Consider the following 108,701-nt stretch of genomic DNA (forward strand, 5'->3'; position numbering starts at 1 on the left):
CCTTTCAGTCTGCCTTTTTTATAACTGTTGACATAGTAGAAGCCAAAGTGAAAAAACGAGAGATTCTGAATCAAGTTCAGAATGACGGAATTATTAGCGGGTCTCTGGTCTTGAGCCTGGGTTCTCGTAAACATAAAAGGCTCACAAATTCAAGGTTTTACTGCAACTGAGGAATTTATCCCGACATCGGCTTGCGGAAGCCCCTCACTATCGTCCCGCTGGTGCCTTTTCGGAGACTTTTCGCATCCTTATCGCGACGTGGTTTTCGGAATAACAATTCGCTGTCATCCCGAACTTGTTTCGGGATCTGGTTTTGATCCTCTCGACGGGGGACGGAGGACCGTTGACGGACAACGTTGTCTTCACAGCGACTAGCGGTTTCTTTCTCTTAAGCGCACAGCGGATCTTAGGATCGAGATGATGAAACAAGTTCAGATGACGGAATCCCTGACGAAGAACCAAGAACCTGGACGCGTAGCGTCGGAACGAAGAACCGTTCTTTGACGATTTTATATTCTTGGGCTTGCAACTTGGAACAGTCAACTTGCAACTGCTCTTCATGAAGGGCCAAGGACTTTTTTTCAGCATCATCCAGCGTCTCTTAGCAAGCGTCCAGCGCCTCTCAAGGCCGAGATGATGAAACAAGTTCAGATGACGGAATCCCTGACGAAGAACCAAGAACCTGGACGCGGAGCGTCGGAACGAAGAACCGTTCTTTGACGATTTTTTATTCTTGGGCTTGCAACTTGGAACAGTCAACTTGCAACTCCTCTTCTTGAAGAACCAAGGACGGCTCTTTACAGCGCTCAGCGGGTTCTCCGCTCTTAAGCGTAAAGCGGATCTTTAGGAGTTCAGCGGATCTTGTGGCCCGCGAACCGGAACTGGCACGAAGTGCGACGGTCCTGATGTTCTTCATCAATTGTGTCTTTCAGTTATTCTTGCCACTGCTTGCAGTGACTGGTTTCAGCTTGAAGCTGAGACTGGCACCACGAAGTGGTACTGGCAAAGGCGAAGCCTTCACTGGCGGCGATGATTCTCGCCTTTTGACTGGCTCCTGAATGCTTCCCGCTGAAAGCGGCCTCACTTCCCCGGATGATACTCCGGGCATCACTTCCTGCGCAGCAGCATCACTTCCGCTGATGCTTTTTGGCGCATCACTTCCCGACGGAGTTGGCATTGCATCCACCGATGCTTTTCGGCGCCTTGCGTCCAATCAAAAAGCATCACTTCCTGCGAAGCAGCCTTCTCATATAACTTCAGAGGGCAGGAAGTCTCTGTCTTCAGTGATGACCCTGTCTATTTCGTCGATTTCGGCCATTTTGAACGGAGCGATTACGTCGAATTTGCTGTTGTCAACAAGAAGAATCTTTGTGCTGGAATTGAGCAGCATTTTTCTCTTTATACTGGCGGAAAAGGGGCTCAACTCGAATGTTCCTATTTTCTTTCTTAGCGAGGCGCATGAAAAGAAGAACTTGTTTGCATAGATTGAACCGACAAGACTCTCCGCCCTGGGGCCGATGAGCGAATCAAATCCGTACTGTAGACTGCCGCCACTAGATTCGACAGAAAACCCCTGAACCTTTGAAAGCGCGAGCAGTATGTTGATTCCGTTGGTGATTATGTGCAGCTTCTTGAAAACCCTGGAGAGTTTTAAAGCGAAAACGTAACATGTAGTGCTTTCATCTATGAAAAGGACATCGTTCTCTTCTACAAACTCGATTGCCTTCTCAGCGATTCTCTCTTTTGCCTCTCTGGCTAACCTCAGCCTTTTCAAGAAAAAGCTGTTTGGATCTGTTTCCTGATTCACCGCTCTTACGACTCCGTATCCGTTGATAACAAGGCCGGATTTCTGCAGATCTCTCAAGTCTCTTCTCAGTGTGACGAGAGATACATCCATTAGAGACGCAAGTTCTTGAGTATTGATCGATTCTCTCTCGGAAAGAACGCTAAGTATGTTTTGTCTTCTGTCTTCCTTCTTCAAAGCCATGTGCTCAACTCCAGCATATCTGTCTTATCTGACTCTCCTCCTGGTTAATCTTAGAGCTTCTACACCTAGGAGGAGTGCACCCCAAAGCGCAAGTGTGAGAAACTGACTTATCCCAAGAAGATTCAAACCGCTTGAGATAACCTGCAGCAAAATTAACCCAAGGAAAACACCGGACACCTTCCCGAAGCCACCATTTGGATTGATCCCACCTAGAACTGAAACCAGTACGGTAACCAGAAGATACGAAGAACCATAACCGGCCTTTGCGGAATTGAATCTCGCAATCATTATCAAAGAGGCTATACCGGCCAGAAGGCCCGAAATCATATAAACGAGAATGGTTACCTTGTTGGTATTTATTCCAGAGAAACCGGTAGCTTTGATGTTGGATCCGATCATGTAGGTCGACAAACCCAACCGCGTCTTGTTTAGAATTATCGCGACACCCACCGCGACGGCTACTAGAATGAACATCGGTACCGGTACTCCCAGGAAGGTTCCATTGCCAATCACAAGTAATTCCCTCGGTAGGCCTGAAATGACATACCCTCTGGTTATAACCAGGCTTATTCCTTCGAGAAAGGTCATAGTACCGAGCGTCGCGAGTATCGGAGATACGCCGATGTATGCGATTATCATTCCATTTACGAGTCCCACTAGGAGTGAAATCGACAACCCCGCGAGTACGGCCAGAAAGATCGTCCAGCCCAGTCCGGCCCCTCCCGGACCAGATGCTAAATCACCGGTCAAAATCATCGCCATGATTATCCCAGAGAGATTTGCCGAGCTTATTATTGAAAGGTTAATCCCACCCGTAAGCATTGTTATCATCATCGCGAAAGCAAGGACTCCGAGCTCGGGAAGCTGGAAGGCCATCGATTGGAGATTGCTGGGCCTTAGAAATTTCCCAGGAAGAGCGAGCGAGAACAATAGTACCAGGATGACCAGGATCGCTCCAAGCGAGAGAATCTCGGAGTGCTTTGATACTCTTCCCCTGCCTGTGTCAGTCTTCAACATTGATTATCGCTCCTTTTCTCTCGCGGACTTTTCTCTGATAGGCCGTTATACTCACGCTGATGACTATGATCGCTCCCACAAAAACCTTATGCCAGTAAGAGGAAATCCCAAGCAAAGTAAGGCCATTCTGTACGATGACAATCAAACCAAAGCCAAGAACAGTCCCTAGAATGCTGCCCGTACCTCCGGCAAGGCTGGCCCCTCCAAGAACAACAGCCGCCAGAACTTCCAGTTCCCTGCCCATCAAGGCATTGGGGGCGACAGTCAACATCATGTTCGCCTGAACGGTTGAGGCTATGCCTGCCAGAAAGCCCATGTAGCAATAGACGAATAGCTGCGTCTTGAGAACGCTTATTCCCACACGTCTTGCGGCTTCCTGATTTCCGCCCACTGCGTAGATATTTCTGCCCAGAGCAGTGTACTTTAGTATCAGCCAAGTAAGAATGAAGGAAAGAACAAGAACTAGAATCGGTATAGTAATTCCCGGGCTGTCTCCAAATCTAACGAGATTCCTCTCCATAAACCACAGTGGAAAGCCGTAAATCCATGTACCACCACTGATGAATATGAGAAGACCATAGAACAAGTTCATGGTTGCGATCGTCACGATTATTGGCGGAGTTTTGAGGAAATAAATCAGTAAAGCGTTGACCAAACCCAGAGCAATTCCGACAACCCCTCCTATAGCAAAGGCAAGGAACATATTCCCGCCCCAATTGATAACGATAGTAGCCATGATATACTGAGCAACGGTAGCAATTGCCGTAAATGAGATATCTATTCCTCCTGAAATCAAAACAACCAGCACACCTGCAACCATTATCGCCAGAAAGGAGTTGCTCTCAACCATTCCGTAGAGATTGGTGAAAGTAAGAAAACTTGGCTTCATAACGGTGAAGAAGAGTGAGACGACTATTATTACAAGCAAGAGATAGAACTCGCTCTTGCCGAATGCTTTTCTCAATCCCGAATTACTGTCCGTTGATCTTCTCATACAGCTCTTTCTCCGTGAGCTCGATGGAGTTGTACTTTCCAATTATTCTTCCCGCACTCATAATATAAGTCGTGTTTGAATGATAGATTGCTTCTTCGGCTTCATCCGTGATCATGATTATCGAAATACCTTCTGCGGCTAGCTCTCTGATTATCTTGTATATACTGTCCTTTGCGGCAACGTCTATTCCCACTGTTGGGGAGTCGAGAATCAATACTTTTGGATTTATTGCCAACCACTTTGCAATTACAACCCTCTGTTGATTGCCGCCGGAAAGCGTGTTAACCGGAGAGTCAATCGAGGGAATTTTGATTGAGAGTTCGTCGATCCAACGTCTCACTTCAGTTCTTTCTTTGACTTTACTCAAGAGCCTGATTCTCGAAAGTATTCTCTTTAGAACCGTCAGCACAATATTCTTGCTTACAGGCTGTTCCATAATGAGTCCGTGTTGCAGTCGATCCTCAGGCACATACGCAATTCCAGCTCTCATAGCGTCCACGGCGCTTCCAGGGCTAACTCTCTTCCCTTCTACGAAGATCTCTCCTTCGTCGGGAGGATTCATTCCGAAGAGTGAAAGGACAAACTCGGTTCTGCCTGAACCCATCAGTCCTGTGATACTTACTATTTCGCCCTTGTGGACCTTCAAATCAATTTCCTTGTAATTATTTCTCCTTGAGAGCTTTCTGACTTCTAGAACAACTTCGTCGCCAGAATACGGAGGCAATTTGGAGTACTCGAACTCCTTGCCTGTCATGAGAAATGAGAGTCTCTGTCTCGTCAGTTCGGAAGCATCGAAGGCACCGACTTTTTTCCCGTCACGAAGAACGGTTACCCGTTGGGCTACCTCCATTATCTCATCGAGCTTATGGCTGACGAAGATCGTCGAGATTTCTCTGTTCTGCAGTTCATTTATAACTCTAATTAGCGACTGAACCTCTTTCTTGCTGAGAGAAGCCGTAGGTTCGTCCATTATTACAAGCCTCGCCTTGGCATTTATAGCCCTGCATATCGCCACAATTTGCCTTTCCGCTATAGATAGCTCGCTGACTTCGCGTCTGGGATCAAGTGAAACCCCAATTTTGTCCATCGTCTTCATTGCTTCTTCTTCCGTCTCTTTCCATTTCATAAGGCGACTTCCTGTTTCCACTCTCGAAGAAATAGCTATGTTCTCTGCAACGGTCAGATTTGGAAAGAGCGAAAGATCCTGATAGATAACCTGGATTCCCTCTCTCACACTGTTAGAAGACTTCTGGTGGCTTATCCTTTTTCCGTCGACATAGATCTCGCCCCCGGGATCGGGTGAGTGAATACCCGAGATTATCTTGATTAGGGTACTCTTTCCAGACCCGTTTTCGCCAACTAGACAGTGGATTTCTCCCTTTTCTATTTCAAAATCGACTGAATCGAGGGCCAATACCCCCCCGAACCTCTTCGTAATATTTCTCATCTCCAACAGTTTCTCGGCCATAATCAGATCACCAGAAAGAGAGGGGGCGTACCCCCTCTCGAAATCAGAACCCGTAAGAAAGGGCGTTCTCAGCAGTTATATCGACTTGCGCGTCGAATTTCACAATGTTTCCTTCCAGCATGGCCTTCCCAAGACCGGGAATCTCGAATCCATCAACAACGGCTGGCACTATGCCTTCGGGGATTCCAGCCTCAGCCAGAGCAGCCTTGGCATCGAGCAGTGTCTTTGCCAGATAGACCTGCGCGAATCCAGCGTCTCTTGGATCCCACAGGTAACCCCACTGCATCAATCCTTGCTTGAGATACGGGTCAGCGTGGCTTGGAATAACCGTTCCGACTATCTTTACCTTTCCCTTCATGTTTCTTGCGTTGAGCGCCTGGGATGCTCCGATCGGTCCCAGTGAACCAAAGCCGACTATACCTTTTAGATTAGGATATGCATTGAGAAGCTCGAGAGTCTTTTGATAGGAAAGCTCAACACTTTCACCACATGGGATTCTCTCGGTTACTAGCTTCATATTTGGATACTTTTCTGCAACATAGGCAAGCCCAACGTCTGCCCAGAAGTTGTGAAGAGGAACTGTGAGCCCTCCGACGAAAACGGCAAACTCGCCTTCCCCGCCCATAAGCTGAGCAAGTTTCTCGAAGTTTGCTTCTCCGAACTTAACGTTGTCTATCGTTTCTACATCCCAATCGCCGCCCTTCTGCTCTGGCGACTCGTGTGTGATGATGATGATACCGTTCGCTCTTGCCTTTTCGAATACGGGCTCAAGAGCCTTCGCATCATTAGGTACTACACAGATGGCATCGACACCCTTGGCAATAAGGTCTTCAACAATCTTCACCTGCTGAGCAGGGTCTGCATCGGAAGGCCCTATCTGGTAGGCATTCACGCCGAGTTCATCTGCTGCATCTTTTACACCGACTTCCATTCTGTTGAACCAGGGGATTCCGCCGATCTTCACAACGACGGCAATCTCATAGTTCGCTGCTAAGACGGCAACTGTAAACAAGACACAGAACAGGAGCATCAGAAACTTCTTGTTCATTCGCATCCCTCCTTCTATGTGACCGGTAGGCCGGCCCAAAGATCATAAAACAAAGCATCAAAAATTCATATGATTACTTGTGATCAACATTGCAATTATATCGATTCACTCTGACAGATCCATATCCGAAGATCACTGGTTATTCGAACTTACGGCTGATGAAGACCATGTAGCGATAAATACTCTCGATTTCCGGACTATCTCATCCATTATTCCAGGAAAACTTTGGATGACCAACTTGATTTATTCCCTTCCCGTAGCTTTATTGCCAACCTAAGAACAGTCTTTGATGGACACTGTCACGGCTGACGTTACACATTATTATTCGTCGGAAATCACTCCTAATCGTTTGAACTCCTAGATATTTGTTCCTAATCGGATTTCTTCATTTACAAATTTTCTGGTAAGCTGTAGGTAATAGAGTATGATATGAAGTTATCACTTTAATGATCCGTTTTATTCAATAGCGGTTTCGAAGATGAGTTTGGGGAGGCAAGGATGAAGCAAGGGGTTCTTTCGATTGATCTGGGAACTATGGGAGTAAAAATCTCATTGGTTTCTCTAGAGGGTGAGATTCAGAAGTCGGCGTACACTGAGTACCCCATTATCTCTGAAAGTCCAGGACAGGCAGAACAAGATTCGGCGCTCTGGTGGGAGGGGATCATAGATTGTTTAAATAATTTGACTGATAGCGACAACAATCTCCCTCATCTAATCAAAGCGATCTCTATTTGCGGCCAGATGCATACCCATGTCTATCTAGACTCCAAAGACAGCCCATTAGGCCCTTCAATCACCTGGCTCGACCAGAGAAGCAGCGAAATAATCGAAGAATGGCAAAGAGACGGTAGGGCCGCAAAGCTGTTCGATCTGACCTGGATCTTCCCTACAACAACATACGCCGCACCACAGATATGCTGGGTGAAAAAGCATAGACCAGATGTTTTTTCCCGTACAAAGTCGATAATGATTGCAAAGGATTACATAAAATTTCTGCTCACGGGGAACAAGGTTACAGATCCTTCGGACGCCTCGGGAACGGCTGTCTTCGACATAAGAACGAATCAATGGAGCAGGGAGGCTCTCGAACTAATTGATCTGGATGGAGGTCTTCTTCCGGAGGTGATTCCTTCAGCGAGAATAATCGGTCATGTCACCGAGAAAGCGGCAAGAGAGACCGGCCTGATTCAGGGGACACCGGTAGTCAACGGAGGTTCTGATCACTCAGTGGCTGAAATGGGTTCGGGCCTTCTCGGTGAAGGAGAGGTTTCGTGCATAGTCGGCACGGCCGGTGTTGTTGCCGCCTGCACATCCAGCCCGGTAATAGACCCAAAGAAGAGGGTCATGTGCTGGAGCTATCCACTTGAGGGTTACTGGGATATTCTCGGGATTACTCAGACTGCCGCTTCTAGCTTAACCTGGTTTAGAAATGTCTTCGACAAAGAGAGAAATAACGAAGTGTTTGACGAGTACTCCTCCCTGGCGAAAGGGGTTTCTCTCGGGTCGGAAGGCCTAGTTTTCCTTCCTTATCTCATGGGTGAAAGAACCCCATTGTGGGATTCAAAGGCAAGGGGCGTCTTTTTTGGACTGACCATGAAACACTCCAAGGCACACATGGTCCGGGCAATTATGGAAGGGGTTTCATTCTCCATAAAAGACTGTATGAAAGTCGTTGAAGAGTTGGGAGTCAAATTCGACAGTGTGAACGTTATGGGAGGGGGCAGTAAGAGTCCGGTTTGGCGGAAGATACAATCAGATGTCTACGGAAAGAAAGTGAGAACCCTAGAGACTCAGGACACCGGTGCAATAGGCAACTTGATACTCGCCCTTCTTGCCACAAATGAAATTGGCGATCCTGGGGAAGCTGCCAAGCTGATCAGACATGTTGAAACTGTGATTCCTGACCCAATCAGGGCGAAGAAATATGAGAATCTATTTGGAATATATAAAGAGATCTATGTCAGCACACGTTCAATCATGGAGAAGTTGGAGGCGTATACGCATGAATAGAGATGAACTTGCAAGCCTGGTGCTAGATGCCTGCAAGAGAATGGAAGACAGGGGCATGACGGTGGGAACATGGGGAAACATAAGCGTCAGAGTCGACGATGAAACCTTCCTCATAACCCCAAGCGGGATGAGCTACGGGAGTTTGAAGATCGATGATATTGTGATGGCAGACATGAAGGGCAATACTATTGACAGCAAACGAAAGCCAAGTATAGAACATGCACTGCACAGGACGATCTACAGGCACAGACCGGATGTTGGAGCGGTTATCCACACCCATCCCCAATACTCTACGGCATTCGCGATAGCCAGGAAAGATATACCTGCTGTCTCCGAAGAACTGATACAGATAATTGGAGAGGGAGTGAAATGCGCGGAGTACGCATTACCCGGAACAGAAGAACTTGCGGCAAACGTAGTTTCCGCACTTGGAAACAACAACGCCGCTTTACTAGCCAATCACGGAGCAGTCTGTGTCGGAGGCGATTTGAGCGACGCCTTCAAAGTGGCAGAAGTACTTGAGAAATCTGCAAAGACAATTATCATGGCTACGATTTTAGGAACTCCCAAAGTTATCTCTCATGACGAGTGTCTTAAGATGCAAGATTTTGTGAAGAATCATTACGGACAGAAATAGTGGATTTCTTTCCTATATATTATTAATTCGAATCCTGAGCCGATTAATCGGCTCTTTTTCTTTCCTAACCTTTAGGCTCGTAAAGCTCTTCACCGAAACTTCCGTGAGGACTCGGAAAATGATATGACAATATGGCATGATTGTCATTGAGAATAAACATATTTGCAGGGGGTGATGCTCATGATTCTACTCGGGATAGACCAGCTTCAGAAAAATGGTCTCAGCGGGTTGAAGAAGAAAGCTATAGGACTGGTAACTAACTTCTCTTTTGTTGACTCAGACTTGAAATGGGGAATTGACATACTGTTCGAAAACGGTCTGAATGTAAAGAAGATCTTCACACCGGAACACGGCCTGGGAGGAGTTGCAGACGGAGCGCATGTCAGTGATACCCTCCACCCGAAGTACGGGGTACCCATCGTCAGTCTATACGGAGACAAACGCAAACCCGTGAAGGAGGATCTTGACGGCTTGGACATGCTGGTATACGACATACAGGATGTGGGATTGAGATTCTATACCTACATATACACTCTTGCCTATACGATGGAAGCTGCCGCCGAGTACGGTCTTCAATACATGGTCCTTGACAGGCCAAACCCTCTGGGCAGAGGAGTCTTTGGAAGTAGAATCGAAAACGATCTCCAAACCTTTGTTGGTGGTTACGAGCTTCCTTTACAGTACGGTCTAACCACTGGCGAACTAGCTCAGTACTTCAAGAAACTCAAGAGACTCGACCTTGATCTGAAAATTTCCAGGCTTGAAGGGTGGCGAGGAGAGATGCACGACAACACATCCCTTCTCTGGAATGTACCTTCACCAAACGTGCCAACATTCGAGTCCCTTCTCGGCTATGCAGGGACCTGCTTCTTTGAAAGTACAAGCGTATCTGAAGGCCGGGGTACTTTTAAACCCTTCCTTGTGATAGGCGCTCCGTGGATAGACGGCTCCGACCTAACCAAATACCTCAGGGAGGAGTTCCCTGGTCTTAGAGTTAGGAGCCGTGATTATATGCCCTTTTACAGAAAGTATGCCAATGCCAACTGCAGTGGAGTCGAATTCTTCCCCAGGATTGAAGACAACTATTTCGTGATAACTTTGAAGATGATGGATTATTTGCTAAAATATGAACAATTTGATATCATGGATCGTTCGGACGATCTAATAGGTATTAAAGAAAGCGCACTGAAGATCAGAACACATAACCTTGATTACAGAGAGTGGAAGGAATCCGGAATGGAGTTCATAGACTTTGTAGAGGATTGTCTTCTTTATCCCGGTGAGTTGAAGTATAGAGAGTGAAGGGGGTCGTCATGGCCGAAACACCGATTCCGCTATATTACAAGCTATATATGGACTTAAAGGAATCCCTGAATTCCGGAAAATACCAGAAAGGGGACAAGCTTCCAACAGAGAAGGACCTCTGTCAAAAATACAGTATAAGCAGACTTACAGTTAGAAGGGCGATGGATGAGCTCAGAAGAGAGGGGGTCATTGAAAGGCTGAAGGGGAAGGGAACCTTTGTAACGGGCTCCAAGAGAGAAGAACAACTGGCCATACTTACAGGGTTTACAGACGAAGCAAGAAAGAGAGGCATTGAGACTCGCTCCGTGGTTCTCGAAAACAGACTCGTAAGGGTTCCTGCCGATGCGGTTGAGCTCTTCGACATTCCTGCCGATGCAATGGTTGTGCTCTTGAAGAGAATAAGGATCCTAGAGGGCGAACCCTACGCAATTGAAGAGGCATATCTGAACGTGGGAGCTGACATTAGGCTTCTAAACATAACCCAGAGAGACATGGAAAGGGAATCACTGTATGGAATTCTGAGAAAGGAGTTTGAAATCAACATCTCCTACGCCGAAGAAGAAATGGAGCTTACCAGACTCAAGAAGGAAGAGGCGCGTTTTCTTAGACAGGAGCAGGACGATTGCGCAATAATGAGGAAGCGATTCACCTACACAAAGAGCGATATCTGCATTGAGTACGTAATTTCACTATATAGGGCAGACAAGAGCAAGTTCAAGATTGTCAGAAGAATATGAACCGTGGTTGGGGGTAGGAGGTTAGGGGTCGGAAAGAGCGAAGTGAAACCGGTTCGCCGTTGGACGGTTCTCCGTTCTACGAGAAGAACGGTTGTGAGTTCCTAGATGCAAGTTGCAAGAAAAAGAAAGGAGACCTGTTCTAATGGCAATGAAGTAAGCTCGTTACTGACATTCAACAAGAGAACATCATCGAGATTCTGAATCAAGTTCAGACAGATTCTTTCGCTCAGCGCTCAGCGGGTTCTCCGCTTTTAAGCGCACAACGGTTCTTAGGATAGAGATGCTGAAACAAGTCCAGACGAATTATTTCGCTTTCGGAATCAGCAAAGGCTGTCATACCAGTCTCGCCTTCTCGCGTGTCTCTCACGTTGTCATCCCGGACTTGATCCGGGACCTGGTTTTGATCCTCTCTGAGAACGGTGGACCGTTGACGGACAACGCGGTTTTCATCAGTGTACAGCGGTTCTTAGGATAGAGATGCTGAAACAAGTTCAGATGACGCGAAGGGCAGGGTATCGATTACAGGGTATGGGGTCTCGTGAAGAGAACCGGCAATCAATTCAGGGTTTCAATGCAACTGAGGAAGTTGTCCGCGCAGCGGTTTGTGGAAGCCCCTCACTATCGTCCCGCTGGTGGCTTTTCGTAGACTTTTCGCATCCTTATCGCGACGCGGTTTTCGGAATAACGATTTGCTGTCATCCCGAACTTGTTTCGGGATCTGCTCTTGTGAAGGGCCGTGGTTGCAGGTAACGGTTGGGGGTTGGAAAGAGCAAAGTGAAACCGGTTCGCCGTTGGACGGTTCTCCGTTCTCCGAGAAGAACGGTTGTGAGTTCCTAGATGCAAGTTGCAAGAAAAAGAAAGGAGACCTGTTCTAATGGCAATGAACTAAGCTCGTTACTGACATTCAACAAGAGAACATCATCGAGATTCTGAATCAAGTTCAGATGACGAATTCTTTCGCTCAGCGACCAGCGGGTTCTTGCTCTTAAGCGCACAGCGGTTCTTATGCTCGCAACTTGGAACAGTCAACTTGCAACTGCTCTTCCGAAGGACGGGTTCATGGTTTGGGACGAAGGACCAAGGACGGCTCTTTGCAGCGTTCAGCGGATCTTGTGGCCCGCGAACCGGAACTGGCACGAAGTGCGACGGTCCTGATGTTCTGCATCAGTTGTGTTTTTCGGTTGTTCTTGCCACTGCTTGCAGTGACTGGTTTCAGCTTGAAGCTGAGACTGGCACCACGAAGTGGTACTGGCAAAGGCGAAGCCTTCACTGGCGCCGATGATTCTCGCCTTTTGACTGGCTCCTGAATGCTTCCCGCTGAAAGCGGCCTCACTTCCCCGGATGATACTCCGGGCATCACTTCCTGCGCAGCAGCATCACTTCCGCCGATGCTTTTTGGCGCATCACTTACCGACGGAGTCGGCATTGCATCCACCGATGCTTTTCGGCGCATGCTCTTCTCTTTCGGAGGTGGATCATCAACGGGCAACGACCATTAGCCTCGTATTATCGAAGTGAAGAATTCGAAATCTCTTTCTTATTGCTTTCTGAACTAATCTTACCAGCCAGTGTGTCAAAGAAAATGATTACGACGGAAAGATTAGCTCTAGTTCAATCTAATGAATGGCAACAGCTTTAATATGATGATGCTTAGGTGTTACATAATTTATGTTATAACTAAGTATCGCAAAACCGAGTAGGTTACTCTATTTTGGAGAGAATACCCATTTAAGGTATTATTGTATAGATGTTTTTTCACTATTGAAAGTGGGTTATGCTTTCTTATAAGGGGAGGAAATGATGAAGATCAAGGATCTGCGTTTCACTGAAAAGAAATGGGACTTCGTAAAGCCTTTTCACATTGCGAACAATGTTTCCACTTCCAAAGTAAATATCGAGGTGGAACTGGTTCTTTCAGACGGAACAGTCGGTCTGGGCGAGTCCTCTTCATCGTTCAGGGTCAACGGTGAGAGCGAAGCAGCAATTTTCCAGCTCCAGAAGGAGATCCTCGAGATGATCAAGGACCTAGACGTCCGTGACTACAGGAAGGTCTTTGCAAAGCTGGATGCGTACTCCAGAACAGCTCCCAGTTTGAAGGCCGCCATTCAGTTCGCGACGCTACATGCTTTCTCGAGATCGATCTCCACCCCTGTATATCAGATTCTTGGAGGGATGAAGGACTTTGTGGAAACAGACAAGACCGTTAGCATCGGTAGTCTGGAAGAGACTGTTCATGATGCAAAGGAGATCTTTGATGCCGGCCACAAAGTTATCAAGATGAAGGTAGGCGAAGATGTAAAGAGCGACGTGGCTAGGGTGCTGGCAGTCAATGACGAAATCAAAGGAGTCAGGTATGTCATTGATGCCAATACCGGTTACACGACCAAAGAAGCATTGAGATTCATAGATGCAATGTACAGAAACGATGTGCCTGTGGGGATATTTGAACAACCGGTTCCTGCCGAAGACTTCGAAGGATTGAAGATAATCAGGCAGGGCTCGATGTATCCAGTTGGCGCAGATGAAAGCGCGAAGACGAAGTACGATGTTATGAGGCTTATAAAGGAAGGCGCCGTCGACTACGTCAATATCAAACTCATGAAGTCGGGTCTCTCTGACGCTCTTGCGATAGTGGAGATGTGCAACAGCGCGGGCATTGGTCTTATGATAGGCTGCATGAGCGAGTCTGGAATCGGAGTCTCACAGAGCGTGCATTTTGCTGCGGGGACTGGCGCTTTTACTTATCACGATCTAGATTCTCATTTATTGCTCAAGGATGTCGATCCTGTCGGGTTCAGTCAGGAGAAAGATAGACAGTATCCTATTCTGTTCTAATTTTGTCATCAACCTTTAGTGGAAAAGGAGGTGCAAGAATGAAGCGAAGCTTCATGCTAGTTTTCTTAATGGTACTTATCGTTGCGGCAACCGGATTTGCTGCAACCCCGAAAGACACTCTTGTTATAGGTGCGAACACGGGAATCTTCATAACAATGGATCCGGCCGTTGCCTATGAGGTCTTCCCGAACAAGATCGTAGCAGCCCTATATGCACAGTTGGTCAAGCTGGAGGCAATCGAAGGCGTTATCGTTCCAGTACCCGACATTGCTGAGAGCTGGGAAATCTCTGAGGACGGGCTCACCTACACCTTCAATATCAGGAAGGGAGTCAAGTTCTCCAACGGTGATCCTTTGACAGCTGAGGATGTTCTCTTCTCTCTGAAGAGGCCCATAGTTCTCGAGTCGGTTTCTGCATGGTTCCTGGTCGATATTTTCGGCATAAACAAGGACAATGTAGATGAGAAGATTAAGATGATCGACGATTACACCGTCTCGATAACGCTTAACGCTCCTTATGCAGAAAACATCACTCTTGGTATTCTTTCCAACATGTTCACAGGTATCGTCAACAAAGACGTAGTGCTCGAACACGAAGTCGATGGAGACCTTGGTGGGGCATGGCTTACAGACCACTCTGCCGGCGCCGGTCCATACGTTCTCGTTCAGTGGGAAAGAAACAACGTCATTCTTCTCGAAGCAAATCCGAATTACTACGGCAATCAGCCCCCTCTGAAGAGAATCATGGTAAGAGACATTCCTGAGGCATCGAACCAGAGGCTTCTACTCGAAAGAGGAGACATAGACGTTGCCTGGGATCTCACACCTCAGCTACTAGAAGAGGCCAAGAGAAATCCAGACATCGTTGAAGTGAAAGTTCCTGGACACTCTAACGAGTATCTCGCGATGAACGCTTCTTGGGGACCCCTTGCCAATCCAAAGGTAAGAGAAGCCGTAAGGTTCTCAATCAATTACGAAGAGATAGTTGAAGACATTATGCTAAACAACGCTCTCCTCGTGCAGGGTTTCATAAACAAGGGCTACTTCGGATATGTTGAAGAGAATCCATTCTATCAGGATATAGAGAAGGCCAAGGCTCTCCTAGCAGAGGCCGGTTATCCTGACGGATTCGAAGTTGAACTGTTGACCAGCAACACGGATACAAGAAAGGCCGAAGCCGAAAAGATCCAGGCCGACCTGGCTCTTGCAGGTATAAAGGCAAATATCGTGATAATGCAGTCTTCCCAGATGTATGCAAAGTACAGGGCACAGGGTCATCAGATGATAATTGCCGGCTGGGGTAACGACTACCCAGACCCGGACAACCTTGCGATGGCTCACGCAAGCTACAGGGCAAACCAGCTCGCATGGAGAAATGCGTGGTTCGACGATTACGCGGCGACGCTTTGTGAATGGGGTCAGGTCGAGCCCAATCCTGACAAGCGTGAACAGATTTACAAGGATCTGACTGAATACTGGTTCCACAATGGACCCTTTGCAATGCTTTACCAGACTGTAGAGTTCTGGGGAATTCGCAAAGAAGTCAAGAACTTTGAAGAAGCAGCTTTCGGTTACGGAATGCTGTTCGACTTCACCAAGGTATCTAAGTAAAGTATCCCCCGCCCCGTTCTCTTGAGCGGGGCGTATTCTTTCCCAAAAAAATCAGATATTGATGCGGGGGTAATTCTATGAACTTCGGACAATTCTTACTCAGAAGACTATTCTTAATGATCATAGTTCTCTTTGGAGTCGCCTGTATTGTCTTCTTCATAGCAAATGTCATTCCTGCCGATCCGGTCGGCGCCATTCTTGGAGGAAATGCTCCACCGGAAGCGGTTGATAGATTGAAGGCAAAACTGGGCTACGATCAGCCTCTAATAATAAGGTTCGGCAATTTTATCACCGGAGCAGTCAGAGGAGATTTCGGCATTTCTTTGAAGACGTCCAATCCGGTTATGGAAGATATCAGGAACTATTTCCCTGCTACGATGGAACTGGCTCTTGTCGCAATAACGATCTCGATCATACTGGGGATAACTCTGGGGATCTTGTCGGCCGTTCACCGTAACAAAGCCATAGACCAGTTTTCTAGAATCTTCTCTATACTAGGGGTCTCGATGCCGGTCTTCTGGATTGGGCTTCTTCTGTTGCTTGTGTTTTATTTCAAGCTGGGATGGCTCCCCGGGAGCGGAAGACTTGGCTTCTTCACCTATCCGCCTCCAAGAGTGACGGGCATGTATCTTATAGACTCAATCATTGCAGGACAGTGGGACACATTCAAAGAAGCCCTTATGCATATTCTTCTTCCAGCGTTCGTCCTCGGTTACAATGCGACGGCCTCCATAGCTAGAATTACCAGAGCCAGTATGCTCGACGTGTTGAGGCAGGATTTTATAAGAACGGCAAAATCAAAGGGCTTGAGAAAAAACGTAGTTATTTACCGACATGCACTGCGTAATTCTTTGATACCGACCGTTACGATAATCGGACTCGTATTTGGAAGTCTGCTGGAAGGAGCCGTTCTTACGGAAACGGTCTTCTCCTGGCCGGGTCTGGGTAGATATATAACCACCGGAATGCTCTTCCTCGATTATCCGGCGGTAATGGGCGGTACATTGTATATAGCCTTGATATATTCAATTGCGAATCTTATCGTGGACATTCTTTACGCTCTTCTCGATCCAAGGATGAGGATGTGATCTAGATGGAAAAAACCGTAAAAGTATCTAAGCCATTCATGGATGATTTGAAGCATACAGCCTTTCTCTGGAGAAAGAGCCGCCTCACGATGATCGGTTCGGCTATAATCCTTGTTTTCCTTCTTATGGCAGCCTTTGCGCCACTTATAGCTCCTTACGACCCGGTTCATCAGGATCTCCAGATAAAATTGCAGGCTCCGAGCTGGCAGCATCTCTTCGGAACGGACCAGTTCGGGAGGGACATATTCAGCAGGGTTATCATGGGATCCAGGATCGCGCTCTGGATAATCTTCCTGGTATCGGTCATCAGCGGGTCCATAGGAATTATTGTTGGTGTTACGGCAGGTTATTTCGGTGGCATTGTCGACGAAGTGCTCATGAGGATAACGGATATGTTTCTGGCCTTTCCCAGTCTGGTCCTAGCAATGGCCTTTGCTGCAATGCTGGGTCCGAATCTGACAAACACGATTATTGCCATATCCATTGTCACGTGGACAACCTACGCCAGGCTCTCCCGAGCCGAGGCAATAAAAGTAAAATCGCAGCCATATATTGAAGCTATACGTGCGGCCGGCGGTGGCAATCTTAGAATAATGTTCCTTCACGTTTTGCCGATGTGTATTTCTCCCGTTCTTGTTCAGTTGACCCTCAGAATGGGCACGATAATCCTCACCGCAGCAAGTCTTGGCTTCCTCGGGTTAGGTGTCCAGCCTCCCACGCCCGAATGGGGAGCCATGGTTTCCGACGGCAGAAATTACCTGATCGACCAGTGGTGGATATCTACCTTTCCGGGGATATTCATTGCCTTTGTCGTTCTTGGATTCAACCTCCTCGGTGACGGAATAAGAGACATGCTTGATCCAAGGTTGAGGAGGTAATTATATGGAGCTTAGAGGAAAACTATTAGATGTATCTAACCTCAAAGTATCTTTCTATACATACAGGGGAGTAGTAAAAGCGCTCAACGGTGTCGAGCTCTGGATGGACTCCGGCGAAAGACTTGGGGTCGTTGGGGAGACGGGCTGTGGAAAGTCGGTCACTTCGTTGGCGGTAATGCGCTTGATAGAACAACCCGGAGAGATCCAAGAGGGGAAGATAATCTTCAACGGTAGGAACCTTGTAGAGTTGTCTGAAGAGAAAATGAACAACATACGAGGCGTAGAAATGTCGATGATCTTCCAGGAACCAAGATCCTCCCTAAATCCCGTAATGAAAGTAGGTTACCAGATAGGGGAGGCAATCGCCAAGTCAAAGAAGATCAGGATCAAGAATACCTACCCGGAGGTTAAGGAAATGCTTCGCCTTGTGGGTCTTGACGCGGAAAGAGTCATGAACAGCTATCCCCACGAGCTAAGCGGCGGAATGTCTCAGCGAGTCATGATAGGGATGGCACTGGCAACCCATCCAAAGCTGCTTATTGCAGACGAACCCACATCGGCTCTCGACGTTACCATCCAGGCTCAGATCCTTGAATTGCTGGACGAACTCGCAAGGAAGATGGGAAACGCCGTGATGTTGATCACCCATGACATGGGCGTTGTGGCAGAGTTTTGCGACAAAGTCCTTGTCATGTATGCCGGGAACTCTGTAGAGTACGCTTCGACGGTAAGGCTGTTCGAAAAGCCACTCCATCCATACACGGGGGGACTTCTTCAGGCGGTGCCTAGGGTAGGTAGAACTGACGAACTGAAGGCCATAAAGGGCACGGTTCCCGATCTCGTAAACCCCCCATCCGGCTGTCGTTTCCATCCAAGGTGTCCTTATGCAATGGACATTTGCAAGGTGGAGAGACCACCATTCGTAGAAATAGAACCCGATCATTATGTTGCCTGCTATTTATTTAAGGGCAAGGACGAGGTGAGAGAAGATGGCTGAGACCTTGATCAAAATAAGAGATCTTAAGACCTACTTTCCAGTGAAGAAGTCCATCTTCTCGAAGAAGTTATTTGTCAGAGCTGTCGACAACGTGAATATGGACGTCCCGAAAGGCTCTACGTTCGCCGTTGTAGGAGAATCTGGTTCGGGTAAGACAACTCTTGCGAGAACCGTTCTTAGGCTTATAGAACCAACTTCAGGAGAGATAGAGTTCGATGGAAAGAATATCCTGGGACTCAAGGGCAAAGATCTGTTGGAAGTTCGAAGGAATATGCAGATCGTTTTCCAGGACCCCTACAATTCTCTCCACCCGAGGAAGCTGATAAAGAACATTATCGGCGAGGGAATGAAGATCCATTTCAAGATCTCGGAAATTGAAATAAGAGACAGAATAGCTTCTGTCTTGAAGGAAGTCGGGCTGATTGACGATCATATGTACAGATACGCGCACGAGTTTTCCGGCGGGCAGAGGCAGAGAATAGCCTTCGCCAGAGCGATCGTTCTCAAGCCGAAGTTTATTGTCCTGGATGAACCTACTTCGGCGCTGGACGTGTCGGTCCAGGCCATGGTTCTCAAGATGCTGAAGGAGATAAAGGTCCAGGAAAACCTTACCTATATGTTCATAACTCACAACCTTTCTCTCGTGGACTACATAGCCGATAAGGTCGCCGTCATGTACGTGGGGGAAGTAGTCGAAATGGGAGACAAGGCCACGATCTTCAATCACCCTGCACATCCCTATACTGACCTGCTTATGGCTTCCAATCCAATCCCCGATCCAAAGTTCGTAAGGGAAAAGCGGCTGCTGAAGGGTGAGATACCCAGTTCGATAAATCCCCCTTCTGGATGCAGATTCCATAACAGGTGCCCGTTCGCAGATGAGAGATGTGCGAGGGAAGAACCAGAGTTGAGGGAGATAAAACCCGGTCATTTCGTAAGATGCCATTATCCTCTCTGAGTTGTTAAGAATACTGTGAGGCATGTCCCTGGCGGCATGCCTTTTTTGATACCAACTATTCTGATACTTTGATCTTTGATTTCTGGACTATAAGAACTCCGATCTTTGATTTCTGGACTATAAGAACTCCGAGAAGAATCGCCGCCATAGAGAGGATCATGAGAAAATTGATCTTCTCGCCTAGAAAAATTGCTCCGAGCGAGACGGCGACAAGGGGATTGATATAGGCATAAGTACCCGCTTTTGTTGCAGGCCACTTCTGAAGAAGATAAATGTAGCTGCTGTAGGCAACTAAGGACCCGAAGACAATGAGATAAGCTATTGCCAAAACAGAGTTCATAGAGAAACTCACTCTGGAGAATTCACCGGTTATTGCTGAAACGAACATCAGCCCGACTCCCCCTGCAAACATCTGTATCCCGATGTTCGAGACAATAGAGCTTTTACCCTTGAACGTTTTTGAGAGTACAGTTCCCGTAGACCAGAGGAAGCTTGCAGAGAGAAGTATTAGTATTCCTGGGATGTCGATAGAGATTCCGTGTTCGGCCGGAATTAGAAGAAAGTAGACACCGAAGAACCCCAGAAGAAGTCCCAAAAGAGCCTTCAATGTCAGGCGCGTCGTTCTTATGAAAAAATGCTCCAGCACGCCTGCAAAGATAGGGATAGTAGCCATCATTAGAGAGGCAACACCCGAATCTACCCACTGTTCCGCGAAGACTACGAGTCCGTTTCCACCGAGTAGCATGAAAAGACCGATGAGCGACAACCTCGAAAACTCTCTCATACTTGCCGGGAAGGCGTAGCCCCTGATAGCCGAGAAGACGATCATGATCAAACCAGCTATGAGGAATCTTACGCCAGCAAAAAACATCGGCGGCATTCCCTCAACACCGATCTTTATGGCCAGATAAGTCGATCCCCAAAAGAAACTGACGAGAACATATGCTAAGATCGCCATTCCATCTTCACTTTTCTTCATTACACAACCTCAATCTTCCAGATGGAAATTGGAGTAATGATCGAATTATCCAACAATAATCATTCGAGAACAATACGGTTTCGAAACTTTTCTGAAAAAAAGACTGTAATGGGAAGCCCATCACGGAATGACAGTCCTTTGTTGCTTTGATTAACTAGCTTGATTCTGGCAAGCATCTCCATCTATGGCGTGAAGAAGGCTAATAAAGGCCATCTGATAAGAACCAACTCATTTCGTCATCCTGAAGCACTCCTGTTCAGGATCCGTAAGTGGTCGGAGGTAGCAGGTTGGGGGTTGGTCAGGAGCAAAAAAGAGATTGACCCAGTCCTCAAGAAGCAATTCAAAGCCATCTGATCAGAACCAACTTATTTCGTCATCCTGAAGTGCTCCTGTTAAGGATCTGGGTTTTTTCAGAAACCGTGGTTAGGGATAGGAGGTTAGGGGTCGGAAAGAACGAAGTGAAACCGGTTCTCCGTTGGACGGTTAACCGTTCGCCGAAAAGAACAGTTGCAAGTTGTGAGTTGCATGTGAGAATAGATTCGATCCAAACGGATGTAGGGGCGTGCGGCTGCACGCCCGCTGTCAACAATGATCAGTCTTCCCAAGGATGAGATCGTCCTCTTCAATAGTTTAACGATCCGAATTCTGGGCAGAATCATGTCAGAATAACGCAAAGAATGTCATCCCGAACTTGTTTCGGGATCTGGGCTTCGTAGAGGTTAGAGGTCAGTGGTCAGAGGTTGGAAGAGCAAGAGAGTGGTCACCGTTCGTCGAGGAGAAGTTGTTCGTTCCAGAGAGAGGATCTGTTCTTCATGCTCTTTCGAAGGACGGGTTCACGGTTTTTGACGAAGGACCAAGGACGGCTCTTTGCAGCACTCAGCGGGTTTTTGCTCTTAAGCGTACAGCGGTACTTACTAAGGACGGTTTTTCCAGCGCTTAGCGGGTTCTCCGCTTTTAAGCGTGCAGCGGCTTTTCTGCCCACGAATTGGAACTGGCCGCACGAAGTGCAATGGCCCTGATGTTCTGCATCACTTGTGTTTTTTGGTTGTTCTTGCCACTGCTTGCAGTGACTGGCCTCAGCTTGAAGCTGAGACTGGCACCACGAAGTGGTACTGGCGAAGGCGAAGCCTTCACTGGCGGCGATGATTCTCGCCTTTTGACTGGCCTGTGCCAGCAGACTGGCTTCGATATGGCCTCCTGCCAGAGGCAGCCTTGCGTCAATATTCTATTCCTCCTCGCGCCAGCGAACCTCACTTCCTGCTGTAGGCAGCATCACTTCTGCTCTTGGACGGAATCCTTTACGAAGAAGAACCTGGACTCGTAGAATCAGAAGGAATAATGATCTCATCTAAGTGCGCTTCTTCACAGCGCTAACTAGCGACAAAAATCAATACAGGGTCAATCCTTCTGTTTTGGGTTTCACACTAAAGAGAAATCGACTAATATTCATTGGATCTCGAGATGAACCAGTTGCCGGATAATTTTTTCACCGTCCATTCATACGTAGAATGACATCGGGACCAGATGCCCAGCTTATTACGGCGCTGAATTCTACTGTCGCTTCCGTTGCTCCGACATTGAAATGCACGTCGACATTTCCTTTATTGAAGGAGTCTACATCTCTTCCTTCGAATCTGCTTGAATAAGCGTCTTTGATCTGTGAATAAGATTTCATTGCCGTGTTTATTAGCGCAGGATCTGTATACAATCCTGCAAGACCGACTGCATTTTCATATTCCCAATACTCCTCGAAATCGCTAACAAGCTTTGTAACTTTTACCATAGGATCAATGAAGAAACATCCCGAAAGAAGCATCAGTAGAATCGCCATAAAGGACGTAATCAGTATGATCCGCTTCATTTTCTCGCCTCCAGTTTTCACTTTGGCCTCTGAGAAATCATGAAAAACCACAACGGACCACGAATTTTCCTTACAACAAGTGATTTTAGCACCATTCCAAATAGAATAGTCACGAAATGTAAACTAGACAATTTAAGAAAGCGAGTCAAATCATTGGCAAAACCTCGGCTATATGGTTATCTGTAATACCTTGATAGTTAAAACCATCGAATACTTGAACCAAATTAAGATAAACTAATGGTAGTAAAGGAATGGGGGTGCGTCTATGAAGATGTTTTTCGTTATGCTTTTATCTCTACTTGTGTTTGTGTCGACAGTCCCGGCACGAGACAGCGCCAAGGTTCTAATTGTCGGGGACCCAGACGGCCAGTATAAAAACATTCAGGCAGCCATTGATGCAGCGAATCCCGGCGACACAATAAGAATACTTCCGGGAACATACAAGGAGAGCCTTTCAGTCAGTAAACAGATAACGTTAGAAGGCTCCTCAAGAGACGAAGTAACAATAATGCCCGAAGAAGGAAAGGATCTCGGGATCTTCGTAAGAGGTGCCAAGAACTTCTCGATAAGAAGCGTGACTGTCATCGCCAGCGGCGCAGCCATAAACGTATCCAGGTCCTCCGGCCAGATCATAGACGTCCTCATAGCGGGCGGCCGCTTTGGAATCTCTTTCAGCGGCACAGGAATGACTCTTCGGGTTGTCGATTCCTATATCACCTGCTATGAAGGCTTGGATAACAAGGAGTATATCGAAGCCAGGCTGGCCGGAATCTACGCGTACGGTAACGCCACCCTGATTGCCAAAAACTGCGTCTTCGAAAGGAACGGAGTTGGAATAAGCCTGACAAACGATCTGAAGTACAACATCACAGGATGCACATTCAAGAGAAATACAGTAGGGGTTTCACTTGGTGGTAATGCTACGGGATCTCTATCTGAAAACGTAGTCACGGAGAACATCGAAAACGGTATCTTGATCAACTCATCTTCCGAAACCAGGTTGGAGAACAACATCTTCTTCGGGAATATTTGGCATGGTCTCGACCTCTATCTGAATCAATGCACGGAGTGTGAATGCGGCGGCGATGAATTCAACGGGACCGTTGTCGGTTCAGGAAACAGATTTGAGTCCGAAGATGAGATCTGTCCGATAGATTTCTGGGATGAAAGCTTCTACAGTTTCGATGAGAATCTGGGCAAGTTGGCTGACAAAGAATAATCAAGAGTATCACCTTTCGATTTGCTCCAATGTACCGGCAACTATGTTCTCCATATCACTGCGAGGAGCATTCGCAACATTCTTCTTCCCAAGACTTTCCAAAAAACGGTTCGATTTCATATAATTCCTTTGTATATCTATTATTTAAGTTCACTTAGTAATGCAACACTAAACTTCCTTTCAGGAATAGATTTACACACTAACTGATAGTTAATTACAGATATATCTCTCAATAAAGCATGGTATACTAATGTTCGAAGGAGCGAGATGCGTAAGATGAGACGGGACAGGTTTTATAAAACAGTCTTGGTAGCCTTTACGATTGGTTTGGCGATAGCGGTGATGACAATGGTAATCGCCCTGATCAACCTTACTGACGCAAACACCTCTTCAAAAGCTTTCAGAGAATATCTCGACGAGTCAAACGTTATCGAGTCGAACCCCTAAGAAGCCCTACGATTCCGCTATTTCTAGGCCTACGGATTGGCACGTATCTAGCTAATTCATCCCATACTGTATATCTCAAACTAAAGAATAATCTCATGCAAAGTCATTAGCCAGTTTCTCTTGCTCTCTTGCGTAAGAATTCTATAAGTAGAAAGATTCAGACAACATTAACTCTCTATAATCCTCCTCATAGATCTTCAAGCCGAAATTTGTGTAACCAATTCTCGAAAAAGGCAATCCTCAACCAGCAGTAGGTTGAGCTTCTACTGGAGCAAAATCAGTTGACGAAACAAGAACAGAGGCCCTAGAATAGACCTCCATTCACTGACTATCCGATTCTCACTTAAATATTCCCATAGGCAATCCGCAGAACAATACTAAATCTCGGTCTGCTTCATTCTCATCCAGGAAGCCTTCTAAGACCAATGCTCACTCAGGTCTTCTTACATGCATCGAAATCTTCGTCAATACTTACTCTCCGGGAACTCGGGCCCGTTGTAATAATTCTCATAGACACTACCTGTTGGTGCAAATCCGTTCGTGCCTATCCACTCGGCCATTTCACCGTATTTACCCTGCATTTGCAAGGTCCCGTGTAAGCTGAGCAAACGTATAGACCTCCCGGAATCGATCCCCTAATGGTATCTCCTCTTCCCGGAAGATCAGCGGAGATGGGAAATCCAATCTCCACTTCAAGGTTCTCCATATCCATGTTGTGATAAGCTACAGGAGGAATCCCTGCCGGAAATCCCTTCGTTTTACCCAGAATAGGCCGCTATCTCTCCGTAGTACCTTCCTATTATAGTGGGAAGATCCTGAACATTCGTCCAGGCTCGTATAAACAGCGCTGGTTGCTCTTCCTGCTTCAATACTGCAATCGACGATGATCTGGTATTCCTTCCTCCTTACATCCCTTAGTAATTGTCTTCTCAGAACGGACCCTCTCGATAACTGCCTAACAAAAAATTAGATACTGATTACATCAGCTAGAATACTCTTTTTCAACGAATTCCCTATGACTTCGACAGCATCGCACGTTGCCATCCATCTACGGACAAGTCACCTTAAGCAAGACTAGATCTGCTCCTGTGCAATACGGATATCTTTCGCTGAAAAGTCAAAATCATCTACTTTGCGAGTTCTGCATCCAGCAAATAGCATTGCAATTTGTGCTTCTTGGATCTAAGGAGCTTGAAGCACAACGTTAAACAATATCTCTGGGAATCGGTCAATTCTTACAGTATCTCTACAGCAGGCGATTCATAAGAAATCCCAATCTTGACAAAGAGCCCTGTTAATATTTGACGGTCATATTGCTCTAGAAAGTGAGTGTCGAGTTAGCGATTGTCCAGCTCTTGTTCCAGAAAGTGTAGCTTACACTCGGGACACCGTCACAAAGGTCCTTGAGCCAGCCCGCCATGTGTACTCCGCCATTGACGTCGAAGCCGGCCGTTACTTTGTATCCAACCTGGGTAGAGCTACCGGCAGAGGCGTTAGTCTCGCCCTTCAGCCATGGGACGAACTGCACGAATGGGCCCGCAACATAGTAAACGTATGCCGAAAGGGTAAGAGGAAGAGATCCCTTTGCCCAGGCATTGACCTTTGCATCTGCATCAAATTGCAGACCGGAGTAATTTGCCGAGTAGTTTACATTTTTACTCCATCCATTTTCATATTTGACAGTTAGCGTCGTGTTTGCAGAAAGCGTCGTAGAAGCCGTGAAACCTATAACACCGGAAATTCCTGCCTCGGCTTTCGCATCGAATTTGACCTCCATAACGAGGGTAACCGGCACGCATGAAACCCAGAACGTAATCCATTTCGTCTTCGTTGTGATGTTCTTTTCCCATGTCTTGCTCAGCGCTGCGCCGGAACTCACTTCGATATAAGGCGTCAGAGAAGGGCTGAGGCTCACGGTCGTCTGGAACTTCTTCAGAACGTATTTGTATTTCCACCAGCTTACCTTCTTCCACTGGTGCTCCCAGAGCAGAGAAGTGCCAAATGTGAAGCTCACGTTAAGCCCCGGTTCAACGCTTAAAGTCTGATACGCGAACTGTGTCGAGAAGTTATGTGAAATACCAAAGTTCCAGGAACCTGAATAGTCTTCCTTGAAGAAATACGGCTCCGGCTGCGACAGTTTACCGCCGGTCTTTTCGTTATTGAAGACCGCTATATATGCGGCATAGTCTCTGAGCTTCGCCATGAGTTCCTCATTGTCTTCATTCATGAGGTTTTTTGGAGCGCCACCCCCGGTAATTATCTCTTCCTTCAGAGTGATAGTATTCTTTTCAAGGTCTAAGCTCGCTTTGAACTTAGTCCCCCCGCCAAGATCGATCGACCAATCTTTGGAAGGCTTTTCACCATGCGGAGAGAGAAGATCGATGATCTCTGACCCTTCGGGTAAGACGATAGTCGTCGTCTTTGTCGTAAGAAGCGAGTTTTTCGACGATCCCAGAAAGGCCGTCTCGAAGGCCTTGCCATCGATGAGATCCTCCAGGTATTTGAGCATGATCTTCTCTTCTGAGAAATTCTTGCTAGAGAACTGGTAGCTTCCTGGATGATCTTTCGATTCCGAAATCAGGCCCGTGACCTTCATCGAAACTGTACTTGTGAAGTCTCCATTTCCTTCAATCTTGAACCTAAGATCCCCGTCTCCGAAGCCGGGTACCGATCTGTAGAGAAAGAAATATCCCTTGCTAATCTCGTCATAGAAGTTGGCGAAGGCTTCATTGGCCGTCTCTCTTTCTCTGAGGGCATCCCTGTGTTGGATGTATATCTTAGAAAGGTCGGACGCTGGAACATATTCAGTACGGGTGATGATCGCCGATCCGTCTTGCTGAACAACGATTTTATCTTCGATTGTTCGCTTGAATTGTGTTGAAAAGGCAAATACTGAGGCTACGAGAACAATCGCTATTAGCGCCTTTCTGAACATACTTTCACCCCCTTTAGAAGTCGTCCGAACGAGTATAGCACCGGCCACTTCCACAATATACAAATAGAAAGACAGTCGACTATTTGGATTGTCTTCTTCAAATTTTGACGGTATTCTAAGATCTATGCTTCTCACAAACGCTTCTAAGGTTCTAGTAGAACCTGCTCTCACTGGAAAATCAACGTCCTCTATCGTTTATCCAAAAATTCCCTTTCCGGGTTCCCGTGAATTGTTTAGAAAGTATTGACTGCAAAAAAAGCAGACTTTAATTCAACTAATTCCGACAGAACGAACTATAGAATTATCTCTCAAGAAATAGCATATGACCGAGCAGTTCTTCGTGAAGTCAAATGGATTTTGAAAGATGGATCGTTTGATCGTTTTTCACCTTTGCTGATCTTCATCCATCTTGATTCGATTCATGGAGATTCTCTGACCGATTCCCGGTTAATATAATTCAAAAGCGCAAAGGAAGGCCCTGCTGACTCACTACAGTAGCCTTCCCACAAAAAACGAAGCCCTTACAGCAAATTGAGAGATTGAAGTCGCTTTCTGACATGGTAGGGAGATAATGAAGAAGTCGATCGGAGACACAAACAAGATAGGTATGTCGCAAGTATAGCTTTGATTAGTATCAATGAGGCTCTCCTTGTTGTTCTTTCGTTCAGATGGATCAACAGGCCGTTGACATTTCAATCATCAGCTTGTTACCTGTTCGATCTCTCCCGTCACGAGGGGGTTATCGCTCTTTTTCATATTCCTCTTGAGATAAGATAGGAAATCCTCCGGTGGACGATAATCCCTAAAACCCTGCGAGATTTCCTCCGTCTCTTTGTCTTCAAGGGTAACTGACAATGTAATATTATCCGCCGTGAAACGAAGCTCTCTAATCTCGCCCGGAGGGGCGAAGTCTTCAAAATCGAGAATCACCATATTGTTTTCATCTCTCTTCACAATTACTGACGCAGTAGTCATGTAATCCTCAAAAGAAACTCCGGGCGTTTCACCTCCTAGTACAACTTTTGCGTAAAAAGCTTCCATTCTGTCGATCTTCACCTCTAAACAACCATCGAAGAAACTAACCTCTCTGTCCTTCAGAAAGATCCCCAGAATCACTTTCAACCTCCTTCAGTTAACCGGTCAGCAGATAGAGACGACCCTCTTTTTTTGCCGCAACCGCCATCGGTTTTTATTTCATTGGATAGAGGACTATTCAATCTCTTCTGTTTCAGCTTTCGATAGCTTTTCTGACCTTTCTCCTTCCTGCCTCCTTAGTCATCTTCAATCAAGACTTGATTCTGAATCCCCATTGTTGACTCAACATCGAACACCAATCCTGCAAACTTCGGAATTACGGCAGCAAGAAAGGCCGGAAACGGTCTTACCAAATCGGAGTGATCTGGCGGAATACTACTGGTCGTTTGCAGAACTAATCGGGGACAATACACAACTACGATATATATGCTACGATTCGCTTTCTCAAAATTTACCGTTATGTTTACTAAGATTTATTCTGGCGAAAATACTGCAACTGTCAAAAACAAAATGCTTATCGCTAAGAGTTTTGTTGCATTGCGCTTTTTAAGCTCAGAAAACGCAGCTTTCGGACGAATGTACCTTTCTTTATCTGCTCCTGAATTGCGAGCTTCGTAATCGGGGTTGTTGTTTGCCCATAGTGAAAGGTCGACACAAACATATAGAAAACTGGAGAATTGAGAAGTCTACTAATCAAGTCTATAAAGAGCCTGAGAGAGCCGATCTGGTATCATTGGTAGAGATGATTGTTTGAGGTGCACTATGGAGATAAGAAGAATCGACAGTTCGTACAAAGACAAGATTGTTGAGATCTTCCTGATGTCATTTGAATACTTCGAACCGGAAGAGAGCGAGTTTTTCTTTTCCGATCCGTCTCTCTGGGAATACGTCTGGGGAGCATTCGATGATGAGAAACTGGTTGCAGCATACATAAGTTACAAGTATCTCGCGAAGATCCGCACCAAGCCTTTTGAATGCAGGTACGTCGAGGCTGTGGCGACGCTACCCGAGTATCGCAACAAAGGGATTACTAAGGCAATTCTCCTTAAAGACATACAGGAGGCGCTGCAGAGCGGCGTCAATTTCTTGATGCTCGACCCCTTCAAGCATGATTTCTATGTGAGGTTGGGCTTCGGCCTCGGGTTTGAAAGCCTGGACTTCAAGTTCGATTTTTCTCTCCTTTCGGATGAAATTGAAGAGAACAATCTAAATATCTTTTCCGGCAAGCTCCTGAATAGCGCCGAGATGGAGGAGCTTATCGAAAAGGCTAGAAAGGTCCTCTGGGAAACCTCTCGCTACACCGAAGCCATTGAAATCAACGCCTGCAGTCAGGAGATCTTCCACATGAAAGACCTCTTCGGGGCCGTGGCCGTAGACAAGGCAGGTATGCCTCATGCGATGATGGTTTATAGAAAGAAAGAGAGGAAGATGGAAGTCAGTAACTTCTCTTTCATAGACCTTGCGGGTCTCTTCGCGTTGAAGAGATTCATGCTCAATCACAGAGACCAGATTGCGACCTTCGAAATGAACAGGATGCCTCCGGATTTCCCCGTGGAGCTCTTCTTCCATTCCAGATGGCAGGCAGGAAAGGAACTGAAAATCGAGGACGCCTCATCGCGAATGGTCAGGATCCTCGATCCGTTGACCGTGATAAGGGAGTTAATGAACGGTTCGATCTCCGAAACAGTTGTCATCAAGATAAAAGACAAGCTGCTGCCCCAGAACAATCTCACTATCAAAATCGGAAAGGGTACTGCAAGGTTGAGTGAAGCTCCTAATGATCTGGAGATCGCGATTTCCGACCTTGCACCCCTCCTGACAGGAAGGCTTTCACCCACAAGACTCTGGAGACATGGAAGGCTTCGTACGGACTCATGGAAGAACGTTCCCTGGGGGATCTCCGAAGTTCCTGAAAAGGTGAAGGTCTTGGAATCGATCTTTCCCCCGTTCATTACCCACAACGCCAACTAACGTTCAATTGAGGGACAGTTGAGGAGGGATCCCTTGAGAGGAAAGCCAGTGATAGTCGCTGAGTATGATTCATCGTGGCCAGAGCTTTTCAGAAGGGAAGCAGAACTGATCTATGCCGCGCTCGAAGGTGTTGAGATGAGTATCGAGCACATAGGAAGCACAGCAGTTCCTGGATTGCAGGCCAAACCCGTGATCGACATAATGATTGGCGTATCATCACTTGAACAAGCCGATTCCTGCGTGCCATTCATTGAAAGAACGGGCTATCTTTACAGACCCGAGCACGAGGATTCAATGCCAGAGAGAAGGTACTTTGAAAGATCCGGCAGTGAGATTGACTACCACGTACACATGGTCGTTTTTGGAAGCAAGTTCTGGAGAGACCACATCTTTTTCAGGAACTATTTGCGTGAAAACCCAGAGGTAGTACAACAATACGCTACGCTTAAGAAAGAACTCGCCGAAAAATACAGAGATAACAGAGAAGCTTATACAAATGGCAAGGCTGAGTTCATCCAGGGGATACTGAGACGGCAGAAGGATCCACTTTAGGAAACTAACGTATTGAACACAGCGCCTGTAATGGAAATGGGAGCGTAGAGGTTAGAGGTCAGTGGTCAGAGGTTGGAAGAGCAAGAGAGTGGTCACCGTTCGTCGAGGAGAAGTTGTTCGTTCCAGAGAGAGGATCTGTTCTTCATGCTCTTTCGAAGGACGGGTTCACGGTTTTTGACGAAGGACCAAGGACGGCTCTTTGCAGCACTCAGCGGGTTTTTGCTCTTAAGCGTACAGCGGTTCTTACGATAGAGATGCTGAAACAAGTTCAGATGACGGGATGAGACGTTATCGAAATAACCAGCGCTATCATTCCCGTCATGACTTCTCAATCGTCCCTCTCATTGTCATCCCGAACTAGTTTCGGGATCTGCTCTTGAACCAATCGAAGATGCGAGTTCGATGTTGCGGTTGAAAAAACTTGAGGCCGAGATTCTGAATCAAGTTCAGATGACGGATTGTGAGGTTTTCAGAACGATCTTGATCTTCATACCTCTTTCCTCACACCTCTGACTTTTTTAACCCTTGACCCTTCAGCTCGTCGACCGTCTTGAAGTATTCGTACTCCGGTACATTCTTGATTACCGCCTTTATTAAGTCCATGACTACCCCCTTTATGTAGAGACAGACAGACTGCCTGCCGTTGTCGATTGCTCGAAACTCTGGTCAATTAACAGCGAAGCTCTTGTCGACCGTCTTTCCGGAAAGACTTCTTAGCCGGGTCTTTCTTTAGAAGACCATGTTAAGCATAACCCGTTCTAATATAAAAAAAACCCCCGAACGAATCGAGGGTTCTTGGTCGGGGCAAAACAAGACCGCTAAATAGTGAGTTGGCAAAGATGCCTCAGAAAAAATCATACCGCCTTCTCATTAAAATCATTCGTACCTCCAGAGATCAGAACTCTCAAGCAATGTTTCAACGGACAAGATAATGAGATACGCGGTCATTGCCGTCTCTTCAATAGAGCAGCAGTATAAGGGAATTAAAACGAAGATGAAGAACGAGGGTAAGGACGTTACAGAAATGAACGCGGAGATGAAGGAGGCAGCGATTAGACTGCTGGAGAACCTAGCGGCTATCGACGAATACTCACTCACAGATCAGGACAAAGCTTCCCTGGGTGACATAGTAGAGGCGGCACTGGAGATGTTTATAAACAAGAGATGAAGAACGTTTCAGGGATTCGCCTAACACTTCCCGACTTTCAAGGGAAAGACTTTATCTACGAGATGTACCCTGTGTACGAGAAAGACTGGTTCTCCCTCAACATTGCACTAGACGCCTCAGACTTCATAGCGACGGCAGGAATCGAAGTGAAGCCGCCTGTGTGTTTTCATATAGGAATCGCTAAGAAGTGGCAATACCTGTTAGATTTCAAACTCTATTTCGACTTGCTAATAGGATTTGAGTTTTGCTTTTGACACCTCCTTTTCCCGAAGATGACCCTCCCGTGTTGGGAGGGTCGTTTTTCATTGGCAGAGCGATGTGACGTTGATGAATCTGCATTTTCCATCGAAATACGTGTAATCATATTGCTGGAAACCGCCTTGATGAGAAACGCGATTCTCTCTGAGCAATCCCTTTCTAGTTTTGGTATCAATGTAACAAGTGGTATATTGATCGTATGAGAGCATTGCACAGCTTGCCGTATGTTGCCTGAGTTTTGACGTGCTTACTCCGAGCCGAGACCTAGCCTATGGAGGTGGGTAATGAAGAAATCAGTATTGCTGACAGTCTGCATTCTATTGCTGGCAGCTCTTTCGCTATCAAGAAGTGTGGAATTTGTGCTGGTGGAAAAGGGAAGTTTCATAATGGGCGATGTGTTGGAAGATGGATACGATTATGAAAAACCAACGCACAAAGTGACGCTCACCTACAACTTCTACATTGGCAAGTATGAGACGACATTCGATGAGTATGATGCTTTCTGCAAAGCTACATCAACAACCAAGCCCGATGATTGGGGGTTCGGTAGAGGCAGAAAACCCGTAATCGGCGTTAGCTGGTGGGATGCCATAGCCTACTGCAACTGGCTGAGTGAGAAAGAGAGCCTTCCAAAAGCGTATGACAGTGAAGGAAACATATTAGATAAAGACGGAAAAATAACAACCGACCCATCGAAAGTAGTTGGATACAGGTTACCAACTGAAGCCGAATGGGAGTATGCAGCAAGAGGAGGGAACAAGAGCAAGGGATTCAAGTATTCTGGTAGCGACAACGTTAATGACGTTGCCTGGTATTGGCAGAACTCAGGAGATAAATATCTTTCAGGCAATAGGGACTGGAACGCAATGATGAAGAACAGTTGTAGGACTCAGGAAGTGGGAAAGAAGGCTCCTAACGAGCTGGGTATATATGATATGTCTGGGAACGTATGGGAATGGTGCAGTGATAAGTCAGATAACTACTCCAGTTCAGCGGAGACGAACCCGTACAACAAGAGTGGTTCTAGGCGGGTTCTGCGCGGCGGTAGCTGGGAAAGTCATGTCGATTGCGTGCGGGTGGCGTTCCGTTACCGTGACTCGCCTTCTTACTCAGATTACCACTTTGGATTCCGTATTTGCAGGACTGCGCCTTAGGTTCCTTGTTCTTCAGGACAGTAATAGCATTTGATTTGTGAAGCATTCTTTATTGTTACATCTTTGGGGAAGCTGGAACGAGTATAGGGAGGACAACTGTGAGAAGAGTCTTGTTTCTACTGATTCTGTTTGCTTCAACGCTTTGTATTGAGTTGACACGTACTGTTCTTGAATCTGAAGGAAGAACCAGTATGTACTGCAAATAATCCTGTTCAATATATAGATTGGGAGGAGATCAAATGGGGGATATTAGCGAGTGGATTAAAACATGTATTACAAGCGCTATTGGTGCAGGAATAGTTGGTCTAGTATCCATAGCAGTTTTCTTCATCACTTTCCGGCATGAGCGAAAAAGGACTATCTTCCAGTGCTTATATTCAGGTAAGTTAGAACTCTATTCAAAGTTAATGGAAGAGCTCAAAGGAATTCATGAAACCGCTTCCAAATCACTAAACAGGAGATTGCTCAGTAGAAACAATGATTTTATCAAGTCTTTGAAAATTCAGAGTAGCTATTTGCCAAGTCTAAAATTGCTGGCTCCGACTGACGTGATTGATAAAGCTGAAATGGTTATTAGGTCTATAAAAGATAGAATAGAACCTTTGCTTGAAAAGAGTGAAATAGACAGAGACGTACTTCCTCGGATAACAGCTATTGGGTCGCAAGATAGTAGAGAGCTTTCTGAACTGGAGAGGCTGGACAGAGAAATAATGGATAGTTGTAACGAACTTGCACATCTTCTTAGGAAGGACCTAGGTGCCTTAGATGAAATTGGCCTGTGAAATCTGGCAACGTAAGTAGGCGGAAGGATGAGAGAAAGAATTCTAATCGTCGCTCTTGTGGTCATTTCTGTGACTACGTTCGCTCCTATATATGCAACTACCGAATACGGTGAGAAGGTAGTTTTGTACGAAGATGGAACTTGGGAGCTACTAGGAACCGAAATGCAAAGCGCCAAAGAGGCTCCTATCAAGGTTCTGAAAGCAACACTTGAAGACAAATTTACTGTGAGTGTCAAAGTCAAGAATGTTGCGTACAAGACTATCAAAGCCTATCGGATGCGGTTTATTATGTTTGATGATTTTGGTACTGAATTGTGGTTACCTTATTCTTCGTACATCAGTCAGAGTTTGAAAAACTTCGTTCGAAACGTTGAATATACTCACAAATGGGAACTCGATGTCAGACAGGCAACAAGTTTCTACGCATACCCGATAGAGGTGGTCTTCGAAGACGGGACAAAGTGGCTACTCTCGTCAACAGAAGAAGAGAAAATCAAACAGAGTATAGATGCAATTCGTTGATATGCACTCACAACATCGATTTCTTCGAAACTGATACCAAAAAGCACGCTAAGTAAGTAGTTTTATGGTTGACTTCAGACGGGTTGAACCAATCTTCTGTGATTCTTGCGGGAAGAATCTTATGGAAGGCGTATCAGAGTACTCGGCGCTCGTCGCCTGGAAGACAAATGAAGATGGGACGGTAGTCGAAGATATCTATTTTGCTTGCAAGGGCGGTGAATGCGATCAAAAGATGAGTGCTGTTTATGGACCTACAAGCTGGGAAGATATCTCTGATCTCGCTATTCCTGCAGTATTCATCAACTGGATGTTGTCTATCATGACCAAACTTCATGATGGGCATACTTATTCTGACAAAGCATTTGAAAAGATTATTCTTCTTGCTGCAAACTTGTCGAACGTAGTAACTCGTGAGATGACAGAAGCGGAGGAGAAGAGGTTTAGGAATCTGCAGGAGATCAACAATTACTAGTAGGATCGGATCCAAATAGATAACCGAAGAAAGAAATAAACAGTAGAAAAGAGGCCCCAATACATTCAGAATGTTCTTCTGTGCAGAAAGGCTTCTGTTGAATTCTATCCTCCTCAGGATTCTCGCTCACAATTTCGTGATCATCCGTAATGATCTTAACCACCTGTCTTTGCAAGAGATTATGAGTCTTATCCATTTTATTAGATTTGCTAACGATGTGACACTGATGAATTTGAACGTTCTAGCGAGATGCGCGCAATCATATTGCTGAACATCGGCTTTGAGCAAAACGCGATTGTCTTTGACTGTTTCTTCTCGTGTTGTCAGTGCAACTAGCAATATATTGATCTTTAAGATGCAAAAGTTATACTGCATGTGCTTTTTGCGATCCTTACTATGTTGATTGACTGCCTTGCTTCTAAATGGAATAGCTAGATAATATATTCAAGAAGCCAATTCTTGAAAGTGTATTCTCTCAAAAGAAAAGGCGCGACCTAAGTCGCGTCTTTCTCTTATAATGGTGCTTCCCGCTACCATCGCGGTGCTAACAGGTGGTCGGGGCAACTGGACTTGAACCAGCGACCTTCTGCGCCCCATGCAGACACGCTTCCAACTGCGCTATGCCCCGTACTCGAAGATTTTATCACAGTTGGGATAACCTTTCAAGAGCAGAACGACGCCCAGGGCAACTTTCAGATAATTAAAATTGGCTCTGCAGGCTACTCTTGGACCTCGAAGGTCAGGAAGTCGATCTCGATGCCGCCGCTCTCGGAATCATTCAACCTGAAGTCGTAGAATCCGGCATCCCATGGAGCGGTGAATACTATCAAACCGTCTGCCATACCACCGACGTAAGCATACTGAATGTCGTGTAGGTCGTTTTCCGACTCGCTTCCATGCGTAATATCCGAAGGAACGATTCCGATCCAGGCGTAAGCCCCAGTCCCGAAGTTCCAAAGAAGTAGAGATTGATCTCTTCACCGGGAACGAAATAAGTTTTTCGAAACTCATGTACTTAGGTTCAAGGGGCAATTCGTCTTCCGCAACGTATACTAGACTCTCGATTTCATCGAGGTAGAATTCGTAGACTGAACCGTCCTTCAAAGTTACGACCAGCAAACCATTCGCAAGCGCAGTAACACACAATGCCGCAATTATCAAAAAAGCAAGCGTCTTCTTCATGCCGGACCTCATCCATGAAGATTCTCTCACAATTGCTTAAGCGGAGGGCTGCTGTTTTGTGCCTTCCTAAAATGACAGTTGAACCTAGATCGTCGAAGATGTCAGAATCCAGTCCAGTTCAGATGCTATAATATATGGTAGTTGAATATATGCAAGGAGGTTGGTTTGTGAAGATAGCTATTCCAACAATTGATAACAAAGGACTCCAGTCACATATATCGGAGCATTTTGGTCACTCTCCGTTCTTTGCATTCGTGACTGTTGAGAACAACGAAATTGTCTCTCACGAAATCGAGGTAAATCCCTTTGAACAGCACGAGCCTGGTGAAATTCCGGGTTATGTGAAGAGTAAAGGCGCCGATGTGATCATAACGAGAGGCATGGGCGGCCGGGCGAGGCAGTTCTTCGAGACTCTTGGCGTACATGCCATTACAGGAGCCAGCGGGACTGTAGAAGAGCTCGTAAAAACTTACATCGAAGGTGAACTTTCCAGTCTTGAATACGAGCCCGAAGACCACGGAAAGTTCCACAATCACTAATTAATGACATGGAGTACGGCATGAGAAACATGAGGGGAAGAAGAATGGGGATGGGCAGATCCTGGATTGAACTGTATCTGCTTCTTCTCATCGCCGAAAAGCCTGCGCACGGTTATGAGCTTTCTTCTAGAATCAACGATTTCGAGATACCGATCTTTGGTGTCGGTCAAATGGGAAGCCTCTATCGTGTGTTGGGCAGCCTGGAAGAAATGGGACTCATAACTTCCGAATGGGATACTGAAGACGCAGGCCCGGCAAAGAAGAACTACAAGATCACAAGGGCCGGCCTCGAATACCTGAAAACAGCGGAGGTCAAAATAAAGAGATTCAGGGAGAACGTCGACAAGTTTCTTGACAGACTGAACAACCTGAATAAAATATAAAGCCCTGCGATGCAGGGCTTTACTTTACATAAGTGGCCGGATTGTCGAACAGCTTGAACAATCCACCAGTATGGATGAAAACAACTCTCTTCCCGGCAAACCTTTCCCTTGAGATCTGAAGCATTCCCCTGAAGGCTTTCGCCGTATAGACGGGGTCAAGGAAGAAGGCTCTCTCCATGGCAAGGCTCTTTATAAGCTCTATATCCTCTTCCGAAGGCACGGCATAAGCGGGGCCCGAGAAGTCGTCGACTATCTCGATCTCGCCGTCATCTATCGATACGTCTATTTCGTACTCCCTCATTTCGCCTATTAGTCTCTTTGTCTTTTCCACGAAAATTGAAGAAGGGTCCTTCGTAACGTTTATTCCTATGACTCCGGTGTTGTAGCCAAGTATTCTTAGCCCTGCCAGAATTCCCGCATAGGTTCCGGCGCTGCCAACTGCAGTGAAGATGGCTTCAACTCCGTCGAGATTGATCTGGCCAGAGAGTTCTTTCACGGCGTCCACGTAACCTCTCGCTCCCAGCGCGTTTGAACCGCCCTCCGGGATCAGGTAAACCTTCCTTCCCTTACTCTCGTACTCTTCCTTCTTCTTGGCGAAGATCTCGTCTATTCTCGAATACTCCTCCTTGGTCACATAATGAATGTCGCTTCCCACCATGGTATCTAAAAGGACGTTCCCTTGAGGAATCTCCATCGGCCTCCCCCTGAGGAAGAGTACCGGCTGCATTCCGAGCGATCTCGCCGCCATCGCCGTCGCCCTGCAGTGGTTCGACTGAATTCCCCCGCAGGTGAAGACGGTGTCTGCCTTTTTTTCCAGAGCATCTTTCAGAAGATACTCGAGCTTTCTGATTTTGTTGCCGCTCGTGATGAAGCCGGTCAACTCGTCGTGCTTGCAGAAGAGTTCGAATGGAAGGCCAAGGTACTCTTCGATCCATTCAAGCCTGTTCACGGGCGTAACACCGTTAATGAACTTCAGTTTCAAGTTCTCACCCCCTACTCTTTCTTTCATCTATATTAGAGACTATTCCGTTGAGTTTTTCAATTCGCTCCCACGAGGGCGGATGCGAGTAATATAGTGCTGCATATAAAGGATGCGGGCTGAGGTTAGACAAATTAGATACGGATAGGTTCTTCAAAGCTCTTATCATCGGTTGGGTATCGCCTGTAATCATTGCCGAATAACTGTCGGCCTCGAATTCCCACTTTCTGCTTATGAACGAGTCTATCCAGTCCAGAACCGTGAAGATCGAAGACAGGAAGATCCCGGCATAAAGCAGAATCGCGTATTTCTCTGAGACACCGAAAATACCGGCGACGGTATCGCTTTCGACCATCATCCACAGAAGAACCACTGCGAATATTGCGACCGCGTTGGATATGAGCATCCCCTTGAGAATGTGTTTGCGCTTGAAGTGGCCGGCCTCATGGGCGAAGATCGCTTCAATCTCCTCTGAACTGTGCTTTTCCAGGAGGCTGTCGTACAGAACAATTCTCTTTGCCCTGCCTATACCCGTGAAAAAGGCGTTTGTATGGCCCGTCTTCCTCGAGGCGTCCATGACGAGGATCGACTTGACTCCGAATCCGGCCCTGTCCGCAATTTCCCTTATCCTTTCTGCAAGGTTCTCATCTTCAAGCGGCTTCAGTTTGTAGAAAAGCGGCAGGATCACTGTCGGGAATATCAACTGAGTAAGTATCTCGAATCCAACGACGCCTATCAGCAGATAGACCCACCAGTATTCGAAGGAATCAATCGCAAGGAGGGCAAGATATACGAGTGGGAGGCCGATCCCGGCCGCAAGAAGGACCTCTTTTATCTTGTCCGAGACGAATGTTTTCGGTGTTGTTCGATTGAATCCATATCTGTTCTCAAGGACGAAAGTCGAGTATATCGAAAAGGGGAGAGAGATAAAAAAGTAAATCGAGGCGATTAGGGAGAAAAAGATGAGGCCACGCAGCGCAAAACCTTCGGCCAACTTCATCGAAAGAGATTCGATTACTCCGAATCCCCAGAAAATTCCAATGCTAAGCGCTACAAGGTTGACAACAGACGAAACGATAACAAAAAGACTCTTCGCCCTTGAATATTCCACAGACTTTTCTATGAGATCATCGCTGAAGACGTCTCGCAAGTTGTCTGGAAGTGAGACCTTCGAGAGTTTCGCATTTCTGAAGTTTAGGGACAGCAAAAAGAGTTCGAAGAAAGCGATTCCATAGACAACGAGAATAAAGACTGACTCGAAGCTAGTCATCAACTTCTTCTTTCTCTCTCAGATACTCTTCGACCTCTTCCTTGTCCAGCCTCCGGATCTGACCTTCAACCACCGGCCTGAATTCCTCTGTTTCGTGAAGCGCTTCTCCCAAAGGACACCTCTTCTCCGGGTTCTCCAGCAGGTAGTTCATCAGTCCGTCTTTATCCTTGAAGATCTTATAGAAGACTTTCGCACCGTCAGTCAATTCGTAGATGCCGCAAGGCCCGTTGAATAATGCCTCGGCTGCCCGGAGGTAAAGCATTGCGTCATTGAAAGAACCGAAGGAGGATAAGGGACCGTGTCTTTCTCTTTCATCGCCCTCCATGCAAATCGCCCTGCCACAAGTGGAACAGATGTATTGAACATGGTTCGACAGGCAGTCTTCGGGATTCTTAAGCGGCGTCGCCCTGTTATCACTAGAGTAGCATTCGGGACATTTCAACTCACTCACCTCCAATACACTATTTTACGACATTGTGGCGATCTCTGTAACCCTCTGTACCGACTAATCTTTTGGGGAAGGCTCCCGCAATTATCAAGAGTCAGACTTACCCAGAACGCCGTAAAAGTAGCTGTGTCGATCCAGTGATGTTATCATTGTCTCTGGAGGCGATCAGGTGATAGACATCTTTGCCGGTTGGTTTTCGGCGCTCGGACTCAGCGAGACTTTCGACTTGGTACTTGCCAATATAGTTGTCGGAATAATAATGGTAGTCGTGGCCTTTCTCTCGAAATTCCTCTTCGAGAAGCTGCTGATCAAGCCCATAGAAATCATTGTGAGAAGGTCCGCGTTCAAGTGGGACGATTATTTAATCAAGCACAGACTTCTCTACAAGATAGCACTGATGATACCGGCAATAGTTATCGCTCTCTTCGCCCGGGCATTCCCCGCGATAGAGGACTTGATCTACAAACTGGTCGCCACGTATCTAATATTCATCGTCGCCGTCGTGATAGACTCCTTCCTGGACGTCTTGACGAGCGCCTATCAGTCCCTTGAAACCTCAAAAGACAAACCTATAAAGAGCTATATTACCGTAGTGAAGATCATGGTCTACATTGTGGCCGGGGTTATTGCGGTATCAGTGCTGACTGGAATCTCTCCATGGGGAATCCTTAGCGGGATCGGAGCGATGACGGCAGTTCTGCTGGTAGTCTTCCGCGACTCGCTTCTAGGACTCGTCGCAAGCATCCAGATCTCAAAGAACAATCTCGTCAGCATAGGCGACTGGATAGAAGTTCCGAAATTTCAGGCCGACGGAGACGTTATAGACATAACGCTTACCACAATCAGGATCCAGAACTGGGACAAAACGATCACCACCATCCCCTCCTACGCGATAATCTCGGAATCCTTCAAGAACTGGAAGGGAATGTTTCAGGCCGGAGGAAGAAGAATAAAGAGATCGGTCTTCATTGACACCTCGTCGATTCGCTTTCTCGACGACGAGCTTTACGAAAGGCTTTACAGGATCGAGATCCTCAGACCCTATCTGGAAAGCAAAAAGAAAGAGATAGAGGAATTCAACAAGAGAAACAATGTAGATGTGAGCGAACCCGTCAACGGCAGGAGAATGACCAACATTGGAACCTTCAGGGCCTATCTCATGGCATATCTGAGAAATCTCCCGGGAACGAACAAGAACATGATAATCATGGTAAGACAGCTTCAGCCGACCGACACCGGGCTTCCTCTGGAAATATACGCCTTCAGCAGCGATACTTCCTGGATGAACTACGAAGCTTTGCAGTCGGACATCTTCGATCACGTCTTCGCCGCACTGCCACACTTCGGTCTCCGGGTCTTCCAGAATCCTACGGGAAGAGATGTGAGGGCTCTGGGCGAACTTTTCGTAAGCGGCAAGATGGCTGTTCCGCACCCGTCTGCCGGAGAGAAATCCGCCACTATAAACAACGACGAAGACCGGCAAATAGATTATCATTAGTTAACGACAGGTCCGCAGTCATCCAGACGATATAGTCTTCTCTACATTCCCCAGAAATGCGTCTACCGAAAAGGCGAGAAGAGCCGCCGGAATAGCCCCCTCGAGCACAAAGGCGGGATTCTCCGCAACGAGTCCTGCGATGATGGGCGATCCCAACCCTCCTGCCCCTATCGTTGCACCAACAGTCGCTGTGCCGATGTTTATCACCACGGATATCCTTATTCCCGACATTATGACCTTCAGCGCAAGTGGGAGTTCCACTTTGAACAGCGCCTGCCATGAAGACATCCCCATACCGTATGCGGCTTCGCGAACATCGGGAGGAATGTTCTCGATGCCGGCAATCGTGTTCCTCACTATAGGCAGAAGTCCGTAGAGAAGCAGAGCGGCCACTGTCGGCTTGAATCCAAAGCCGAGTAGGGGAACGGCGAGAGCCAGCACGGCGACGGGCGGAAAGGTCTGGCCAAGAGAGCTCAGGTTTGACACAAGCGGCAGATACTGTCTCCCCATCGGCCGCGTGACCAATACTCCTATCGATATGCCGATAATCGTGGCAAGTCCGCTCGAGACAAGGACCATCCACATATGTTCTGCCACGAGTTCAAGCAGGGTTCCTCTCGGGTGGAGGACCTCCCTCTCTTCCGGAAAGAGCCAGCCTAGAAAGCTCTCCCATAAAGCCATGTTGGAAATGAGGAGAATGAACGCCAGCAGAAAGATCCCCAAAAAGATCCATGACGAAAGTCTGCTATTCTTCCCTGTCACTTCTCGTCAACTCCTGAATCTTCGTTAGGCTTATCTGACCGAGAAAGCGACCCGATCTCTCCACGACGGGGAGCGCCACTGTACCGCTCTCAAGCATCCTAGAAAGCGCCTCTTTGACAGTGCTGTCGGGGCTCAAAACCTCCTCCTCGAGCATTTCAGTCAATGCCTCCCTGATGGGCAGCTCCCTGTTTGAATGCGAGACATCCACCCAACCGACAAGTCTCCTCTCTTCATCCAACGCCCAGATGAACTCCTCTTTTGTCATACCAAGCTGGTCCCAGTTGTCGTCGACGTCTATCGTCTCGCATTTTTCTATGTATTCTGTGACGGGTATTCTGGAGAGCCTCTTTAGGGCCCTGTCGGACCCCATGAAATCGTGAACGAACTTCTCTTTAGGTCTTGCCAGAATCTCTTCGGGGGTATCGAACTGAAGTATCCTTCCCGCCTTCATGACCGCAATCCTGTCGGCAAGCCTTATCGCCTCGTCTATATCGTGAGTTACGAAGACTATCGTCTTATGAAGCTCCTCTTGAATCCTGGCGAACTCGTCCTGCAGTCTCACCCTCGTTAGGGGATCGACCGCCCCGAAAGGTTCATCCATAAGGATTATCGGCGGGTCGGCCGCAAGCGCTCTCGCGACGCCCACTCTCTGGGCTTCCCCTCCCGAAAGCTCTTTGGGGAGCTTGTTTGCGTAGGACCTCGGCTCAAGCCCGACTAATTCGAGCAGTTCGCTTACCCTTCTCTCTATCTTCGATTTTTCCCATTTCAGCAGTTTGGGAACGGTCGCGATGTTGTCCTTCACGGACATGTGGGGAAAGAGACCTACGTTCTGGATGACGTAGCCTATCCCTCTTCTTAGACTCATGACATCCATTTCCTTCACATCTTCTCCATCGATGAGGATCCTGCCGCCGCTAGGTTTAACGATTCTGTTTATCATCTTGAGAGTCGTCGTCTTACCGCACCCAGACGGCCCAATGAGAACGGTGAGCTCTCTCGAGGGTATTTCGAATGTTATATCTCTCACAGCTACGGTCTCTTCATCGTATTCCTTCGTGACATTCTCGAATCTAATCATCGGCCACCTCCGAAACGAGCCCTCTGGGCGTCAGAATAGCTATCAACAATTGCATAAGAGAATCGACTATCAGGGCGAGCGCCACGATCGGCAACGCTCCGAGAAGTACGAGATCCATGGCGGCCTGGCCAAGACCCTGAAAAACGAAGACCCCAAGACCCCCGGCTCCAATGAGCGCGGCCATCGTCGTATTGCCCACCGCCTGGACGGCCGCCGTCCTTACTCCTGCAAGAACTACCGGCAGCGAGATCGGAATCTCCACCTTTCCAAGGACCTGCAACCTGCTCATCCCCATGGCCCTGGCGGCCTCAACCGTATCGGCCGGAATGACTTTCAGACTCGAGTAAGTATTTCTAACGATAGGAAGGAGTGAATAGAGAACGAGGGCTATCATAGCTGGCGCCCAGCCGACTCCCGTTATCCCGAGCTCCCTCAGGAAGGGAAGACTCCGAGAGAGATACGACAGCGGCGCTATGAGAAGCCCGAAAAGCGCTATGCTCGGAATCGTCTGTATGAAATTCACCACACCAAAGACCGGTTTCTCGACCTTTGGCGAGCTGTTGGCCGCCACTCCAAGGGGCACTCCGATTATCACCCCAGCCACTACGGCTCCGCCGGCGATCAGAAGATGCCGTACAGTCTCTTCGAGAAACCTGTCGCTCCTGTTTGCGTACTCCTTCATGATCGCTAGCTCCCTGAGATGACCGGAGCCGAGAAGAACTGCGAACGAAGCGATTGGGATCAGAACGAGCAGTGACGACAGTATCCTCTTATCCTTCAGTTTCCTTCTTGCCGCAAAGACGACCACATAACCGGCCAGAAGGAGAATCCACAACCCGGTGGAAGGGGAGACTCTGGCAAACGGCCCCGTTTCCGAGGCGATTTGAATCGCGCTGCTACCGGCAAGGAAGAAACCATATACCGGGGCGAGCCCACCTGCAAGGCCCATCAAGAAGTAGTATCCGCCGAAAGAAAGCAGGATGGTGACACCAGAGAACGCCAGAAGAACCACGAGGCCAATTACGGAAACCCTGGCCAGGCTGACCGGCAAAGCTGCGGAAATTCTCGTCTCCTTCACCGAAAGAAAACCTGGAAGCAGTATAGAAAACAACATGATGGCCACTCCAAGAATGGCCATCATATCTTTTCGTCGCGCAAAGGACGACATAGGCTTTAATCTATCAAAGACTTCGACTTGAGATACTGTTCGGCTACGTCACCCGCGTCCAGGCCCTCAATCGCTATCGAAGCGTTCAAGGACTGAAGCGTCTCCAGATCGAGAGATTCGAAGACCGGCTTTAGCAGTTCTCCGATCTCGGGGTACATCTCGAAGATCTCCTTTCTCACTATCGGGGCAGGCTCATATACTGGCTGCACGCCTTTGGTATCTTCAAGGACGACCAGCCTCAGAGCCGAGAGGGCACCATCAGTACCGTAGGCCATAGCCAGATTTACCCCGTCGATGCTTTGCGCTGCGGCTCTGATCGTCTGAGCGGTGTTTCCTCCGGAGAAGGCCAGAAGCTGATCGTTGGAAAGCTCGAAGCCATATGCCTCCTGAAAGGCGGGCATCGCATCGGGCCTCGTAAGAAACTCCTCGGAAGCGGCAAGTTTAATGAAGCCCCCACCGTTCACATAATTCGCAAGGTCCTCGAGAGTCTTGATTCCTTCACCGTCGGAAATATCCTTTCGGATAGCCAGAGCCCAGGTGTTGTTTGCCGGGGCGGGGGTAAGCCACACGAGTCCGTTCCTTTCAAGATCGAGGGTCTTCACCGTCTCATATCCGGATTTCGCGTTCTTCCATACCGTGGGATCGGTGTCATCGAAGAAGAACCCTCCGTTGCCCGTGTACTCAGGGTAGATATCTATCTCTCCGGCAGTGATCGCCTTTCGAATGACGCTCGTCGTACCGAATTCAGTCTTGTCTACAACCTCGAATCCATTCTTCTCGAGGACAGTTACAATCATCTGGCCCAGGAGCGCGCCTTCCGTGTCTATCTTCGATGCCACCGTAATCGGCCCCTTCAGTGCAAAACCTGAAAATGCTATGAACAATAATCCAATTAGAATCAATCTCTTCACAATAAACAACCTCCATCATTTGTATTGCCGATAATTATACTCCATTTAATTGTACACTATCACACTTGATTTTCAATGCTTCGGCGAGTATGTAGGTCCACAATACTCAGATCAGAATCGATAACGATTTGAAAATAGCTTCAATCCTGAGATTCAGACTTTGTTTATAAGGTCTTTAGAGATCGCCTTTCTTGCATTCTTGAAAAAGAGCCAATAAGAATTTTTCTCTCCAAGGATAGATTCTTTTCGAAATACCATGACTGTCCAAAAAAATACTAAGAAGGGGTAGAATGCGAATTGCGGGGAAGCGAAGAATTTTCCTCCCGGTGAGGAGATAGTTTTACTAAGCGCTGCTGCCTTAGGAAGACTTCTAGTTTCTCCTTGCAGCTAAAATGCAGTATAGAAAATGAAGTAATGACGTTTTCTTCCGCTAAGTATCCAGTCCCATGAAAACATTGTTAAGAGACTCTGCAAACGTCGGGTGTGCGAAAATACCATCTCTCAGCGAAGTATAGGGAAGATTACCCATCATTGCAATCTGAATTGCAGACATGATCTCGCCACCCTCCACTCCCAGAATCGCTGCTCCAATAATCCGGTCTGTCTTCGAATCTACAAGAGCCTTCATCATTCCACGCGTCTCATTCGTTTCGATCGCCCGAGCCACTCTATCAAAGGGGAGAGTCGCCACACGGAATTGACGTCCTTGACTAACAGCTTGTTTCTCAGTAAGACCTATCCTGCCAAGTTGGGGATCTATGAACACCACGTATGGAACAAACCTCTCTTGTATCGTCAAACCCCTCCCGTTTACGAGATTCTCTTTCATTACCCTGAAATCGTCGTATGAAATGTGGGTGAAGGCGGGCCCGCCCTTGACATCTCCGATGGCATATACATTCTTGGTTGTGGTCTCCAGCTTACTGTTGACCTCAATAAAACCTCTACCGTCAACCTTAACTCCTGCCCTTTCGAGATTAAGATCAGGAGTGTTGGGTACCCTTCCGGTCGCCAGTAACAAGTGACTTCCGACTACCGGCTTTTCCTTATCCGAAAAACGTAACCTTACACTATTCCTGTTGTTTTCACAACTATCGATTTCTATCGGTTCTGATTCCAGTAGAACATCTATGCCTTCACCTCTGAGAATCTCCAGAACCAACGTCGCAATGTCCTCATCTTCAAGTGAAAGCAACTGCTTATCCCTCTGAATTATCGTTACCCTGCTTCCAAAACGCCTGAACATCTGACCGAATTCAAGACCCACGTACCCACCACCAAGGACTATCAAGTGCTCCGGAAGTTCGTCGAGTTCCATTATCGACGTAGAGTCGTGTGCTTCAACTCGTTCAAGACCAGGTATTTTTGGAGTTGCCGGGCTCGTTCCTGTATTGATCACAATTGTCCTTGCCTCAATTAGCTCGGTCTCCCCCTCCTTAAGCCTTACTTCAAGCTCTCTGTCACCAACAAAACTTGCGCTGCCTTCAATCAGAGAAAGGTTAGGAGAATCAATAATCCTTTTCCTGCTGCCTTCTCTGAAGCTCTCAACAACTTGTCTCTTTCGCTGAATAACCTTCTGAATATCGACTGAAGATTCTCCCGCAACAACTCCGTATTCCTCTGATCGCTGGACAAGATGCGCCACTCTTGCACTTGCTATCATGGTCTTCGTTGGCGTACATCCTTCATTTACACACGTTCCTCCAACTGCCTTCCTCTCGACAAGGGCAACCCTCCATCCCTCATCTGCAAGGGAGAGTACGAGGGGAGTACCTCCCTGGCCGGAACCAATGACTATTGCATCAAATTCCCTTTTCCTATCCTTCATTTCACCACCATCCTGATATCGTTACTTGTAGTTTCGTCCTTCGCAGACCCCTCGAGAGTTCATCTGAAACAGAGGGAACAAGTCGATGCTCTTCCAGTTACCCCAATGAAGATGTGATACCCGGTTGTCCTCTAAAGAAGAAGTCAGATGATTTGCCCTTACAGGGGAGAACTACGAGGATCGGTATAAAGAAATCCATTCTGCCGATTTCCAAATAATGATCGGAATTCCGAAGATTCTTCTCGGAAAAAGCCGTTTCCACAAAAACAGTATAGCATCGTTCAATCGGAAACGGCCGCAGTTAGCAGTCTCACACCGAAAGTAGTTCAGCAGAGAAACTGCAGCGCCGGGACGCTAATCCGTAATGAAGATTCTCTCCCTTCTTCACCTCTATACTCAATTATAGGGCAGTCGAGGAGTGCAAAGGGACTGATTGTATAATTGAAAGACATATTGCAAATCGGTGGTGAAGAGAATGCGCAGATACGATGAGCGCGACACGATTTTTGCTCGGATGAATTATGAAGCCGGTACTCCTGAGTACTGCGACTACTACTCTAGACATCCCGAGTTGAAGGAGATAGATGACGAGCTTCGCGAAAGACCCGATCTCTGCGACAGAAATTCTCCTTCTTACGATCCTCTAGATGCTTCAGAGGTGAGTTCGAATTTCTCCCTTGTTGCCAGTCTACGAAGCCTGTGTGATGGAAAACCATCTAGTGAGAAGCTTCACGTAGATATAACAACCGCTACCGAGACAATCAAACGCATCGCTATTGACAGCGGCGCGGAACTCGTAGCCATAACGAAGATGAAACCCGAGTTCTATTATAGCCACAGGGGAAGACATAGAGAGAATTATGGGGATGAAATAAGCTTACGGCTTCCCTTCGGAATAGTCTTCGCTGTCGAGTTGGACGGCGAAATGATAGATGCTGCACCGGCCATGCCGGCAATGGTCGAAAGCTCCAGGAAATACTTGAAGGCAGCCATGATCGGACTGACTATCTCGTACTTCATTAGAGGGCTGGGTTACTCCGCCAGAAATCATATGGACGGAAACTATCTCGCAGTTCTACCGATAGTCGGTGCCGCCGCCGGACTTGGGTTAATAGGAAGGCATGGCCTTCTTATCTCCTCCAGTCTAGGACCAAGAATGAAGCTGGGACTTGTGACCACTGAAATGCCCTTGAAATGTACCCCACCACTGGAAAAGAATCTCGAGCGATTCTGCAGCGACTGCGGAATCTGTTCCCGCGAGTGTCCGGTTTCCGCAATTCCCGGCTGCGAAGGACAAAAAGCCAACGATACGCCAAGATGGAAGGTTGACCACGAGCTCTGCTACTCCTACTGGAGAAGAAACGGGACGGACTGCGGTATTTGCATAAGAGTCTGTCCATTCTCCAGAGGTATAGGTTTCTCAAAACTTGAAGATCATCTTGACGGAAAGCTCAAACAGTAGATCTTTCAAACTCCATTTCAGCTCTTCTATTGATCCAGAAAAGCCACCAGCCTCATCGGGGTTGGGTTTTCCAGGGATCTATGTAAGAATTGTTATATAGGAAGAAGGAGGGAAAATCATGAATGATGTAATCCAAACAATAATCGAATGGGCGATTAGAATCGGGATCAGCATCGCAATCCTTCTGGTTGCAAAATGGCTTTCGGGCATCTTCTACAAAGCATTCATTAAATTCACTGAGAAGACATCCGTTGTCTCCATTCAATATCGGAAGACAATGAGAACGCTGTTCAACCTCGCCTTCTATGCTCTGGCGGCCTTCATAATTATCTCGGTTCTCTTCAAGAATCTGGCTCCCGTTCTCGCCGGTCTCGGAGTATCCGGTATCATTGTCGGTCTCGCTGTCAAGGAGCCTCTGGAAAACCTGATCTGCGGGATACTAATAATGATAAACAAACTAATCTACGAGGGCGAGGCAGTTGACATCGGAGGGACATCCGGAGGAGTCCAGGAGATCAAACTCAATCACGTGCTCATAAAGACATGGGACGGAAAGCTAGTCACGATCCCCAGCAAAAACGTCTGGGCAGCAACGATTATTCACTTCTGGCCCGACAACATAAGACGAAACGATCTCAACGTCGGGGTTTCCTATTCGAGCGACCTGAACAAAGTCATGAAGATCCTAGAAGAGGCAGTTAATTCTTACGAGAAGCTTTATGTCGATGACAGCCACAAACCGATGATACAGTTCACCGGATACGGCGCGTCTTCCATAGACTTCGTCGTCAGGTTCTGGGTAGAGAAGGCAAACTTCATAGACTCAAGCACCGAACTGGCAAAGATCATAAAATCCAGATTCGACGAAAACGGTATAGAGATTCCTTTCAGCCAGCTCGATCTCCATATAAAGGACGGCCCCACAGAAGGGAGAAACGAGGTTAGAGGTTAGAGGTCAGTGGTCAGAGGTTGGAAAAGCAAAAGAGTGGTTAGCCGTTGAATGGTTCTCCGTTCTCCGAAAAGAATTGTTGCAAGTTCCAAGATGCAAGTTGCAACAAGAAGAAAGAAGACCTTTTTCTAAAGGGCGATGAGGTAAGCTCGTTTTTGGCATTCAACAAGACAGCATCGAGTGCCGAATCAAGTTCAGATGACGGTATGTGACGTTTTCGCTATCACGTAGCACTGTCATCCCGGACTTGATCCGGGATCTGGTTCCAAGAACGAACAACCTGGACGCGTAGCGTCGGAACGAAGAACAGGTCTTCTCGAAGAACGGGTTTTGCTCTTTAACGAAAGACCAAGGACGGTTCTTCAAAGCGCACAACGGCTCTTAGGATAGAGATGCTGAAACAAGTTCATGACGCGAAGAGCAGGGTATCGATTACAGGGTATGGGGTCTCGTGAAGAGAACCGGCAATTAATCCAGGGTTTCAATGCAACTGAGGAAGTTATCCAGGCAGCGATTCGTGGAAGTCCCTCACTCTGTCATCCCGAACTTGTTTCGGGATCTGCTCTTGTGAAGACCGGGGTTGCGGGTAGCAGTGGTGGTTGGACAGTTCAAGAAAGGTTGGTTAGCCGTTCAATGGTTCACCGTTCATCGAGGTGAACCCTCTCCAGAGTGAGAATCTGTTCTTCGTTCTGGTCAATGTCAGGAACCATCGACACGAGATTCTGAATCAAGTTCAGAATTACGGTATGTGACGTTCTCGCAATCGCGTAACACTGTCATCCCGGACTTGATCCGGGATCTGGTTCCAAGAACGAACAACGTGGACGCGTAGCGTCGGAACGAGGAACCATTCTTATGTTCTTTCCAAGGATGGCTCTTACCACTCTTCCCGCCGTGAGAAGCCCAGCCTTTCGAGGCCGTTTTTTATGTATTCGCTACCCATGGTCAGTTCCCAGATCATTCCGCTTCTGTAGTTTTCGATCATGAGCAGCGTTATTCCCTTGTCTATGCCGATGACCCTGTCCGAGAGCCAGTTTCTGTCGAGGTTGTAGGCATCTAGAAATCCGTACTCGCTCCAGAGTTCTGGCACGTTTTCGAAGTAGTGTTTCACTGTCTCTTCGACTATCCCGGGGACGAATACGATCGAGCCAAGCGCTCCACAGGGTGGCACGGTTCCGTCGATTCTGTGAGCGGTGTTGGATTTGGCCGAAGGCGGCGCTCCGAAATCTCCCCTGTAGCCATCCGGAGAGTCGCAGGCGGTGAGTCCCCAGGATCTTTCATGCAGGGTTCTGTAGTTTTTTCCCTCGCTTGAGCAGTACTTCCAGTTGGCCAGAGAGGCCCTGACGGAGTTTTCGAACCAGTCGATTCCGTCCCTGTCGCGGATTTTTCGGAAATCTATCCAGGCGTGGCTGAACTGATAGGTGAAGAGCGAGCCGGTGTATGTGTGGATCACTTCCAGCTCTTCGTAGGTCCCCCTGTCTCTGGCGAAGGAGTAATAAAGCGACGGGTCCGTCGGGCAGGTCGGAGAGGCGGCGCCCAGTACGTACATGATTATCTGTTCGGCGTAGCGATCCCACCCTCCCCAGAAGCCACGTTCGTAGCTGTAGCCCATATAGAAGCAGTTTCTCTCCCCATTCACGTACCAGGGGAAGTTCACCCGTCCGTAAATGGTCCTGAAAAGCTCCGACGTCTCCCCACCGAAGTATTCGGCCGCGACGAGCCCGCCCATGAGAAAGAGCGCGGTGTCGATAACCGAGACTTCCGATCGGTAAGCCCTCCTGCCTTCGATCATATCTATGAAATGCACAAAGAAGCCTTCTTTCTGTTCAACGTTGTTCAGGAAGCTCTTCAGCGTCTTTACCGCTCTTTCTTCGCCGCTCTTTCTGCTTATCCAGCCCCTTTCAACACCGACTGGCAGGGCCGATAGGCCGAAGCCCACCGAGGCGATGCTCGCAACGTTTCTGTCTTTCGTGTTGTCCCTTATCAGGCCGTAACCCCTGTCGGAAAGGGAGGCCTCCTTCCAGAAGAAGTCGAACGACGATCTCTCCTCGAGATCCAGTATCTCTTCAAACTTCATCTTCACTCCACCTCGAAACCCAGTCTATCGAGCCCGTCTACTATGTATTCGCTCTCCATAAGTATATTCCAGACAAGATCGTTTCTGTAATTTGAGATCATGAGCAGCGTTATTCCCTTGTCTATGCCTATGTAATCGGAGGCGAACCAGTCGAGGTCGAGGTTGAACGAGTCCTTCAGGCCGTACCCGCCCACGAGATCTGGCAGTTCGTAATAGGCCTCGAGAGCCTCTAGAGACCTGTCTGGCAAAAAGACTATCGATCCAAGCGCGCCGGCCGGGGCGAGCGTGCCGTCGACTCTGTGGGCGGTGCTGTTGTTTCCCGAGGGAGGCGTTCCGAGAAGTCCGTTGTATCCGCCCGGCCCGTCGCAGGCCGTGACTCCCCAGCCGATGACGAAGCCGGTGTACTGGTCGGCGTTGTCTTTGCAATAGTTGTAGTTGGCCAGAGAGGCCCTGATGGAGTTCTCGAACCAGTCGATTCCGTCCCTATCGCGGATTTTTCGGAAATCTATCCAGGCGTGGCTGAACTGGTAGGTGAAGAGCGAGCCGAACCAGGAGTGAATGAACCGCTCGCCTTTGTAAGAGCCCTCGTACCTCTTGAAGGAGTAGTAAACGACCGGATCGATCCTGTATTTGGGATTGGGAGCTCCGGCCGCCAGGACATACATCATGAGCTGTTCGGCGTAGAAGTCCCAGAATCCCTGAAAGCCCTTCTCCGGGTAGTAGGCCATGTAGAAATAGTTGTTGCGGTAATCGATCATCCTGTTCCAGTTGACCCTTTCGTACAGGGCCGATGCCTTTTCGGCGACCTCTCCGCCGAAGTACTCTCCGGCCGTCAGGGCGCCGCAGAGGAAGATAGCCGTGTCGATCGTCGATATTTCGCAGTCCCAGGCCCTCTCTCCTGTGTTGAAATCAAGAAAGTGAAAGAAGAAACCGTGGAAATTCTCAAGCTTCAGGAAGGTGTCCAGAGTTCTCGAAGCCCTTTCAAAACCGTCTTCGTAGCTGATCCAGCCTTCCTCGACACCGATCGGTATCGCGGTCAGCCCGAAACCCACTGCCGCGATGCTGGCTATCGATGGATTACCGGGAAACCTGTCTCGAACCAGCCCATAACCTGGAGAATGATCCAGAGTATTTGTCTGTTCCCAGAAATAATAGAAGGAACCTTTGTATTCCCTCTCAAGATTTTGAGAACCTGTGGCGAAGACGCACAGCAGTATTAAAAGAGCGGTGAGGCAGCTTTTCAGGTTTTTCATTCGATCACTCCCCGGTTATGCCGGTTCTGTCTATGCTTTCGACGAACCAGCTCTGCGTGAAGAAATATATCATGAGCAACGGGATCAGAGTCAGGAAGGTTCCGGCCATTACTATCGCTTCGTTTAGGTTCTTGCCCACCACCGAGTAGGGATCGGCCGGGTAGAGTCTCCTGAAGGTGACGGCGAAATTCTGGAGCTTAAGCGGCAGCGTGGCCCATTTCTCTCCGAGGTAGAGGGCCGTGAGCGTCGTTTCGTTCCAGTACCAGACCAGCGAGAAAAGAAAGGCTATTATATACGCCGGGGTAGCCGAAGGCACGGCTATTCGGTAGAAGATCTTGAAAGTCGAGGCTCCGTCTATCTTGGCCGCCTCCTCGAGCGAGCGCGGGAGCATGTTGAAAAACTGATAGAAGATCAGCACGAATATGGCGCTTCTGATTCCCTGCGTGAAGGTCGCCGGGAGTATGAAGGCCCAGATCGTCTCGAGGAGTTTGAGATCGCGGAACATGAGAAACTGGGGAATCATGGTGACCTGCGGGGGGATTATAAAGGTCGCCAGTAGCGCCGCGAGCATTATCTTTTTTCCAGGGAAGCGGAAGCGCGAGAAGCCATACCCGACAATCGAGGCCGAGATGGTCTGGAGGATCGAGGGCAGGACCGTCACGATGAGCGTCTTCATCAGGGTGGGCGCGAAATCCAGCACACTGGCCGCCTCGCTGAAATTCCCGATATAGAGCTTCGTCGGCAGCCATCTCACCAGCGGGTTGACGAGATCCTCGGTGTCCATGAAGCTGTACGATACTATGTATATCACCGGGTATATAAAGACAAAGCCGATCAGTAGCAGGGTGAAATAGACCGAGGCGATGCCGGCCGCAGTCTTCACCTTCCTGTTCAGTCGCGGAACGTTCAAGACCTCTCGCCCCCCTTCTTTCTGTATATCACGTTGATCAGAACGAACATCCCTATGATCGCGAGCATGACCAGAAAGTAGATCCATGAGAGGGCCGAGGCGTAGCCGAGCCCCTTTTCCGGTCTGTACATGTCCGTCTGTATCTTCTGGATCACGGCGCTTGTGGAGAAGGTAGAGACGGTCACTATCGTATATACGATGTTTATGAAGGTAATAGGGATGAGCGAGGGGATCGTCAGCTTCCAGAGGATCTGCCAGCCGGAAGCCCCGTCGATCCTGGCCGCTTCGTACATACTCCTGTCGATCTTCTGGAGTGAGGCGAGGTAGATGAGAATCTGCACGCCCGAGAACCAGAGGATCACTATGAAAGAGCCGACTGCGAAGGCGAGCAGCCTGGCGATCGACGGTGGCAGTGTGGCCTGGAGATTTACGAGGAAACCGAGGTTCGTCAGTCCCTCGAAGGTCATCGCGCCTTTGTCGGTCAGTTCGGCCAGGACCGGCCCGCTGGAGATTATCACGGGGAGGAAGAAGATCGTCCTGAAGAGGCCCTGTCCCTTAATCTTGAGATTGAGCAGAAGCGCGACGGCCATAGAGAAGGAGATGATTACCGGTATATAGACTGCCATTTGCAGAGCGTAGTCGATCAACATTCCAGAAAACGTCACGTCGGTCAGGAAGGCGTCCTTGTAATTCTTGAAGTCCACGAAGAAGGTGCGGATCCCGCTTGCCGTAACCCTGACCTCGTTGAGGCTCAGCCAGAAAGTCCTAACCAGCGGTACGAGCGTGAAAATCAGAAAACCAATGAGCCAGGGTGATATGAAGGCCAGGCCCTGGAGCGCCTCTCTGGTCCTTATTTTCATTCTCATCTGCTCACCTCGACAACGTAGGAGAGAGGCTCTATTTCGAGATCTCCCGCTCTCGACAGGTTTTCGTTGTAGTTCAGCGTTATGGACGTTCCGTTATCGTAGGTGTTTCTGAAGAGACCGTCAGCCACTTCGACGCGTTCGACGAGCCGTGAGCCGACCGTATTTTCGAGGGCCTTCGAGACGAAGTCGTAGGCGAACTCGATCTTCTCGCTCCAGCTTTCGTACCCGGTGGAGAAGAGGTCGGACGAGGCGGTCTCTACGAGTTTCATCGAACTCTCGAAAGTTATGTAGAAGCCAGGGAAGAGCCCATAATCGACGGCCCTGAGCAGTTCACGTCTGAAGTCGGACGTGAGGTTTATGGGAGCGGTGAAGAGCCAGAAGGACTCCCTCAACACCAACGGCAGAAGCGGGACGACGCTGTCTTCTATGAGGTAACCCGAGTTCGAGACGGGGATGTCGGAGACGTGTGAAGCCCTGGAGATCATGTAAAGGTTGGGGTTGTACAGGATCGGCCCGTCGAAGAGCGAGACCGTCTCCAAAAGGGCTTCCACGTTTTCAGTTCTGTTACTGTCCCTGGTCGAGAAGGCCAGTTCGGCGAGGTTGGCGAGGGCGAACTTCTCGATCCCGAGTTTCGAGAAGCTCTCGAGTTCTTCGAGCGCGAAAGAGGCCGTTTCCCGCGGATCTATGATGAATCTCGGACCGTCGATCATGATCTGTTCTGATCTGTTCTGAGCGTAGCGGGCTCTCGATACGCCCCCGGATCCTTCGTAAGCCGTCAGATAGTCCACATAGAAATAGAAGTCGCTTAGCCTTGATATATCTTCAATCGCTTTCCTCTCCAGGGGCAGGTGATCGGGCGAGGAGGTGGAGAGCCCGCCGGAGGTGTAGCCCCTCAAAACGACCACGGTCCGTTGAGAGTATCTCCTGACGTCGGTAAGTATTTTCTCCAGTTCGCTCTGTGGAGTCATTATATGGACCTTTCTGCCGAAGGTGGTCTTTTCGCTTTCCGAAACCAGGAACTCCAGCTTCAGCGGGACGACCTGCTCGAGCCGGCGCGAGGGGATGAGTCCCCTCCGAAGGAAATCCTCCCTGGCTTTAACGGCTATCCCCGACGGGGATGAGTTCTTGCCGTTGAGAAAGTAAAATCTCAACGTCGGCGAAACGGGGTTCCTCTGAGCCTGAGGTATGCTTACGCCCTCGCCCTTCTTGTTCAGGAGCTTTCTGTACATTTCCCTGTATATGAATCTTGTGGTTATCCAGTTGAAGGGGGTGACTATGCCAGACTTGTAGGCCTGGACCTCGGCGTAGAGATCGCCGCTCGCTATCACGCCTAGCATAGCCGAGTCGCCGGCCGTTATCGCGAAGAAGGGCAGGGTTATTCTCTCTGGATCGGTCACCATATCCAGGCTGAAAGTAGTCGGGATATCTGTGAAGCCTTCGTCCCGTCCATACACCCTCGCGATGAAGGGCGAGGTAGCGATCGTCTTTTTCGAGAGGTTGAGCTCCGCGCCTATACCGTCGGGAATGAGGAAGCTTCCGGGAACCGTTCCTTTCGATGCGCCCATGAATGGGTAGAGGTAGAGTGAAGTCAATTTGATCGCGCCCTCTTCGACCCGCGTGACCGATATATCCAGAGAATCGACCCCGAGTGTATATTTGACCTCGATTGCGGCCCCTACATCGGGGAAAGCGATGGCCACGCTGAAGCTATCCGAAGAGAGATCTACAAAGCCAGTCTCACCGTCCCTGACTGAGTTCAGCCGTCTGACGGTGTTCCTGGCGTCTATGTGTTCGAGCGTGACGCCCGAGCTAAAGAAGGCCTGCCAGACGTTGTTTAGCGATCTATCGGCCTCTTCCAGAACCGAATGCCAGACTTTGCCGTTTCTCAGATCGACGAGCTTTATCCCGGCCGACCTTTTGTCGAAGTACAGCTCCAGATTTTCGTTCCCAAGAATCTTTTCGAAGACCGGGCTCTCGAAGGTGTACGGCCTCTGAACGAAGGCCACCGGGGGCGTTCCCAACGATTCGCCGGGCTCATAATCGAGCAGAAGGCCCAGAAGGACCGTCGCCAGAACCAGAAGCGCTATCTTTATCGCGTAACCGACCACTGCCCTGTTAACCCGCATGGAAGATCAGCTCCTGGACGATCGAGACGAAGAAATCGATCTCCTCGCGCAGAAGTATGAGCACGAGGAAGATCAGCAGGGCGAGAAGAAGCATCGCGAAGAGCGTCAGCAGAACGTTCTTCACCGTCTCGCCGAAGGTGAAGTTGTGAACCTGGGAAATCACGATCAGGAGCATAACGAGCGACCAGACGTTCAGGGCCTGCATAGAAAAGGTGTATATGAAGGCCTCGTTGAGCGTCAGGAGGTTGGTCACGAGCGCCAGAGGCAGGGCGAAGAGCAGGATCGGCAGGAAGGCTTCGATCGTGCCTATGTAGATGTGCTTGAAAGTCCCCTCGCCCTCGGAGATCTCGCTCACCAGAAAGTTTCCCACTATCCAGAGAAAGAGCAGCCTGTAGGTGTCGTAGAAGAGCGCCAGGAAATCGATGTTACGCGCCCTGAAACCAACAAAGAGCGGCGATGCCAGATAGAGGATCAATACGTTTTGAACGTACATCCATATGTAAAGCAACGTGGCAGTGGAGAAGGAGACCGCCCCGTTTCTCTTCATCTCGTAGACGGCGTCGAAGGGGTTCTTCAGGAACTTCAGCGAAGCCCTCAGCTCCCTGAACAGTCTGAACTTTATCTCCCTGCCGGCCCTGGCACGAGGCTTTATCTTCCCTCGCTTGAGGACCGAACGGACGAGATCGAAAACGGCCAGCGCCACCAGCGCCATGAAGAGAAGGCCGACTACCCTCTGGAGCCAGTCGTTCCTGAGATGCCAGAAGGCCTCGGAGTAGCCGCGCATATCCTGCGCCAGCGAGAAATAGTCGAAGGCCTGCCCGTAGTTGTCCCTCTTGAACTCTATGTTGCCCAGCACTTTGTAAGTCAGGAGAAAACCGCTGTTCAGCTTCTGTATTTCCCGCCAGATTGCCTCCCCCTCCAGGTACATCCCCTGGTTGTAATAACTGACGCCCTTCAGCACCAGGCTGCCGAAGGCCGTGGGCGAGAAGACCGTGATCGTTCCGTCCTCTTTGTCGAGAACGTATATCCTTCCGTCCTCGGCCACGTCGATGGCTACCGGAGACCTGAGCAGCCCCCTCCTGTTTTCGTAGTAGCTCTGACCGCCGAAGAGGAAGAGCAGATTCCCGTACGAGTCGTAGATGAAGATAAGCCCGTTGGAGCTCAGGGCGTACACGTTCCCGAACGCGTCTATGTCGAGATCGATGAAATCGGAGCTGGAAAAGTCTATCTCGCCGTATATGCTGGTTCCGGCGACGTTGAACCTCTTTATGGCTTTATCCGTGAGGCCGGAGGTGACCGTCCAGACCAGACCGGAGTCGTCCACCACCAGGTTGCCCGGCGAGGGTGGCTTGATGCGGAGAAGCTGCTCTTTCTGAGTCTGTGTGAAGAAGAGCCTCTGGAGGATCATCCTCAGCGTCACGTCGGGTTCGTTCGCCCCGAAGAAACCGACGAACTTTCCGTCCTTGTTGAAAACGACCAGTCCATTCGTAACGCCCTGGCTGAGCACATAGACGTTCCCGCGCCTGTCTGCCGCCACCTTCAGCGGGATGAAGTCGTTGCTCTTGCCGTAAAGCGGCGAGTCGGGTCTGCTCAGCACTCCGGTCTGGGCTCCCCGCTCGTCGTACTTGTAAACGTTTCTGGCCCAGGAGTCGGCGATGTAGAGCGCCCCCGACTCGTCCACGTAGATTCCCTGCGGGTTCAACACCTCCCATTCGGCCAGGTAGCTGACTTCTTTCCCGTCCAGTACGGCTATCCGGGAGTTGCCGGAATCGGCGACGTACAGCTTTCCGTCCCTTACGAAGAGGTCCTCCGGAGAGAGGAACTCCCCGTACAGCACTTCGGTCGGCTCGAAGGCCGCCTGGGATTTGACGAGGAACCAGCCGATCCCGACGGTGTACGTGTTGTAGGAGACATTTCCGCAGAGTACCGCCGCGGCCAGAAGGAAGACGAGAGTGATCGGCCTCTTCATAGCGGGCCTCACTTTATACCGGAATGGGCCATGGTGTTCATCACCTTGCTCTGGGTGAATATGAAGATGACGAGGCTGGGCAGGAACATTATGAGACCGGCCGCCGCCGCCACTCCCTGGCCGGCTACTGCGCTGGTGGAGCTTGTGAGCGTCGACATATAATAGGCGAAATTCTTCAGGCTCTCCTGGTTTATGTAGAAATTGGAAGCCTCCACGGAGCTCCAGGCCGTCTGGAAGGAGAGTATGGCGATCGTCGCGATCGCGGGTTTGGTGAGGGGCAGTATGATCTTGCCGTATATGAACCAGTCGTTGGCGCCGTCGAGTTTTGCCGCCTCTATGAGCGAGTCGGGTATCTGGTCTATGAACTGCTTCACCAGGAAGAGGCCGACGGGCATGGCGAGGTTGGGAAGTATGTGAACCAGAAAGTTGTCCACCAGCCCGGCCCTGGCTATTATTATGTAGCGCGGTATCATCACGGCGATCGGCACGAACATGAGCGCCAGCGTGTTGATTTCAAAAAGCAGTTTCTTGAGCCTGAACTGCTTCTTGGACAACACGTACCCGGCCGCTGTTCCCACCAGGATAGTCGCCAGAACCGTGAGGAGAGAGATCAGCAGACTGTTGAAGAGGTATCTGCTCACCGGTATGCCCGACTGGGTGAGGGTATTGAAGAGCGACTTGAAGTTGTCCCAGGTGGGGTTCCTCACGAAGATTCTCGGCGGGAAGGCGAAGAGTTCGTTCGGCGGCTTGAAGGCGTTCATGAAGATGAAGATTATCGGCAGCGACATGAAGAGGGCCAGGGGTATGAGAATTGCGTAAAACTTTATCTGGCTCCTGTGAAAACGCTGCGGGTTTATCTTCGTACCCTGAAAGGCCATCTTTTCACTCCCTTTCTCCGAAGATCGACCAGACGAACTTCGAAGAGATCCATATCATTAGCAGTAGCATGACCGATATCGAGGCGGCGTAACCCATCTCGTATCTCAAAAAGCCGTAGTCCTCTATATGGTTGACTATGAGCTGGCCGGCGTACTGGGGCGTCGGATTTGAACCGGAAAGCAGAACGCCTATGTAACCGGCCTGGAAGGTCGAGACGACCGACATCACCGCCCCGAAAAGCATCTGGGGCTTCATGAGCGGTACGGTGATGTAGAAGATCTCCTGCCAGCGTTTCGAGATCCCGTCGACGTAGCCGGCCTCGTAAAGCTCCGGATCGGTGTTGAGCACACCGGCGAGCATGGCGAGAAAGCCGACGCCCATACTGCTCCAGAGGGTCACTATTATCATCGTGATCATGAGGTACTGCGGCGACTGGAGCCACTGCACGGGCTGGTTTATGAGACCGAGGTTCATCAGGAAGCTGTTCAGGTAACCGGACTTGTCGCCGCTGAAGATCGTCAGCCAGATCACCTGCATGGCAACCCCTACCGTCATCGAAGGCGAGTATATGATGAGGGCCAGAATCGTTCTGGGCACCCTGGGAATCTGGGCAAGCATCCAGGCCAGAAAGAAGGAGAGGGCGTAACCCAGCGGTCCGACTATGAGGGCGAACTTGATGGTGTTGGGAAGAACGTACTGCATGAAAACGTCGTCGTAGGTGAAGAGGGAGATATAGTTCTTCAGCCCCACGAAATCGGGAAACTGGATCGTGTTGAAATTGGTGAAGGAGAGCAGTACCGCCATTATTATCGGTACGATTATGAATATAGTGAAGACCACCGCGTACGGCCCTAGAAAGGCCAGTATCCATTTCCCTTCGGCTCTTTTCAGCTCACTCACTCCACCAGGCCAGTATTTTTTCGAGATCGGGGATCTCGTACTCTTTGACTTTTTTGCCGTCCACGACGTAGCCGAACTCCTCCATCTTCCTGAGGATCTCCCTGTTGATCCTCTGCACGGCCTCGTCGACGGCCACCCTTATCGGTCTTCCCTCGAGAACGACTCTGTTCCAGATGTTGCTTATCTCGCGCTCCAGGATGTAGGTCGCCGGACTCCTTGGGACTTCCTGGAGCCACTTCCATTGCTCGCGTATCGCTTCCTTGTCTTCGTGGGGAAGCGGCACGTCCTCGAAGGCGAACCTGTTCGAGGGGAGGATCAGATACTCGAGCCCGTACGTGCTGAGAATCTGGAAGACGAAGCGAGATTGGGTCTCCTGCGAGAGCCACCATTTGAGGAACTGCCAGGCCTCCTGCGGGTGAGCGGTGTCGCCGAAGATCGCCACGGCCTGGGCCGAGCCGGTCTGCCACCTCTCGATATCCCCTTGCTCGACCCCGGGCGATGGGGCCAGACCCCAGAGCCCTTTCAGCTCGGGAGCGGCTATCATCAGCTGAATATAGGTCGCAAGATTGCTTATGCCGATCGGAATATCGGCCTTCCTGAAATGCTCGAAGAAGCTGGATACCTGAAGGGGCATGCCGTAGATGGCGAAGAGGTCGGTCATTTCGCGTATCGCCTCCAGCCCTTCCTTCCTGTCTATCGCGGTGCTCAGCCCGTCTTCGCTGTACAGCCGCGCATGGTGCTGAAAGAAGAAGGGGGCCGTTGTCATGAAGGCCTTGGAGGAGGCCGTCCCTCCGATCGGAATGTAGTAGTTCAGACCGTTTCTGTGCAGCTCCGGCAGTATGAGCTTTACCTCCTCCCAGGTCGAGGGCACCGGGATGTTGAGCATACCGAGCACATCTTTTCTGTAGAAGGTGAGATAAAAATCCTGCGTCTCGGGCAGACCGTAGACTTTGCCTTCGTACATGAAGGGAAGGAAGGTGCCGGGCATGAAGTTGCGGGCGAAGAGCGGGAAGTCTTCGAAATCCGAGAGGGCCAGGGCCGCGCCCCTTATCCCCATCTCGAAGGGTATCCAGTTGCTTATCCCGAGGGCGATGTCCGGAGACTTGCCCGCCGCGTTGGCCAGGATCAGCTTCTGTTCATCCTTGATGATCGATAGATCCACCACTATCCCCGTTTCGGGGGTGAAATCGTCGTCCACGAGCTGCTGGATTATGTCCGAGTACTGTCTGGCTCTGTTTATCCACACTTCCAGAACGACCGATCCCTCGCTCCCCCCGGCTTCGTACCGGGCCGGTCTGAAGGAGTCGACGAACCTCTTGATCCCCTCCCAGAGAGAGGCGAAGACGGAGGCCCTCTTGAAGGAGGGAGCGGATTCACCGGCGTAGATATATACGCGGTCGAGAGTGAGCGGCATATTCTGGAAGCCGTTCAGGGCGACGGAGAGTTCCGAGACGATCGACCCGACGCTTCCGACCAGCAAATCGAGCTTTTTCGGTATCTCGTCGGGGTCTTTCATAAGCCTCTCCAGAAGCATTATGGCCGTTCTGAAAGAGGTCAATTCCTGTGAATCTTCGTTGCCGTTTATCCGGGAGGCCGTTGAGTATTCCCCCTCGAGCGCCTCTCTCATGGCGGCCAGAGTTTCATCTATCCCGGGGAAGTAGTCCCCGATCTCCCACTCCACGTTCCTGTCGATCTTGCCCCCGCCAGTGAGGTATCTTATCTGCAGGGCGAAGTCGTTTATATGGGCTATCATAGTTTTCAAAGTCATAAGGACGCTTTCGTAAACGCTCACATTGACGGAAATTCCGAGCGTGTGCCTGCCCGCGCTGAGATAGAACTCCAGGCTCTCCCCGTTGCTTTCGAGAGTTTCTATCTTCCAGTCGGTCGAGGAATCGAAGGGGTAGCTTTCGAGCTCTTTATATGGCACGGCACCGTCTATCGTTATCTTTCTGAAGACTCTCATCTTCGATTTCGAGTCCTGAATGTATTTGAAGGCTATACTGTAATATCCGTCGGAGGGTACCTCGAATTCGTAGAAGACGGCCTGTCCGCCGTTCTTCCACGAGGCCCCGCCAAAGGTGTTGAGAAGCGAGCGGTAAGTGTCGAAGGGAACGACGTCGAGACTCCTGCTCGAGGCTGCATTGATAGTGGTGTCGCTCTTGTAAGAAGGGTGTTCGGCCTCCACTATCGTGATGAAATCCCCTTTCGGCCGGTCCGCATCGGGTCTCGCGTAAGCGGGGATCGCCTCGAGCGATAGCACTTCCAGCGAGTGCAGGGTTATCTCTCCGGAGAGGAGTGTCACTTTCACCGTGTTTTCGCCCTCTTCGAGAGAGAAGAGCAGCGGTTCCCTGAAAAGACTCGAGGAGTCGCGCAGCGTGTAATCGAGCCGGGTCGAAAGCATCGTCTGAGAGGGCAGGACTTCGTCCCCGTACCTGTTCAGCGGGAAATTTAGCGTCTCGTATTTCCAGTGCTGAACGAGCGCCACTCTCTGCGCTTCGAGGAACTGGTGGGCACCGTTTATCTCGACGGAGACCTCCGGCGGGAGGATCGAAGAGCCTGTAACCGTGTAGCCGAGTCTGATGGCGTAGTAGCCGCCCGCGTTCAGAGGTATGTTCAACTCGAGGCCGTCGTTTCTCCGGAGGTTTTCAGAAAGGGGCGGCGAGGTCCAGACGGTCCCGCCGCCGTAAGAAGGGGTAATGTCCGGCAAGAGCGTAGAGTACGGAATCGCGAGATTCGCGCTCAGTGAAACGAGAGCCAGAAAAAGAAAGGTCAGCAGCGCTCCGCCCTTGCCTATGGGTCAGTCTCCTTTCAGTCGGTCATTATCGCGATCTTCTCGATAGCGCTCTTGTACTGCTCGTTGGCCAGTCTGTTCAACTGACCGGCGTAGTCGGCTATGTTCACGTTACCCCTGATGCTGTTCCATATCACGTCGCCTATCGAGGCGTTGTCGTTGTCTCCGACCTTGATTCCGGTAGGCGCCGTCCAGCGGGACTGGATGTAGCCGGGGACTATCTTGACGCCCTCGACGATGCCCTCGGAGATCCTGGCGAAGGCTTCGTCGATTCCCGGGAAGAGCACCTTGACCTTGAAATATTCGTCGAGAACGGCCTGCTCGGTGGTCAACGGCATAGAGGTCCACTGGTTGGCCGTGTCTATCTCCAGTCTCTTGAGAATACCCTCTTTGGCGAAGGATATGTATTTGGCGAATTCGTAGGCCTGTTCCGGGTATTTGGTCGTCTTGGAGATGATGAAGAAATCTCCTACAACGGTTACCCTGCCTTCGGGAGCGCCGATGAAGCGGCTCGGGAAGGGTAGCGTGGCGAAAGAGGCCGCGTCCCAGGTTCCCGACCATCTGATAGCTATCTTGCCCTGGTTCCAGACATCTCCGTACCAGCCGGCGTTGTACTGCTGCTTCTGCTCATCCGGAAGGCTGTCGAAGACGAACTTGCCGTCGAAGAACTGCTTGGCGATTTTTACTCCTTCTATGAAGGCCGGGTGATCGAGGTTGTACTTCTCGCCGTCCCAGGTGAAGTAGCCCAGCGCGGGATCCTTGGTCGCCGGGAACCATTCGGGGATCTGGACCTCTTCGGCTATGCCGAGAACTCCGTCCCTGGGGATGGTTAGCCTTCTGATCGCCGAAAGCATCGTGTTCCAGTCGGGAGCGTAAGGCAGCTGCGGAACGTTGTAGTTGGTGAAGAGATCTTCGTTGACGAAGTATCCGAGCATATAGAAGCCCGAAGGAACGGCGAAGACCTTTTCGTTGTAAACGGTGGCACCCCTCAGCGGAGCGGGTATGTTTTCCCACTCGGTATCTTTCGCCGTCATGGCCGTTATGTCCAGCGACCAGTCGTTCACCAGCGCCATGGGGATGTTCGGAATCATTATGACGTCGGGCAGCTTACCGGCGGCGGCCGCGGCGATAAGTGAATCTTCGTACTTGCCGTAATCGAGATCGGCGAACTCCACCTTGATATCCGGGTGAGTCTTCATGAACTCCTCGACTATCTTCTTCTCGACGTCAAGACTAAGGTTCCAGTTGGCATAGACGATCGTTACGGCCTGGGCCATGGCCGCCGTAACGAGCAGAATCACGAGACCTATCATCACTAGCTTTTTCATACTTTCCCCTCCTTTTTCAGTAAGTCTTTACTTCTTCCCCAGTATAGCCACTACTCTGTGAGTTTTACCGTCGTTTACGATCGGAATCTTCGGACCGCCTCCCTTCCCATCGACCGTTACGGTTGCGACTGAGTGCGAAAGATTTTCGGGATTTCTTACCTCTATTTCGTACACGGTCTCTTTGAACTTCCTCGTGTATTTGAAACCCTTCCAGTGTGGGGGAATTACGGGATCTATCTCTATGAAGCCGTCTTCCACCCTTATCCCGAGTATCCAGTTGACGGCCACCCTGTGGAGCCACTGGGCCGAACCGGTGTACCAGCTCCAGCCTCCCCTACCGTACATCGGTGAGACCGGTCCATCGGAATTGCCACAAGTGACGTACGGCTCGGCCATGTATCTGTCTATATCCACGCTCCTGTTGGGCGGGCAGATACCTGAATAGGCTTTGTAGGCGTTGGCAGCGTCTTTCATGAGCGCGAAGGCCCAGACCGCCCAGGCGGCCGCGTGTGTGTAGACGCCGCCGTTCTCCCTCAGCCCGGGAGCGTATCTGGTTATATATCCTATATCCGGCGCCGGTTTCGTGAAGGCCGGGTAGAGCAAGAGGGCGCCGAAGTCTTTGAGGAGAATCCTTCCGGCCGAGTCCATGGCGATGGCCTTCCTTTCGGAATCGGTTATATCGCTTATCACGGCCCAGGTCTGGGCGTTGAGGAAGATCTTTCCCTCTTCGTTCTCCTTCGAGCCAATCTTGCCGCCATCGTCTTTGGTCGCGCGGATGAACCACTCGCCATCCCAGGCGTATTCGTTCACAGCATCCTTCAGCGACTGCATCACGTCGCGGCACCTATCGGCGAAGACCCCATCTCCCCGCTTAGTTGAAAGAGGCAGGAACCGCTCGAGCAGAAGGTACATGAATTGAGCAAGCCAAACGCTTTCTCCCTTCCAGTCGCTGCCCACGGCGTTCATTCCGTCATTCCAGTCATGCTCTCCTATAAGGGGCAGCCCGCGTGGTGAGAAACGTTTGAAGGACTTCTCGATGGCAAGCCTACAGTGCTCATAAAGCGTCGCTGAACCGCCGTCAGCGAAGGACACCTCTTCATCCAGTATGCCGTAATCGAGCGTTTCCCTCACGTACTGCGACGTGATGAAGGGAAGCCACAAAAGGTCGTCCGAACAGCCTGTCCTCGGACCGCCGCCGCCTATGGTAAACCACCAGTGAAAGACGTCTCCCTCTCTGAACTGGTGTTGTGCGTGGAGTAGGATCTGTTTCCTCATGAGGCCAGGGTCGGCAACAAGGAAGATCTGCGAGTCCTGTAACTGGTCCCTGAAGCCGTAACCGGCCGATACCTGGTAATACCCGGACTTGCCCCATAATCTGCCCGAGATCGCCTGGTACTTCGACCAGTAATTGGTCATTATATTCAGCCCCGGGTCGGGCGTTTCGACCTTCTCGGTCTCGAGCAAACCGTCCCACATCACTTTTACTTCCGAGAAGAGTCGCCTGGAAGCCCCGAGGGAGCTGTGAGACTTCAGCAGTTCCTCCGGGTCCTCCTCGCCGATGATCGCGGTGCCGGTGGTGAATACGACGCTCTTCGACTGTCCCGGAGCCAGCTCCATCTCGACCTGCAGGGCGGCGCAGGGATCGCCGAACCTGTCGCACTTTCCCGGCAGTTCGTCCTCAAAAAGCGCGGCCGGTCTCTCCTGGGAGCCGTACATCCCGATGAAGGATTCCTTGTCGCAGGTGTAGGACTTCACCGGCTCGCTCGCACCGTGAAAGGCGATCTGGTTCCAGTCGGTGTTGTTCCACCTTCCCTTCCCGTCGGGGAACTGTCCTAGATACTTTCTTACGAAGATCGCGTTGTCTCTGAAGGCCGGTACGATGAAGAGCTTGTGAAACTCCCTGTGCTCGTCGGGAAAGTTGCCGAGAACCCACTCGAAGTACGATGTGATGTCGAGTCTCCGGCTGGTGGGGCCCTCGTTCTTCAGGGTTATCTCGGCCAGTTCCACCGGCGCCTTTGCCGATACGAAAACTTTCATCTCCGAGTAGATATCCCCCACGCGGTGGCGGTAGATGGTATAGCCCATCCCGTGGACCACTTCGTAAAGAGAATATTGGGCCATTACCGGCTTCCAGCCTGCCGACCAAAATCTTCCGCTCTCCCTGTCACGTATGTAATAGTACTTGCCCCAGCTATCCTTGATCAGGTCCTGGTAAGATCTGGTAATCCGGTTCTGGCCTGCGTTGCCCCGCCAGGAGTAACCGCTCCCCGTGTGGGAGGCGATCATGGAGTAATCTCCGTTACTTATAACGTTCACCCAGGGGCGGGGAGTTCGTGAATCGACTATCACGTATTCCCTCCCGTCCGGGGTGAAATACCCGTACTTGCTCTCGAAAAGCCTCACTTTCCACACGCTCCTCAAAAGACGGCCTTACGGGCCTCAAACTTTTTCCGCTCCCGGAAACTCCCGTCGAGCCGGACGATCCGGCCCGCTCGCCCTTTGACCGTCGCTTCAAATTCAAGATCTCCGGTCTTCACTGTGATTGTTTTGTCGTAGTCATCGTAGTTGTTGAGGAACAGAAAATCCACGCCTTCCCCTTTCCTGAGCCAGGCATCGACGAATTCCCCCTTTATCTCGACGTTTCTTTCTATTCCAAGATGCTCGGAGAGCCTGCGGAGGACCTCGAGCTTGTACTCCCTCTCAAGCTCTATACCGCAGCCGAGCATGACTATCTCGCCCTGCCCGACAGAACCGTAAAAGGCGCAGGCCGAACCTTCTTCGTCGAACCCGAAAGGCGAAAAGCCCGAAAGTTCACGGTAGCTCTCGGTGTAGAAGGCGTTTATTTCAAGGCCGAAGATCCGGGCCATCGACCAGTCCCTCTCTTTACCTTTTTCGACGTTCAGGCGGTCGCGTATGATCGCACACCCTCTACCGTGTTCTTCCCGCTCCGGCAGCGCGGGGAAGAGAACTAGCCTCCCGCCGCTTTCCATATACCGGACGAGCTTTTTCTGAACACCGGCCGGCATGAAGGGACCGGAGAAGACCCAGAGAATTGGCCGTTCCGTCGGATCGATCTCTTCGACCGCTTCCAGATCGACGGCTCCAACGGTATAGTTCAAAAGGAAGAGCCCCCTGAGCAGTCCGTCGAACGTAGCCATGTCCCTGTGCGCTTTGATCCGGGCGAAGGGGTACCCGTCTTGGGAGAAGAATTCGCCCGCATAGTAAGAGGAGATAAAACCGAACCACGTATCGAAGGCCGGTTTCGCGTTCAGCAACTCTTTCTCGAACGGTCTTACGGTACTTATCAGTTCTTTGATTCTGTTATAACTCCCCCTGAGCTCTCCACTGGCTCCGATGGGCGCCTGCCAGTCGTGCGCGCTTCCCATGAGGCCGCTCCCCTCGGGATTTCTCCCCCCGACGAAGAGATAGTAATTGATCGCGTTCATTCCGCCTGCTATGCAGAGCCGGCTGGAGAGATCTATCGAGGAGGGCATGAGTTTCGGCCTATCGTGCTGGAAACCGCTCTGAAACTCGGCCGAGAAGAGCGGTTGGGCAGGATTCTCGACGGCCGTCATGATCGAATTTGAGATGCTGATATCGGTGAAGTTCTCGTGTACTATGTTGCCTATATAGTAGTCGCCCGAAAGAACAGCCCGCGGTATGTCGGCAGCCGCCTTCAACTGAGAGACGCCGATAGGGTAATTCTTGCCTCTCTTGGCGTACTCGAGCGTATCAAAGCCGTGTATGTTTATTATCTTCGGCAGATCGATGCACTCTTCATCCATGAAACGGGAGAGGGTCTCGAGGTACTCCCTGAAGTATTGCCTCATGAACCTGTGATATTCTACGTTCAGGGGAAAGCCGAACTGTTTGCCGTAACTCCAGGCTTCTAACTCCGCAAGAAGCTCAGGTGCCATGGCGGTGAGGTATTCGCGAAAATGGGCGAGGGCAACCGGGCTGTAATCCCCCGTGGAGGTCACCCAGTGAAGCATGCCCACTTCGTTGTCCAGCTGGATCATTATCGCGTCGCTCTCCCGGATAGCCTTTGCGATTGATGCGTACCACTTTCTCACGCAGTCGAGGAAACCCGGATGCAGATACGAAAAGACTCTGCTGGGGTGCGGCTTTCCCTCGCTCGTCAACGCGATTCCGTCGGGGTGTTTCATGTAGAGCCAGTCGGGAAGCCCTTCGTTCTTGAGCTCGGACATTATGTACGGACCGGGTTTGATTATGAGGTCGAAACCGTATTCCATGGCCAGCCTTGTGAAACCCGTCAGATCCCTTTCTGGAGAGGTCCGGCCTTCGAAGTCTGTCTCGCCCTCTTTTGTCTCGTGCCAGAACCATGGTACGTAGAAGCTCAACGTGTCGAAGCCGGCCCGCCTTATCTTTTCCAGCCTGTCGGACCAGTCGCCGGCCGGGACCCTGAAGTAATGCATCTCGGCCGAGAAGAGAAACCTCTCCCGCCCGTCGATGACGAACTTCCCGTCTCTGCATTCAACGCGCTTCACCACGCACCTCCTGCTGAAACTAATTGAAACGTTTCAACGGTATTTCAAGCTTATCATACCGGAGAGGACCGAAGAAAATCCCGTAAACTTCGAAGAAGGATGTATATTCCCGCTCACGGTTGAATAAATGAAAAATCCTTTGTGTCTCTTCAGATCAGTTCGAAATAGCCCTTCAGGTGTTCGACGCTGTTGCGCCCGAGGAAGACCTCAAACCGCCCCTTCTCGAGAGCCGGCTTCAAATTTTCATCGAGGAAAGAGAGCATCTCCCCCGTTATGTCGAACTGTATGTTCTTCGATTGACCGGCCTTCAGAAAGAGTTTTTCGAAACCTTTGAGCTCCATCACCGGTCTGGTGACGGAGGCCGTCACATCCCTTACGAAGAGCATAACCGTCTCCGAGCCGTCGTGATCTCCGCGGTTGGTGACACGCGCGCTCACTTTAAGCTCTTCCCCCATCTTCGGCGAACCGCTCGAGAGCGCGAGATCTTCGTAATCGAAATCCGTGTAGCTCAAACCCCAGCCGAAGGGGAAGAGCGGTTCGTCCTGGATATCTATATACTTCTTGAACAGCGGACGGCCCGTGTTTTTTCTGTTGTAGTAGACCGGTATCTGACCGACGGCGACCGGAAATGTCAGCGTCAATTTCCCCGAGGGATTGTGAATGCCGTAGAGGATTTCGGCGAGTGCGTTGCCGGCCTGATGGCCGGGCTGCCAGAGCTGAAGAATCGCCGGCACGTTAGCCTCCTCCCAGCTCAAAACCAGGGGCCGGCCGCTCACCACGACCAGCACTACATTCTCGTTAATTTCCATGACCGACCTTAAAAGCCTCCTTTGGACCGCGGGTATCGTTATGTCCGCCCTGGAGCGGTTTTCGCCGCTCATAGAGGACGTCTCGCCCAAAACCATCAGCACGACCTGCACCTTCGACGCGATCTCGCGGGCCCTGTCGATGCCGCCCTCTATGTCGGAGTTTATTTCGCAGCCCCTCTCGTAGCGGAATTCCTCTCCAAGGTTCTCCAGACCTTCGAGAACGGTTACACTCTCCTGCACCTCGACCTGTCCGGCCCAGCAGCCGAGCATGTCGGGCCTGTCGTCTGCCAGCTGGCCTATCACCGCAAGTTTTGTCCCCTTTCGCAATGGCAGGAGATCCCGGTTCTTGAGCAGGACTATGGATTCGCGCGCCGCCTTCAAGGCCAGTTCTTTCGCCGCGAGGTTTTCTAGGCTCAGCCGACGTGCGTCTTCCATCACGAACCTTTTTTTGCCGAAGAGCCCTAGTCTCTCCTTCAGTTTCAGGACTCTCCCAGCCGCTTGATCGATCTCCTCGACCGTAAGCTTCCCCTCGCGGACGAGCTCTTTCAGATATCTCTCGTAGACTCCGGAGTTCATGTCTATATCCACCCCGGCTTTGAAGCCGAGACGGGCCGCCTCCCTCCCGTCGGAGGCTATCGAGTGGTTCACCAGCTCTTCCACCGATTCCCAGTCGCTCACCACAACTCCCCCGAAGCCTAGCTCGCCCCTTAGGATCCCCCGTATCGCACGCTCGTTGCCAGAGACGGGTATCCCGTTGAGATCGTTGAAAGATGACATCACCGACATCACACCAGCTTTAACCGCCGCGTCGAAGGGTGGCAGGTAGATCTCCCGGAGCGATCTCTCAGAGATATCGGCCCCATCGTAATCCCTTCCGCCCTGCGGTGCGCCGTAGGCAACATAATGCTTGGCACAGGCAGCGGTTTTCGGCAGGTCCTCCCAGTCGTTTCTCTGGTATCCCCTGACCCTCGCCCTCGCCACTTCGCTTCCCAGATAGGGGTCCTCGCCGGCCCCTTCGGCCACCCTGCCCCACCTTGGATCTCTCGAGATATCCACCATGGGGGCGAATATCATGTTTATACCCTCCATGGCCGCCTCGCGCGCCGACAGGGCGCACGTTTCCTCTATGAGTCCCAAATCGAAGGAACAGCTCAGAGCGAGGGGAATGGGAAAGATCGTCCTGAATCCGTGAATGACATCGTCGCCTATTATCAGGGGGATGCCAGTTGGCGAGTCGAGGGCCAGGTTCTGCCTCATCTGCGTCTCTTCGCCCCTGTTGTTCAAAAAAGAACCGATTCTTCCCTCGGCCAGCGCTTTTTGTTGAGCTTCTCCATACTTGCCGTACATCACCAGCTGACCGATCTTTTCCTCGAGCGTCATATCACTCAATCTCTTCATGTGCAGCCCTCCCGGTCGAATCCCTCACCACCAACGTAACATCGAGATTGATATTGCTCACCTCGTCGTACTTGCCAAAGATCAGGCTGATAAGCATGTGCGCGGCCAGTGAGCCGAGCTGGTACATCGGTCTCCGCACCGTGGTCAGTTTCGGGGTTATGTACGAGGAGAGTTCTATATCGTCGAAGCCGACGAGAGATATATCCTCCGGCACTCTCAACCCGTACTCGTTTATCGCCTTGAGCGCGCCTATGGCCGTTTCGTCGTTGGCGCAGTAGAAGGCCGTCGCGATCTTCCGGCCACGATTCGCCTCCAGGTAACCGCTCATCGAGCTCCGACCGGACTCTTCGGTGAAGTCGCCCTCCAGAACGTCCCCGGCCACAACGTTGAGTCCGAACTTCTTCATGGCTCCGGTGAAGCCGGAATACCGTTCTCTGGCATCCAGAGTGTCCTTCGACCCCTTTATGAAACCTATCCGCCTGTGGCCCAGTTCATGGAGGTGTCTGACGACTTCGTAAGAACCCCTTTCGTTGCCTATCCGAACGCTCCTCACCCTCTCGCTTTTCAACACCCTGTCGAGCGTGACTACGGGGAAGTCCCGGGAGAAGCTTTCTATATCCTCGGATTTGACCGTCGGCGTCATGATGATGAGGCCGTCGACGATATCGTTTTTGAGAAACTTGGCGACATCCTGACGGCGGTTCTCCAGCGTGCAGTAGATCAAAAGGTTGTAGCCCATGTTGTGAAGAACATCCTGAATGCCCTTCACCAGAGAATCGTAGAAGGGACCCTTTATTTCATGGACGATGAGCGATACGAGGTCGTACTTTTCCTTCTTAAGGCTCCTGGCGAAGGTATTGGGAACGTAGTTCAATTCCTTCGCGGCCTTCAGCACTTTCTGCCTGGTCTCTTCGCCTATCCTGTTGCTGTTGTTCAGGACGTAGGAAACGGTGGAGATCGAAACCCCCGCGAGCTTCGCCACGTCTTTTATAGTCGCCAAGGTTATCCCTTCTTTCATTGAAACGTTTCACCAAATTATACTATTTTTCTCACTCCGGCCAAAATCCCGGCGGGAAATACCTGGGCTATAATTGTTTAAAGGTTTCAATGGCCGTTGCGAAGGTGATGAAGAATGAAAAAAGAGAATTGGTCGAAGATCTGTGGAACTCCCCGGTTGATTTCGGCCGAGATCCATTACTTCAGACTCGAGCCCGGAGAGTGGAGAGAGAGGATCGAAAAAGCGAAGGAGGCCGGCTGTGACGCGATAGCTTCCTACATTCCCTGGCTCTGTCACGAGAGCGTCGAGGGAAGATACGATTTCACCGGGAGGCTAGACCTGAGAGCCTTCGTGGAGCTTGCTAAGGACCTGGGGCTTTACTTCATAGCCAGACCGGGTCCCTTCGTCATGGCAGAGCTGAAAAACGAAGGGATCCCACACTGGCTGTACGATAAGCACCCACATCTCAGACCCATCAGCTGGGAAGGAAGAAGAGTCGAGAGCGCCATGGTCATCTACAACCACCCGGACTTTCTCGCAGAGGTCGAAAAATGGTACGACAGAGTGGGGGAGATCCTCGGACCGTTGCTGGTCGGTAGGGGAGGAAACGTTATGGCCGTCCAGCTGGATAATGAGATAGGCATGCTTCAGTGGATCAACAACACGCCCGATCTTTCGGACTTCACGCTCGCGAGGTTCAACGACCGGGTCACGGAGAAGCGCGGCCGGGAGCCGTACGGCTTCGCGCTTGAAAAGCGCGATGAAACTTACAGGCTCCTCCGCAGCCCGGGAGAAGATTTCTCGCTGGAGTTCATACGCGACCTCGGCCAGTTCACGCGCGAGGATTACAGAGAGTACGTGCAGAACCTGAAACAGCTGGCCAAGAGGGCCGGCCTCGAAGGTATCCCCTATATAGTCAACATTCACGGTACATCCGAAGGAAGGGGCTTCACATTCCCGATAGGCATCAGCCAGCTTTACAAAGCCTGCGACGACGAGGAGGTCTTCCCCTCTAGCGATATCTATCTGGGAGATCTCTCCTTGAGGAACTTCCAGGACCTCTACACGATAAACGAAACGCTCGCGGCCGCCTGCGGGGGAGTTTACGGTTCCATGGAATTCGAGTGCGGCGACGGCAATTACGGGGACAACTACGGGCAGAGGATTGACCCTTACTCGCTGGAGCACAAGCTAAAGCTCTGCATCGCCCAGGGAAACCGATTGATCAACTACTACCTCTTCTCGGGAGGAAGAAACTATGTCCTTGATCCCGAGCCGCTCGACGGCAACGGAAGGATAGCCTTCACCGGCGAGCTCCACGGCTTTGCGGCCCCGATCTCTCCTGCGGGCGCGGAAAACTACACCTACCGCTTCCTGAAGGAAGCGACGCTCTCCGTCAAACCACTGGCGAAAAACATGGGCAATCTCTCGGTAAGCCATGATCCTCTGACTGTGGGCTTCATTCCGGACTATTTCATGAGCGAGTACCGTTACGGGGAGAGATCCGGAGAGATGATTTCCGATCTCCAGACCCACCGGGCGGGCAACTTCTGGGACAGCTTCCTCAAGGCGCTCCTGCTACTGGGATACCGCTACGACGTGAAGAATATACAGGACGGAGAAATCGATCCCGAAAGGCTGCTGATCCTTCCATGTGCGAGGTATCTGGACGTTGCGATCCAGAGAAAGATCGCGGATCATGTTGAACGCGGGGGAAGGCTGCTGATTTACGGGGAGTTGCCTCTCTTCGAAATGACCGGCAGAGTTTGCAGGGAACTGATCGAGGCTCTCGGCATAACTCCCGGGGAAGCTTACCGTTCCTCTAGCAAATATTTCCTCTCGGTGAAACCTTTGGGTTTGCCGGAACTGGCCACGCATTTCGCCCGGGCCTTCAGAATAGAAGGGGGCGAAGAGCTCGCCGTAATAGCCCAGAAGGGCGAAACGTGCGCCGCCAGAGTTGGAAGCACAACGGTCATAACTGCCCATTTCAACTGCAACACCGGCTTCTTCGGCCGAATTCTCGAGGGCTACGGATTGAAACCTAAGATCTCCATGACGGGCGATTCCTTCGGGGTTTTCCCCGTCGTGAGCGTCGGTGATCGCGGAGAGAGACTCGTTTACGTCTTCAACGAAGATAACTTCGAAAGGCGTATTGGGCTCCGCTTCGAAGAGGAGCCGCTTTTCGGGGGGAAGGAGCTACTTCTCAGGGCTAGGGAGGTGGCTGTGGAGTTGCGTTACCCCTGAAGGTGAAGAGATGAATTACGGACGGCTCAACGCGGACCTGATCGAAGAGCTACAATCACTACTCAACATCCCTGTCAAATACGATGAGGAGTCACTGGATAGATATTCTAGAGACGAGACGGCGGAATTGAAAGCCGTCAGACCGGAGGTCGTCACATTCCCTGTAAGTACTGAGGAAGTGTCGGAGATCATGAGATTCGCAAACAGGCACTTGATTCCAGTTACCCCAAGAGGTGCGGGAACGGGCCTTTCGGGAGGCGCGGTGCCCTCATACCGTGGAATCGTCATGAGTTTCGAGAAGATGAACAGGATTCTCGAGTTCGACGAAGCAAACATGATGACCTGATTCGAGGCATAAAAAAGGCCTTTGATCGAAACAACATACTCAATCCGGGGAAAATAGTGGATCTTTGAAAAGAAACCGAGGTTAGAGGTCAGTAGTCAGAGGTTGGAAGAGCAAGAGCTGGTCCGCCGTTCAATGGTTCTCCGTTCTCCGAAAAGAATTGTTGCAAGTTCCAAGATGCAAGTTGCAACAAGAAGAAAGAAGACCTTTTTCTAAAGGGCGATGAGGTAAGCTCGTTATTGGCATTCAACAAGACAGCATCGAGTGCCGAATCAAGTTCAGATGACGGTATGTGACGTTTTCGCTATCACGTAGCACTGTCATCCCGGACTTGTTTCGGGATCTGCACTTTTGAAGACCGTGGCCGGTGGTAGCGGGTTGGGGGTTGGTCAGGAGCAAAAAAGAGATTGTCCAGTCCTCAAGAAGCAATTAAAACCATCTGATCAGAACCAACTCATTTCGTCATCCTGAAGCGCTCCTGTTCAGGATCTGGTTTTTTCAGGAACCGTGGTTGGTGGTAAGAGGTTATGGTCGGAAAGAGCGAAGTGAAACCGGTTCTCCGTTGGACGGTTCTCCGTTCTCCGAGGAGAACCCGTTGCTCGTTCAAGAGCGAGGATCTGTTCTTCGTTCTTGGTTGAAATCATAAGAAGTAGCATCAAAATTCCGACCAGGAGCTTTGTCGGAATGACAGAATCTATCCCTTCCGCAATAACCGTTAGTTGTCAGCCCACTGAGCCTTCCTTGAAATACCTCTGTTCAGGGTCATCCCGAACTTGTTTCGGGATCTGGTTCCAAGAACGAACAACCTGGACGCGTAGCGTCGGAACGAAGAACAGGTGCTTCTTGGCGGCGGTGGACCGTTGACGGATAACGCTGTTTTCATCAGCCACCAGCGGGTTTTTGCTCTTAAGCGCTCAGCGGTTCTTTTGTTCGCAATTTGGAACGGACTACTTGCAACTGCTCTTCTAAGGACGGATCCTTGCTCTTGAAGGACCAAGGACGGCTTCTTTCAGCATGACTGTAAGTGCCGTTCTCGCAATCACCTAACACTGTCATCCCGGACTTGATCCGGGATCTGGTTCCAAGAACGAACAACCTGGACGCGTAGCGTCGGAACGAAGAACAGGTCTTCTCGAAGGACGGGTCCATGATCTTGGACGGGCAACGAAGGATGGCTCTTCACAGCGTTCAGTGGATCTTGTGGCCCGCGCGGCGGAACTGGCCGCATGAAGTGCGACGGTCCTGATGTTCTGCATCAATTGTGTTTTTCGGTTTTTCTTGCCACTTCTTGCAGTGACTGGCCTCAGCGTTAAGCTGAGACTGGCACCACGAAGTGGTACTGGCGAAGGCGAAGCCTTCACTGGCGGCGATGATTCTCGCCTTTTGACTGGCCTTGCGTCCCGCCGCAGGGGGAATTGTGTCTAACCTTTTTGCTCTTCCTCGCGCTAGCGAGCATCACTTCCCGACGTAGTCGACGTCACTTCCCCGGATGGTCTTCCCAGCATCACTTCTGTTTTCCCGGAGAACGGTGGACCGCTGACGGACAACTTTGCTGTCCAGAAGGACGAACTTATGCAGCGGACCTCCTAGTGTTCACCATCGTATTTCTGCTCATTGAGATACGCCTTCAGTGCCTCGTCGATCGTCATGGGCTCCAAAACGACCGGCTCGTAATTCATCTCGGCGAGTTTCTTCAACGATCCCTTTCCCATGGCTGCGCCGATCCAGACTGGGCAGTCGCCGATGACCTGGAGGATCTCGTCAACCTCGGCATGCTTATGATTCTCATAATAGGGATTCGGCCTTGCTTCAACCTTAATGGCGCACTTTCTTTCGTCTAGCTCATAGATGTCGTAGTACCTTGACTGCCCGAAGTGGTCCTCGTTCAGTTTGAAACCGTCATTGGTCCCGATTGCGATAAGCTTTCCCATTTCTTCATCCTCCCGATCGCCTTGTTGCTAGGACGTATCTATAAAAGTTGTTTCCGTGATAAGTCTTTTTCTCGACATTCGGATTTTCGGCCAGCCTCTTCAGAAGGTCTGTAACCGTCTCCCCCTTGAACTGCGACTCTACAAAGCTCCTTATGTCCTTGTCCGACATTGGGTGGCGCTTGATGATCTCTATCACTGCATCCAGCGCCTCTTTCTCAGAAGTAGTAAAACTGCTGACTGGCAGGTTCTCTATGCTCTCGGCATTAAGAAGAGTCCTCGCAAATTCTATTGCCGATTCTGAAGGCACTTCTATGCCGCTTTCTGCGGGAGGCCTTGCAGGCACATTTATATACACTCTGGCCGGCTTAATCTGATCGATTTTCTTCTTAAGCTCCCTCAGGAAGCCCTCGCTGTCGTTGTAATCCTTTATCAGCATCACTTCAAGCCAGATCTCCCCTTTGAACTCCTTCGAGAAATCCAGCAGACCTTTATAGACCTTTTCATAAGTCAGCTTCCCGAAAGGTCTGTTTATTCTTTTGAAACTCTCCTCATCTTTCGCGTCGAGCGTGGGCATCACAATATCGAAATCCTTTATTTCTTCCACCAGTTCTCTATCGAATAGAAGAGAGCCGTTGGTTATAAGAACCAGCGGCTTTCCCGTCATTTCTCTAAGACCCCTCACTATGGCATCCAGCGGTTTGTAGAGGGTCGGCTCGCCCTCTCCGACAACCGTCACAACGTCGAACGACTCTTCACCGTGCGCCTCGATAAACCTCCTGGCTTCGGAGAGAATCTCCTCAGGCGGGTAGAAGGTCTGTCTCGTGTTTGTCATATTCGTCGTTCTTCCCAGCTGGCAGTAGACACAAGCGTAATTGCACGTCTTGAAAGGTATCGTGCAAACCCCCAGAGATCTTCCTAGCCTTCTTGAAGGGACAACCCCATATACATGACTCAAAAGAAGCACTTCCTTCCGTTCATTGTCTCAGCGACCTCCCCGTCTTCCTCCTCCCATACCTCGTCCAAGTCCTCTTCCTTGGCCGATGCCGGCTTTACGTCCGATGCCGTATCCTCCCCCACCCGCTCGAAGAGAGGAATTCTCGGAGTTAGGCCTTATGGCGTTCACGGGGCATGCGCTGAAACAGTCCCCGCATCTGGTGCAAAGACTGTTGTTTATGTGTGCCTTGCCTCCCTGCATCACTATAGCTCCATCTATAGGGCAGGACTTCAAACAAAGAGTGCAGCCGGTGCATAGATCTTCCCGTACCCAAGGCAATTAAAACACCTCCTAATTCTTTATATATGTTTATTGCATATATATTATATCACTACAAAATCTGCTTTCACAAGTCACGAAGGTGCCTCTGCCAAACCTCACGAATAAGGCCTTTTCACAAGACCTTTCGAGTGAGTAGACGACTCTTCATTACCTTCTGAAGGTATCGATTACTGTTTGCGAAACGAAGACTATCGTCTAGAATAGGAGTCATTGACAGACTCAATTGGAGGTGTAAGAATGAGATCTTCTATTCCCAAGAAAGTCGTTTTCTCCATTATTCTTGTCCTTTTTCTCTCATCAATTGCGCTGGCTCAGCCCATTACCTTCCTCGTGAATCCCGATTACGATCCCTTCAGCTACCTTGGGGAAGGCCATCTGAAGGGCTTCCTCGTCGATCTGATCGGATCGCTTGAAAGCGAAACGGGCATAGATGTCGAGATGAAGCCCGTCAAATTCGACGAAGCCCTCGAGATGTTACAGGGCGAAGGGAGTTACTGCATTCCCTCTCTTGTCTTCACGACACAGAGGAAAGCTCTTTATCAATGGGCGGGTCCCGTTGCCATAACGAACACTTACCTCTACACGACCGAGGAACTTTCGGGTGAATTCAAATCACTCGAGGATGCTAGAAACGCAAACTCCGTCGGTGTGGTAAGCGAATACTATTCCCACAAACTGTTGGAGGGGCAGGGATTCGACAACCTTATCGTTTTTGAAGACGAAGGGTCGTTGCTTGAAGCCCTTCTTGAAGGAGAGATCGAACTGGCGCCCTTCAACTCGGCAGTTCTCCAGGAACTTCTCAAAGGGGAACAAGCCTCTTATAGTCCCGTATCGACAGTCGCGATCGACCTGGATATGACATACCTCGGTTTTTCGAAGGAAGTCCCGACTGAAATCGTAGACGCATTCCAGAAGGCCCTCGACGGGCTCAAGACATCCGGCTCCTTCTCCGAACTCTACAGCGAATGGTTCCCCGAACAGCCCGTTCCCGGCATCTACACCTTCCTGACCGAGGAGTACCCGCCGGTAACCTTCAGGGGTGAAGACGGAGAACCGACGGGCTTCGTGACCGAAATGGTAAAGGAGATACTACGCAGAAACGACATGTCTGCAGAGATCCTGATCGTCCCCTGGTCCGTAGGTTATGAACTGGCCTCGAATCTGCCCAATGTCTTCCTATTCAGCATGGACCAGACCGAGCAGAGAAAGGAAAACTTCGAGTGGATCGGACCGGTAGGAAAGAACACCGCTTACCTCTACGGCCGCAAAGACACTCCAGCCACAGACCTCGAGTCAGCAAAGAGAGTAGACGCCATAGGTACGACGACGAACTGGTGGACCGAACAGCTCCTAAAGGAAATGGGCTTCGAGAACCTCGTCAGCTCTCTCGATCCTCTCGATACCGTCGCGCAACTTGTCGAAGGCGAGACCGATCTCGCGGTCTTCACAGACCTGACTGTAGCAGAGCTGGCAGATGAAGCAGGCTACAGCATCGACGACCTGGAAGCCCTTGTGGAGCTTCAAACAAACTACTTCTACATAGCAGCTTCGAAGGGAACGAATCTCGGACTGATTTTGAACTTCCAGAAGACTCTCGAAGAAATGAAGCGAGACGGAAGCTTCGAAGAGACAATCAGAGAATTCGTGCCAAACATGCTCGTGACATCACTACTCTGGAATTCCTCCCAGCTCGATGTCAAAGGTCTTCGAACCTCCATGAACACTCTCTCTGTAGGAGAGATAGCCACCATGGAACTGCAAGAGAACGGCTCGACCGGTTATGTCTGGGACGTGAAGATTACCAATCCAAACGTCGTTTCGCTTATCTACGAGGGCTCGATCTTCGAAGCGAAGTTCCTCGACGATTCAGAACTCGTTGGAGCTCCCTACAATGTCCAGTGGGTATTCGAAGCCAAACAACCCGGAGTGACAGTTGTCATATTCTCCCTAAGGCGCCCCTGGGAGAGCGTCCATCCAATACAGACCTTTGCGATAAATATGAAAGTTGAGTAAGCTAGAATCTAACAGCGAGGTACAATGTAACTCTCTGAGACAAAATGGTGTAACTTGATTTTTATGCTCCGGGACCTTTGCTTGTTGTGAAGAGCGCAATAGGCATCCGGAGCATTATTTTATTGGCCTCTTCAGCTGGGTGACTCCAGAAAGAATCGACGAAACAAGCACCTATTAGTGGAAGAACTCACTAGATTCCGCGATAATTGAGACATCAAAATTTTCTGAGATTTACCTTTAATAAGGTAGACAGGATGATAATTGTATGATTTGCTTCTTCTCCAAAAGCCGCTGAATGTTCAAGGTTTGTCTCGAACATAGCACACAAAAGTCCAACCAAGATCTAGGAGCAACAATTCTTTAGAACATTTAATGGAGATGGGATTAGTCAATTAAACCTTTCTAGGTTGCCAATTCACTACAAGATAGCTTGTTCTTGAGTCCAGAAGTAAATTATCACATTTGTTTCGTGAGTTTTGGTTAAGGTATAATCAATAGTGTCTTTAAGTTAGGCAACTTTACTAACGTGTTGCCCTTCTAGTTTTCCATGTTTTCAACCAAATCCGTTGCTAGAAAAAAAGAGGTATGGGAATGAAAAAAGGGTTGATTCTACTGATGCTCTTGTGCATGATAGTTTTTACGGGCTTCGCCAAGAGTTATGAGTTTGAAGCACTATCTGAAACTGGACTTGCCAAGACAATACTTGGGCTCCAGAAACTTCCTGTATTTGGTACGGTATTTATGGTAGGAGCACATCCAGACGATGAGGACAATGGTTTAATTGCGCATCTGGCCAAGAATCTTCATCTTAACAGTTACTATCTTGTTGCGACCTGGGGAAAGGGTGGTCAAAATGTGATTGGTCCTGAGTTCTATGATGCTCTTGGAGTTTTGAGATCACAGGAGCTGGCATCTGCCAGGGAAATCGATGGTGGAGAACAACTGCACTTCGGTGCTTACGATTTCGGTTACTCGAAAACGGCCGAAGAAACATTTAATGATCCTAATTGGGATGAAGAAACAATCATTGGAAACCTAGTGAGACTCATTAGAATCTACAAACCAATCATCGTTCTAGGTAGACATGCACCAACAGGTGGTCACGAACATCATCAGGCGTGTGGGGTACTGCTTCCCAAGGCTTTTGAAGCTGCAGGAGATCCCAATATGTATTCCGAACAACTGGAAGAAGGATTACAGGTTTGGGACGTTCCAAAGTTCTACCAGGCTGGTTCCGGTGGTATAAGCATCAACACTGGAGAATACAACTACATCCTTGGTTATTCCGCTTCACAAATCGGTTCTATTGCTAGGGGAAGCCACAAGTGCCAGGGAATGTCAGGAAGTCTCGGAAGTCTCGGAGATGCCTTCTCCAGATACGTCTTGCTTAGAAGCACCGTTGGAACTGAAGAGACTTCGCTTCTTGATAACATTGACACCTCTTTGAAAGCGATATCAAATGGAATCGAAGGAGGACCAGCTTTGATCTCTGATCTCGATGGGATGTTGCTGGAATTGAACGGAATTGCAAACGCTATAGTCGCGGGATTTGACGCGATGAATCCTCTTTCGGTCGGTGAAGAGCTTCTTGAAGGATTGGGCTTAGTTAGGGAAATAATTGCTTTTGCACAGGAAGCTGATCTAACCAGAAACGATAAAGCACTCCTACTTGAGAGACTTGCAATGAAGGAAGAGGATTTTGTCGCTGCTTGTAACGAGCTTTTCTCAACGAGAGTAGTTGTAGAAGCAGAAGACTTAGCCATAGTTCCTGGACAAACATTTGAGGTTACAGTGTCCTTCTGGAATCTAGGTGGTCAGAATGTCGATTCAGTAAAACTGGGTCTAGACGTACCGAAGGGTTGGACGGTAGTTGGAGGAGAAGTATTTGAGGACGTAGCTTTCAACCAAAGTTGTGAGGCGGTTTTTACGGTTACTGTCGCGGAAGATGCTCCCTACACTGATGCTTTTGATGAGAATCCAATCACCGGATTTGCTGAATGGGAAGTATCGGGAACATCTGTATTGGCCGAGGCAGTTGCAGATGCTAGAGTGGTGCCTCAGGTTTCGATATCCACAGAACCTGAAAGGTTGATGGCTCCAGCGAGTTCATCTTCAATCGTAAGATCAATTGCTGTCAAGGTTCAGAACAATACTGCAAATGAGATTTCTGGAGAAGTAGTTCTTGACCTCCCGGCTGGATGGGAGTTAGTTACAGAAGAAACGTCGTTCGTTCTTGGGCGTGAGAATGAATCAACAACTTTAGAGATTGATTTCATGATTCCTGCCAACGCACCTCTTGGCCAATCCGAAATTGTTGTAGAAACCATAGTTGATGGTAAGGTATTCAATCAAGGGTACCAGATCATCGCATATCCTCACATCGAAACGAAATATCTCTACAAGCCTTCGGTCTTCAATGTTGCAGTTATCGATGTGAAAGTTGCTGCCGATCTAAAAGTTGGTTATGTGGATGGTGGGCTGGATATCAATACTGTGTACCTCAGACAGATGGGAGTAGATGTCACCGAATTGAGCCCTGCTGACCTTGCCGCTGGTGATCTAAGTCAATACGACACTATCGTCATAGGTACGAGAGCAGCTACAGCAAGACCGGATATTGAGGCGAACTCTGCAAGGCTTAATGAGTACGTATTCAGTGGTGGTAACCTGATCGTTCAGTATCATAAGACAGGCGAATACAGTGGCAGCTGGGCACCCTACGACTTTACTATTAGTAGAAACAGAGTCACAGTCGAGGAAGCCGAGATGAAAATACTTGTTCCAGATCACCCAATTTTCAACTGGCCAAATGTAATCGGAGATTCAGACTGGGAGGGCTGGAAACAGGAGAGAGGTCTCTACTTCCCGAACAAATGGGCACCTGAGTTCACTCCATTAATTGACACCGATGATCCCGGCGAGGATATCGAGCCAGGATCACTATTGATTGCAAACTACGGAGAGGGGACGTACATCTACACCGCGCTCGTATGGTACAGACAGCTTGATTATCTTGTGCCGGGTGGATATAGAGTCTTCTCGAATATGTTGAGTTTACCAAAGGTAAAGTGAGGCAATTAGAGAATCCGGGGGCCCCAAAGGTCCCCGGTTCTATGAACTATCAAATATTGAGAAAACTGACGATAATTGATTCCCTTCGTCCTTCACAATCTGTATTAAGCTCAGCTCGCCAGTATCCCTGTTTATAAGAGAAGAGAGTCATGAAGTATAATGTTAGTAAGTTAGCCTACTTAACGAAGCAAAGGTGATTCCATTGAGTCGATGCTTGCGCGAAACTGAAGAAAAAATAATGCGAATCGTTAGAGATGAGGGTCTGGTCTCCAGAGCAGATATAGCCAGAAAGAGTGGTTTGAGCAAACCTGTAGTGTCAGTAATTGTGAACAATTTCATCTCTCAGGGTTCAGTAGTTGAAGTAAAAGAAGGAGAAAGTTCAAATCGCGGCGGGAAGAAGCCCATGCTGTTATCTTTCGTTCCCACTTACAAGTACGTGGTTGGCGTAGATGTCGGAGGTAACAAACTGATCTCTATACTCTCGGATCTTGATGGAAATATTGTTGAGAAGGTAAGATTCTCTACTAAATCTATTTCAAATGAGAAGACATTTCTAGAGATTGTGGAAATGGCGATATCTCAGGTAATGAAAGTCCCAGTCTCGAAAGTAATGGGAATCGGACTCGGTGTTCCAGGAACTGTAGATCCTGAGAGTGGATTGATTTTTTATATGCCCGCATTTGGGCTCCGAAAAGTGAATTTGCGTGATTATATCGAAAAGAGATTCGAAGTTCCAACATTTGTTTCGAATGACGTGACACTTAACGCTCTCGGTGAGTTGTGGGCTGGAGCTGCAAAGGGATGCAGAAATGTCTTTCTGACAGCACTTGGTACAGGAACAGGTGCTGGATTAATCATAAACAACGAGCTTTACGAAGGATCAAGCGGAGTTGCTGGAGAGATAGGGTATATGATAACCGACTGGAGCAGAGAGAAGAATCTGAGCTTTGTGTTTGGAAGCCTTGAAAGCTGGTTCTCGGGATACGCCTTTGAAAAGCTTCTTTCGGAGTTTGAAAACGAACCGTCGGTCGCACAGATGTTTGATCATTCAGACACAAATCCGAGATTCAGAGAGATAGTTACGGTTGCTTGTGAGCACCTTAGCGTGGTTATCGCGAATGTCATCACACTGCTTGATCCAGATGTTGTTGTCATAACCGGTGGAATTGGTTACAACCAATACGATAGGATAGTCAGTTTAATAATGCCGGTACTAAAGAGGACCGTTCCTCCTGAAATACTTGAGCGCGTTACTTTCAAGCGTGGAGAGTTGGGCGAACTAGGGGTTTCGTTAGGCGCTGTGTGCAATGTTCAAAGAAAGGTCTTCATGGAAGTATGAGCAACATCACTATTTTGGAGGTGGGCAAATGAAAAGAGCATTGTTGTTTCTTCTGGTAAGTTTGGTTGTCTTCGCCAGTTTTGCTGGCGCAGTGAAGATTACCTTCTGGCAGTACTACTACGAAACAAAAGTGAAACTCGTAGATCAGCTTATCGAAGAGTTCGAAAAGCAGAATCCTGGGATCGAAGTAGAGCACGTTACTTTCCCCTACGAGAATTTCAACGAGAAGGTCGCGGTGTCTGTTCCTGCCGGAGTCGGGCCTGATGTTCTTACTCTTTTCTACGGATGGATTCCACTTTACGTTACTTCAGGATATCTAGTTCCTCTTCCTGAAAGCGAATTTTCCCCTGAATATCTTAGCAGTCAGTTTTTTCCTTTCGTATCCAAAGGAATTGAGTTTGACGGAGTTCCCTATGCCCTTCCAACGGCCGTAAGATCTCTAGCACTCTTCTGGAACAAGGATCTGTTTGCAGAGGCTGGTCTCGATCCGGAGTCTCCGCCAACGACTTTCGCCGAGATGGTCGAATTTGCAAAGAAGCTCACGAAGTACGACGACAAGGGCAACATAATTCAGGAAGGTCTGACAATGCAGCCATCCGGTCAGGGTCACCAGTGGATTAGAGAAGTCCTTGTCAGACAGCTCGGTGGAACACCCTACAGTGCTGACAATAGAACGGTTCTCTACTCCCTGACTGCACCCGACACTCTGAAGGTATATACCGACCTGATAACGGAAGATAAGGTCGGTTATCCGGGATTCCTGAACGACGATGTAACGGCCTTCAGATCTCTCAAAGCAGCAATGACGATCGACGGCTCTTTCAGGCTTGGAACTTTCAGACCTCTTGAGAACCTCAACTGGGGAGTTACGGAGCTTCCATCGATGAACGGAGTGAAGTCTAACTTCGCATCTTTCTGGGCGCACGCCATAACTACCAATGCAACCGGCGAAAAGCTGGATGCTTCGATCAAGTTCCTGAAATTCATAACCTCAGAATATGCTCAGAAGCTCTGGCTTGAACAGGTCGGCGAGCTTCCCGCCAACCCGAATGTCGCAGCCGCTTATTATGATCATCCCGAATACGGACCGTTCCTCAAGGGTCTCGAGTACGCCCATGCGACTTTCTTCGTTGACGAAAGCGGACAACGCCAGGTCCTGATGGATGCTGTAGACAAGGTATGGATACAGGGTATGGATCCTGTTAAGGCTTTCGAAGAAGCTGCAGTTGAAGATCAAGCAATAATAGACGAGTTCTGGTCCAGGGTAGAGTAATTTGAAGAGCAGGTGGCCGTGGCATAGCCACGGCCGTTCTCTTTGGGGGTAAAGAATGAAGATAAGTCAGAAGAGAATCCTTACAGCTTATGTTTTCCTGGCTATCCCATTGGTTTTCTATATTGTTGTGCGTTTCTATCCGATGATATATACCTTCTGGTTGAGTTTCACAAACTGGAAGCTAATTTCACCAAATAAAGATTTCGTTGGGTTCGACAATTTCGTGAAGCTTTTCAAAGATAAAGTGTTCGTGACTTCTCTCTGGAATACCCTTAAATACGTGACTTACGGTGTACCTCTCGTCATAGTCCTGTCCCTCTTTTTGGCCACTACGCTGAACAGGGTTCGACATCTGCAGTGGTTTTACCGTTTGTTGTACGTGATGCCCTATATCACACCACTTGTGGCAGTAAGTTGGGTTTGGAGATGGATCTATCAGCGGCCACCGGCAGGAATATTAAACAATCTTCTTATGGCCTTCGGCCTTGACGCACAACCCTTTTTGAGCAGTATGAATCAGTCTCTGCCGGCAATTGTTGTTACGACAGTTTGGGTAAATCTGGGATATTGCATCATTATCTATCTCGCCGGCCTGCAAACGATACCTCAAGAGTACATAGAAGCCGCCAAAATTGATGGAGCAACTTCGAAGCAATCTTTCTTCAAAATCACATTGCCTCTTCTAAACCCGATTACAGTTTTTCTTGTAGTTACACAGAGCATTACATTTCTGAGGATCTTCACGCAGGTTTACAACATGACCGATCAAGGATCCGGCGGTCCCTTGAACTCGACAAAACCCTTGGTACTGTACATATATCAGAAAGCCTTCAGATCTTTTGATATGGGTCTCGCTTCTAGTGCGACTGTTATACTTTTTATGATCATTATGGGCATTACCCTGATACAACTACTGGTATTGAATAAGCGAGTCCAATACTGATTGGTGGGTGGTTATGCATGACTAGGGCATACAGGAAAACAAGTATTTTTGCCTATATATTTCTAACGATCTTTGCCATTGTGATGGTTTTTCCCTTCGTGTGGATGTTTTCCTCTTCTTTCAAGTCAACCGAAGAGATCTATGAAATGACGGTGATACCAACAGAACCAACTCTGGAAAACTACGAGTTCATTTTCAACTATTCTATGTTTCCGAGATGGTTTTTGAACAGCATGATCGTAGCTGTGGTAACAACAATTTCTGTTCTCTTCTTTGATTCGCTGGTGGGTTATACACTCGCCAAGTACAATTTTCCGGGAAAGAACATCATATTCATTCTGATTCTTAGCACACTAATGATTCCTACCGAAATGTTAGTGATTCCCTGGTACATAATGGTTAGACAATTGAGGTGGATGGAGACCTACTGGAGCATAATGTTTCCGGGTATGATAAGTGCTTTCGGTGTCTTTCTAATGAAGCAGTTCATGACGACAATACCAAACGATCTACTGGACGCCGCGAGAATCGACGGGGTTTCCGAATTTGGAATATTTATGAGAATAGTCATGCCACTTGTCAAACCGGCTCTCGCGACACTGGCGATCTTCAATTTCATAGGCAACTGGAATGCTTTTCTTTGGCCTTTGATAGTTGCCCAAACACCGAAGATGTATACTCTTCCAGTTGGTTTGTCTTATTTCTCAAGTGAGAACCTAACCAGTTGGGAGTTGATTATGACTGGAGCTGCTGTTTCAACTATTCCTTTGATAATCTTCTTCATAATTTTCCAAAAGCAAATTGTGAAGGGAATTGCTATGTCGGGATTGAAAGGGTGATTGTCATGAGGATTATTGATTCTCACGTTCATTTTCCTTCTCCAGATCTCTTCGGAAGGCCCAAGGGTGATGTTCACCCTTGGGTTATGCAAGAACAAGCTCGCTGGAGAAAGGCTTGGCAGTTTGATAGAGCGGAACCACTTGCCTCTCAAGATGAACTGGTAGAGCGATGGTACAAAGAGGCGACCAAGTACGATATCTCGGTAGTCTTTGTCACTTCTGGTGGAAATGAAGTCATGTCGGAGATAGTCAAAGCTCATCCCGACAGGTTTTATGGCTATGCTCATCACGATCCCTCTCTGAAAGAGGCTCCTACCCTACTTGAGAAATCTATAAGAGAGCAGGGACTCAAAGGGTATAAGATACTTGGGCCGGCAGTGGATACTCCCCTGGACAGCAAGGAACTCTACCCTGTTTGGGAAGTAGCTCAGGGAGAAAACATACCTGTTTTGATTCATTTCGGTATTATGGGCTCAGCTGGCGGAATTGCTAACCATGTGAATATCAATCCGCTGATAATTCACGATGTGGCAAAGAGCTTTCCCAACATGAGAATAATAGTGCCACATTTCGGTTGTGGATACGTCTTTGAAACCCTGAATCTCTGCTGGGCCTGTCCCAACGTGTACATCGACACCAGCGGATCGAACCAGTGGATGAAATGGATGCCTTACGAAGTAAATCTTGAGATGCTTTTCAGAAAATATAGAGAGACTATAGGTCCCCGAAGAATCATATTTGGAACAGACTCTAGCTATTTCCCAAGGGGCTATGCGAAATCTTATTTTGACGAACAGTACAAGGCCATGATAAACGTAGGATATTCAGATGATGAAATCGACAGAGTGGTCTTTGGCAACATAGACGACCTTCTAAACGGGAGGTAGTATGAGATTTTCTCCGATTTACACGAAGTACGTTCTCGGAAGATCTTACAAGCACTGGGCGACATCTCTTCTTGATGAGTTCAGGAAGCAAAACAAGGCCCATTTGGTCATGCTTGCAAGGCAAGGAATAGTTGATTCGAACACTGCCTCTGCTCTGAAAAGGGCGATTATCGAACTGGATTCTACATTGAAGATACCCGAAGAAATCCCTGAAGGAGTCGAGGATCTCTTCTTCTTCTATGAGAAGCAGTTGGAACTTCTTATCGGAGAAAAGGCTGGATCACTCCACACGGCCAGAAGTCGGAATGACATGGATGCGACAGTTTTCAGATTGTACGTGAGAAAGCTGATGATTTCACTTATGAAACAGATGCTATCTATTACTAGAACTCTTATTGATAAGATAAAGAGGTCTAGAGAGCAACTCCTGGTTCTGTACACACATGGACAGCCCGCGCAGGTATCGACTCTTGCCCACTATCTTTCATCTTTCCTTCTGGAGTTTCTCGAAGGACTGGAGGGATTGCACGCCTCCATGAAAGTCGTAAATCAATGCCCTCTTGGAGCAGCGGCAATTACAACCACTGGATTCAATATTGACCGACAGCTGGTTTCTGATCTGCTTGGTTTCGACAGACCGGTACCGAACTCTTACCAGGCAATCGTAACCTCCCACTGGCTAACCTATCCATCAATGTGGTTGAAAAGCATTCTTAATGACATAACGCGTCTTATGGCTGACATGGGTCACAAAGCTTCTTGCGAAGTAGGAATGCTAAGATTTCCCGATGAACTCGTGCAGGTTTCCAGCATAATGCCACAAAAGAGGAATCCAGTCATTATCGAACATATCAGAATCCAATCCGGAATGGCAGCCGGTGATTTCCAGAGCCTTATAGATCTCTTCCACAACGTTCCCTATCAGGATGTTAATGAGGTGGCTGACGCTCCTGTAACCAGCTTCACCAGAGGTTATGAAACGTTTTCCGGTCTTCTGGAGTTATTGGAAGAAACGCTCCTGAAGGCTTCTGTCGATGAGCAAAAAGTTAATCATATAGCAATCTCTACGGGAACAACGACTACGGAACTGGCTGATGAACTAGTAAGGAGAGAAGCGATTTCTTTCAGGACGGCTCACACTGTTACGAGCGCTTACGTGAAATCGGGATACTCTTTTGAGGCTTTACGCAGAAAGTTCTCCGAGCTTGTGGGGAGAGTATTGAACATGAGCGATTCGGAACTAGAAAGCATTCTTTCTCCCAAGCATTTTGTGCAGATACGTGAAATCCCCGGAGGACCGTCTGCTTCTGCTATGGAAAGTCTCATTCATTCGATAGAAGAAAGGACTGAAGCAATTGCAGACTCCCTGTGGAAACTAGTAGAAGACATTGCAGAGAGCGAGAAACGTCTATCGGTAGAGTTCAATGGTCTTGGTTGACGGGGTGAAGCTTTGATTTCGGCTGAAGAAATAACTGGGGTGCTTGGAGAAGCAATTTCGAGGGCAAATACGGAGATTGATCCCGAAATTGTGAAACTGCTTGATCTCTACGAAGGACCTTTTTCAGGAGTGCTGAAGGAAAATGCAGAAGATGCAAAAGCAATGGGGCTCCCCATTTGTCAGGATACAGGTTTTCTAGAGTTTTTCGTCTTTCAGGGAAACGAAGTAACGCTGGAAGAACCGATTGTTGAAACGTTGAATCTGACAGTCAAGAAGGTTTATACCAGCGAACCTTTTAGATACTCTGTGGTGTCCGATCCTCTTTTGAAGAGAGAGAATACTGGAGACAACTCTCCAGCCATTTGCCATCTCTTTCCTGTAAGGGGGAATAAACTGGAAATACGCTTTCTTGTAAAAGGAGGAGGAAGCGAGAACCTTTCTAGACTTTTCATGCTTAATCCCGCTTCGACTGTGGATGAGGTGGTCCACACAGTCGTTGAATCAATAAGAGAGAGTGGGGCTAGAGGTTGCCCTCCACTAAAAATTGGAATAGGGATAGGTGGAAGTTCAGACAAAGCCATGGTTCTTGCTAAGCTTGCGCTTACCAAATCTATTAATGAAAAACATTGCGACAAGGAATATGCAGCTCTGGAAGAAAGAATTCTGAAAGATGTCAACGATCTGAGAATTGGTTATCAGGGTTTGGGAAAAGGGATAACTGCTTACTCGGTGCATATTGAGACTTACCCTACGCACATCGCAACAATACCGATTGGGCTTGCAACGGACTGTTTTATCGCCAGAAAGGGGAGAATAATCCTTGAAGATCGAAGAACTGCGCGCTGGAGATGAACTTCTCTATTCAGGCGAGTTTCTTGTAATGAGAGACGCCGCACAGAAAAGGCTAAAAAAGATGATTGAAGAAAATGAAGAAATACCAGTTTCTCTAAATAGTGCAATAGTTTTCTATGCGGGACCGGCAAAACCAACGAAAGTTTCTTTCGGCGCCATAGGTCCTACTACTTCCAGTAGGATGGATTCATTTCTAGAGATGCTATATATGAAAGGCGTTTTAGCAACAATAGGCAAGGGAAAAAGGGGACCATTGGCTGCAACGCTTTGCAGGGATTACAAGAGAGGCTACTTTCTCGCTCCCAGTGGTGCCGCCGCCGCTCTGGCCAGTAGGATATCCGATTTGACTGTCTTGGCTTTTGAGGATCTCGGTACTGAAGCGATATTCAGAGTCCAGGTTAAAGATTTCCCACTGTATGTTGCTATCGACTCCCTTGGAAACGATGTTTTTGCTTTGAATAGAAGGTGATCAGCTTGAACGAAGAAGCACTGAGACTCCATAAAGAACTGCGAGGAAAACTTGAGGTGAGAAGTAGAGTTCGTGTGGATAGCATGAAGGCTATGTCACTTGCCTATACTCCCGGAGTTGCAGACGTCTGTAGAATCATAAACGAGAATAATGAGTTAGCCTACGAGTATACCAACAAATGGAACTATGTCGCAGTTATTTCGGACGGAACAGCCGTTCTCGGTCTTGGAGACATTGGCCCTGAGGCCGGTCTGCCTGTCATGGAAGGCAAAGCTCTGTTATTCAAAGAATTCGGAAATGTGGATGCCTTTCCTCTCTGTGTAAACGTCCATCAACCCGATGAGATAATTGCCTTCGTTCAGGCTCTGTCTCCCACGTTTGGCGGAATAAACCTCGAAGATATCTCCTCTCCAAAGTGCTTCTACATTGAACAAGAGCTTCAGCGAAGGCTCGACATACCGGTCTTCCATGACGACCAACACGGAGCGGCAATCGTAGCCACTGCCGCATTGCGAAATGCTCTGAAGATAGTAAATAAGAAGATGGAAAACCTGAGAGTCGCAATGGTTGGGATTGGAGCCGCTGGTGGAGCAACGATCAAGATGTTGCTCGCGGCCGGCGTAAGAGACATCATTGCAGTTGACAGAAACGGTGTTCTTAACAAAAACGATCCCAGGACGCTCTTGAATGAATTTCATCGTGAGATTGTCCAGGAAATCAATCCAGACAACCTCTCTGGTGACCTGGCAAAGGCTGTGAAGGGCGCCGATGTTTTTATTGGCACTTCGGTTGGAGGTATCGTTTCAGCTGAGATGATAAAATCAATGTCGGAAAAGGCCATTGTCTTCGCTTTAGCAAATCCAGTTCCCGAGATTATGCCCGACATTGCAAAAGAAGCTGGGGCAAAGATTGTTGCAACTGGAAGATCGGATTTTTCGAACCAGATAAATAACGTCCTCGCTTTCCCAGGCATATTCAGAGGAGCGCTAGACGTCAGATCCAGAGAAATCAACGAATCCATGAAGCTTGCTGCCACTGATGCGCTCGCTGATGCCGTCAGCGACGACAAGCTATCCGCTGACAATATACTCCCGAAAGTCTTCGAACCAGGAATCGCCCGCAGAGTTGCGATAGCGGTTGGCAAAGCTTCGATAGAGTCAGGTTCTGCTACGATCAACGTATCACTTGACGATGTTGAAGCTTTAGTCGATAAAAGCTTAGAAAGGATATACTGAAAAAACAGACAAAAAGAAAGCACCTATTTGAGTTGATTTAACTATGGAGTCATTAGTACATGTGCTTCTCGACAAAGATGGAGGCTTTCCCTTGGTAGAGTTTAGTCGTAATACTTCTTGATTTTCAGTCTCTGCCTTTTGGACAGGCTTTAGACAGGTTGCTGTGAAATTTGAGACTCGCTTTTCTAGACTATCAAACAGCTCCCGCAAGAGATTGCAGCCGTTTGGTTCAAGATCATCTCAGGAAAAAAACAAGGGGTTCTATCTCTACGCTGGTCTTTGAGATTTGAAGGAAATCAGAAGTGCTTTCAGGTGCTCCATGGGCGACGACAACTCTGAATGGAGGGTCACCGTACATTCTTAGATTGTCCATCTCTTTTCGCCTCCAGTTTGGAGTGTTCTCCTCTGCTCTCTGCAATTACCTCTCTTTCACTGCTGTATTCTACTCCATCCTTATCCATGGTACTGGCATTCTCTTAGCTACATTAACGCCAAGAGAGTTTCGAACAGGGCATTCGAATACCGGTTGTTACATCCAAGATTTGACAGCAGAAGATCTGAAAATAGCCAAACTAGCTAGATAATTGAAAGAAAGAGATGATTATCTATCTCTTTGTCCTTGGGCATTATCAATATGATTCACTGCTTACTATGCTATATCAGCAAATAGGATGAGACTCCTATCCTTGCCCCCAAAAAAATCTCACTTAGATCTCAACCATTAATTTCATACCAGTTCCATCGCTCTTTCTTTTCATTCGCTGAAGTCTAAAAACTGACAGGCAAACAGCGTGAAAACGTTTCCAAGCTTGAAGTAAAAGAGTGTCCAACCTACTTCGAAACCTGGCTTAACACCTAGTGACACGCTTACAATCTTCACAAACTCCATAGCCCTTTCTGGGAAACGAACTCATGTGTCTTGTTTATCTAAATGATGTCGAACTCTTCGAAATAGCCTGCTAAAAGAGTCCAGAGTATGAGGCTGAGGTCACAGAAAGGAGTTCCATTAATTATCAGACCAAGGATAGAAAGCTCTCAGAACCAAAGCGGAAGCTGTTTCACATTTTGACCAATGAACGGCTCCTCTTCACTGTCTCTTTCGATCATGCCGGATAACAAACGGTATATGTCGGGCTCCCGGGAGATCATATCAATGTCAAGCGGTATCCCTCTCATATTTATTAGCTTTGCGTTTCCTCTTTCTTCCTTACCGAGGTCAAGCACAAACAGTGCGCAGTAATTCTTTTCAATGCATTCTGTAGCCCCTGACCAAGTCCCACCCTTTTCCAGATCACTTCGTACAACTATGCCAAAGTCGGAAAGCGAATAGATATATTTGTTTCTATCCATTGCCCTCCAAACAGTGAATTTCTCCCAAGGAGGGAACGCTGACAGCAATACGAGGCGACCATCCCTAACAAATCTGGAGATCTCATCCTTTATTATGAAACTCTTGAGAGAATCAGCTACAATACCGGCAGCAAGACCTCCGTTCTGAAGCGATCCCATCATAGCGTACATATCAACACCTTTTGCAGCACCGGAAACTACTGTTACACCTGACTGGGCACATTTTTCTCCCAAGAGATGAGCTTGATCAAGCAAAGACTGAGAGGTTCTTCTGGAACCTACGATTGAAATCGCCTTATTGTTTAGTATTGAAAGGTCTCCCGCGTAAAAAATCAATGGCGGCGCAAGATGCTTGAGCTTATCCAGCAGTTTGCTAGGGTACTCCGGTTCTGCACGCGATATCGCACGAATGCCTTTTTCTTCGAGATTTGAAAGCTCAATCGCGAGAGAGTGCTTCCTACTCAAAAGGCCAGCTATAAGCTTCGCAGATTTTTCGTCTATCTCAAGCTGCTCGCCGATCTCTGATTCGCTAAGTTCCAGGAGTTTGGAAGGCCTCGAAACTGCAGAAGAGGCAATGCGCCTGGCAAGGATGTTGAAATTCTTCAAGTTGAGAGGTTTGAGATCATCGTTCCGCTCTGCATCAAATCTAATTGTAAGGAGCATTATCGAATGTCTGTCAGATATGTAATCATGACTCGTCGTCATCATAACCACCTTCCCACGAAGCTGATAGAGCAAAGGGATAAACCGCACCGGCGTTTTTCTTCTTCAGCAGATAAGCTATTACCGTAAATGTCCATCTCGAATCGACCAGGTCATCAACAAGGAGGACTCTTTTACCCCCAAGGTCAAGAGAAACATCAAAAGCGGAGAGTACATTTTCAAACTGCATAGATGAGTTTTTCATGGCCTTTTGTTCATGTGTTTCCTTTTTCTTCACTACACAATCCGGTATGTAACTCAGACCAATCTCTTTAGCCAAAGCTTCCGCAAATCTAGAGACCAGATAGGGACGCCTGAGAGACGGAACGGACACAACAATTTCTGGAAACGGTTCAGGCGACCAGTAATCGGTAATCAACTCCTTAGAAGCGGCTACCAATTCACTTCTAAAATGTCCCCTTTCGTATTTGTCCTCCTTAACCATTCTACCCCAACCGGCATCACCATAAATGCTCAACGAATAACCAACCTCACATCTGAAGGGTTCCGGTATTTGAATGATGTTTTCAAATCGATGAGGGAATCTTTTCCTTGGCTCAATTCTCACAAATCTATTCTTAAGAAACTTTGAGGCTTTCTGAACGAGCTGATGGTTTGTAGCCCTGGGTCGAAAATCCCCCGCACAGTTGCAGCATCTACCGCAATCTTCACTGAGATAATCATCAAGCTTACTGACGACGTACTTCATAAGGCATCCTTTCAATTCAAACAATGCCTTCACATCCTTGTACTCTTGTTTTCTCTGATGAATTATTTCCTCCCACCTTTCACTGTTAGGACTCCACCTGTTTGCAGTCCTGATGTATCTGGAGCCATTTCTGGTAATAATGCCATCGATTTCAAGAATCTTAAGACACTTCTCGATTTCCGATATTTTAGCGTTTATTGATCTCATTATCTCGGCTTTACTTCTTGGAAACTGCCCAATCAATTCTACTAGCGTTTCAATGACCGCCCTTTCAGGAAAAGCATTTTCAAAGAAGTAATCGTGAATATCATCGTCTTCCTTACCTCCTAGAAGAATAACCTCTGCAGAATCTACTGATCTTCCTGCCCTCCCGATTTGCTGATAGTAGGCTACTATCGACGATGGAGTTTGAAAATGAATCACGAAACCAATGTCCGGTTTATCATATCCCATACCCAAAGCCACCGTACTAACCAAAGCTTTTACCTCGTTTTTCATCAGCAGTTTTTCCAGCTCTTCTTTTCTTTCGTTATTCATTTGCGCATGATATGCAGATGCATTTATATTGTTATCTTTGAGCCATCTGGCGACTCTTTCACAGTCAATCTTCGTCAGACAATAGATGATTCCTGATCCTGGAATGCTGGGTAAGTTCTCAGCAAGCCATGCCAGCCTTTCAGACTGATCTGCAAGTCTCACCGCCTGAAGTTTCAAGCTTTCTCGCTTCAGTGGACCTCTAATGGTAAGAAGATCTTTGCCGAACTGCTCTTCAATGTCTCTCACTACTCTGTCGTTGGCAGTAGCTGTTGTTCCTAACAATGGGGCTCCCTTCGGAAGATTTGAAACTATACGCACAATTCTTCGATAGTCTGGCCTGAAGTCATGACCCCAATCCGATATGCAGTGTACTTCATCGACTACAAGAAGTCCTATATTGAACGAGACGAATTTCTCAAGAAAACCTTTATTCCCTAGTCTTTCTGGTGAAATGAGGAGTATATCTACTTCATTTTTTCTTGTTCTTTCAATAATCTCTTCCCATTCAGTTGAATTCGTACTATTTACAGTTTCTGCGATGATTCCGATTCTCTTGGCCATGTCGATCTGATTTCTCATCAATGATAACAACGGACTTACAAGCAATACTACAGCCTTTGATTCTTTCCTCAGAAAGTATGCAGAAAGAAAGTATGTTATACTCTTTCCCCAGCCTGTTTTCTGAACAAGAAGAACCTTCCGGTGTTCGTTGACAACTGCGTTGATTGCTTCCCACTGATCTGGTCTGAATGACACCCCTTTTCCAAGCATTTTCTCCAGAATTTGCTGAGCTTCTTGTTTCTCTATCATCCGTTACCTCCGTGAATAGATTTACTACATGGAATATCAATTCTCTGAACTGTCATGACAAATCGAACAGAATGATTTCAACTATCGATAATAGACGACAGCGTAGTCGTCGTTGTCCTTAACAAAGCATATTCCCGCCCAGGAGCTCCAATGATCCTTGCAGAAGCTGAGACAAAGTCCCAGGGGATTCAAGATACTACAAGAAGTAGTATTCAGATAAGTGAAAAATTCGAATTCTTTGCGAGTCATTGCTAAACACCTAAAAACCTGCATATTCTAACTAGTTGTCAGTTATTGCCCAATTCATATGCCATATATTATTAGTTTACAAAGATTACAATAAAAAATCAAATCGCGCCGCTTACGAGAAAACTTTCACAGAGGTGTGAAACCATTAGCTAAGAATGGCTTTCAAGGATTCTGGTTCGTTCGGAAAAGATTTCTGAATTGATCCTTCTGGCATAGTCTCTGCCAATTCAGAAGACGTTTTCTCAGATCACTTCGAGTCTGTGGCTTCTTCACACGTGTATTCGTTGTTGGTACGGATTCACATTGGGTGCGAAGATGGTTCTATAAGAGTTTCTTTTTCAGGTGGTTTTACTTGTCGAAAGCTTCGTGTGCTAGACTAGCCTTGTCGGTTAAAGAATTGCTCTTACACACCGGAAATCGGGAATTATTTTCTGAAGAGCCGAGATTATTCAAGTTGCATTAGGCAGCAGATACTAAAGAATACATTACCGAGATATACTCATGACCGATTCTTGAATTAAAAACAACCCCAGGAGGCAATTATGGCCAACAACAAAAGAGAAGAAGAATGGAAAGAAGTCAAGAAGAGATGCAAGGTCGGTGACGAAACGATACGAATGGCGAAGGAACTAGGTATAAATCCAAGGACTATGATAAAGAACATACCGAGCAAGGCCGAGAAGTGGAAGGCGCCCGTCGATGTCTGGATAAGAGAAATGTACGATAAGGTAAAAGAAAAGAGCGCAAAGAAAGCAAAAGCGAAGGCAAAGCGGCTGAGAAAAGAAAGCGAAGAATCTACCGACGGTTCGTCTCGACTGGATGACAGCGACAAATCAGATAAGCAAGACTGAAGGTCGTTATCATAGTTGTGAAAAGCTCTATGGCAATCAAAGGGCATAGATCCCGATTAATTCTTTTGTCTCTAAGAAAAGAGGACTGGAAAGCGTAAGTGGTATAACGAAACTTTTTAAAGCTCCGAGATGAAATATCTTCCGAACAAAAGCCTCTACAGCTAACGAAGACTATCATGTTTTCTTGAGTTAACTCGATATCCAGAATGATTTTAGAAGTTTCGAATTTCTAGAGATTCATTTCAGTCTAAATCAGGCGCCACAACACTTGAAATCACAAAGAGCGTTCCAATTGACCAGAGCTGAGGGGAACAACTTGCGGGATATTCCAAAAGACTCCCGGCTGTTTCAGATGAGGAGAGACCGCTGAAGAGTTCGGGGAGGCGATTGTCACGATACTTTTCCTTCGCTCTCAAGAGATCTGAGGCGAGCCTCTTTGTCTTTTCGGAAAAGCCGTAACTGATAAGCCCAAGCATAATCAGCGAGTTGTCGTGCGGCCAGACGCTTCCGTTATGGTACGAGAAGGGATTGTAGCGCTTCATCTTGCTCGAGAGAGTTCTTATTCCCCAGCCTGTGTACATATCCTCTGAGAAGAGTCTATCTGCCAGAGCATCTGCTTTGTCTTCGTCCACTATTCCAGTCATAAGGCAATGTCCGGGGTTAGAGGTTATCGAATCTACCGGAGTTTTGTTCTTGTCGAGAGCCGTAGCAAAGTAGCTCTCATTTTCGAGCCAGAAATCACGGTTGAAATTGATCTTCAAAGTTGCCGCTTTCGAAGCATAAAGAGAGGCCATCTCTCGTTTATCAAAGAGAACCATGAGCTTCTCGAGGCATTTGAAAGCATCGTACAAATAGCCCTGAACCTCTACGAGGGCAAGGGGCGGTTCGGCAAGCCTGCCGTCGGCAAAGTTCACCGAATCGGCAGAATCCTTCCAGCCCTGATTCACGAGTCCACCGCCAGAAGGAGCAAATTCGACATATCCGTCGTTATCGGGGTCGGCATATTCGTCGATCCACTTTGCGGCTGCAATGGTGTTTTTCTCGATGAATTTAATGAAGTCAAGGTCGCCTGTCTGCCGGTAGTACCTGTGAGATAGCATTATGAAGAGAAGGGTCGCATCGATCGTTCCGTAGTATCTTTCGAAAGGCAATCTTCCTGACAGAGAAAGCTCGTTCAGGCGGGTCTCGTGGACAATCTTTCCCGGCTGAGCCTCGGAATGAGTCTCTTCTTCACAACTCTGGAGAAGAGAATGGATCTTCAGTATGTTCCTCGTGATCTCTGGAAGAAGATCGACCGTCTGGAGTCCGAAGATTAAACTGTCTCTTCCGAAGACGGTGGCGTACCATGGAAGTCCTGCGCCCGGAAAATCACCATAGACCGTCGGAATCATAAGTATCTTCAGATCTCCAATTTCCCTTTCGCCTATTTGATTAACGTTCCTAGTAAACTGGAGATTCCCCACAGGTCTCTCTGAAAGCATATCCTTGAAGATCTCTTCTTTCTTCACTACCTTGCTCAATCTCAGTTTACCCGAGGCCGTCCCGCTTTGCCCCGGCCTGAGCTTTAGAGAGAGCGAGGGTAGCGAGTTTTCTATGACATCCTTTTCGAAGTCGCTTTCATACTCGAGGCTGTTGAGTGAAGAAGCCGATACCGTTCTGGATGTTTCCAGCCCACTGTAAGCATCGTTCTCTCCCCTTATCGTGAAGATATCTTCAAAGGCGCAGCTGATTTCGTAATCGAAAGTCAGCTGAACCTCTTCAAGCGAATAGTTTCTTACCGTCACTTCTGCGTACAACGTGTTTCCTTCCACACGGAGGGTTTCAGATAGGAAGATGTCGAAGTTAGAAACGTCGGGTCTTGATCTCCCCAGATAGCGGGCTTCTATTCGGTCCCATGAGAAATCTACATGGAGTCTCTTGAGGTAAATCGAGGCTTTCAGAGTCATTCTGGATATGAAGCGGGTATCTTCCAGATAAAGGCCTGACGCCTTTTCGCTCTCACAGTCTATAACCCCTCTTTCATCGGTAACCGCCATGAGATTTCCGTTCTTGAAGATCTTCACGAGTTCACCTCTCTTGCCGATCGCGCTAGTAGATTCCGAAATCTCTTTTTGCATCAAAATTGGCTGCTTTCAGGACTTTACTTTTAATAATTTCGACCAGCCGGCGTATTTTCGATTCGAAATCAAATAAAACAACTATAATAAGTAATTCTACTGGTTACTTCTCTTCGGTCTTCTCAATCTCTGACTGTTTAAGCATTAACGCCTCTTCAAGCGGTTCGCCGAGAAGATAGTGGCTGAACCAGGCGAGATTCTGTCTCATTATCGCTCTATGGAGACCGGGCTTGTCTGCGACGTGCCCCATGCCCTTGTAGATAACCAGCCTTACGGGAACGTTCATCTCTCTCAACCCCTGATAAAGTTCGAAGGCGTTCGGTGGTGGAACCCTGGTGTCCGAGCCGCCGTGTTGTATGAGGGTTGGTGTCGAAGCATTCTTAATGTAAGTCATCGGCGATGTCAGCTCGTATATCTGAGGATCTTCCCAGGGGTTGTTGCCGAGGTAGCGGTGACAGAATTGATGAATATCGGTGTTAACGTGATAGGTCACCCAGTTGGATATCCCAGCTCCCACCGAAGCGGCTTTGAATCTGTTCCCGTAAGTCGCACAGAAGGCCGAGATGTAACCTCCCTGGCTCCATCCCATGACTCCAACGAGGTCTTCATCCACGAAACCTTTTTCGATAAGATGATCGACGCCACTAACCACGTCTTCGTAATCTCCAATACCCAGGTTTCTGTAATTCAGCTTCCTGAAGTCTCTTCCGTAGCCTTCGCTGCCCCGGTAATTCGGCTCAAGTACGAGCACTCCTTTGGGCACAAGCTGCTCCACAGGATAGTAGCTGCTCGTGATCATCGCCGCTAGGGCAGTCCATGTCGGACCGCCGTGTACAAGCACTACGAGCGGGTATCTCTTGGAGCTGTCGAAATCTTCTGGAAGGTTGAGAACGCCGTGGATCTCAGTACCGTCGTAGCTTTTCCAGGAGATCCGTTCCTTCTTCACCCTTTTTCTCTCCGGGTAGGAAACGGCGATCTCCGTTATCTTCTTTCCATCTAAATAGATTTCAAGAGGCTCCGCATTGGTCCCCATCGCAGTCGCTATATGTTTACCATCATAGGTAACGCTGCAGGCCAGGATCATCTCGTCCTGATCTGTCAGACGTTCGAGATGGCCATTCATATCCAGCAGGCCGAGGCTCATTGTGCTATTCTCTATCCAGCTGACGAAGAAGCCCCTCTCTGTCCAGGAGACCAGTTCAACGTTCAGATCGTCTTCGACGTTGATCCGCTCTTTTGAGAGATTGGAGAGATCCACAATCTCGATAGCACCGTTATCCATCCAGGGGTCTTCTCCATCTGGCACCACGACAGCGAGTTCCTTCGAGTCAGGAGAGAAGGCGAAGCCTCTCGGATGCTTAAAGGGTAGTTCTTTCAGTTTTCTTTCGCTGTCCATAAGCATGACCTTGGCTTCATCGAAATCGTTGACGTCGCTTGTCGGCGGAGCCATGAGTGCCACGTAGTTACCGTCCGGAGAAAGAGAGATCGAAGAAACATGGAATTCCTTCTCATCTGTCAGTTTGTCGAAAAGGGTCTCTTCAGATCTCATATCCTTGGGCAGTTCGAACCTCGAAGAATACTCCTTCATCGCTCGTGAGAGATGAATGAAGAAAAGAGAGCTGTTTTTCGGTTCCTCGTCTATGTATTCGAATTCGCCGTAGTTCTCCTTCCTCTTTTTCAGTTCATCGCTTTCAGGAGAGGCGGCAACCAGGTAAAGCCCGTCGTTCTTTCTGCTCCACTTTACCTGGCTTATGTCGTTTTCGAAAGTCAGCAGCTTGAACGTTCGCTTCTCTTCGAAATCGAAGATCATGACGTCGTTCTTGTTTTCGCCGCCGGTCTTCTGGAGAAATGCAAGTTTACTCGAATCGGGAGACCAGTCGGGAAGAGAGCAGTCGAACTCATCGTTCGAGACATGCAGAGCGGTCTTAATTGCTGCATCATAAACCACAACTGTTTGCAAATACTTGTTTGTGTTCCAGTCGGCGCGCTTCAGTATATAGGCAAGTTTCTTTCCATCGGGCGAAATTACCGGATTGTTTACGATCGGAAGCGAAAGCTGCTCTTCAATCGTGAGATATCTGTCGCTCAAATCATACCCCTCCCATCTAACATAAGAAAACTATACTATCATAGTCTATCCTTTGGAAACAAACAAAAGACCCGCCAACAGTCTTCTCTCCGAATCAAAGTCTATTTCAAACGCTTGCCATGACCCCACTTTATGACACAGGATTCTAGCTCACAGATATGTAATCTTGAAGATACATGGGAGAGGTTTCCTCTATCGTTCATATTTGCTATTGAATCCATTCTCTTGGCAGGATTCATTCGGGTTTCGGATAAAAAATGTCAATCCCCCCTGAATGAACTAAAGGAGATGTTGGCATGAAGATTACCTTCCTTCCTCGCTCTCGATTAGGCAAGTGGGGCTTCTCTCTGAGTCTGTCCTTCATCCTTTTGCTCTTTGCCCAGATACAGTTCTCATTGATTCCTCTACCGGTCTTCTCTCTTCTTACTCTAGGAGTGGCCGGCTTTGTCTTATCTGTCATCGCTTTTATAAAGAAAGATAGAGCATTGGGAACACTGATTTCAATAATTATTGGAGCCGTTATTATCTTCGTCTTTGGATCGATACTGGTAATGTCTACCGACCTCTTCAAAGGCTTTCCCGTTGCGAAGGACTACCTGGAGAAGGCGGAAGGAAACGATATGTCCGGAGACGGAATGAATCTCGGAGATATTTCGCAGTCAGGAGAGCAGATCTTTTTCGTAGAAAAGAACAGGCTGTACACCATAAACATCGACTGGACGAATCGCAGAGAGGTAACGAATTCTCGGTCAGTTCTATCTTTCTTTCCGGTGACTGGATTTACTTCACAAACGATCGCGATGTGAGCAACCTGTATAGAATGAGGAAGGACGGAAGCGAGCAAATGAAACTGAGTGAGGACAATGTCGCCCATTTCTACGTTCTAGGTGATCACATGCCTATTGCACGAAGAAAACGCTGGCCGAGTTCAACGAAATAAAGAAGGAAGCGCTAAATACAGAAGACGCAACACTGGAAAGCGATGTGGGGACACTATACATGATGAAAACAGACGGCTCGGAAAAAATCCCGCTCTGCAAAGTTCCCTAAAGCCGGGCAGGGTAATGATATCCGAAGAGTGGATATACTTCGAAGACTATCAGAAGCTGTGCGGAGTAAGGATCAATGGATCAGACTACACTTTGATCTCTGAAAGAGGAAGGTTGGGTTTCGTTGAGGATGGTTGGGTTTACTTCGTATCGGTTCTCGATCCAGAAACTCGAGCTTATGAGGATCTTGAGATCTGCCGTATGAAGAAAGACTGATCCGAAATTACGGTTCTCTCCTCTGCGGACAGAGTTAACAGCTCTTGTTTCGACAACGGTTGGTTCTATTATGTTCTCCATTCAGAAAAGGGTCTGTACCGAATGAGGCCAGACGGATCTGAAAGAGAGAGACTCAATGAAATAAACATCTGGCAATTCGACGGGGTGGCCGGAAACTGGATGTACATTACCGACTATGCCGGCCCTAGGTATCGCGTCAAGCTAGATGGCTTGGTAGGCACCAGAATGAACTGAACCCTTTCTTTTGACCGGGTTACACATTCCCTTATCATCTTCAACAACCTTGTTTTTGACGAAGACCCGCAGGTTCGAAATCCTTGTTCTTTTGCTGTATGAGTTTCCGGCAACGCTGAAATCTATGCAATGGAGACAAAGATAGGAACTATCCAGGACGGGAGAAGTGTGTTTTCCTTTCTTCCTGTCTTGCATGTCTCTCACTTCATACTATCCTCGTAGAGATGATAGGCCTTCAAGCCGGTAGATTTGATTATCGAAGTGGGTAAAACGCATGAAAGACTATAATAGTTATGAATTGAGGATGAGGAGACTACACATGAATACTGTTGTCTGTATTGGAGATAGTATCACCTTTGGTCGAGTGGGTGCAAGTTACTTTGAGATGCTGAAAAGCGAATTCGGTGGAAAATACAAGTTTATAAACAGTGGAATAAATGGAAATCTTTCTTACGACGTTCTAAAGAGAATAGACAAAGTGACCAGTTTGAAGCCAGATATCGCTATTCTCCTCGTAGGAACAAACGACGTGTGGGCGACCTACTCAGAAAAAACCATGAAAGCCTACATCAGAAAGAACAGACTACCCGAGAGACCTTCAAAAGAGAGCTATGCCAGAAACTTCGCTGAAATCCTGCAAAGGCTCAAGACCGCTTCCATTGCTCATATAGGAGTGATGTCGTTGCCTTTGATTACAGAAGAACCCGAACATATTCTCTTCAAGAGAAGCGTGGAATACTCTGAACTGATTAAGAAGATAACTTCGCAGATGGACTTGTGCTATCTAGATCTCAATGAACGTCAACGCGATTATCTGACAAAGAATAAGAAAAGTTCTCCCTCAGGGCGGAAAGTCTCCTGGGAATTCACATTACGGATGATCTTCAAGCATATCCTATTGAGAAAGAGCTGGGACGCACTATCGCAGGAAAATGGATTTCTGTTGACGGTAGATCATGTTCATCAAAACAGCACAGGGGCAGCATTGATCAAGGATTGCGCCTCTGAGTTCCTGAAAAAGCTTTCGCTTCCAGATGGCTGATTTCTTCAACGAACATACTTAGAATAGTTATCATTTGCTGTTCAATTATCCAATTCGATCGGGTTCCTGTTTAGGGGAGCTCTTCCTTCTTCATAAACATGTTAGAACGAATCGTCTGGAACGAACCGAAAGAGAGTGCTGATAACGGAACAATATCGACTGTTTGATTCATCAAAAACCGATAGATCCTGTGCAGAAGCACTCACGAGGATGACCCCGAAAAGGCGCGAAAAACGCGAACAGTTGCAAGTTCCGAAATACAAGTTGTGAGTCAAAGAACAAATCCAAAAAAGAGGGCCTCGGGTCTGGAGTCTGGCAAAGATTAATCAGTTCACTATTCTAAATGCTATTGAGAACTTCATCTTTAGATCCGTTCCAGAATCTTGTCTTTGATTTTAGCAAGAACTCGTTCATGTCGGAGGATCATACTGCGATCTTGCCAAGTACAAGTCGTCATATCTGGAAGGTGATTTCATAAATCATCAATCATCAAACGGTGTACAAATCCGGAAAATTCATAAAGTCAACGACCTTTCATCTAAAGGGCGAGGATTATCACTATGCGCTTGGTATAAACTATGACTTCACCTACATGAGGGAGTTTTCAAACGTTCTGGAGAACTTTATGAGGGTCGAATCCGATTTGCAGTCTGCTATAAGCGAGGCGGGAGAGAACAAGCTCTCTTCGATCTTCGACAGCTGTCTCGAGGCTGTAGGCAAGCCCATCGAAAGGATGAATAAATCGGACCGGTTGAGACTGATAAGTCTTCTTAAAAGAGAAAAGGCCTTCGACTTTTCTAAGGCAGTCCCGTACGTTTCAAGCAGGCTCAATTTATCTAGATACACGATATACAAATACATAAAGGAAAGCAGCTGACATAAATAAAGAAAAAGAGGAGAAGATGATGCTTATAGAGAAGAGGATAAAGGAACTGGGAATCGAGCTGCCGCCGTCTTCACCGCCAGGAGCCATGTATATTCCCGTCAAAAGGCTCGGAAATGCTCTTTTCGTTTCGGGTCAGGTACCGATGAAGGACGGAAAGCCTGTTTACACGGGTAAAGTGGGAAAGGAGAGATCAATCGAATACGCCGAGGAAGGGGCCAGACTGTGTATTGTCAACATGCTGGCAGCCGTCAAGGCTTACCTCGGTGATCTCGACAGGGTAGTTAGCATCGTGAAGCTCCAGGCCTTTGTGAACAGCGAAACTGGCTTCGACAGGCAGCATATCGTTGCTAATGCGGCTTTGGAACTCCTTTATCAAATATTCGGAGAGGCTGGAAGGCACGCACGCACTGCAGTTGGAACGAACCAGCTGCCGTTGGATTTCACGGTCGAGATCGAGGCAGTAATCGAAATCAGAGAGAACGATTAATATGGACTACGACTTTGATACTCTGGTAAACAGGGAGAATCAGGGGAACATGAAATGCATGCTCACTCCCGATATAGTCAAGAAGATGAATCTGATCAGTTATGCCGGCGCTGAGATGGATTTCAAGACTGCTCCTGCAATAATCGACGCTCTTGTTAAGCGGGCCAGGAATGGCCTTCTTGGATTCACACTTGCCGACGAAAAGTATCTTTCCAGCGTACAGTGGTGGATGAAGAACATGCGTAACTGGGAGATAGAGAGAGACTGGATTGTGCCTACCTATGGTACTATTCACTCGGTTGCGACGGCCATCAGGGCATTCACGAAAGAGGGAGACGGTGTAATTGTACAACCTCCCGTATACAACAGATACGAACAGGCTGTAAGAAGGACAAACCGAGAGATAGTGAGCAATCCTCTGATCTACGGGGACGGAAAGTACTCAATGGACTTCGATGACCTAGAGAGATGTATGAGGGTTGAGAAAAACCGGCTTTTCATACTGTGCAATCCTCATAACCCCATCGCAAAAGTCTGGCAGCGTTCAGATCTGGAGAAAATCTCTTCGCTTGCACAGAGATATAACGTCCTTGTATTCAGCGACGAAATATTCGGAGAAATAACCTTCAACGGCAATTCGGCTATTCCGTACTCAACTGTTGCCGGAAAGGAAGGCCGCTCGATAGTTGCGACCTCACTTGGAAAGGTCTTCAATCTGACTGGCGTCAACAGCGCAAATATTGTTATATCCGACCCCTCTACACGGAAGAGATTCAGGATCCAGCGAGACGCAGATCACTACGGAAGCATAGATCCCATGGTTCATGCGGCAGTATGCGCAGGCTACGGACCCGACAGGGCCGATTGGGTTAGAGAGATGAGGGAGTACGTGTGGGAGAATGTCTCCATAATGAAGGACTTCTTCACCAGAAATATTCCGGCAGTCACAATGACCAAAGTAGAGGGTTCATTCGTAATCTGGATAGACTGGCGGAGGCTTAAACTAGATGATGAGGAGCTGCACTCATTCCTGCTGAACGAGGCATATCTTGATCTGGATAGAGGCGTAAACTATGGAGAAGGTGGAAAGGGTTTTACGCGAATGAACATCGCTGCACCCAGAAGGAAGATAGAAGAGTCACTGGGATTCCTTTTCGAAGCTGCCGCGAGACGTGGGTATGCAGTATCCGAGACTTTGAACAGGTGGAGGTGAAGATCATTCCTATGAAGAAACTGATTGAAGACTACTTCGAACAGAATAGGGAGCTCATGATAAGAGATATCATGAGACTGGTAAGGATAAAGAGCGACAAGCAAGAGGCGAAAGAGGGCAAGCCATATGGCGAAGGACCGGCCGAAGTGCTGGCTGTAGCCCTTGAGATGGCGTCTGAGATGGGATTCAAGACCAGAAACTACGACAACTATGTAGGAGCGATTAACTTCGACGATCAGAAAAACAAGCTTGACATTCTTGCTCATCTCGATGTGGTACCTGGAGGTGATGGTTGGTCGGTCACAGAACCCTTCAACCCGGTAGTCAAGGGCGGAAGGCTCTACGGCAGAGGAACGATAGACGACAAGGGCCCCGCCGTAGCAGCTCTTTACGCCATGAAGGCTGTCAAGGATCTCAATATTCCTCTGAAGGCCGGCGTAAGACTGATACTGGGAACCGATGAGGAATGCGGATCGTCCGACATAAGATACTATTATGGGATCGAAGAGGAAGCTCCAATGACCTTCTCGCCGGACGCCAGTTTCCCGGTTGTGAACATAGAAAAGGGAGGTCTACAGGGAAAGTTCGAATCGAGATTTGAAGAGTCAAATGAAACTCCACGAATTGTAAGCTTCAAGGCTGGGATCAAGAGTAATGTGATTCCCGGTGAGGCAACTGCCGTTGTAGAGGGGATCGATCCTGAAGAGATCCGCGAATGCTGCGATGCCGTCGGCAAGATCAGCGGCATCTCGTTCAACTTATCCACCGAGGGAGACAAGACTACAATCAAGGCCAAAGGACTTCAAGGCCACGCTTCGACTCCAGATAAGGGGAGAAATGCTTTGACAGGTTTGCTGGAGGTAATCTCAAGGCTTCCGGCTTCTCGAAGCACCGGCTTTGAAAGACTTAGAGCTCTAAACTCTGTATTTCCTCATGGAGATTGGCTCGGTGAGGCTGCCGGTGTGGCGATGAGCGATGAACTTTCCGGTAAGCTTACAATAAGCCTCAATATATTGGAGTACGATGGTTCCAGCCTAAACGGGACATTCGATTGCCGGGCTCCTTTGTGTGCAACGAAAGAGAACCTTCTTGACGTTATCAAGGCAAAACTGGCCGGCTATGGCATAGATCTACAAAACGATGACATAAAACCTCCTCATCACGTACCGGGTGACTCCGAGTTCGTCAAGACACTTCTGAGATGTTATGAAAGCTACACCGGAGAGAAGGGATACTGCATCTCAATGGGCGGCGGAACGTATGTACATCGACTGAAGAACGGTGTGGCATTTGGCTGTACTATGCCCGGAAGCGAAAACAATATGCACGGCCCCGATGAATTTGCGGTCATTGAAGATCTCCTGACGAGCGCCAAGATTTTCACACAGGCAATCATAGAGCTATGCGGGTGAACGAACCTGTTCTGTAAGCTAGAAACGATAAGGGCTGTCCGTTATGGGATCTCCGTTCTCCGGGAATAACAACAGTTGCAAGTTGTAACCGAGGTTAGAGGTCAGTGGTCAGAGGTTGGAAGAGTAAAAGGAACTGGTTGACCGTTGAGCAGTTCTCCGTCCGCCGAGAAGAACATACAGTTGCAAGTTGTCTGTTCCAAGTTGCAAGCATAGGACCCGCTATGCGCTTAAAAACGGAGAACCCGCTAATCGCTGGAAAAAACACTTTGCGCTGGACACTTGCTATGATACGCTGAACTCTTGAAAGACCAAAGGAACGGTTGCAAGTTGTGAGTTGCAGTGTGCCAAGAAGGCGAAGAAGGAAACTTCAAGCCATGCTTA

At 48.7% G+C, this 108,701-nt stretch carries 92 protein-coding genes and 1 tRNA gene; 49 read left to right on the top strand and 44 right to left on the bottom strand.

Going from position 1 to position 108,701, the window contains the following annotated elements; all coding sequences use genetic code 11:
- Positions 1–928 precede the first annotated feature (928 nt).
- The 6 genes from V513_RS13825 to V513_RS03065 all read right to left on the bottom strand — a co-directional run bounded on the left by V513_RS13825 (position 929) and on the right by V513_RS03065 (position 6,514).
- Complete coding sequence (locus tag V513_RS13825; protein ID WP_180274822.1) at positions 929–1,177, bottom strand: hypothetical protein; 249 nt, start codon at positions 1,175–1,177, stop codon at positions 929–931.
- A gap of 69 nt (positions 1,178–1,246) precedes the next feature.
- Positions 1,247–1,987: a DeoR/GlpR family DNA-binding transcription regulator gene (locus tag V513_RS03045; protein ID WP_014731777.1), complete on the bottom strand. Its 741-nt coding sequence runs from the start codon at positions 1,985–1,987 to the stop codon at positions 1,247–1,249.
- Between the two features lie 24 nt (positions 1,988–2,011).
- Positions 2,012–3,004 (bottom strand): ABC transporter permease, encoded by a 993-nt coding sequence (locus V513_RS03050; RefSeq protein WP_014731778.1) that lies wholly within the window; start codon positions 3,002–3,004, stop codon positions 2,012–2,014.
- Positions 2,991–3,998: an ABC transporter permease gene (locus tag V513_RS03055; RefSeq protein ID WP_099771664.1), complete on the bottom strand. Its 1,008-nt coding sequence runs from the start codon at positions 3,996–3,998 to the stop codon at positions 2,991–2,993. Before V513_RS03055 ends, V513_RS03050 begins: the two co-directional genes overlap by 14 nt.
- Positions 3,976–5,472 (bottom strand): sugar ABC transporter ATP-binding protein, encoded by a 1,497-nt coding sequence (locus tag V513_RS03060; RefSeq protein ID WP_373561605.1) that lies wholly within the window; start codon positions 5,470–5,472, stop codon positions 3,976–3,978. The genes V513_RS03055 and V513_RS03060 overlap by 23 nt, the downstream gene beginning before the upstream one ends.
- Before the next feature lie 37 nt (positions 5,473–5,509).
- Complete coding sequence (locus tag V513_RS03065; protein WP_099771666.1) at positions 5,510–6,514, bottom strand: autoinducer 2 ABC transporter substrate-binding protein; 1,005 nt, start codon at positions 6,512–6,514, stop codon at positions 5,510–5,512.
- A gap of 498 nt (positions 6,515–7,012) precedes the next feature.
- On the opposite strand from V513_RS03065, the gene xylB reads away from it, so the two are divergent.
- The 4 genes from xylB to V513_RS03085 all read left to right on the top strand — a co-directional run bounded on the left by xylB (position 7,013) and on the right by V513_RS03085 (position 11,203).
- Positions 7,013–8,524 (top strand): xylulokinase, encoded by a 1,512-nt coding sequence (gene xylB / locus V513_RS03070; RefSeq protein ID WP_099771667.1) that lies wholly within the window; start codon positions 7,013–7,015, stop codon positions 8,522–8,524.
- Positions 8,517–9,161 (top strand): class II aldolase/adducin family protein, encoded by a 645-nt coding sequence (locus tag V513_RS03075; protein WP_006489900.1) that lies wholly within the window; start codon positions 8,517–8,519, stop codon positions 9,159–9,161. Before xylB ends, V513_RS03075 begins: the two co-directional genes overlap by 8 nt.
- Positions 9,162–9,341: 180 nt before the next feature.
- The gene (locus tag V513_RS03080; protein WP_099771668.1) at positions 9,342–10,463 is read left to right on the top strand and encodes an exo-beta-N-acetylmuramidase NamZ family protein; all 1,122 of its coding nucleotides are present in this window, start codon (positions 9,342–9,344) and stop codon (positions 10,461–10,463) included.
- 11 nt (positions 10,464–10,474) lie between these two features.
- Positions 10,475–11,203, top strand: coding sequence for a GntR family transcriptional regulator (locus V513_RS03085; RefSeq protein ID WP_099771669.1), 729 nt, complete (start codon positions 10,475–10,477; stop codon positions 11,201–11,203).
- 1,057 nt (positions 11,204–12,260) lie between these two features.
- On the opposite strand, the gene V513_RS03095 is transcribed toward V513_RS03085, so the two are convergent.
- Positions 12,261–12,656, bottom strand: coding sequence for a hypothetical protein (locus V513_RS03095; RefSeq protein ID WP_143752417.1), 396 nt, complete (start codon positions 12,654–12,656; stop codon positions 12,261–12,263).
- A gap of 344 nt (positions 12,657–13,000) precedes the next feature.
- Between V513_RS03095 and V513_RS03100 the strand changes: the two genes are divergently transcribed.
- The 6 genes from V513_RS03100 (at position 13,001) to V513_RS03125 (ending at position 19,569) form a co-directional block, all read left to right on the top strand.
- Complete coding sequence (locus V513_RS03100) at positions 13,001–14,038, top strand: L-Ala-D/L-Glu epimerase (RefSeq protein ID WP_180274823.1); 1,038 nt, start codon at positions 13,001–13,003, stop codon at positions 14,036–14,038.
- Between the two features lie 38 nt (positions 14,039–14,076).
- Positions 14,077–15,648, top strand: a complete 1,572-nt coding sequence (locus V513_RS03105) for an ABC transporter substrate-binding protein (RefSeq protein WP_099771673.1) — start codon at positions 14,077–14,079, stop codon at positions 15,646–15,648.
- 77 nt (positions 15,649–15,725) lie between these two features.
- Positions 15,726–16,736, top strand: a complete 1,011-nt coding sequence (locus tag V513_RS03110) for an ABC transporter permease (RefSeq protein WP_006489888.1) — start codon at positions 15,726–15,728, stop codon at positions 16,734–16,736.
- 5 nt (positions 16,737–16,741) lie between these two features.
- On the top strand, positions 16,742–17,614 hold the full coding sequence (nikC, locus tag V513_RS03115) for a nickel transporter permease (protein WP_006489886.1): 873 nt from the start codon (positions 16,742–16,744) through the stop codon (positions 17,612–17,614).
- A 4-nt stretch (positions 17,615–17,618) separates the two neighbouring features.
- Entirely contained in the window at positions 17,619–18,611 is a 993-nt protein-coding gene (locus tag V513_RS03120) for an ABC transporter ATP-binding protein (RefSeq protein WP_099771674.1), read from the top strand.
- A complete protein-coding gene (locus tag V513_RS03125) occupies positions 18,604–19,569 on the top strand; it encodes an ABC transporter ATP-binding protein (RefSeq protein ID WP_014731789.1) in 966 nt (321 codons plus the stop codon). The genes V513_RS03120 and V513_RS03125 overlap by 8 nt, the downstream gene beginning before the upstream one ends.
- Before the next feature lie 55 nt (positions 19,570–19,624).
- On the opposite strand, the gene V513_RS03130 is transcribed toward V513_RS03125, so the two are convergent.
- Positions 19,625–20,548: an EamA family transporter gene (locus tag V513_RS03130; RefSeq protein ID WP_099771675.1), complete on the bottom strand. Its 924-nt coding sequence runs from the start codon at positions 20,546–20,548 to the stop codon at positions 19,625–19,627.
- A 691-nt stretch (positions 20,549–21,239) separates the two neighbouring features.
- Between V513_RS03130 and V513_RS13830 the strand changes: the two genes are divergently transcribed.
- Positions 21,240–21,488, top strand: a complete 249-nt coding sequence (locus tag V513_RS13830) for a hypothetical protein (protein ID WP_180274821.1) — start codon at positions 21,240–21,242, stop codon at positions 21,486–21,488.
- Positions 21,489–22,034: 546 nt separating this feature from the next.
- Here V513_RS13830 and V513_RS03140 read toward each other — a convergent pair.
- Positions 22,035–22,409 carry a hypothetical protein gene (locus V513_RS03140; RefSeq protein ID WP_257211911.1) on the bottom strand — a complete coding sequence of 125 codons (375 nt, stop codon included), beginning with the start codon at positions 22,407–22,409 and terminating at the stop codon, positions 22,035–22,037.
- Between the two features lie 265 nt (positions 22,410–22,674).
- Between V513_RS03140 and V513_RS03145 the strand changes: the two genes are divergently transcribed.
- Together V513_RS03145 and V513_RS03150 are read left to right on the top strand one after the other, a co-directional pair.
- Positions 22,675–23,628 (top strand): right-handed parallel beta-helix repeat-containing protein, encoded by a 954-nt coding sequence (locus V513_RS03145; protein ID WP_099771677.1) that lies wholly within the window; start codon positions 22,675–22,677, stop codon positions 23,626–23,628.
- Between the two features lie 267 nt (positions 23,629–23,895).
- The gene (locus tag V513_RS03150) at positions 23,896–24,075 is read left to right on the top strand and encodes a hypothetical protein (RefSeq protein ID WP_099771678.1); all 180 of its coding nucleotides are present in this window, start codon (positions 23,896–23,898) and stop codon (positions 24,073–24,075) included.
- Between the two features lie 464 nt (positions 24,076–24,539).
- Here the strand turns inward: V513_RS03150 and V513_RS13835 are convergent, their stop codons facing one another.
- From V513_RS13835 to V513_RS03160, 3 genes are all read right to left on the bottom strand, one after another.
- On the bottom strand, positions 24,540–24,683 hold the full coding sequence (locus V513_RS13835; RefSeq protein ID WP_006489873.1) for a hypothetical protein: 144 nt from the start codon (positions 24,681–24,683) through the stop codon (positions 24,540–24,542).
- A gap of 710 nt (positions 24,684–25,393) precedes the next feature.
- Positions 25,394–27,010, bottom strand: coding sequence for a hypothetical protein (locus tag V513_RS03155; protein ID WP_014731794.1), 1,617 nt, complete (start codon positions 27,008–27,010; stop codon positions 25,394–25,396).
- Between the two features lie 699 nt (positions 27,011–27,709).
- Entirely contained in the window at positions 27,710–28,126 is a 417-nt protein-coding gene (locus tag V513_RS03160) for a hypothetical protein (protein ID WP_099771679.1), read from the bottom strand.
- Positions 28,127–28,807: 681 nt separating this feature from the next.
- Here V513_RS03160 and V513_RS03165 point away from each other — a divergent pair.
- The 8 genes from V513_RS03165 to V513_RS03200 all read left to right on the top strand — a co-directional run bounded on the left by V513_RS03165 (position 28,808) and on the right by V513_RS03200 (position 34,924).
- Positions 28,808–30,016, top strand: coding sequence for a GNAT family N-acetyltransferase (locus V513_RS03165; RefSeq protein WP_099771680.1), 1,209 nt, complete (start codon positions 28,808–28,810; stop codon positions 30,014–30,016).
- A gap of 33 nt (positions 30,017–30,049) precedes the next feature.
- Positions 30,050–30,568 carry a GrpB family protein gene (locus V513_RS03170; protein ID WP_099771681.1) on the top strand — a complete coding sequence of 173 codons (519 nt, stop codon included), beginning with the start codon at positions 30,050–30,052 and terminating at the stop codon, positions 30,566–30,568.
- A gap of 931 nt (positions 30,569–31,499) precedes the next feature.
- On the top strand, positions 31,500–31,736 hold the full coding sequence (locus tag V513_RS03175; protein WP_099771682.1) for a hypothetical protein: 237 nt from the start codon (positions 31,500–31,502) through the stop codon (positions 31,734–31,736).
- The gene (locus tag V513_RS03180; RefSeq protein WP_099771683.1) at positions 31,733–31,990 is read left to right on the top strand and encodes a hypothetical protein; all 258 of its coding nucleotides are present in this window, start codon (positions 31,733–31,735) and stop codon (positions 31,988–31,990) included. Before V513_RS03175 ends, V513_RS03180 begins: the two co-directional genes overlap by 4 nt.
- Before the next feature lie 288 nt (positions 31,991–32,278).
- Positions 32,279–33,148: a formylglycine-generating enzyme family protein gene (locus tag V513_RS03185; protein ID WP_099771684.1), complete on the top strand. Its 870-nt coding sequence runs from the start codon at positions 32,279–32,281 to the stop codon at positions 33,146–33,148.
- A 239-nt stretch (positions 33,149–33,387) separates the two neighbouring features.
- Positions 33,388–33,930 carry a hypothetical protein gene (locus V513_RS03190; protein ID WP_099771685.1) on the top strand — a complete coding sequence of 181 codons (543 nt, stop codon included), beginning with the start codon at positions 33,388–33,390 and terminating at the stop codon, positions 33,928–33,930.
- Between the two features lie 27 nt (positions 33,931–33,957).
- Positions 33,958–34,452, top strand: a complete 495-nt coding sequence (locus V513_RS03195; RefSeq protein ID WP_099771686.1) for a hypothetical protein — start codon at positions 33,958–33,960, stop codon at positions 34,450–34,452.
- A gap of 121 nt (positions 34,453–34,573) precedes the next feature.
- Complete coding sequence (locus V513_RS03200) at positions 34,574–34,924, top strand: hypothetical protein (RefSeq protein WP_143752418.1); 351 nt, start codon at positions 34,574–34,576, stop codon at positions 34,922–34,924.
- A 552-nt stretch (positions 34,925–35,476) separates the two neighbouring features.
- Here V513_RS03200 and V513_RS03205 read toward each other — a convergent pair.
- Positions 35,477–35,552, bottom strand: a tRNA-Pro gene (locus tag V513_RS03205).
- A 91-nt stretch (positions 35,553–35,643) separates the two neighbouring features.
- Complete coding sequence (locus tag V513_RS14100; protein ID WP_257211912.1) at positions 35,644–35,766, bottom strand: hypothetical protein; 123 nt, start codon at positions 35,764–35,766, stop codon at positions 35,644–35,646.
- Between the two features lie 507 nt (positions 35,767–36,273).
- Between V513_RS14100 and V513_RS03215 the strand changes: the two genes are divergently transcribed.
- On the top strand, positions 36,274–36,645 hold the full coding sequence (locus tag V513_RS03215; protein WP_014731802.1) for a NifB/NifX family molybdenum-iron cluster-binding protein: 372 nt from the start codon (positions 36,274–36,276) through the stop codon (positions 36,643–36,645).
- Positions 36,646–36,665: 20 nt separating this feature from the next.
- Positions 36,666–37,028, top strand: a complete 363-nt coding sequence (locus V513_RS03220) for a PadR family transcriptional regulator (RefSeq protein ID WP_014731803.1) — start codon at positions 36,666–36,668, stop codon at positions 37,026–37,028.
- A gap of 19 nt (positions 37,029–37,047) precedes the next feature.
- Here V513_RS03220 and V513_RS03225 read toward each other — a convergent pair whose 3' ends face one another.
- The 3 genes from V513_RS03225 to V513_RS03235 are packed head-to-tail and all read right to left on the bottom strand — an operon-like array spanning position 37,048 to position 39,719.
- Entirely contained in the window at positions 37,048–38,037 is a 990-nt protein-coding gene (locus tag V513_RS03225) for a 1-aminocyclopropane-1-carboxylate deaminase/D-cysteine desulfhydrase (protein WP_099771688.1), read from the bottom strand.
- Positions 38,015–39,277 (bottom strand): M48 family metallopeptidase, encoded by a 1,263-nt coding sequence (locus V513_RS03230; RefSeq protein WP_099771689.1) that lies wholly within the window; start codon positions 39,275–39,277, stop codon positions 38,015–38,017. The genes V513_RS03225 and V513_RS03230 overlap by 23 nt, the downstream gene beginning before the upstream one ends.
- Positions 39,270–39,719 carry a hypothetical protein gene (locus tag V513_RS03235; protein WP_099771690.1) on the bottom strand — a complete coding sequence of 150 codons (450 nt, stop codon included), beginning with the start codon at positions 39,717–39,719 and terminating at the stop codon, positions 39,270–39,272. Before V513_RS03235 ends, V513_RS03230 begins: the two co-directional genes overlap by 8 nt.
- A 175-nt stretch (positions 39,720–39,894) precedes the next feature.
- Here V513_RS03235 and V513_RS03240 point away from each other — a divergent pair, with 175 nt between their 5' ends.
- Complete coding sequence (locus V513_RS03240; RefSeq protein WP_099771691.1) at positions 39,895–41,223, top strand: mechanosensitive ion channel family protein; 1,329 nt, start codon at positions 39,895–39,897, stop codon at positions 41,221–41,223.
- A gap of 18 nt (positions 41,224–41,241) precedes the next feature.
- Here the strand turns inward: V513_RS03240 and V513_RS03245 are convergent, their stop codons facing one another.
- The 5 genes from V513_RS03245 to V513_RS03265 form a co-directional block, all read right to left on the bottom strand.
- Complete coding sequence (locus V513_RS03245; RefSeq protein WP_006489844.1) at positions 41,242–41,985, bottom strand: ABC transporter permease; 744 nt, start codon at positions 41,983–41,985, stop codon at positions 41,242–41,244.
- The gene (locus tag V513_RS03250; protein WP_099771692.1) at positions 41,969–43,063 is read right to left on the bottom strand and encodes an ABC transporter ATP-binding protein; all 1,095 of its coding nucleotides are present in this window, start codon (positions 43,061–43,063) and stop codon (positions 41,969–41,971) included. Before V513_RS03250 ends, V513_RS03245 begins: the two co-directional genes overlap by 17 nt.
- Complete coding sequence (locus V513_RS03255; protein WP_099771693.1) at positions 43,056–44,177, bottom strand: ABC transporter permease; 1,122 nt, start codon at positions 44,175–44,177, stop codon at positions 43,056–43,058. The genes V513_RS03250 and V513_RS03255 overlap by 8 nt, the downstream gene beginning before the upstream one ends.
- A 59-nt stretch (positions 44,178–44,236) precedes the next feature.
- On the bottom strand, positions 44,237–45,142 hold the full coding sequence (gene osmF / locus V513_RS03260; protein WP_099771694.1) for a glycine betaine ABC transporter substrate-binding protein OsmF: 906 nt from the start codon (positions 45,140–45,142) through the stop codon (positions 44,237–44,239).
- Positions 45,143–45,572: 430 nt separating this feature from the next.
- Complete coding sequence (locus tag V513_RS03265; RefSeq protein ID WP_099771695.1) at positions 45,573–46,970, bottom strand: mercuric reductase; 1,398 nt, start codon at positions 46,968–46,970, stop codon at positions 45,573–45,575.
- A 475-nt stretch (positions 46,971–47,445) separates the two neighbouring features.
- Here V513_RS03265 and V513_RS03270 point away from each other — a divergent pair, with 475 nt between their 5' ends.
- Complete coding sequence (locus tag V513_RS03270; RefSeq protein ID WP_099771696.1) at positions 47,446–48,432, top strand: 4Fe-4S dicluster domain-containing protein; 987 nt, start codon at positions 47,446–47,448, stop codon at positions 48,430–48,432.
- Positions 48,433–48,550: 118 nt separating this feature from the next.
- Positions 48,551–49,384, top strand: a complete 834-nt coding sequence (locus V513_RS03275; protein ID WP_099771697.1) for a mechanosensitive ion channel family protein — start codon at positions 48,551–48,553, stop codon at positions 49,382–49,384.
- Positions 49,385–50,258: 874 nt separating this feature from the next.
- On the opposite strand, the gene V513_RS03280 is transcribed toward V513_RS03275, so the two are convergent.
- The 14 genes from V513_RS03280 to V513_RS03345 form a co-directional block, all read right to left on the bottom strand.
- Positions 50,259–51,458 carry a glucoamylase family protein gene (locus V513_RS03280; RefSeq protein WP_099771698.1) on the bottom strand — a complete coding sequence of 400 codons (1,200 nt, stop codon included), beginning with the start codon at positions 51,456–51,458 and terminating at the stop codon, positions 50,259–50,261.
- 2 nt (positions 51,459–51,460) lie between these two features.
- Entirely contained in the window at positions 51,461–52,711 is a 1,251-nt protein-coding gene (locus V513_RS03285; RefSeq protein WP_099771699.1) for a glucoamylase family protein, read from the bottom strand.
- 4 nt (positions 52,712–52,715) lie between these two features.
- Positions 52,716–53,621, bottom strand: a complete 906-nt coding sequence (locus tag V513_RS03290) for a carbohydrate ABC transporter permease (protein ID WP_014731818.1) — start codon at positions 53,619–53,621, stop codon at positions 52,716–52,718.
- Positions 53,618–54,487 carry a carbohydrate ABC transporter permease gene (locus V513_RS03295; RefSeq protein ID WP_014731819.1) on the bottom strand — a complete coding sequence of 290 codons (870 nt, stop codon included), beginning with the start codon at positions 54,485–54,487 and terminating at the stop codon, positions 53,618–53,620. The genes V513_RS03290 and V513_RS03295 overlap by 4 nt, the downstream gene beginning before the upstream one ends.
- Positions 54,484–56,613 carry a DUF5696 domain-containing protein gene (locus V513_RS03300; RefSeq protein ID WP_099771700.1) on the bottom strand — a complete coding sequence of 710 codons (2,130 nt, stop codon included), beginning with the start codon at positions 56,611–56,613 and terminating at the stop codon, positions 54,484–54,486. Before V513_RS03300 ends, V513_RS03295 begins: the two co-directional genes overlap by 4 nt.
- On the bottom strand, positions 56,603–58,582 hold the full coding sequence (locus V513_RS03305) for an NHL repeat-containing protein (RefSeq protein ID WP_099771701.1): 1,980 nt from the start codon (positions 58,580–58,582) through the stop codon (positions 56,603–56,605). The genes V513_RS03300 and V513_RS03305 overlap by 11 nt, the downstream gene beginning before the upstream one ends.
- A gap of 8 nt (positions 58,583–58,590) precedes the next feature.
- On the bottom strand, positions 58,591–59,460 hold the full coding sequence (locus tag V513_RS03310; RefSeq protein ID WP_099771702.1) for a carbohydrate ABC transporter permease: 870 nt from the start codon (positions 59,458–59,460) through the stop codon (positions 58,591–58,593).
- A 4-nt stretch (positions 59,461–59,464) separates the two neighbouring features.
- The gene (locus tag V513_RS03315; protein WP_373561606.1) at positions 59,465–60,265 is read right to left on the bottom strand and encodes a carbohydrate ABC transporter permease; all 801 of its coding nucleotides are present in this window, start codon (positions 60,263–60,265) and stop codon (positions 59,465–59,467) included.
- A gap of 88 nt (positions 60,266–60,353) precedes the next feature.
- Positions 60,354–63,068 (bottom strand): extracellular solute-binding protein, encoded by a 2,715-nt coding sequence (locus tag V513_RS03320; protein ID WP_257211916.1) that lies wholly within the window; start codon positions 63,066–63,068, stop codon positions 60,354–60,356.
- A 101-nt stretch (positions 63,069–63,169) separates the two neighbouring features.
- Positions 63,170–64,480, bottom strand: coding sequence for an ABC transporter substrate-binding protein (locus V513_RS03325; RefSeq protein ID WP_099771704.1), 1,311 nt, complete (start codon positions 64,478–64,480; stop codon positions 63,170–63,172).
- A 27-nt stretch (positions 64,481–64,507) separates the two neighbouring features.
- Positions 64,508–66,883 carry a GH36-type glycosyl hydrolase domain-containing protein gene (locus tag V513_RS03330; RefSeq protein WP_099771705.1) on the bottom strand — a complete coding sequence of 792 codons (2,376 nt, stop codon included), beginning with the start codon at positions 66,881–66,883 and terminating at the stop codon, positions 64,508–64,510.
- A gap of 14 nt (positions 66,884–66,897) precedes the next feature.
- Positions 66,898–68,988, bottom strand: a complete 2,091-nt coding sequence (locus V513_RS03335; RefSeq protein ID WP_099771706.1) for a beta-galactosidase — start codon at positions 68,986–68,988, stop codon at positions 66,898–66,900.
- A 149-nt stretch (positions 68,989–69,137) separates the two neighbouring features.
- On the bottom strand, positions 69,138–71,195 hold the full coding sequence (locus tag V513_RS03340) for a glycoside hydrolase family 3 N-terminal domain-containing protein (protein ID WP_099771707.1): 2,058 nt from the start codon (positions 71,193–71,195) through the stop codon (positions 69,138–69,140).
- Entirely contained in the window at positions 71,179–72,213 is a 1,035-nt protein-coding gene (locus tag V513_RS03345; protein WP_257211917.1) for a LacI family DNA-binding transcriptional regulator, read from the bottom strand. The genes V513_RS03340 and V513_RS03345 overlap by 17 nt, the downstream gene beginning before the upstream one ends.
- A gap of 114 nt (positions 72,214–72,327) precedes the next feature.
- Between V513_RS03345 and V513_RS03350 the strand changes: the two genes are divergently transcribed.
- Positions 72,328–74,436, top strand: coding sequence for a beta-galactosidase (locus V513_RS03350; protein ID WP_099771709.1), 2,109 nt, complete (start codon positions 72,328–72,330; stop codon positions 74,434–74,436).
- A 10-nt stretch (positions 74,437–74,446) separates the two neighbouring features.
- Entirely contained in the window at positions 74,447–74,782 is a 336-nt protein-coding gene (locus tag V513_RS14305) for an FAD-binding oxidoreductase (protein WP_306556632.1), read from the top strand.
- Between the two features lie 1,583 nt (positions 74,783–76,365).
- Here V513_RS14305 and V513_RS03365 read toward each other — a convergent pair.
- Genes V513_RS03365 through V513_RS03375 form a run of 3 tightly spaced genes read right to left on the bottom strand, consistent with a single transcriptional unit; the run spans position 76,366 to position 77,983 of the window.
- Positions 76,366–76,710, bottom strand: coding sequence for a NifB/NifX family molybdenum-iron cluster-binding protein (locus tag V513_RS03365; protein WP_099771711.1), 345 nt, complete (start codon positions 76,708–76,710; stop codon positions 76,366–76,368).
- 4 nt (positions 76,711–76,714) lie between these two features.
- Positions 76,715–77,674, bottom strand: a complete 960-nt coding sequence (locus V513_RS03370) for a radical SAM protein (RefSeq protein ID WP_099771712.1) — start codon at positions 77,672–77,674, stop codon at positions 76,715–76,717.
- Between the two features lie 18 nt (positions 77,675–77,692).
- Positions 77,693–77,983 (bottom strand): 4Fe-4S dicluster domain-containing protein, encoded by a 291-nt coding sequence (locus V513_RS03375; RefSeq protein WP_099771713.1) that lies wholly within the window; start codon positions 77,981–77,983, stop codon positions 77,693–77,695.
- Positions 77,984–78,223: 240 nt separating this feature from the next.
- On the opposite strand from V513_RS03375, the gene V513_RS03380 reads away from it, so the two are divergent.
- From V513_RS03380 to V513_RS03430, 11 genes are all read left to right on the top strand, one after another.
- Positions 78,224–79,999, top strand: a complete 1,776-nt coding sequence (locus V513_RS03380) for a transporter substrate-binding domain-containing protein (RefSeq protein WP_099771714.1) — start codon at positions 78,224–78,226, stop codon at positions 79,997–79,999.
- A gap of 591 nt (positions 80,000–80,590) precedes the next feature.
- Positions 80,591–83,071, top strand: a complete 2,481-nt coding sequence (locus V513_RS03385) for an NEW3 domain-containing protein (RefSeq protein WP_180274824.1) — start codon at positions 80,591–80,593, stop codon at positions 83,069–83,071.
- Between the two features lie 193 nt (positions 83,072–83,264).
- Positions 83,265–84,410: an ROK family transcriptional regulator gene (locus tag V513_RS03390; protein ID WP_257211918.1), complete on the top strand. Its 1,146-nt coding sequence runs from the start codon at positions 83,265–83,267 to the stop codon at positions 84,408–84,410.
- Between the two features lie 28 nt (positions 84,411–84,438).
- Positions 84,439–85,683 (top strand): extracellular solute-binding protein, encoded by a 1,245-nt coding sequence (locus V513_RS03395; protein WP_099771716.1) that lies wholly within the window; start codon positions 84,439–84,441, stop codon positions 85,681–85,683.
- A gap of 55 nt (positions 85,684–85,738) precedes the next feature.
- On the top strand, positions 85,739–86,626 hold the full coding sequence (locus tag V513_RS03400; RefSeq protein WP_099771717.1) for a carbohydrate ABC transporter permease: 888 nt from the start codon (positions 85,739–85,741) through the stop codon (positions 86,624–86,626).
- 17 nt (positions 86,627–86,643) lie between these two features.
- The gene (locus V513_RS03405; RefSeq protein WP_099771718.1) at positions 86,644–87,465 is read left to right on the top strand and encodes a carbohydrate ABC transporter permease; all 822 of its coding nucleotides are present in this window, start codon (positions 86,644–86,646) and stop codon (positions 87,463–87,465) included.
- 5 nt (positions 87,466–87,470) lie between these two features.
- Positions 87,471–88,352, top strand: a complete 882-nt coding sequence (locus tag V513_RS03410; protein WP_099771735.1) for an amidohydrolase family protein — start codon at positions 87,471–87,473, stop codon at positions 88,350–88,352.
- A 1-nt stretch (position 88,353) separates the two neighbouring features.
- On the top strand, positions 88,354–89,790 hold the full coding sequence (locus tag V513_RS03415) for a lyase family protein (RefSeq protein WP_099771719.1): 1,437 nt from the start codon (positions 88,354–88,356) through the stop codon (positions 89,788–89,790).
- Positions 89,791–89,802: 12 nt separating this feature from the next.
- Positions 89,803–90,642: a fumarate hydratase gene (locus V513_RS03420; protein WP_099771720.1), complete on the top strand. Its 840-nt coding sequence runs from the start codon at positions 89,803–89,805 to the stop codon at positions 90,640–90,642.
- Complete coding sequence (locus V513_RS03425) at positions 90,611–91,111, top strand: FumA C-terminus/TtdB family hydratase beta subunit (RefSeq protein WP_099771721.1); 501 nt, start codon at positions 90,611–90,613, stop codon at positions 91,109–91,111. The genes V513_RS03420 and V513_RS03425 overlap by 32 nt, the downstream gene beginning before the upstream one ends.
- Entirely contained in the window at positions 91,111–92,346 is a 1,236-nt protein-coding gene (locus V513_RS03430; RefSeq protein WP_180274827.1) for an NAD(P)-dependent malic enzyme, read from the top strand. Before V513_RS03425 ends, V513_RS03430 begins: the two co-directional genes overlap by 1 nt.
- Before the next feature lie 235 nt (positions 92,347–92,581).
- Here the strand turns inward: V513_RS03430 and V513_RS13840 are convergent, their stop codons facing one another.
- The 3 genes from V513_RS13840 to V513_RS03445 all read right to left on the bottom strand — a co-directional run bounded on the left by V513_RS13840 (position 92,582) and on the right by V513_RS03445 (position 96,454).
- Entirely contained in the window at positions 92,582–92,719 is a 138-nt protein-coding gene (locus V513_RS13840) for a hypothetical protein (RefSeq protein WP_180274825.1), read from the bottom strand.
- A 662-nt stretch (positions 92,720–93,381) separates the two neighbouring features.
- The gene (locus V513_RS03440) at positions 93,382–94,404 is read right to left on the bottom strand and encodes a DNA-processing protein DprA (RefSeq protein WP_099771724.1); all 1,023 of its coding nucleotides are present in this window, start codon (positions 94,402–94,404) and stop codon (positions 93,382–93,384) included.
- Positions 94,385–96,454 (bottom strand): RecQ family ATP-dependent DNA helicase, encoded by a 2,070-nt coding sequence (locus V513_RS03445; protein ID WP_099771725.1) that lies wholly within the window; start codon positions 96,452–96,454, stop codon positions 94,385–94,387. The genes V513_RS03440 and V513_RS03445 overlap by 20 nt, the downstream gene beginning before the upstream one ends.
- 791 nt (positions 96,455–97,245) lie before the next feature.
- Here V513_RS03445 and V513_RS03450 point away from each other — a divergent pair.
- On the top strand, positions 97,246–97,554 hold the full coding sequence (locus V513_RS03450) for a hypothetical protein (RefSeq protein WP_099771726.1): 309 nt from the start codon (positions 97,246–97,248) through the stop codon (positions 97,552–97,554).
- A 242-nt stretch (positions 97,555–97,796) separates the two neighbouring features.
- Here V513_RS03450 and V513_RS03455 read toward each other — a convergent pair whose 3' ends face one another.
- Both V513_RS03455 and V513_RS03460 read right to left on the bottom strand, forming a co-directional pair.
- Positions 97,797–99,617, bottom strand: a complete 1,821-nt coding sequence (locus tag V513_RS03455) for an MGH1-like glycoside hydrolase domain-containing protein (RefSeq protein ID WP_257211919.1) — start codon at positions 99,615–99,617, stop codon at positions 97,797–97,799.
- Between the two features lie 157 nt (positions 99,618–99,774).
- Entirely contained in the window at positions 99,775–101,760 is a 1,986-nt protein-coding gene (locus tag V513_RS03460) for a S9 family peptidase (protein WP_099771727.1), read from the bottom strand.
- A 296-nt stretch (positions 101,761–102,056) separates the two neighbouring features.
- Here V513_RS03460 and V513_RS14110 point away from each other — a divergent pair, with 296 nt between their 5' ends.
- From V513_RS14110 to pepV, 9 genes are all read left to right on the top strand, one after another.
- Positions 102,057–102,566, top strand: a complete 510-nt coding sequence (locus V513_RS14110; protein ID WP_257211920.1) for a hypothetical protein — start codon at positions 102,057–102,059, stop codon at positions 102,564–102,566.
- A complete protein-coding gene (locus tag V513_RS14115; RefSeq protein WP_306556634.1) occupies positions 102,539–102,700 on the top strand; it encodes a DUF5050 domain-containing protein in 162 nt (53 codons plus the stop codon). The genes V513_RS14110 and V513_RS14115 overlap by 28 nt, the downstream gene beginning before the upstream one ends.
- A gap of 124 nt (positions 102,701–102,824) precedes the next feature.
- Entirely contained in the window at positions 102,825–103,025 is a 201-nt protein-coding gene (locus V513_RS14120) for a hypothetical protein (protein WP_257211922.1), read from the top strand.
- Positions 103,026–103,127: 102 nt separating this feature from the next.
- Positions 103,128–103,280, top strand: coding sequence for a hypothetical protein (locus V513_RS14325; RefSeq protein WP_373561604.1), 153 nt, complete (start codon positions 103,128–103,130; stop codon positions 103,278–103,280).
- Between the two features lie 319 nt (positions 103,281–103,599).
- Entirely contained in the window at positions 103,600–104,322 is a 723-nt protein-coding gene (locus V513_RS03475; RefSeq protein WP_099771729.1) for an SGNH/GDSL hydrolase family protein, read from the top strand.
- Positions 104,323–104,947: 625 nt separating this feature from the next.
- Positions 104,948–105,199, top strand: coding sequence for a helix-turn-helix domain-containing protein (locus tag V513_RS14135; protein ID WP_257211926.1), 252 nt, complete (start codon positions 104,948–104,950; stop codon positions 105,197–105,199).
- A gap of 28 nt (positions 105,200–105,227) precedes the next feature.
- Positions 105,228–105,695, top strand: a complete 468-nt coding sequence (locus tag V513_RS03485) for a RidA family protein (RefSeq protein WP_099771730.1) — start codon at positions 105,228–105,230, stop codon at positions 105,693–105,695.
- 1 nt (position 105,696) lies between these two features.
- A complete protein-coding gene (locus V513_RS03490; RefSeq protein ID WP_099771731.1) occupies positions 105,697–106,908 on the top strand; it encodes a MalY/PatB family protein in 1,212 nt (403 codons plus the stop codon).
- Between the two features lie 11 nt (positions 106,909–106,919).
- Complete coding sequence (gene pepV / locus V513_RS03495) at positions 106,920–108,320, top strand: dipeptidase PepV (protein ID WP_180274826.1); 1,401 nt, start codon at positions 106,920–106,922, stop codon at positions 108,318–108,320.
- Positions 108,321–108,701 lie beyond the last annotated feature (381 nt).

It is taken from the genome of Mesotoga sp. H07.pep.5.3, assembly GCF_002752615.1.
Taxonomy (GTDB): Bacteria; Thermotogota; Thermotogae; order Petrotogales; family Kosmotogaceae; genus Mesotoga; species Mesotoga prima.

Coding starts and splice junctions, on each gene's coding strand:
- V513_RS03175 (WP_099771682.1), top strand. CDS start 31,500: ATGAGATACGCGGTCATTGCCGTCTCTTCAATAGAGCAGCAGTATAAG.
- V513_RS03350 (WP_099771709.1), top strand. CDS start 72,328: ATGAAAAAAGAGAATTGGTCGAAGATCTGTGGAACTCCCCGGTTGATT.
- V513_RS03340 (WP_099771707.1), bottom strand. CDS start 71,195: ATGAAGAGATTGAGTGATATGACGCTCGAGGAAAAGATCGGTCAGCTG.
- V513_RS14305 (WP_306556632.1), top strand. CDS start 74,447: ATGAATTACGGACGGCTCAACGCGGACCTGATCGAAGAGCTACAATCA.
- V513_RS03315 (WP_373561606.1), bottom strand. CDS start 60,265: ATGGCGGTACTGCTCTCCTTCACCAATTTCAACACGATCCAGTTTCCC.
- xylB (WP_099771667.1), top strand. CDS start 7,013: ATGAAGCAAGGGGTTCTTTCGATTGATCTGGGAACTATGGGAGTAAAA.
- V513_RS03265 (WP_099771695.1), bottom strand. CDS start 46,970: ATGAAGGATAGGAAAAGGGAATTTGATGCAATAGTCATTGGTTCCGGC.
- V513_RS03310 (WP_099771702.1), bottom strand. CDS start 59,460: ATGGCCTTTCAGGGTACGAAGATAAACCCGCAGCGTTTTCACAGGAGC.
- V513_RS03410 (WP_099771735.1), top strand. CDS start 87,471: ATGAGGATTATTGATTCTCACGTTCATTTTCCTTCTCCAGATCTCTTC.
- V513_RS03140 (WP_257211911.1), bottom strand. CDS start 22,409: ATGAAGCGGATCATACTGATTACGTCCTTTATGGCGATTCTACTGATG.
- V513_RS03125 (WP_014731789.1), top strand. CDS start 18,604: ATGGCTGAGACCTTGATCAAAATAAGAGATCTTAAGACCTACTTTCCA.
- V513_RS03145 (WP_099771677.1), top strand. CDS start 22,675: ATGAAGATGTTTTTCGTTATGCTTTTATCTCTACTTGTGTTTGTGTCG.
- nikC (WP_006489886.1), top strand. CDS start 16,742: ATGGAAAAAACCGTAAAAGTATCTAAGCCATTCATGGATGATTTGAAG.
- V513_RS14110 (WP_257211920.1), top strand. CDS start 102,057: ATGAAGATTACCTTCCTTCCTCGCTCTCGATTAGGCAAGTGGGGCTTC.
- V513_RS03450 (WP_099771726.1), top strand. CDS start 97,246: ATGGCCAACAACAAAAGAGAAGAAGAATGGAAAGAAGTCAAGAAGAGA.
- V513_RS14120 (WP_257211922.1), top strand. CDS start 102,825: ATGATATCCGAAGAGTGGATATACTTCGAAGACTATCAGAAGCTGTGC.
- V513_RS03155 (WP_014731794.1), bottom strand. CDS start 27,010: ATGTTCAGAAAGGCGCTAATAGCGATTGTTCTCGTAGCCTCAGTATTT.
- V513_RS03075 (WP_006489900.1), top strand. CDS start 8,517: ATGAATAGAGATGAACTTGCAAGCCTGGTGCTAGATGCCTGCAAGAGA.
- V513_RS03110 (WP_006489888.1), top strand. CDS start 15,726: ATGAACTTCGGACAATTCTTACTCAGAAGACTATTCTTAATGATCATA.
- V513_RS03165 (WP_099771680.1), top strand. CDS start 28,808: ATGGAGATAAGAAGAATCGACAGTTCGTACAAAGACAAGATTGTTGAG.
- V513_RS03250 (WP_099771692.1), bottom strand. CDS start 43,063: ATGATTAGATTCGAGAATGTCACGAAGGAATACGATGAAGAGACCGTA.
- V513_RS03295 (WP_014731819.1), bottom strand. CDS start 54,487: ATGAGAATGAAAATAAGGACCAGAGAGGCGCTCCAGGGCCTGGCCTTC.
- V513_RS03325 (WP_099771704.1), bottom strand. CDS start 64,480: ATGAAAAAGCTAGTGATGATAGGTCTCGTGATTCTGCTCGTTACGGCG.
- V513_RS03415 (WP_099771719.1), top strand. CDS start 88,354: ATGAGATTTTCTCCGATTTACACGAAGTACGTTCTCGGAAGATCTTAC.
- V513_RS03220 (WP_014731803.1), top strand. CDS start 36,666: ATGAGAAACATGAGGGGAAGAAGAATGGGGATGGGCAGATCCTGGATT.
- V513_RS03300 (WP_099771700.1), bottom strand. CDS start 56,613: ATGCGGGTTAACAGGGCAGTGGTCGGTTACGCGATAAAGATAGCGCTT.
- V513_RS03100 (WP_180274823.1), top strand. CDS start 13,001: ATGATGAAGATCAAGGATCTGCGTTTCACTGAAAAGAAATGGGACTTC.
- V513_RS03270 (WP_099771696.1), top strand. CDS start 47,446: ATGCGCAGATACGATGAGCGCGACACGATTTTTGCTCGGATGAATTAT.
- V513_RS14100 (WP_257211912.1), bottom strand. CDS start 35,766: ATGGCAGACGGTTTGATAGTATTCACCGCTCCATGGGATGCCGGATTC.
- V513_RS03050 (WP_014731778.1), bottom strand. CDS start 3,004: ATGTTGAAGACTGACACAGGCAGGGGAAGAGTATCAAAGCACTCCGAG.
- V513_RS03345 (WP_257211917.1), bottom strand. CDS start 72,213: ATGAAAGAAGGGATAACCTTGGCGACTATAAAAGACGTGGCGAAGCTC.
- V513_RS03105 (WP_099771673.1), top strand. CDS start 14,077: ATGAAGCGAAGCTTCATGCTAGTTTTCTTAATGGTACTTATCGTTGCG.
- V513_RS03095 (WP_143752417.1), bottom strand. CDS start 12,656: ATGCGCCGAAAAGCATCGGTGGATGCAATGCCGACTCCGTCGGTAAGT.
- V513_RS03405 (WP_099771718.1), top strand. CDS start 86,644: ATGACTAGGGCATACAGGAAAACAAGTATTTTTGCCTATATATTTCTA.
- V513_RS03230 (WP_099771689.1), bottom strand. CDS start 39,277: ATGACTAGCTTCGAGTCAGTCTTTATTCTCGTTGTCTATGGAATCGCT.
- V513_RS03490 (WP_099771731.1), top strand. CDS start 105,697: ATGGACTACGACTTTGATACTCTGGTAAACAGGGAGAATCAGGGGAAC.
- V513_RS03130 (WP_099771675.1), bottom strand. CDS start 20,548: ATGAAGAAAAGTGAAGATGGAATGGCGATCTTAGCATATGTTCTCGTC.
- V513_RS03195 (WP_099771686.1), top strand. CDS start 33,958: ATGAGAGAAAGAATTCTAATCGTCGCTCTTGTGGTCATTTCTGTGACT.
- V513_RS03365 (WP_099771711.1), bottom strand. CDS start 76,710: ATGGGAAAGCTTATCGCAATCGGGACCAATGACGGTTTCAAACTGAAC.
- V513_RS03395 (WP_099771716.1), top strand. CDS start 84,439: ATGAAAAGAGCATTGTTGTTTCTTCTGGTAAGTTTGGTTGTCTTCGCC.
- V513_RS03440 (WP_099771724.1), bottom strand. CDS start 94,404: ATGATGACGACGAGTCATGATTACATATCTGACAGACATTCGATAATG.
- pepV (WP_180274826.1), top strand. CDS start 106,920: ATGAAGAAACTGATTGAAGACTACTTCGAACAGAATAGGGAGCTCATG.
- V513_RS03475 (WP_099771729.1), top strand. CDS start 103,600: ATGAATACTGTTGTCTGTATTGGAGATAGTATCACCTTTGGTCGAGTG.
- V513_RS03055 (WP_099771664.1), bottom strand. CDS start 3,998: ATGAGAAGATCAACGGACAGTAATTCGGGATTGAGAAAAGCATTCGGC.
- V513_RS03280 (WP_099771698.1), bottom strand. CDS start 51,458: ATGAAGTTTGAAGAGATACTGGATCTCGAGGAGAGATCGTCGTTCGAC.
- V513_RS03225 (WP_099771688.1), bottom strand. CDS start 38,037: ATGAAAGAAAGAGTAGGGGGTGAGAACTTGAAACTGAAGTTCATTAAC.
- V513_RS03255 (WP_099771693.1), bottom strand. CDS start 44,177: ATGTTGTTTTCTATACTGCTTCCAGGTTTTCTTTCGGTGAAGGAGACG.
- V513_RS03180 (WP_099771683.1), top strand. CDS start 31,733: ATGAAGAACGTTTCAGGGATTCGCCTAACACTTCCCGACTTTCAAGGG.
- V513_RS13840 (WP_180274825.1), bottom strand. CDS start 92,719: ATGGACAATCTAAGAATGTACGGTGACCCTCCATTCAGAGTTGTCGTC.
- V513_RS03305 (WP_099771701.1), bottom strand. CDS start 58,582: ATGAAGAGGCCGATCACTCTCGTCTTCCTTCTGGCCGCGGCGGTACTC.
- V513_RS03080 (WP_099771668.1), top strand. CDS start 9,342: ATGATTCTACTCGGGATAGACCAGCTTCAGAAAAATGGTCTCAGCGGG.
- V513_RS03200 (WP_143752418.1), top strand. CDS start 34,574: ATGGAAGGCGTATCAGAGTACTCGGCGCTCGTCGCCTGGAAGACAAAT.
- V513_RS03085 (WP_099771669.1), top strand. CDS start 10,475: ATGGCCGAAACACCGATTCCGCTATATTACAAGCTATATATGGACTTA.
- V513_RS03150 (WP_099771678.1), top strand. CDS start 23,896: ATGCGTAAGATGAGACGGGACAGGTTTTATAAAACAGTCTTGGTAGCC.
- V513_RS03275 (WP_099771697.1), top strand. CDS start 48,551: ATGAATGATGTAATCCAAACAATAATCGAATGGGCGATTAGAATCGGG.
- V513_RS03185 (WP_099771684.1), top strand. CDS start 32,279: ATGAAGAAATCAGTATTGCTGACAGTCTGCATTCTATTGCTGGCAGCT.
- V513_RS14135 (WP_257211926.1), top strand. CDS start 104,948: ATGAGGGTCGAATCCGATTTGCAGTCTGCTATAAGCGAGGCGGGAGAG.
- V513_RS03285 (WP_099771699.1), bottom strand. CDS start 52,711: ATGAAAAACCTGAAAAGCTGCCTCACCGCTCTTTTAATACTGCTGTGC.
- V513_RS03190 (WP_099771685.1), top strand. CDS start 33,388: ATGGGGGATATTAGCGAGTGGATTAAAACATGTATTACAAGCGCTATT.
- V513_RS03445 (WP_099771725.1), bottom strand. CDS start 96,454: ATGATAGAGAAACAAGAAGCTCAGCAAATTCTGGAGAAAATGCTTGGA.
- V513_RS14325 (WP_373561604.1), top strand. CDS start 103,128: ATGAGGCCAGACGGATCTGAAAGAGAGAGACTCAATGAAATAAACATC.
- V513_RS03120 (WP_099771674.1), top strand. CDS start 17,619: ATGGAGCTTAGAGGAAAACTATTAGATGTATCTAACCTCAAAGTATCT.
- V513_RS03380 (WP_099771714.1), top strand. CDS start 78,224: ATGAGATCTTCTATTCCCAAGAAAGTCGTTTTCTCCATTATTCTTGTC.
- V513_RS03400 (WP_099771717.1), top strand. CDS start 85,739: ATGAAGATAAGTCAGAAGAGAATCCTTACAGCTTATGTTTTCCTGGCT.
- V513_RS03485 (WP_099771730.1), top strand. CDS start 105,228: ATGCTTATAGAGAAGAGGATAAAGGAACTGGGAATCGAGCTGCCGCCG.
- V513_RS03045 (WP_014731777.1), bottom strand. CDS start 1,987: ATGGCTTTGAAGAAGGAAGACAGAAGACAAAACATACTTAGCGTTCTT.
- V513_RS13825 (WP_180274822.1), bottom strand. CDS start 1,177: ATGCCAACTCCGTCGGGAAGTGATGCGCCAAAAAGCATCAGCGGAAGT.
- V513_RS03385 (WP_180274824.1), top strand. CDS start 80,591: ATGAAAAAAGGGTTGATTCTACTGATGCTCTTGTGCATGATAGTTTTT.
- V513_RS03065 (WP_099771666.1), bottom strand. CDS start 6,514: ATGAACAAGAAGTTTCTGATGCTCCTGTTCTGTGTCTTGTTTACAGTT.